The organism is Paenibacillus sp. J2R1T-4, assembly GCF_059692235.1.
Genome location: NZ_JCAUBA010000009.1, coordinates 115,343 through 230,685, shown reverse-complemented (window position 1 = coordinate 230,685; position 115,343 = coordinate 115,343). Strand labels below are relative to the sequence as shown.

The 115,343-nt window shown below is 47.1% G+C and carries 88 protein-coding genes and 2 riboswitches (1 of these 90 cut by a window edge); of the genes, 32 read left to right on the top strand and 56 right to left on the bottom strand.

From position 1 onward, the window contains the following. The 5 genes from AC58QD_RS17130 to AC58QD_RS17110 form a co-directional block, all read right to left on the bottom strand. On the bottom strand, positions 1 to 1,224 hold the 5' portion of the coding sequence (locus AC58QD_RS17130) for a chitobiase/beta-hexosaminidase C-terminal domain-containing protein (protein WP_497335373.1). It extends 8,382 nt beyond the left edge of the window; the window shows 1,224 of its 9,606 coding nt (coding positions 1-1,224); it begins with the start codon at positions 1,222 to 1,224; its stop codon lies off the left edge, out of view. Between the two features lie 21 nt (positions 1,225 to 1,245). Next, complete coding sequence (locus AC58QD_RS17125) at positions 1,246 to 8,919, bottom strand: S-layer homology domain-containing protein (protein ID WP_497335371.1); 7,674 nt, start codon at positions 8,917 to 8,919, stop codon at positions 1,246 to 1,248. Positions 8,920 to 8,957: 38 nt separating this feature from the next. After that, positions 8,958 to 14,312, bottom strand: a complete 5,355-nt coding sequence (locus AC58QD_RS17120) for a hypothetical protein (protein WP_497335369.1) — start codon at positions 14,310 to 14,312, stop codon at positions 8,958 to 8,960. 524 nt (positions 14,313 to 14,836) lie between these two features. Further along, on the bottom strand, positions 14,837 to 15,844 hold the full coding sequence (locus tag AC58QD_RS17115) for an HD-GYP domain-containing protein (RefSeq protein WP_497335367.1): 1,008 nt from the start codon (positions 15,842 to 15,844) through the stop codon (positions 14,837 to 14,839). 50 nt (positions 15,845 to 15,894) lie between these two features. Then, positions 15,895 to 17,739, bottom strand: coding sequence for a flagellar assembly protein A (locus AC58QD_RS17110; protein ID WP_497335365.1), 1,845 nt, complete (start codon positions 17,737 to 17,739; stop codon positions 15,895 to 15,897). Positions 17,740 to 17,879: 140 nt separating this feature from the next. Beyond that, positions 17,880 to 17,963, bottom strand: a riboswitch (cyclic di-GMP riboswitch). Positions 17,964 to 18,378: 415 nt separating this feature from the next. Here AC58QD_RS17110 and AC58QD_RS17105 point away from each other — a divergent pair. Together AC58QD_RS17105 and AC58QD_RS17100 are read left to right on the top strand one after the other, a co-directional pair. After that, positions 18,379 to 20,223 carry an FAD-dependent oxidoreductase gene (locus AC58QD_RS17105; protein WP_497335363.1) on the top strand — a complete coding sequence of 615 codons (1,845 nt, stop codon included), beginning with the start codon at positions 18,379 to 18,381 and terminating at the stop codon, positions 20,221 to 20,223. 143 nt (positions 20,224 to 20,366) lie between these two features. After that, positions 20,367 to 21,317: a cation diffusion facilitator family transporter gene (locus tag AC58QD_RS17100; RefSeq protein WP_497335361.1), complete on the top strand. Its 951-nt coding sequence runs from the start codon at positions 20,367 to 20,369 to the stop codon at positions 21,315 to 21,317. A gap of 68 nt (positions 21,318 to 21,385) precedes the next feature. Here AC58QD_RS17100 and AC58QD_RS17095 read toward each other — a convergent pair whose 3' ends face one another. The 7 genes from AC58QD_RS17095 to AC58QD_RS17065 form a co-directional block, all read right to left on the bottom strand. Then, entirely contained in the window at positions 21,386 to 23,176 is a 1,791-nt protein-coding gene (locus AC58QD_RS17095; protein ID WP_497335359.1) for an NHL repeat-containing protein, read from the bottom strand. Positions 23,177 to 23,223: 47 nt separating this feature from the next. Then, positions 23,224 to 24,111: a carbohydrate ABC transporter permease gene (locus tag AC58QD_RS17090; protein WP_497335357.1), complete on the bottom strand. Its 888-nt coding sequence runs from the start codon at positions 24,109 to 24,111 to the stop codon at positions 23,224 to 23,226. Positions 24,112 to 24,155: 44 nt separating this feature from the next. Then, a complete protein-coding gene (locus AC58QD_RS17085) occupies positions 24,156 to 25,106 on the bottom strand; it encodes an ABC transporter permease (RefSeq protein ID WP_497335355.1) in 951 nt (316 codons plus the stop codon). A gap of 147 nt (positions 25,107 to 25,253) precedes the next feature. Beyond that, positions 25,254 to 26,906 (bottom strand): type 2 periplasmic-binding domain-containing protein, encoded by a 1,653-nt coding sequence (locus AC58QD_RS17080; RefSeq protein WP_497335353.1) that lies wholly within the window; start codon positions 26,904 to 26,906, stop codon positions 25,254 to 25,256. A gap of 584 nt (positions 26,907 to 27,490) precedes the next feature. After that, positions 27,491 to 28,243: a succinate dehydrogenase iron-sulfur subunit gene (gene sdhB, locus AC58QD_RS17075; protein WP_497335351.1), complete on the bottom strand. Its 753-nt coding sequence runs from the start codon at positions 28,241 to 28,243 to the stop codon at positions 27,491 to 27,493. A gap of 2 nt (positions 28,244 to 28,245) precedes the next feature. Beyond that, positions 28,246 to 30,006, bottom strand: a complete 1,761-nt coding sequence (sdhA, locus tag AC58QD_RS17070) for a succinate dehydrogenase flavoprotein subunit (protein ID WP_497335349.1) — start codon at positions 30,004 to 30,006, stop codon at positions 28,246 to 28,248. Between the two features lie 15 nt (positions 30,007 to 30,021). Then, on the bottom strand, positions 30,022 to 30,690 hold the full coding sequence (locus tag AC58QD_RS17065) for a succinate dehydrogenase cytochrome b558 subunit (RefSeq protein WP_497335347.1): 669 nt from the start codon (positions 30,688 to 30,690) through the stop codon (positions 30,022 to 30,024). A gap of 321 nt (positions 30,691 to 31,011) precedes the next feature. Here AC58QD_RS17065 and AC58QD_RS17060 point away from each other — a divergent pair, with 321 nt between their 5' ends. Next, the gene (locus AC58QD_RS17060) at positions 31,012 to 31,914 is read left to right on the top strand and encodes a LysR substrate-binding domain-containing protein (protein WP_497335345.1); all 903 of its coding nucleotides are present in this window, start codon (positions 31,012 to 31,014) and stop codon (positions 31,912 to 31,914) included. Between the two features lie 28 nt (positions 31,915 to 31,942). On the opposite strand, the gene AC58QD_RS17055 is transcribed toward AC58QD_RS17060, so the two are convergent. Together AC58QD_RS17055 and AC58QD_RS17050 are read right to left on the bottom strand one after the other, a co-directional pair. Beyond that, the gene (locus tag AC58QD_RS17055) at positions 31,943 to 32,608 is read right to left on the bottom strand and encodes a potassium channel family protein (RefSeq protein WP_497335343.1); all 666 of its coding nucleotides are present in this window, start codon (positions 32,606 to 32,608) and stop codon (positions 31,943 to 31,945) included. A 17-nt stretch (positions 32,609 to 32,625) separates the two neighbouring features. After that, positions 32,626 to 33,966 carry a TrkH family potassium uptake protein gene (locus AC58QD_RS17050; RefSeq protein ID WP_497335341.1) on the bottom strand — a complete coding sequence of 447 codons (1,341 nt, stop codon included), beginning with the start codon at positions 33,964 to 33,966 and terminating at the stop codon, positions 32,626 to 32,628. 100 nt (positions 33,967 to 34,066) lie between these two features. After that, a riboswitch (cyclic di-AMP (ydaO/yuaA leader) is annotated at positions 34,067 to 34,212 on the bottom strand. A gap of 249 nt (positions 34,213 to 34,461) precedes the next feature. Between AC58QD_RS17050 and AC58QD_RS17045 the strand changes: the two genes are divergently transcribed. Continuing rightward, complete coding sequence (locus AC58QD_RS17045) at positions 34,462 to 36,093, top strand: CPBP family intramembrane glutamic endopeptidase (protein ID WP_497335339.1); 1,632 nt, start codon at positions 34,462 to 34,464, stop codon at positions 36,091 to 36,093. Here AC58QD_RS17045 and uvrC read toward each other — a convergent pair. Together uvrC and trxA are read right to left on the bottom strand one after the other, a co-directional pair. Next, on the bottom strand, positions 36,050 to 38,014 hold the full coding sequence (uvrC, locus tag AC58QD_RS17040) for an excinuclease ABC subunit UvrC (RefSeq protein ID WP_497335337.1): 1,965 nt from the start codon (positions 38,012 to 38,014) through the stop codon (positions 36,050 to 36,052). The two genes, AC58QD_RS17045 and uvrC, sit on opposite strands and share 44 nt — an antisense overlap. Before the next feature lie 131 nt (positions 38,015 to 38,145). After that, complete coding sequence (trxA, locus tag AC58QD_RS17035; protein ID WP_497335335.1) at positions 38,146 to 38,463, bottom strand: thioredoxin; 318 nt, start codon at positions 38,461 to 38,463, stop codon at positions 38,146 to 38,148. 350 nt (positions 38,464 to 38,813) lie between these two features. Between trxA and AC58QD_RS17030 the strand changes: the two genes are divergently transcribed. Next, a complete protein-coding gene (locus tag AC58QD_RS17030; protein WP_497335333.1) occupies positions 38,814 to 38,948 on the top strand; it encodes a YqzM family protein in 135 nt (44 codons plus the stop codon). Positions 38,949 to 39,097: 149 nt separating this feature from the next. On the opposite strand, the gene AC58QD_RS17025 is transcribed toward AC58QD_RS17030, so the two are convergent. From AC58QD_RS17025 to AC58QD_RS17010, 4 genes are all read right to left on the bottom strand, one after another. Next, on the bottom strand, positions 39,098 to 39,400 hold the full coding sequence (locus tag AC58QD_RS17025; protein ID WP_497335331.1) for a HesB/IscA family protein: 303 nt from the start codon (positions 39,398 to 39,400) through the stop codon (positions 39,098 to 39,100). Positions 39,401 to 39,524: 124 nt separating this feature from the next. Next, on the bottom strand, positions 39,525 to 40,490 hold the full coding sequence (gene dnaI / locus AC58QD_RS17020) for a primosomal protein DnaI (protein ID WP_497335438.1): 966 nt from the start codon (positions 40,488 to 40,490) through the stop codon (positions 39,525 to 39,527). A 24-nt stretch (positions 40,491 to 40,514) separates the two neighbouring features. Next, positions 40,515 to 42,050, bottom strand: coding sequence for a DnaD domain protein (locus AC58QD_RS17015; RefSeq protein ID WP_497335329.1), 1,536 nt, complete (start codon positions 42,048 to 42,050; stop codon positions 40,515 to 40,517). Between the two features lie 185 nt (positions 42,051 to 42,235). After that, on the bottom strand, positions 42,236 to 42,520 hold the full coding sequence (locus AC58QD_RS17010) for a YuiB family protein (RefSeq protein WP_497335327.1): 285 nt from the start codon (positions 42,518 to 42,520) through the stop codon (positions 42,236 to 42,238). 229 nt (positions 42,521 to 42,749) lie between these two features. Here AC58QD_RS17010 and hemQ point away from each other — a divergent pair, with 229 nt between their 5' ends. Next, a complete protein-coding gene (gene hemQ / locus AC58QD_RS17005; RefSeq protein WP_497335325.1) occupies positions 42,750 to 43,496 on the top strand; it encodes a hydrogen peroxide-dependent heme synthase in 747 nt (248 codons plus the stop codon). A gap of 62 nt (positions 43,497 to 43,558) precedes the next feature. On the opposite strand, the gene AC58QD_RS17000 is transcribed toward hemQ, so the two are convergent. Next, positions 43,559 to 45,736: a stalk domain-containing protein gene (locus AC58QD_RS17000; RefSeq protein ID WP_497335323.1), complete on the bottom strand. Its 2,178-nt coding sequence runs from the start codon at positions 45,734 to 45,736 to the stop codon at positions 43,559 to 43,561. A 105-nt stretch (positions 45,737 to 45,841) separates the two neighbouring features. After that, the gene (locus AC58QD_RS16995) at positions 45,842 to 46,357 is read right to left on the bottom strand and encodes an acyl-CoA thioesterase (protein ID WP_497335321.1); all 516 of its coding nucleotides are present in this window, start codon (positions 46,355 to 46,357) and stop codon (positions 45,842 to 45,844) included. Positions 46,358 to 46,562: 205 nt separating this feature from the next. Between AC58QD_RS16995 and AC58QD_RS16990 the strand changes: the two genes are divergently transcribed. Beyond that, positions 46,563 to 46,886 carry a TFIIB-type zinc ribbon-containing protein gene (locus tag AC58QD_RS16990; protein WP_497335319.1) on the top strand — a complete coding sequence of 108 codons (324 nt, stop codon included), beginning with the start codon at positions 46,563 to 46,565 and terminating at the stop codon, positions 46,884 to 46,886. Between the two features lie 91 nt (positions 46,887 to 46,977). Here the strand turns inward: AC58QD_RS16990 and murI are convergent, their stop codons facing one another. The 3 genes from murI to AC58QD_RS16975 all read right to left on the bottom strand — a co-directional run bounded on the left by murI (position 46,978) and on the right by AC58QD_RS16975 (position 49,425). After that, on the bottom strand, positions 46,978 to 47,760 hold the full coding sequence (gene murI, locus AC58QD_RS16985) for a glutamate racemase (RefSeq protein WP_497335317.1): 783 nt from the start codon (positions 47,758 to 47,760) through the stop codon (positions 46,978 to 46,980). A 173-nt stretch (positions 47,761 to 47,933) separates the two neighbouring features. Beyond that, positions 47,934 to 48,197, bottom strand: coding sequence for a hypothetical protein (locus tag AC58QD_RS16980; RefSeq protein WP_497335315.1), 264 nt, complete (start codon positions 48,195 to 48,197; stop codon positions 47,934 to 47,936). A gap of 37 nt (positions 48,198 to 48,234) precedes the next feature. Further along, positions 48,235 to 49,425: an NAD(P)/FAD-dependent oxidoreductase gene (locus AC58QD_RS16975; RefSeq protein ID WP_497335313.1), complete on the bottom strand. Its 1,191-nt coding sequence runs from the start codon at positions 49,423 to 49,425 to the stop codon at positions 48,235 to 48,237. Between the two features lie 322 nt (positions 49,426 to 49,747). Here AC58QD_RS16975 and AC58QD_RS16970 point away from each other — a divergent pair, with 322 nt between their 5' ends. Next, positions 49,748 to 50,749, top strand: coding sequence for an NAD(P)/FAD-dependent oxidoreductase (locus tag AC58QD_RS16970; protein WP_497335311.1), 1,002 nt, complete (start codon positions 49,748 to 49,750; stop codon positions 50,747 to 50,749). Between the two features lie 113 nt (positions 50,750 to 50,862). After that, positions 50,863 to 51,114, top strand: a complete 252-nt coding sequence (locus AC58QD_RS16965; protein ID WP_497335309.1) for a hypothetical protein — start codon at positions 50,863 to 50,865, stop codon at positions 51,112 to 51,114. A 6-nt stretch (positions 51,115 to 51,120) separates the two neighbouring features. On the opposite strand, the gene AC58QD_RS16960 is transcribed toward AC58QD_RS16965, so the two are convergent. The 6 genes from AC58QD_RS16960 to AC58QD_RS16935 form a co-directional block, all read right to left on the bottom strand. Continuing rightward, entirely contained in the window at positions 51,121 to 51,906 is a 786-nt protein-coding gene (locus tag AC58QD_RS16960; protein ID WP_497335307.1) for a M55 family metallopeptidase, read from the bottom strand. A gap of 166 nt (positions 51,907 to 52,072) precedes the next feature. Then, positions 52,073 to 52,705 carry a nitroreductase family protein gene (locus tag AC58QD_RS16955; protein WP_497335305.1) on the bottom strand — a complete coding sequence of 211 codons (633 nt, stop codon included), beginning with the start codon at positions 52,703 to 52,705 and terminating at the stop codon, positions 52,073 to 52,075. A 59-nt stretch (positions 52,706 to 52,764) separates the two neighbouring features. Beyond that, entirely contained in the window at positions 52,765 to 54,639 is a 1,875-nt protein-coding gene (locus AC58QD_RS16950) for an extracellular solute-binding protein (protein WP_497335303.1), read from the bottom strand. Positions 54,640 to 54,794: 155 nt separating this feature from the next. Continuing rightward, positions 54,795 to 54,944 (bottom strand): sporulation histidine kinase inhibitor Sda, encoded by a 150-nt coding sequence (locus AC58QD_RS16945; RefSeq protein ID WP_497335301.1) that lies wholly within the window; start codon positions 54,942 to 54,944, stop codon positions 54,795 to 54,797. A 231-nt stretch (positions 54,945 to 55,175) separates the two neighbouring features. Then, on the bottom strand, positions 55,176 to 55,355 hold the full coding sequence (locus AC58QD_RS16940; RefSeq protein ID WP_497335299.1) for a hypothetical protein: 180 nt from the start codon (positions 55,353 to 55,355) through the stop codon (positions 55,176 to 55,178). A 267-nt stretch (positions 55,356 to 55,622) separates the two neighbouring features. Next, positions 55,623 to 56,222, bottom strand: a complete 600-nt coding sequence (locus AC58QD_RS16935) for a glycerol-3-phosphate responsive antiterminator (RefSeq protein ID WP_497335297.1) — start codon at positions 56,220 to 56,222, stop codon at positions 55,623 to 55,625. Between the two features lie 734 nt (positions 56,223 to 56,956). On the opposite strand from AC58QD_RS16935, the gene AC58QD_RS16930 reads away from it, so the two are divergent. From AC58QD_RS16930 to AC58QD_RS16910, 5 genes are all read left to right on the top strand, one after another. Next, entirely contained in the window at positions 56,957 to 57,817 is an 861-nt protein-coding gene (locus AC58QD_RS16930) for an ABC transporter permease (RefSeq protein WP_497335436.1), read from the top strand. Positions 57,818 to 57,827: 10 nt separating this feature from the next. After that, entirely contained in the window at positions 57,828 to 58,688 is an 861-nt protein-coding gene (locus AC58QD_RS16925) for a carbohydrate ABC transporter permease (RefSeq protein WP_497335295.1), read from the top strand. A gap of 74 nt (positions 58,689 to 58,762) precedes the next feature. Then, positions 58,763 to 60,316 (top strand): extracellular solute-binding protein, encoded by a 1,554-nt coding sequence (locus AC58QD_RS16920; protein ID WP_497335293.1) that lies wholly within the window; start codon positions 58,763 to 58,765, stop codon positions 60,314 to 60,316. Between the two features lie 126 nt (positions 60,317 to 60,442). Next, a complete protein-coding gene (locus tag AC58QD_RS16915; RefSeq protein WP_497335291.1) occupies positions 60,443 to 61,627 on the top strand; it encodes an exo-beta-N-acetylmuramidase NamZ family protein in 1,185 nt (394 codons plus the stop codon). A 15-nt stretch (positions 61,628 to 61,642) separates the two neighbouring features. Next, positions 61,643 to 62,422 (top strand): endonuclease/exonuclease/phosphatase family protein, encoded by a 780-nt coding sequence (locus AC58QD_RS16910; protein ID WP_497335289.1) that lies wholly within the window; start codon positions 61,643 to 61,645, stop codon positions 62,420 to 62,422. A gap of 209 nt (positions 62,423 to 62,631) precedes the next feature. Here AC58QD_RS16910 and AC58QD_RS16905 read toward each other — a convergent pair whose 3' ends face one another. Continuing rightward, positions 62,632 to 62,991, bottom strand: a complete 360-nt coding sequence (locus AC58QD_RS16905; RefSeq protein ID WP_497335287.1) for a HesB/IscA family protein — start codon at positions 62,989 to 62,991, stop codon at positions 62,632 to 62,634. A 198-nt stretch (positions 62,992 to 63,189) separates the two neighbouring features. Between AC58QD_RS16905 and mqnE the strand changes: the two genes are divergently transcribed. Together mqnE and AC58QD_RS16895 are read left to right on the top strand one after the other, a co-directional pair. Then, positions 63,190 to 64,293: an aminofutalosine synthase MqnE gene (gene mqnE / locus AC58QD_RS16900; RefSeq protein ID WP_497335285.1), complete on the top strand. Its 1,104-nt coding sequence runs from the start codon at positions 63,190 to 63,192 to the stop codon at positions 64,291 to 64,293. Positions 64,294 to 64,414: 121 nt separating this feature from the next. Further along, a complete protein-coding gene (locus tag AC58QD_RS16895) occupies positions 64,415 to 65,476 on the top strand; it encodes an NAD(P)/FAD-dependent oxidoreductase (RefSeq protein ID WP_497335283.1) in 1,062 nt (353 codons plus the stop codon). 41 nt (positions 65,477 to 65,517) lie between these two features. On the opposite strand, the gene AC58QD_RS16890 is transcribed toward AC58QD_RS16895, so the two are convergent. Continuing rightward, a complete protein-coding gene (locus AC58QD_RS16890) occupies positions 65,518 to 65,790 on the bottom strand; it encodes a YuzB family protein (RefSeq protein WP_497335281.1) in 273 nt (90 codons plus the stop codon). Between the two features lie 81 nt (positions 65,791 to 65,871). Here AC58QD_RS16890 and AC58QD_RS16885 point away from each other — a divergent pair, with 81 nt between their 5' ends. Then, complete coding sequence (locus AC58QD_RS16885; protein ID WP_497335279.1) at positions 65,872 to 66,117, top strand: NifU family protein; 246 nt, start codon at positions 65,872 to 65,874, stop codon at positions 66,115 to 66,117. A 60-nt stretch (positions 66,118 to 66,177) separates the two neighbouring features. On the opposite strand, the gene AC58QD_RS16880 is transcribed toward AC58QD_RS16885, so the two are convergent. The 5 genes from AC58QD_RS16880 to AC58QD_RS16860 form a co-directional block, all read right to left on the bottom strand. Beyond that, positions 66,178 to 66,978, bottom strand: a complete 801-nt coding sequence (locus AC58QD_RS16880; RefSeq protein WP_497335277.1) for an SDR family oxidoreductase — start codon at positions 66,976 to 66,978, stop codon at positions 66,178 to 66,180. A 9-nt stretch (positions 66,979 to 66,987) separates the two neighbouring features. Further along, positions 66,988 to 67,701: a Cthe_2314 family HEPN domain-containing protein gene (locus AC58QD_RS16875; protein ID WP_497335275.1), complete on the bottom strand. Its 714-nt coding sequence runs from the start codon at positions 67,699 to 67,701 to the stop codon at positions 66,988 to 66,990. 12 nt (positions 67,702 to 67,713) lie between these two features. Further along, positions 67,714 to 69,474, bottom strand: a complete 1,761-nt coding sequence (locus tag AC58QD_RS16870; RefSeq protein WP_497335273.1) for a UbiD family decarboxylase — start codon at positions 69,472 to 69,474, stop codon at positions 67,714 to 67,716. Between the two features lie 3 nt (positions 69,475 to 69,477). Next, a complete protein-coding gene (locus tag AC58QD_RS16865) occupies positions 69,478 to 70,470 on the bottom strand; it encodes a COX15/CtaA family protein (protein ID WP_497335271.1) in 993 nt (330 codons plus the stop codon). A gap of 383 nt (positions 70,471 to 70,853) precedes the next feature. Further along, complete coding sequence (locus AC58QD_RS16860) at positions 70,854 to 71,207, bottom strand: thioredoxin family protein (RefSeq protein ID WP_497335269.1); 354 nt, start codon at positions 71,205 to 71,207, stop codon at positions 70,854 to 70,856. A gap of 220 nt (positions 71,208 to 71,427) precedes the next feature. Here AC58QD_RS16860 and AC58QD_RS16855 point away from each other — a divergent pair, with 220 nt between their 5' ends. From AC58QD_RS16855 to AC58QD_RS16845, 3 genes are all read left to right on the top strand, one after another. Then, positions 71,428 to 72,270: an SPFH domain-containing protein gene (locus AC58QD_RS16855; protein WP_497335267.1), complete on the top strand. Its 843-nt coding sequence runs from the start codon at positions 71,428 to 71,430 to the stop codon at positions 72,268 to 72,270. A gap of 13 nt (positions 72,271 to 72,283) precedes the next feature. After that, positions 72,284 to 72,490, top strand: coding sequence for a type II toxin-antitoxin system antitoxin (locus AC58QD_RS16850; RefSeq protein ID WP_497335265.1), 207 nt, complete (start codon positions 72,284 to 72,286; stop codon positions 72,488 to 72,490). A gap of 151 nt (positions 72,491 to 72,641) precedes the next feature. Continuing rightward, the gene (locus AC58QD_RS16845; protein ID WP_497335263.1) at positions 72,642 to 73,934 is read left to right on the top strand and encodes a DUF2515 family protein; all 1,293 of its coding nucleotides are present in this window, start codon (positions 72,642 to 72,644) and stop codon (positions 73,932 to 73,934) included. A gap of 55 nt (positions 73,935 to 73,989) precedes the next feature. On the opposite strand, the gene AC58QD_RS16840 is transcribed toward AC58QD_RS16845, so the two are convergent. Further along, positions 73,990 to 75,624 (bottom strand): putative polysaccharide biosynthesis protein, encoded by a 1,635-nt coding sequence (locus AC58QD_RS16840; RefSeq protein ID WP_497335261.1) that lies wholly within the window; start codon positions 75,622 to 75,624, stop codon positions 73,990 to 73,992. Positions 75,625 to 75,817: 193 nt separating this feature from the next. Here AC58QD_RS16840 and AC58QD_RS16835 point away from each other — a divergent pair, with 193 nt between their 5' ends. The 3 genes from AC58QD_RS16835 to lepB all read left to right on the top strand — a co-directional run bounded on the left by AC58QD_RS16835 (position 75,818) and on the right by lepB (position 78,932). After that, positions 75,818 to 77,284: a DHA2 family efflux MFS transporter permease subunit gene (locus tag AC58QD_RS16835; RefSeq protein ID WP_497335259.1), complete on the top strand. Its 1,467-nt coding sequence runs from the start codon at positions 75,818 to 75,820 to the stop codon at positions 77,282 to 77,284. Positions 77,285 to 77,359: 75 nt separating this feature from the next. Further along, a complete protein-coding gene (locus AC58QD_RS16830; protein WP_497335257.1) occupies positions 77,360 to 77,650 on the top strand; it encodes a hypothetical protein in 291 nt (96 codons plus the stop codon). 208 nt (positions 77,651 to 77,858) lie between these two features. Then, on the top strand, positions 77,859 to 78,932 hold the full coding sequence (lepB, locus tag AC58QD_RS16825; protein WP_497335255.1) for a signal peptidase I: 1,074 nt from the start codon (positions 77,859 to 77,861) through the stop codon (positions 78,930 to 78,932). A gap of 11 nt (positions 78,933 to 78,943) precedes the next feature. Here lepB and AC58QD_RS16820 read toward each other — a convergent pair whose 3' ends face one another. Then, positions 78,944 to 79,726: an AraC family transcriptional regulator gene (locus tag AC58QD_RS16820; RefSeq protein ID WP_497335253.1), complete on the bottom strand. Its 783-nt coding sequence runs from the start codon at positions 79,724 to 79,726 to the stop codon at positions 78,944 to 78,946. Between the two features lie 122 nt (positions 79,727 to 79,848). Between AC58QD_RS16820 and pyk the strand changes: the two genes are divergently transcribed. Beyond that, on the top strand, positions 79,849 to 81,255 hold the full coding sequence (gene pyk / locus AC58QD_RS16815) for a pyruvate kinase (protein ID WP_497335251.1): 1,407 nt from the start codon (positions 79,849 to 79,851) through the stop codon (positions 81,253 to 81,255). 173 nt (positions 81,256 to 81,428) lie between these two features. Further along, positions 81,429 to 82,517 carry a citrate synthase/methylcitrate synthase gene (locus tag AC58QD_RS16810; RefSeq protein WP_497335249.1) on the top strand — a complete coding sequence of 363 codons (1,089 nt, stop codon included), beginning with the start codon at positions 81,429 to 81,431 and terminating at the stop codon, positions 82,515 to 82,517. A 96-nt stretch (positions 82,518 to 82,613) separates the two neighbouring features. Here AC58QD_RS16810 and AC58QD_RS16805 read toward each other — a convergent pair whose 3' ends face one another. The 4 genes from AC58QD_RS16805 to asnB all read right to left on the bottom strand — a co-directional run bounded on the left by AC58QD_RS16805 (position 82,614) and on the right by asnB (position 86,620). Beyond that, positions 82,614 to 83,345, bottom strand: a complete 732-nt coding sequence (locus AC58QD_RS16805) for a ThuA domain-containing protein (protein ID WP_497335247.1) — start codon at positions 83,343 to 83,345, stop codon at positions 82,614 to 82,616. Between the two features lie 29 nt (positions 83,346 to 83,374). After that, positions 83,375 to 83,866, bottom strand: a complete 492-nt coding sequence (locus AC58QD_RS16800; protein WP_497335245.1) for a DUF456 domain-containing protein — start codon at positions 83,864 to 83,866, stop codon at positions 83,375 to 83,377. A 68-nt stretch (positions 83,867 to 83,934) separates the two neighbouring features. Continuing rightward, entirely contained in the window at positions 83,935 to 84,675 is a 741-nt protein-coding gene (locus AC58QD_RS16795) for a Cof-type HAD-IIB family hydrolase (RefSeq protein WP_497335243.1), read from the bottom strand. A gap of 55 nt (positions 84,676 to 84,730) precedes the next feature. Continuing rightward, complete coding sequence (asnB, locus tag AC58QD_RS16790) at positions 84,731 to 86,620, bottom strand: asparagine synthase (glutamine-hydrolyzing) (RefSeq protein WP_497335241.1); 1,890 nt, start codon at positions 86,618 to 86,620, stop codon at positions 84,731 to 84,733. Positions 86,621 to 86,952: 332 nt separating this feature from the next. On the opposite strand from asnB, the gene AC58QD_RS16785 reads away from it, so the two are divergent. Then, positions 86,953 to 88,281: a sensor histidine kinase gene (locus AC58QD_RS16785; RefSeq protein WP_497335239.1), complete on the top strand. Its 1,329-nt coding sequence runs from the start codon at positions 86,953 to 86,955 to the stop codon at positions 88,279 to 88,281. A gap of 54 nt (positions 88,282 to 88,335) precedes the next feature. Beyond that, positions 88,336 to 89,667: a sensor histidine kinase gene (locus AC58QD_RS16780; RefSeq protein WP_497335237.1), complete on the top strand. Its 1,332-nt coding sequence runs from the start codon at positions 88,336 to 88,338 to the stop codon at positions 89,665 to 89,667. 329 nt (positions 89,668 to 89,996) lie between these two features. On the opposite strand, the gene AC58QD_RS16775 is transcribed toward AC58QD_RS16780, so the two are convergent. From AC58QD_RS16775 to AC58QD_RS16755, 5 genes are all read right to left on the bottom strand, one after another. After that, positions 89,997 to 90,287 (bottom strand): CD3324 family protein, encoded by a 291-nt coding sequence (locus AC58QD_RS16775; RefSeq protein WP_497335235.1) that lies wholly within the window; start codon positions 90,285 to 90,287, stop codon positions 89,997 to 89,999. Positions 90,288 to 90,717: 430 nt separating this feature from the next. After that, the gene (locus AC58QD_RS16770) at positions 90,718 to 91,536 is read right to left on the bottom strand and encodes a LamB/YcsF family protein (RefSeq protein WP_497335233.1); all 819 of its coding nucleotides are present in this window, start codon (positions 91,534 to 91,536) and stop codon (positions 90,718 to 90,720) included. Between the two features lie 41 nt (positions 91,537 to 91,577). Continuing rightward, the gene (locus AC58QD_RS16765; RefSeq protein WP_497335230.1) at positions 91,578 to 92,609 is read right to left on the bottom strand and encodes a 5-oxoprolinase subunit C family protein; all 1,032 of its coding nucleotides are present in this window, start codon (positions 92,607 to 92,609) and stop codon (positions 91,578 to 91,580) included. Between the two features lie 95 nt (positions 92,610 to 92,704). After that, positions 92,705 to 93,541, bottom strand: coding sequence for a 5-oxoprolinase subunit PxpB (gene pxpB / locus AC58QD_RS16760; protein WP_497335228.1), 837 nt, complete (start codon positions 93,539 to 93,541; stop codon positions 92,705 to 92,707). A gap of 67 nt (positions 93,542 to 93,608) precedes the next feature. Next, positions 93,609 to 95,189: a bifunctional metallophosphatase/5'-nucleotidase gene (locus tag AC58QD_RS16755; RefSeq protein WP_497335434.1), complete on the bottom strand. Its 1,581-nt coding sequence runs from the start codon at positions 95,187 to 95,189 to the stop codon at positions 93,609 to 93,611. Between the two features lie 317 nt (positions 95,190 to 95,506). Here AC58QD_RS16755 and AC58QD_RS16750 point away from each other — a divergent pair, with 317 nt between their 5' ends. Then, positions 95,507 to 98,014, top strand: a complete 2,508-nt coding sequence (locus AC58QD_RS16750) for a type IA DNA topoisomerase (protein ID WP_497335226.1) — start codon at positions 95,507 to 95,509, stop codon at positions 98,012 to 98,014. Between the two features lie 252 nt (positions 98,015 to 98,266). After that, entirely contained in the window at positions 98,267 to 99,388 is a 1,122-nt protein-coding gene (locus tag AC58QD_RS16745) for a glycosyltransferase family 4 protein (protein ID WP_497335224.1), read from the top strand. 69 nt (positions 99,389 to 99,457) lie between these two features. Here AC58QD_RS16745 and AC58QD_RS16740 read toward each other — a convergent pair whose 3' ends face one another. Continuing rightward, positions 99,458 to 99,703: a hypothetical protein gene (locus AC58QD_RS16740; RefSeq protein ID WP_497335222.1), complete on the bottom strand. Its 246-nt coding sequence runs from the start codon at positions 99,701 to 99,703 to the stop codon at positions 99,458 to 99,460. A 150-nt stretch (positions 99,704 to 99,853) separates the two neighbouring features. Here AC58QD_RS16740 and AC58QD_RS16735 point away from each other — a divergent pair, with 150 nt between their 5' ends. Both AC58QD_RS16735 and AC58QD_RS16730 read left to right on the top strand, forming a co-directional pair. Then, complete coding sequence (locus tag AC58QD_RS16735; RefSeq protein ID WP_497335220.1) at positions 99,854 to 101,593, top strand: ABC transporter ATP-binding protein; 1,740 nt, start codon at positions 99,854 to 99,856, stop codon at positions 101,591 to 101,593. Between the two features lie 171 nt (positions 101,594 to 101,764). Further along, positions 101,765 to 102,640 carry an aldo/keto reductase gene (locus AC58QD_RS16730; protein ID WP_497335218.1) on the top strand — a complete coding sequence of 292 codons (876 nt, stop codon included), beginning with the start codon at positions 101,765 to 101,767 and terminating at the stop codon, positions 102,638 to 102,640. A 79-nt stretch (positions 102,641 to 102,719) separates the two neighbouring features. Here the strand turns inward: AC58QD_RS16730 and wrbA are convergent, their stop codons facing one another. The 5 genes from wrbA to fdhA form a co-directional block, all read right to left on the bottom strand. After that, entirely contained in the window at positions 102,720 to 103,328 is a 609-nt protein-coding gene (wrbA, locus tag AC58QD_RS16725) for an NAD(P)H:quinone oxidoreductase (protein ID WP_497335216.1), read from the bottom strand. Between the two features lie 174 nt (positions 103,329 to 103,502). Then, positions 103,503 to 104,357, bottom strand: a complete 855-nt coding sequence (locus tag AC58QD_RS16720) for an ABC transporter ATP-binding protein (RefSeq protein WP_497335214.1) — start codon at positions 104,355 to 104,357, stop codon at positions 103,503 to 103,505. Between the two features lie 228 nt (positions 104,358 to 104,585). Next, positions 104,586 to 108,437: a heparinase II/III domain-containing protein gene (locus tag AC58QD_RS16715; RefSeq protein ID WP_497335212.1), complete on the bottom strand. Its 3,852-nt coding sequence runs from the start codon at positions 108,435 to 108,437 to the stop codon at positions 104,586 to 104,588. A gap of 305 nt (positions 108,438 to 108,742) precedes the next feature. Continuing rightward, positions 108,743 to 109,945, bottom strand: coding sequence for an MFS transporter (locus AC58QD_RS16710; protein WP_497335210.1), 1,203 nt, complete (start codon positions 109,943 to 109,945; stop codon positions 108,743 to 108,745). 549 nt (positions 109,946 to 110,494) lie between these two features. After that, positions 110,495 to 111,709: a formaldehyde dehydrogenase, glutathione-independent gene (fdhA, locus tag AC58QD_RS16705; protein WP_497335208.1), complete on the bottom strand. Its 1,215-nt coding sequence runs from the start codon at positions 111,707 to 111,709 to the stop codon at positions 110,495 to 110,497. Positions 111,710 to 111,943: 234 nt separating this feature from the next. Between fdhA and AC58QD_RS16700 the strand changes: the two genes are divergently transcribed. Further along, a complete protein-coding gene (locus AC58QD_RS16700; protein ID WP_497335206.1) occupies positions 111,944 to 113,161 on the top strand; it encodes an MFS transporter in 1,218 nt (405 codons plus the stop codon). Positions 113,162 to 113,224: 63 nt separating this feature from the next. Here the strand turns inward: AC58QD_RS16700 and AC58QD_RS16695 are convergent, their stop codons facing one another. After that, positions 113,225 to 115,276 (bottom strand): molybdopterin oxidoreductase family protein, encoded by a 2,052-nt coding sequence (locus tag AC58QD_RS16695; protein ID WP_497335204.1) that lies wholly within the window; start codon positions 115,274 to 115,276, stop codon positions 113,225 to 113,227. Between the last annotated feature and the right edge of the window lie 67 nt (positions 115,277 to 115,343).

The window sequence follows — 115,343 nt, the reverse complement described above, 5'->3', positions numbered from 1 at the left end:
GCCTGAGTAAACATTTTGCTTGCCTGATGAAGCCACAGCCACACTATTCGTGAAATTTTTTTTCCACGTAAAGGAGCTCTCCGTCATACCGACAATACCGCCCGTATAAACGTTCATCCCCCCATTGTTTGTAACAGGGCCTGTGCTTGTAAAGGTAATATCAAATGTACGGTCCATCGGTTGCGCTGTAAGCGCTCCAACGAGCCCGCCGGCATACGTGCCGATTGCATCAGGCGCTTCAATGTTGACCGCCCCGGCATTCGTCGTTCTATTGGAGAAGGTAACATCTGCGTTAGCCTTCCCCAGTATTCCTCCTGCGTAGCTTGTATTCCCGCCGGTTGCGGTCACGGAGCCGCTGTTAATGATGGGCGTATCATCCTCGTTCATGCTTATGGAGCCGAAGGCATACCCGGTAATCCCTCCGGAGTAAACAGCCCCGCTAACGCTGATCGCATGAACGGCCCCTTCGTTCGTAACCTTCTTTACCTTCAATCCGGCGAGGTCTGCATAACCCGTAATCCCTCCGGCATGCACTTCCGAGCCGGTCGCTTGAACCGGCTTAAGGTTTATCGAGTTGGCAACGATTCCGTCGCCTGCTCCAACAATTCCGCCAACAGAAGTTCTTTGAACCGTTACTCCATTAACGACGACTGGCAAATGATTCGTTATATCGTAGACATAGCTGTTATTGATCATTTTTCCGACAGCCGCACCCGCAAAAGCGTAAGTGCTCTGTGTGACGGTTTGAATGTTAATGGAACCGGTATCCGTAAACTCGAAGCCGCCCAATGTTCCGCCGTCCATGTTTCCGATTAATCCGGTGTACAGGAAGCTTCCATCTACCTTCATGCCGATAATTTGGACCTGGCCTCCGCCTTTGGCAATCATCGTTCCTTTGAATGGATGTTCTCCTGTCCCAATGGGTACCCAAAGATGGCCGGTCAAATCCATATTTCCGTCGATCTCCAGTATTTTACCGTTAAAACCGTCGATCGGGACCCCATCGATGACGGCACCTTCGTTGACTAGCTTAGCCACACCGGCGAGCTTTTCTTCCGTATCGATATTAAATGTGACATGCTCCTTCTCATACCAGCTCGTTTCCGCATGGTCGATCCAGTTTTGCCCGCTGGCGTTAGCTAGAAACATACTAGAGAATGCCCATAGGGCTATGCATACAACAGCAAATCCAATCGCAAAGATTGATTTTTGCTTTAGTGCCATTTTCCACACCGCCTCAATTGATTATCGGTTCCCTGCTGTGATCCATTGATCAAGCCTTACAGCGATGGCCGCAGCCTGTGTACGGTTCAGAGCATCGGACGGATTCATATTATGATTGTCGTCCCCTTGGATAATGCCGTTCTTAATGCTCAGTGCCGCTGGCTTCCTCGCCCATTCCGGGAGCGAATCCTTGTCGTTATATGCGCTGAGGATGCGGTCTGTCTCCTGATCCGAGATGTCCTCCGCCAAACCAAGCACATTCAGCAGTCTTCCGACCATCGTCATCGCTTCCGCTCTGGAAAGCGTAGCTTGAGGGGCGTACGTACCGTCCTCCAAACCGTTCACAATGCCCATTTGTGCCGCAATCGATACACTGCGGTTATACCAGTCGTTCGAACCGACGTCCGTAAAGTTTGCAGCTGCATTCTTATTCATCAACCCGGCTACACGAAGCAATATGGTTGGATATTCAGCTCTCGTGATTTGGCTTTCCGGCTCGAATTGGTCAGGGCCCTTCCCTAACACGAACAGCTTAGCCGATGCATCCTTGATGCTTTGCTTACCCCAGAAATCATCCTCGACATCTCCAAAGCTCTTTGTATTTCTGACGAAGAAGAGGTTGCCTTGTCCCGTCAGACTCACGTCAACATAAGCTTTGTTGTCTACAAGATCCAACTTCCATGGCAGCGTCGTCCATTGTCCGTCCGGACCTTGCAGTACGACTGCTGTTATATCGCTCACCTGAATCGAATCAGGCACTGGAATTTTTGCAGCAACATAAGAGCTCCAGTTCGACTCCGGAATATTCGTTTCCATAGTAAAGCCCTGCCCTGCAGCCAATAGGGAGGCATCCACGTCGGCGGTGATATTCTTCATCGCATCTATGGCTTGCTCGTTGTTTGGCACAATTCTTATTTCCAAATCTTGATCCATTCCTGCGAGCAGATCCGGGGTCAACACTACCTTGCCCGTAGGTAGATCGATCTGAATCGTTTTATTCTGACTCACGACCTGCTGTGCGACTTCTTTATCAATGCGGAATGTATAAGAGCGGAACGACTTATTTTGGGAAGTAATAATGATGTCTTTCTGATCCAAAGCCTCTGCATCCTCAGCCGTAATATGGGCGATTAAAGCATCCTCGGACATTTCGGCTTTTAAAGGAACATCATTAACCGTCAGCTCTCCTGGCTTCGCCGGAGGATTCAGTATTCCTCCTGCGAATCCGCCACCGGGAAATACCGGAGACCATACATTAGCGGTGAGTCTGCCGGACCTAGCCACAGCCAGTTTGTCACCTGACGTTCTCTTGGCTACAACAATCGTATCACCTGAGTTCGCAGCAATTTCTCCGTTGTAAGGAAGAAGGCTCCACGAGCTGATTGGCTCCTTGAATTCAGGCAGTACAACATTAGCTCCTCCCGAAAATACCTTGTATGCAAGCTGATGGCCAAGCATTTTTCCAGCATCGTTGACGATTACCTTTGTACGTCCACTGTTACCCGGTATGACGGCAATAGAAGCCGCAATACTGTCTAACGCTTCTTGCATCGGAAGCTCTGCCGATGCCACAACCATTGCTTGAAGGGCTACATCGCTGGATATTCGGTAGTTTGCTTGAATAACGCTTGCACCGGCCGCAATCCCGGTAACCGTTCCATCCTCAGCGAGCTCAACTGCATCGCCCATCGCAATGTTATAGCTCAGATTTTTCTTTTCCTCAGCGGACATGATTACTTCCTTGAATTTCGCCTTTCCATTCGCATCCTTCCCGTCTGCCATGCGAAGGAACGCTTCAATTTGCCGGCTGCCGCTTTCACTGCCGTCAGCCTTCAGTTCAAATACAGGAAGCTTTCTCAGGATCAAAGCGACGGGCGCGTCGAACCGGTCGTTAGTAAGGACCACCGATGCCGAATTTTCATTGCCTGCACCGTCGCGTGCGACGATTCTTAGCTTGACATTCGGATCTGCAGATTTCACAGACACTTCTCCAGCAAATTGTCCATTATCCGCTACGGCAAGCACGGTTTCTTTTACCTTTTGCTCCGTTCCGTCTGGAAGAGTAAGTAGCTCTTGGACCGTAAGAACCGCATCATTAGTTGTCGTACCCTTCAAAGATACTTTCCCATCCATGGTCCGACTTCCGGAAACCGGCTCATCCAAGTATAAGATCGGCGCAATTTGATCCAGCTTCAAGTAAAGCATAGTAACCGAAAGGTCCTTAGTCTTCGTGTTTCTCGCCCTAAGCTCGATCGCATAAGTTCCGTCGGTTTGAAATTGATTCAATTGCAGTGTACCTTGACTGTGTGATCCATCATTTGTAAGGCTAACTTTGCCAATCATTTCCTCGGAGTAGTAAGCCTCTACCTCGATGTCGTTCTGATCGGATACAAGCTCGATCGTTTGCTGCGCCTGATTGGTCAGCAGCTCCATTTTGGGTGCATATGCGGCAGGAGCCGAATTAACTGTAGCTATTCTCGCCAGCCCTGGTTTAGCTGGCACAGGCAGAAGCGTCAAGGTGCTGTCCGTTCTTCCGGCATAATGGTAGTTCTCATTCTTATCTGCTTGTTTGGTCGGTTTTGTTACCGCCGTAACTCCAATGACGTACTCATGACCAACCTCTAGTCCGATATATTGAGCTGTGTTCTTGTCGACCGGAGTTCCTTCAAGGCTGTTCGGGTTAATTTCATCCGACGTTGTCGCTGCGGACCAGCCCCCTAGAACAATACCTTCATATCTACCAGAGTCGGCATTCCAATATTGTATAAGCTCTGCTTCAGTAAACAATTGTTCTCCAAAATTAGAGTAAGCATCGAGCTTGCCGCTTTGCTCCCTAAGCGCCTCGATTTTGAAGCTGTGCTCGAAGTTATCGTGACCCGGCTTCTTAGCCGCTGATTTGAAGGAAAGCTTAAATAATCCATTACCGGCAGGCTCTATGCTTACCTCACTGATCTCCTGCGGAGCAAGCGGATCGACAATTTCAAACTTCTGCGCTGAAGTCTTCGTCCCGAAGGAAGCATCAGACTTAAGCTCTGCGCGCAGATAATAATCACCTTGCTGCAGCAGTCCGCGGATATCCTCCTCGTCTCCAAGCATAGACACCCGGGTTACGTCGATGACCGCACTGCCGTTCGTTACGTTTCCGGTTACGACGCCGTTGTTGTCGACCTGAAGATCCTTGGCGATGAGAAGGCCCGGTTCGCCCGGCTCCAGCACTTCCTGCCCATTTGCCGTTAAGGATTTGGTTGAGGAAACGGCTTCCTTCGTAAGATACAAGCTGATCGTGTCCCCCGCTCCTGCATGCTCTACAGACCAGGAAGCTGTAAATTGATTCGCATCCGCTCCACTAGGTGCCAGGCTTACATCGGTCAGCTTCGAAGTGGTCGGAACGTTGATCAATCGCGTCTCCACTGCAGAAAGCGCGGTCAAGGTCCATGTTCCTCCATCCTTCAACCGATCCTCGGGAATGATGATGTACGCCTTGCGCACATCCACCATGTCGGTCGATGGCCCTGCCGGAATATGCTGCGTGAACGCATTTGCCGACGGATTCGTGTTCGTATTGTCGAATACAATTGGATAAGGCCTTCCTGCTGTGTCCTTCAGTGTAAAGCTCGGCATGTCCTTCTCTACATACTCCATCTCGATGATCGCATTTCCGGTTACGCCCTCCATCGGAATTTCGTGCACTCTACCGCTATTGGAAACGGTAATTCCTCCGATCCCGACGCTCATAGAACCGTTATCCCGCACGCTAATGCCGTCTGCAACCTGATGATAGACCACCTCGTGAGTTTCCTTCTCTGCATCGATCCAGGAGGTAGCGACTGTCTTCATCCCTTGCCCAATCACAAGCAGCTGAGGCCCGCGCTCCGGATCCTCGACGACCATATGGAGGAATCCTTCAGGCAACCCTTCGTCCGAGGTGCCAAATTCGACACCACCGCCCCAATAATAGGTAACGCCTAAGGTAATGAACAGGATGCCGACGCTGCCCCAGATTTTATCGTTATTAACTCCAAAGAACACACTGGCTAACGGCATGCCGCCGACAACCGGCACATCGCCTGGAATTTGCACCTTCGCACCGATATAGCCTTCAAAATCGATTCGGTTTTTCTCGAGATTTTGCCCGACAAATATACCGGCTTTCCCGATAATAAGGTCCCAGCCGCCTATGTCTACTTCCGCTTGGAGTCGAACGAACCAAGGGGTTACCCATTGGGCTTCCAGAAGCGCCATCGTAATCATCGGAAGCAAATCATCGTCTTCCGGCTCTGCTTTTGTAGAGAAATCCAGCTTCCCAAGGATGGCGATTCCCGTCCGTTTCAGCGTGAGATCGATGGCCCCGAAGTGATAAGCAGGCGCAATACCGAATCTGAGGTCGACACCAGCTTGAATGACTAGCGGGAACGGATCGTCCTTCGTGCCTCCAGCAATCGTATCGGCCAGCTCGCGAACCGCCCCCCGAATAGCCTGCAAATATGTAGCCCCGGTAATAAGGACTCCCGGCTTCCCTAGAGTCGTGCCAAATGCGATTACATCGGGCAATATGCGACCGTCAGCGACCTTCTTGAAGGCAAGCTCCGCCTTGATTTCCAGCATATTTTTGAGCTGAGCTTCGAACTTGATTCCATAACGATTGGAAACGCCCTCTACATCCTGAACATAGTGAACAACCGTAATCTCACCGCTTGGCTTCTTCGGCTCTTCCGCTTCCTCTGATTTCTCGGCCTCTTCTTTGGGTCCGAATAATCCCAATTCCTCATTCAGGTCAAATTTGAGCGCCGCATCAATGCCAACAAAGCCTTTATCGTTAAAAATGACGTTGCGCACTTCGGCTTCAATGACCTTCAAGGAAATTTTGCCCCCGAAGGAGATGCCGCCCGGCCTTAAAATAAAATCGTTAAACGAAATGCCAAAGCCGTCGAAATTAAAAATTGAAGATGAGAACAAGCTGTGCTTGTTGAAATAAATATGCGAAATCATCAGCTGACGAAGCGGGTTCAATCTGTCGCCGAGCGCTCCGACAGCCCAGCTAATCGTACCGTTTAAGCTGTCGTCTTCCTCATTGCCGCCACTGTCCGGGAATGTTTCATTCTCGATCACGTAATCTTCACCAAGCGCCTTGTCGAAGCCGTTGAAGAAATCGAGCGTCCATTCCCCTTTATGGAATACGAAGCCGCTGTTCGCAACGCTTAATGTTCCGTCCCCCTTAACAAACAGGGTATCGAAAAATGGCATCGTATTATAACCTCTTTGGTTTTCCATATCGAAAATGTCTAATTTTCCTTGTGCAAACACCATATCCTTACCTTTGTAGGCTACAGCGTCATTAATGATAGCCGGCTCGGTGCTTGTATCCACAACGACCTGCATGTCGTCCCCTGTGCCGACCTGCTTAATCATCCCCCGAACGACGACTAGCTGTTCCTTGTCCTCGTCCTTGAAAAACTTATCCATTTCCTCATCCGACCCGAATAACTCGTACGCATAAGCCGGTACCTCTTCCAAAGCGTCTTCATCCAAAAATTCGGCAGTGTCAAATTCCGGATCGACCGCCTTGCTTGCAATTGAGACATATTGCTTAAGACTTTTATAAACGATTTTAGCAGCTCCCAAGTCCAGCACCGATTCAAAAGGCTTGCCTGGGAACGACTCGTTAATCTCCTCCAGCCTGCTTTCGGTTATGTTTCTTAGATCGACTACCTGCTTATAAATCGCCAGGATGCTTGCTTCCCGAATCCGGGATTCCTCGTTATCGGTCACGAGGAACGTTTGTGACGTTGTAATATCGAACAGCGCAGCGATTTCCTCGTCCCCGCCGGCGTCTCCTTTGTAGTCAATCTCGACCTTGTATTCTCCTAACGGGAGCTCAGGGCCAAGGCCAGTTTTGCCTTCGATCGGGTCTCCATTTTCATTAACCTGATCCCCGCCCCGGTATGTAATGCGCATATCTCCCGAGAAGCCGTCATCTGTCGGTTGAAGCAGGACTGATTCTTTCACTGGCACCTTGTAGCGGGCACCGGAATTGACCTCCTTAAGGTAAACATCGAAGTTTGGATCGCTAGTTGCATTTCCCGTGTTGTAAGCATCAATATTCGTCATATTGACGGTGATATATTTCACGTCGCTGCTGAACAGCTCTTTGGGAGCTAGCCCATAAGCATATGTAGCCGAAGCTTGCCCGATTGGCGGCAGCATGATGAAATTCGCCTTGCTCGATTCATACTGGGCTTTAATTCCTTCGTCCTCAAGACCTTCGATCTTGCTCCGAGTTTGCGGGCTTCTTGCGGTTATATTGTATTCCTTGGTAGTAGGCCATGGTTTGCCTTTTGCCTGCACCTTGAACTTTACGGTGATCGTATCACCCGGCTTAAATGGGGGTTGAATTCCCTGAGCCGCCTCATCCGGTGTTGCCGGTTTTCGGAACTCCAGCTCCTTGCTGCGGAACTCTTCCAGCTGTACCTTGCCGTCTGTATCCCGCACAATCCTTTCGGCTTCGTCCAGTTTTACGAAGCTAAGTCCACTTTCCAAGGTAAGCTCCGCATCGATTCTGGTATGCTCCATATCGAACATAGGGAGATTCTCGATATCGGCGGTGATATCGAAGATGCCTTCATTTGCATACCCGCTGTTGTCTTCCAATGTCGCAAGCTGCTGGGGCGGATCGATATAACGGATCGAGAACACCTTATCCGGCTCGATGATTTCCCCTAGGCCGTAAACCGTTTCAAAGGATTGGAACGACTGAGCGGCCAATGCCTTGGGCTGCCAGTAGAAGGCAACGGCGGAATCGGCAGATCCGTAATCATTCGTGTCTCTTGTAAAATCAAGGTTTCCGTTTGGCATATAATCAAACTTCGTATTGGCCAAGCTGTTCCAATGCCCAACGATCATTTCTTCCACAGTATGAATGTTGTTCTCGGCAAAATTGTTAAACCCATAAGCGATTACATTCGTAGCAAGAGGATTCGATAAATCCAGCTTATCCCGCATTACCCAATAAGGAGGCAACTTATAATAGGCTCGATCTTCTTCCGAAATATTCGGATCGTCCTCCGGGTTATGCACCAGCTTTCTTTCCACCATCAGAGGAGCTTTATAAGCCGTCCCGATTTGGAACGCAGGTCCGTCATTTCCGGCCACCATCGTGTCCAGCAAAATCCGGGTGCCGAGCATCACCTGTGCACCGTTCCGGTTAAAAACCTCATAGCGAATATTAACATTCCCTGCATTTTGCTTATCCGAAGCATTGGAATAAAGCATTAATACTTGCTTAATCTCAACACCTTCGATTTTCCAAATCGTCTCAATCTGCTTCGTTCCGTTGGCGTTCTCCACGATTCGAGGCTTTGTAATTTCCGAAAAGAAGTTGACGCCGAATTTATACGGATTTCCGAAAATATAATCGGTTCCATTGATCCGGAACGTCGTAAACGACGTTTCCGGATTGTCTCCCTGGAACAGCATATTCACGTTTTGATCTTTTTTACGGATCGGCTGTCCCTCCACCGTTCGGATGCCGAAGCGGCCGGTTGCATTGTCTACTGTAACTTTAATGAGTTCATTTTCTAGCACGGTCACCTCGGGCGAGCTGACTTGAGCCGCAACAGCGGTTGTGATGCCGGTAATCGAGCCTAACAGTAATAGGAATGCCAGCGTAAGCGCCAGCGCTTTTTTGATCAGCTTCAATGGAAGTGCCTCCTGTCCTTAACCTGACGAATCATTCGTTAATCCAGCTTTCCGATAAAGAACATTGCGAACTCCCGCTCCCGCTCCTGGTTTCTTACGATGATCGTGTACCAGCCGGCTTGCGGGAACGTAACGGCGAATTGTCCGTCCAGCAAATTCTTCAAAGTCGTTCGCTCCACGATGGTCTTCATTTGGCCTTCGCGATACAGACCCGAATAGTAGATCAAGTCGAAGGTTCCCCATTCGTTGATCATGTCCTGTCCATTCACATCCATAACGTTATGTCTGACGATTTTGAAGGTCAGCGTACTCCGGTCGAACAAAGCGGTCTCCCCGCTGGATGAAGAAATAAGCACATCGTTTGCAAAGATAAGCATGCCATCCCCGCTCACAACGATGACATCCTGCGTAACCGTCGTCGTATTCCCGACTTGATCCAATACTGTGTAGATCACCCGCTGACGGCCAAGCTTTGACAAATCCAGCTCGCTGATGGACACCGTTATATGCTCCGCCTTGGAAACATTGTCGGATACGATATATCCGCCAAGATCCTTACGGAAGTCGAAGTCCGGCTTGTTCTGGGCGATCGCAACCACAGATGAATTCAACCGAATTTCCGGCGCAATATTATCGATCCCCTTGACCTTGATCGGCACCTTGTTCACATTTCCTAGCAAATCCGATACAGCCAGAGTGCTTGAGCCTTCAGAAGAATAAATTCGAGAATAGGTAAACGATCCGTCAGGCTCGCTGATTTGATTCGTGTACTGTCCGTTTCCTCCAAGCGGCACAACCCCGGAGAACACTTTGTTCTTCATCGTTTCCGTTCGACCATTTAATGACACTTGCACTTTGCCCCTAGCGTATGGCTGTCCGTCAATTGTCACAATTTGCTCATCCGGAACCGGATTACCCGCTTCATCTACAAAGGTGTACGTTACAGCTTCTGCTTTAGGCCTTGCAGAAATAATAGTAGTAATCTCTTCTTCAATAGAGGTCGTATTCCCGACAGAATCGGTAACGATGAAGGAAACGACTCCATTGCGCTGCATCGTAACGACAGGCTCCCCGCCCAATACTCGAAAATCCCTGGATGCTTCATCAACAGCTTGCACCTCGAGGGTTACTCCGGACGAGTACAGCACATTGCCGTTGTCATCCTTGATCGTGGCGAAGGTTTTGCTGTTGTTCTCCCCATATTGGTAGGAGCGTACAACTTTGACTTTTGGCCCTTCCTTGTCGATATTGTTCACAGAGGCCGTTGCGGTTCCGGTATTGCCCGCTTCGTCCATAAATTCAAATGTGAAAGTCCCATTTTCCGTAAACGTATAGATCGACCGTCCGTTATTATTGGTGATCCGGACAGGCTCGGTAAGATCACTTAGCTGTACAGATATATTCCCGTTCGTATTTTCCGTATTCAAGTACGTAATACTGCCTAATGGCGAAGTCGCGTCTACATTTTTGACTACGACGAACAGCGTATCCTTGCGATCCGGATCGGCTGCATCCGTTAAATCAAACGTATAAGTTCCGTTCTGCTTCACCGTAAACTTGTTCCCGCTGCGAACAGGAGCAGATGGATTTGCAGCCGATGGCACTACTCTAATACCAAGAGGGAGAACAACATCGATGTCTACCCCCTGATCAGGGCTAACCGGCTTCAAAGTACTGTGCGTTGCCAGCGCATAAACCGGCTCCTCCGAAGAGAGAGCAGCAATGTCCAACGCCTTTGGCTCACTGATGACTCCACCAGGAGTCCTATATTTGACTTGAATTTGCAGAGCATTTGCCTGATTGGTAGGAACCGATACTGCTGCAAAATTCGTATATGGCCGCCATTTCATCCAGCTGGCACCGCTATCCGGAGAAATCGAGAATTCGTAGCCTTCTTTATCTTCCGTTTCGAGACCAAGCTTCACGATCGCTGTATATCCGTCCTCCGTATCACCGTATAAATAGATCAAATCCGATTTCGATGGTGCAGGGGGCGTATCTACTGCTCCTGCTTTGGAAATCTTGAAGCTGTTCGTAGTGCTGCCGATGATGCTGTTTCCAGCTCCATCCTTTGCTTTCACATATAACTTGTAATCTACGACTTCTCCAACTTGAAGAGCTGCGTTGTCAATGACTACCTTTCCGTTAGCAAGCAGAGGGATCCAAGCTGCTGAGCCTTCTGAAGGCGCCGCTTCATCGGCTTTGACCCACATGTACTCTTTCGTAACCCCATCCGTGCTGTATGGCTCCGTAACCGTAACGATCACTTCGTGAGCAGGCATCGGATAAGCAACCCCATGTTTGCTGTACGTTATGGTTGGGGGCGAATTATCGAAATAATAGGCTTTCGAGTAATAGTAGTACCGCTCTGCTCCAGCTTCCTTGGCCTTAATATGAACATATTGCAAGCCGTTTTTCGTTGAGTCCGCCGGGATCAAGTAGCTTTGTTCCCCGTTCTGCCCGTTCTCGGCGTAAGCTGTAAGCTCTATGAAATCCGAATCCTCGGATGGACGTATGGTGCTGGTGCTGAAAGCATATTTTACATAGGCATCCAGCGGCGAGTAAGTCGCTTGAGTCACCGACTGCGGTGCGTATGTGGCATAGGTCACCGACGTCACCGTGTTCAAGCTTTGGGGGTTGAGCCCGCTGATATGGAATAAGACATCATGGCTTTTGACATATTTCGGATCCGCTTCAGGCTCGAATCTTGCGCGGACGCGACTTTCCGAGTTGACGATTACAGGCTCTTCCTTCTTGGCAATACGCTCATTGCCTGCTTTATCAACGGATTTGACATAAAACGAATAACTGCCGTCTTCAAAAATGTCATTCAAGGTGTTGGCGGTCAGTTTGTCAACTACTAGTGCTGTATCCAGCCAAATCGCTTCCTCCGGATCGTTCCCGTCCTTGACCCATTTGTATTGCACGGAGTCAATCCCGCTATGTACATCTACGACCGTCGCTGATACTTGAGCGTTAGCCGTCTGGTTATCTCGGATGTCGCCCATCGTTACGATTGGTGCCCGATTGTCCAGCTTCATAGTGCCTACCTGATAAGTCCAGTTGGAATCGTCCTTTTTGAAATCGGATAAAGGCCATACTTCATATTTACCCACTTCTCCGAGAGCTTTGTTGTCGGCGTAAAACTTCTTATCTGCTTCAGACCCTGGTGCTTCATCAATCCATATATCATATTGAGTCTGATTATTCTGGATATAGCTCTGCATCTTCTCATATTGCATCAGCTCTCTCGCCGAGTCCCACGTCATATCCGCCGTCCATGTGTGCAAATACCATTCGCCGCTGTTCTCGTCCGTCAAAGCTTGAGGAGGCGGGGCAAGCATATTCGTCTTGTTGTTAACGACCTGCAGGTTGAGCTCGGCAAACTCTGTTTCTGTCGGATATAGGTCCGTCCTGGGCTGCTTGGCTGTAAGGGAGTACCTTTTGAGCGCTGCATAATGATCGTCGCCTTTCTTAGCGAAAGGGTCAGCTGTGCTCTTACTCCATATGTAATAAACTAGCCCGACAGACGGCGCTGAAGGCCCTGTCATATTGGAAGGGCGATATATCCCTTTGCTCGGCCGATCTGTCCCGCTTCCCACCGGATCGAGAGCCGGCACCTTTAAGACCGGATCGTTTGCATCGATCGTAATTTTCCCGTTTTTCTGGTAGGTCGAGCTGCTCGCTCCACCATTCTCATAGCGGAAGCCGATCACAGGCTTCGTGTTGTCTATCGAGAGAGTGGCCCAGTCGATTTTCGAGTTGACGTTGGACTGGTCTCCGTCCACGTGAATGCCTTCATAATTTGCCGGCTGAATCAGCATATTCCCTGCGTAATCCTGCAGAACGTTGGTGTCAGGCGCTCCGGCTTTGTCATCGTGGGATAACGCAACGACCTTCAGAAGCGGTGCCTCAACGTTTACGCCGTCTGGAATTTTCATTTGGAATTTCCAAGTCTGTGTATTGGTGCCCGTAACATAGTAGGCTTTCATTCCATTGTTAAAAAGCAGAAAAGTCTTATCTAATTTTAATTTCCATGCGTCCTTAACAATCGCTTCTTCTGTCAACTGCACAGTGAAATCAATCGTGTCATCTTTGTTTAAGGTGACTCCGGTTAATATTTCCGGTTGAATCCCATTGCCGCCCTTCGTATACTTAGGCGCCACCGCATCAATAATTACACGGTACCCCCCATTTTGATAGTCAAAAGGATTGACGGTATCGCCTACTAGATGATTGTTGCTGGAAGTGCTCGCCTTGCCTGGAAGCTGAATGGTGGCTATATTGCCCGCCCCGTCGACGAATGTAGCTTCCTCCAACTTCTCTTCCATCGTTTTGTCAACAGGAGCGCTACCTGTAGAAGTTCCGGTTATATCCGGATTCAAGGGTAGATTGCCGCTGTGATGATACTTCTTTCCTATATATTGGAAGACGACACTTTTATGAAACGAGCCCAAGTTACCGGCGTTATAAGTCAGGTTTTTCAAGTATTGCTGCTGTCCTGCGGCAGGGAGTCCAGTTCTATCCGGATTTACGAACAGCGGATGCTTCGTAAAATGCTCGTAGTAATTCGTATTTAGCGAGTATGGCTTGACGTGTTCACTGAAATTGTAGGCAAGTGTAATATGTTCGTCTTGCTTGACGAACAGTTCTTTTTGGTTGACCAGGTTGTTCCTTTCCGCTCCATTACCGGTAAAGGTATATTCCTTTAGAACGGGTCGGGTTTTATCTTCAAATTTGATGAAAACACCAGCTGCACCGGTACCCGCCTCACCATCTTCAAAAATCCTTCTTCCGCCCTCCACTATAATCTCAATCTTGGAGTCCGTATTAAAGGAAGAGCTACCACTGTCAGCTCCTAAATCCCCATTACTTGCAAAACCGTCTAAGACAATCCTGCCGTCAATAATAAACTTGATTGAGCTGTATCTTTCCCAGGTTAATCCTTCATAGTAGAACAATGCTTGATAACCAAACCTCACTTGGGCATCCGGACTTAGCGCAAGCTCACTAAGCTGGGGGTTATCCGCAACATCGATCTCAAATTTAACATACCCGTTCAACTTCTCCCCTGGCTGCCTCTTCATGCCAATAAATACTTTTCCTTCACTAAAATTAGCATCGGGACGCAGGTATTTCCACTCCGTTAGCTTGAAGCCAGGAACGTCAGAAATAGCGGTATGACCCTCATCGCCTGATGGCCTTGGAAAGTTTATCATTGCATTCTCGGCTCCGTGGGAAGCATTCCCAATTAATGCTCGGCCTGCGTAGACCTCCTTATCTCCCCCCGCCGCTTGTACCTCCCTGCTAAACCCACTTGGCAGCAAGGAGAAAATCTGGATTAGCATAACTACGATAGCGATGTTCTTTGTTATATTCCTTCTTTTAAGCACTCCAACAACCTCCTACTTTAGCTCTATTGTCACGCAAAAAAACCTGGAATTACCCTACGTGGGTTTAAATTTTGGAACGCAATATAAGCATCGTGTGATAAATCGCCAATCTAAGTTCCCGATTTTTCAATAAAAACCTCCGAATCCCCCTCTTCCTCCGCATGACTCACCATCCCAGCGGGCACTCTCAATCTATTGGAAAATCTTTAATTCTATCAATCCCATTCGACACCATTCGATATTATATCACACGAAAATCCGATAGAACTAGATAAACTAGGTAATTTTACCCTCATAATATATTCACATTTTGTATCATTTAGGTCTTATTGCTTACTAATTTTCATCCCCTTCTCTTTGGTCGCATGATCGTATTAGGACAAACGCTCTACATTGCAGTTCTCAATAACTAATTATAAATAGGAAATCTGACAAAAAACTCACAAAACCAAAAAAGCGCCACTGCTGTAACCAGCAGGGCGCTCACATTAATCCAAATCCATCAAACAAACTCCAACCATACCTTACAGGATCTGATCTATATAAATAGAACAATCCTTGCTTAAATCCAAGTACTTCCCGTTCACTTCCACCAGCGGTCTCACCGGATGAATAGGGTGTATCAGGATAATCTTCCCTACCGCACCATTGGAGAGCCTCACTCTGTTCCCGATCAGCATGTCCATAATCTTTTTTACAAAACACAAGGTGGTGCGAGGCTCAAGCAGACCATAAGCATTCTCCGACATTTCCTTCAGTACTTTATAGAACGGAACCGGTTCTTTGTACACTCTTCTGGAGATCATCGCATGGAACACGTCAGCAACCGCTACAATTTTGCTATACTCATCAATTTCGCGTGATTTAAGACCATAGGGATACCCGCTGCCGTCTTCCCGTTCGTGATGCTGCAAGGCAACAAGCGCATGCCGATACGGTATGCCAGGGCTGTTCCTAATAATGTCAAAGCCATGTATCGTATGCTGTTTCACTTGCTCGAACTCCTCTTTCGTAAGCTTGCCAGGCTTATTAAGAATAGAATCCGGTACTCGAACCTTCCCTATATCATGCAAGAAACCAGCCATCGTGAGTTCAACCTGCTCATGCTCATTGAATCCTTTGGCGCTGCCAATTAATCTTGCTATAAGCGAAACACTGATACTATGCCTGTAGGTGTATTCATCGTGTAACTCCATATACTTGAACACGTCGCTTAAATTGGACTGGCTGCTTAATTGTATAATTAAAGGAATAATTTTCTCCCGAACATCTGAATACGGAATTTGATTGGAATGGCGTACCTTGCGAAAATAGTCCTTCACTTCAGAGATAGCGGAATCAATAAGCGGACGGAGCGCGATATGATCTAGATCCTCTGCCTCAAGATAAATACTATGATAAGCGAGCAATTCAATTTCCCTCTGAGTGAGTATCTCCTGCTCAGGGATGATCAGTGTTCCGGACTTGTTGTAGATGTTCCTGTTCACACGAAAACCAACGTAATGACTCCATTTCGAACGTATAGATTGCATTTCCTCACTCGCTTTCTACCACATTCTCTTGCCTATCCAATGAATTCTGGTCACTGTTTCACGCTCTTGTTGTCATAAGTCATGTTCTCTACTACCTCAAAAATATCTTTGCAATATCGATCAATACAAACTCTACCTGCGTACATCTTCTTCACTTTCACTTGTCTCTTAGCCTTCAATACGGTGGCGACTCCGGTTTGTCCACCTACGGTCTTGATATCTATACTTCCCCCAGCCTCCAGCTTGGCTCCTCTGCACACGGAAGCATCATTTCTGAACACAATATTGCCTGACGAGAACAAATCGCTTAGAAGCACCCCTTCACGTAAAACAACAATGTCTCCATTGGATTTCAACTCACTGTTCTGACACTGCATAATATTGACCTGAACCTTCACTTCCTGCATTCTGGCTACCTCTTGATGGGTTTCCTGCAGCAAAGCATGAAAGTTCTCGAGTGCACTGATCGTTGCCACCTCATGTAGAGTAGAAGGCTGCAGAAACGACTCCAGCATATGCTTCAATTCATGAAAATCCTGCTTTTTAATCTGTTGCACATTGGCGATGACAAAAAGCATTTCTTTAACAATAGAAGGAATTTGTTTAAATTTCGTTTCCATTAATAGGACGATAATTTGCCCATAATGCACAACCTGGTTTTTGGACTCCAGAATATTCATGAGCAGCTTGGATGCAGAAAGAAGGTTATTAATTTGCTCGCGCAACATTTTGGCATTGCTGTACAACCTATTGAACATAACGCCAAAATAACCGGAATACACCTTGCACCCAATCATATTGCCTTTGATATAAATACTGCCCGTTGCCGTTATAGTGCAATTGAATATACTTCCGAACACATACACATTTCCGAGCGATTCAATAATCATATTGTCCGTTACATCACCATAGACAACGACGTCCCCAGAGAAGAAAATATGACCGGTCTCTATATCTACATCCCCTGGAACAATATACGAAGTAGAGATGTCAAATGTCTTGATTTTGTTGCCGGTAATTCGAGGCCTACCTTCTCTGAGCGCAACGATTTCTCCTTCGGAATTCAGTTCAACACTTGACTTGGTCACAATGATGATATCTTTGGGCGAATTCGGGATCAGGGCTCTTCCATACACGTCGCAACCGGGAATACCTTGAACGGCAGGAGTTTTCTTGGCCAGGACGTCACCTCTCTGCACGGAGGGGATATTCAGATGATTCCGGTAATCGACAACCCCTGCAACTTCCGAAAACACACTTTCCACTTGCTCGGTAAAATATAGTTCCAATCGGGCGTCCTCTGCCGGGACAACAGGCTTCCCTTTGGCGATGAGTACCGGTTGATAAGTGGATACGTCTAGCTCTTGTTGGATAGCCGGAATGTCTGGATTTTTGATTAATTTCTTTCGGAACAAGGCTATAACATCATGTAACAATACTGTATCTATGAGGCGTGTAGTGTCTTCAAATGCAGAGACCGTGATATCAGAGGAGGCTTGTTGATTCGTTAAGCGCCAATCATACCGCTCCTTAGACCTCAGATGAAAAAAAGCCTGGAGCTTATCCTCCGATACGGTGATCTCGAACATTGGAGTTTCTCTTATACTCCATTCAATCAAATCGGATTCCGTTACAGTTACTTTTGTGTGCACTTCTTTCCCATTGACTCTAAGCACAACCGGATCTTTGGCTTGAATCATTGGATAATCTCCAGTCCCGCTCGGAGCTTGTACAAAGATTTGATTATCAATAATATGAATAGACCCGTCTTTGGCGATTTCGTATTCGTAAAGGTTATCCTGCTTGTAGTTAAGCGGTAATTTCTTTTTCCCGGAATCAAGCTCCAACTGATTAATCAACTCGGTCAGTTCACGTTCTGATATATGGCTCGCCATTTATTCCACCTCTCCAACTTTATTGGACAATCTAGACATTGAACACTATCACCCTGATTCATAGTTGTATTAGAAATTATGCTTTCTTATAATGCACACAAAAAAAACATCACCAAAAGGTAGATGCTTGAGTCCTACATTCCGGCAGTCTGGCAACCATAGATATGCTCGTTAGGCCCATAACTTTGCGTCCCTCCCTTTCGGAAAGTTTGCCAATATCAAGTTGTAGTGGTTCGTATTTTAGTAAAATCCGCCTATTGCATAGTCCTTGCGAACTATAATCTAATACCAATAATAGGATATATTAATGACTTTATCAACTTGCAATAGCATGCACTAATTGTCGTATTGTGTAAGATTTCTCACTGTTCCTTCATCATTCAGCATCATTCATATAAAATTAATAATTTTCATGAATGTAAAAAAAGGAGGACCTCCATCGGTGGAAGTCCTCATAGTATATTTTAAAAGGGGGTCTTGTTTACTATCATACCCCATGAACATTAGAGTTCTATGACAGAAATATTTCATTTGTGTAACAAATATCAATGGGTGTAATAAAATTTCCTTTCTATTTTCGGGGAAACTACGTAAAATATATAAGGACAACTATTATACTGAAGGGATGTAACATTTGGGGTGAAAAAAACGATCCTGCGCCTAACGTTCATCATGATCGTTCTGCTTGCTGGGCTAGCGGGCTACCGCTACTTTAGCAAGGGAATGGACTCCTTCTTCCCATGGATAGATAAGCAATACGACATCTTAGTTGTCGGAACCGAGCTAGAGGGGATGTATTTGGCCAAGAGAGCCCATGATTCTGGTCTGTCTGTCGGGATCCTGGAGCCTTCATCTGAAATTGGCGGGCAACTTCTTCAAGGTGAGATGCTTTATTTGGACGAAACGTTCGATGATCAAGGGAAGTCGCTGCTCCAAGGCTCAATCAAGGAGCTGTTCGAAAGGTATTACAGCGGTGAGATCCGTAAGTTAACGGAATTTACCACTTATTTCAATCAATTAATTACCGGGATTCCATTAGAGGTTAACGCTGCAATTACCAATATTGAAATGGAACATAAGCAAATTCGCTCGATTACTTATCAGACGAAGGACGGCAAGACCAAGAAATTGGAAGCCGACTATTTCGTGGATAATACAGACAGCGCCCATCTCGTTAGCCGACTTGGAATTCAACCGATGCCTGGCTTGGAATCCTTATACCACGCGCCGCAGCGAGAGTATATGAGTGCCACCTATATGATGAAGTTCAAAGGTGTGGACTGGGAGAAGTTTTACGGATCCTTCTGGCAATTGACCAAACCGGAACGCACAACACTATACGGTCCTGAGACGTATGTCGACGCTAATATCGCTTATGGCTTCCCACCTATAGTCGCCCGGCATGAACTGAAGAATCCGGATAAAGCCAATTTGCGCGGACTTAATATCCTGCATCAAAAAGACGGCGAGGTCATTATCAACGCTCTCCAGGTGTATGATGTTGACCCAAGCAAGCCGGATTCTATTGAAGCGGCTATGAAAGTGGCCAAGGAAGAGATGCCTTATATCCGCGACTTGCTTCGTCAGCACATTATCGGGTTCGAGAAGGCGGAACTGAACGGGGATCCACAATCCCTGTATGTTCGTGAGTATAACCATTATCCGGCAGAATATGTGCTTCAAGCCTCTGATCTGCTTGGCGGTCGAATGTTTTGGGACAATGTTAGTGTTGGCGGGTATTTCATTGACATTCAAGGCTCCCGCTCTAACCGAGAGGGCTTTGCTATCGGGAAGCCGGACAAATACGGACTGCCGCTTAGAAGCTATTTGTTGAAGGATGCAGACAATGTCATTCTAACAGGCAAATTAGTCGGCTCCTCATATGTTGCTTTTGGCAGTACGCGCATTCAACCTAACGGTGCATTAGCCGCAGAGAGCATCGGTCTACTCCTAGCCCAATATAAAGGAACTAATCTCAAACATCTGACGGAAGACCAGCTATCGCAATTCCAGACTATGATGAAAGAGAAACATTCTATACATTTAACGCCTCCCCCAGGAACTAGTAAAATTGTAGGCATGACTCCTCAAGATATCGAGGAACTGGACCGCGGACATATCACCCTGTTATCCAATGCAGCACAAGCGCGAACTTTACCTTTTATCAGGGTATTAGTGGACAATCAGGAAGTTAAGTTCACAGCCCACAAGCCTGTCATTATTGACGGCAAGACATGGTCACCAGCGGATGAATTGTTAAAAGCCTTCGGTGCCACTTACGTAAGGATTGATCTGGATCACAAAGAAATCCGATATAAGATGAACACTGAGGATGAGATCCGCTCGATCTCCACCTCCCTCAATATTCTGAACAACCGGGTACTGGTCAATTTGAGAGAGATTAGCGATTTGTTCGGGTACCGCACCTCTTGGGATAATCCTAATCGAATGATCAATATTTACCGGAATTTGATTACTAATTGATTTGGAATCAGGTATTAACATACATGCCCCCGCATCCGCGGGGGTTTTCGTGTTCTATTGACAAAATTGGATAATATGGCATAAAATATTCTTATCTAGAATTATTCTAAATAAGCGACATGAATCGAAAGGAGCGCTCTTTTATGTACGATTTTCATCATCTGAAGCATGTCAAAGAACAGAGCCGCTCCAAACGAACATTATGGATCACTTTACTCCTCACCGCTTTCTTCACGATCGTAGAAATCGTCGGTGGCCTGCTCTCCAACTCACTCGCGCTCTTATCCGACTCTGCTCATATGGTGTCAGACGTATTTGCCCTTGGACTCAGCATGACCGCTATTTATATGGCCACGAGGCAACCGAATGCAAGATTCACCTTCGGCTACCTGCGATTCGAGACCATCGCTGCATTTTTGAATGGGCTGGCATTATGTATCATATCGATCGGGATTTTTTATGAAGGTGTAATGAGGTTTATTCATCCTGAAGAGGTCAAGCTTAGTCTGATGTTAACGATCGCCTCCATTGGCTTTATCGTCAATCTGACGCTAACAATCGTGCTCAGTCGAAGTATGAAGGACGAGGACAATTTGAATGTGAAGAGCGCCCTTTGGCACTTTATTGGGGATTTACTAAGCTCGATCGGAGTTATTATCTCGGCCATCCTCATCTACTTCTCAGGCGTCCTGTACTTCGATCCACTTATCAGTCTTGTAATCGGCGGCATTATCTTTATTGGCGGGGCTAAGATTGTGAGGGAATCCACGCTGGTGTTGATGGAGTCTGTGCCAGAGAAATTTAACCTGGATGAGATTCGTGAAGCGATCGGGAGCGTTGAAGGCGTCGAGGATGTGCATGAGATGCATCTATGGGCGATTTCATCGGACCACTACTCGCTCACTGCACATGTGTTCATAGACAACAAAATCCAACCGTTCTGCATCATTCTTGCCATTAATGAAACACTTAAGAATAAGTACGGCATTGAACATTCCACCATACAGATGGAGGAAGCACATATACACCCTCACGGAGAGTATGGCAAAGAGTTCCTGCGAAACAAGGAAGAAGACTTAAACGGTCACAGCTAAGTATCTTGTTGGAGTTGCGCAATCCAGAAAACGCTAAAGGACATATAGGTCCTTTAGCGTTTTCTAATTTACTCTACTCCAAGTACAGCTAACTTGAGTCTATAAAGCTGCGTTCCTGCACCGAAATACAGAGTGCGATCCGGAGTGATTACAGCTTTATCCACTATACCCGGCAGCGTTGCACGCACTTCATACTCGCCGGTCTGGACATTCAGAACAAGGAGCTCCGAGTCGGTGAACAACAGCAGGTTAAGATCATTTGCAACGCACAGACCGTGAACTCTCTGTCCGACCGCTACCGTCTCGATAAAGCTCATCGTACTCGGAGAGAATACCCTTAAGCTATCATCCAATACGAGCCATATACGGCCTCCTGCGGAGCATAGCTTGCCAGGCTTAGTCCCATATGGAAGCTCCTCACCATGAACTAAGCTGCCATCTGTAGTCAGCACTCCGAAGTGGCAAGGCTCATCCTGGGCCTGCAGACCGTTCCCACCCAAGCTGGAGATGAAGTATACATACTGATCATCAGAAGCAAGACTCGACACCTGCTGCTCAGCCAACGGATTCGGCCAAGAGGATAACTCAAGCGTCTCCGTATCCAGACGGGTTATTCCGCCTCCATAGACTCCGTACTTAGCTGACCAGCCTGTCCAGATCGCTTGATCAGGACCGATTATACTATGGCCAAGAGGTCTGATCCACTTCGAATAGACAGACTCCAATGTACGAGGATTCACATTCCCAACCTGATCCCAAGACTGCGAAGGATCATAGATCATATGATCTCCTCCAGAGTAGGCGGTTAAGAACAACTTTCCGTTCACGAAACGCATTCCATACACTTCTCCGCCCGCATTACACACAACGGAGGAGTTCCAGTAGCTTCCATCTCTCGGGTCATAGCTGAAGATCGTTTGTCCGAATCCGCTCGAGCCCCATATACGGCCTTCATCGTCAACTGTCAGCCCATAAATATGGGTAGCTGGTGCTTCTGTAGGGATTCGCTTCAACTCTGGCACATCGTCAATATGAGAAGCTATGAAATAATCCTGACCTCTCACACCTCCAAAACAGCCATTATCCAATGCGATGGCTTGCCCTTGAAGCTGATCTGCAAGCTTAATATCGAATTGCGTTGGTTGCATAACAACGGCTGCGGCGTCCAACGGTTGAAAAGTGACGGAATCGTAATAATAGCTCTCTTCTCCAAGCTTCATGCAAATGTAAGTATCGTTCGCTTCTGTAAGATGAGGGAACCCGGGAAACTGAGCGAACCGTGTAAGCTCCCCTGTCTCAATATTCCATGCACCCGCAAAGGAATCATCCAGGCCTGCCGACACGATAATATGTCCAGGTACCGAGCCTACATAACGACTGTACATATTTTTGAGATTGTCGGACATCCTGCCCACATTTTCCAATACGTGATTGTCTGGATCATAGCGGAGGAGAACACAACCCGGATAGGTACCGCCATACAGATACCCATCCGATCCTTGAGTGAAATTCCAGATATAAGTCTCGTTCTCGTCACGCAGCGGTTCCGCCCAAGTGCGCGTTCGCAGATCAAGGCTGTGCACATAACCATACTTCGCACAAGTTCCAACGATTAATTTCTCGTCATTCCAATTGAATAGCGCCCAAGCCCCTGCGTCGCCAGGAAACATTATCGATTCGCCTGCACCTGTCTCGGTGTCGATTAGTACTACATTCCCCGTAGCATGTGCGGCAAAATTGGCTAGAACTAGCTTTTCCCGACCATCAAGCGGATCGAGGATGCGTGTCTTTCCCAATATGCAGAAATTGCGGCAAGGCTGTGCGACCGCCTCCGGCTGCACTAACGAATTCACGTTCATTGGATCCTCCTGAACATTTGTGTTCACAAATGTTGTTCGTATGCTTGCTATTGTTTAACTGCCCCTACTAATTGTCCATGCAAGAAATATTTCTGAACAAAAGGATACACAATAATAATCGGAATAACCGTTAACATCAAGGCTGCCATCTTCAAATTCTCAGGATGCACAAGCTGCAGCTGCTCTTTTAACGAGAATTCATCGACCCTGGATACATCCAGATTCGCGTTAACGAGAATATCCCGCAGCTGATACTGCAGTGTCCACATGCTCTTCTCACGAATGAACAACAAGACATTAAACCAGGCATTCCAGTTGGCCACTGCGCTAAAAATCGTAAAGGCCATGGTCATCGGCAGTACAAGAGGAAGCACAATGCGGAACAGCATTCTGAATTCGCCTGCACCGTCAATCTCAGCGGACTCAATCAATTCCTTTGGAAGCTGATCGATGGAGTTCTTGAATACGATGACATAGAAACCGCTCACCATTCCAGGTAAAATAAGTGCCCAGTAAGTGTCGTTCAAGCCCATATTATTAACTAGGAGGTAGAAAGGAATCAAACCACCGCTGAAATACATCGTAACCAAGATGTAATAGAACAGTACTTTTTTACCGATCAAATACTTTCTGGACAAAGCATAGGCAGAGGCGAGGGATACCACGATTTGCAAGAATGTATTCACGACTGTAAGAAATACCGTGTTCATGAACGATCTGACAAACGTATAGTTCCCCGCTAATTTCTTATAGGCATCCAACTGGAAATCAACCGGCCATAATTGGACCTGATCTCTAACTACAGCTGCATGGCTGCTAAAGGAGATCGCAAGTGCATTGATGAAAGGAAGAAGGATGCTTAGACAGACTATGATGAAAAAAGTATAGTTGAAGATATTAAAAACTTTCCGTGATGGAGAGCTGTAATGGATCATCTCTTATTCCTCCTTAGCATTTCCTTTAATGCGTAAACCTGATGTTAGTACAAACCAAGCCCTGTTGCTCTCTTGGAAATATAGTTGGAAGATATAAGCAAGAGGAAGCCAAGAACACTTTGCGTCAAGCTGATCGCTGTAGTCAAGCTGTACTGAGCTTGTTCCAAGCCTACTCGATAAACATACGTACTAATAACGTCCGACACATCATAAACGAGCGGGTTCTGCATAACGAATATTCGATCGAAGCCAATTTCAAAGATGTTCGCAATCTTTAAAAGGAACAAGAGCGTGATCATCGGCATCAGATGAGGAATCGTAATATGAATCGCTTGCTTGAATCGGCTGGCTCCGTCAATCCAGGCAGCCTCATATAATGTAGTATCGATACCTGCTATTACGGCAAAATACAGAATAGCCGACCATCCTACACTTTTCCATATATCCGCAAATACTAGCAAGCCCCGAAACGTATCTTTCTGAGTCATAATATCCGTGGATTGAAACCCTAATGCATTTAACATTTCATTAAAGAGACCATGCTCTGGGGAAAATATTTGATAGAAAATACCTGAGACAACAATCCACGAGAGAAAGTGAGGCAAATAGGAGATGGTCTGCATAACGCGTTTGAATGTTTTCTGATACAATTCATTGGCAAGTAATGCGAATAAAATAGGAGCTGTAAAACCGAACAATATGTCGTAAAAATTAATCAAGAGCGTATTTTTCATAACTATCCAAAAGCGTTCATCTTTAAGAAAATATACAAAATGATCCAAGCCTACCCAATCGCTGCCCCAGAATCCTTTATAGACCGAGAAATTCTTAAAGGCAATAATGATTCCATACATAGGAATATAGTTGAAGATAAATAGGGATAGGATCATAGGCAGCATCAACATATACAGCGGGATCATCCGACTCCAACTTATTTTACGTTTCTTAGGAGTCTGGATCGATGGTGTTGGAACAGGTTGCATTGAGGATTCCATTATGATGCCTCCTTCTTGACGGAATAAAGTGCTTGTTTAATTAGAAAGATGGAATGATACCCCATCAAGTGCTGAATGGCACTTGACGGGCATCATTCCATATTCGAATTTATCCTCTGAATAATGCCGATTTACATGACATAGATCCTACCAGTCAACCATTTTCACGCCGACTTTTTTCAGGTAATCCTTGTTTTTGTCCATGTATTGCTGCATTGGTTCATAGATCAGCTTCGCATACTTCTCTTCCCATTTCTTCACTTCTTGCGAGAATTGATCCATCGTAATCCGGCTCATGATCGCTTCAATCGTGAATCGGGTAATTTCTTGTTGAGCTTCAACTGTCTTCTTGGAAGCTTCATCCGGAGCTACATATCCCGGGAAGGAGCCTACGCCATTCTTCGCAGCATTCTCAGCCGTTGGCTTCAAGCTGTCGTATAGGAATTTAAAGTAGGAATCGCCTAATTGTTGCTGGTGAGTAGCTTGCTTGACATCCTGACCATCTACGAAACCATATACTAGCGCCAAGTTCAATACCCAACGGCGGTCTGCGTGGTTCAGCTTATCAGCGATTGGTACACGTTTGCCGTCTTTAACGGTGTAAGTGTCGCCTTCCTTACCCCAGAAAATAGCTTCATACAATTCTTTGGCTGCAAAAGCCTCGATTACTCTCCATGCACGGTCTGGCTCTTTGGATTGTGAAGAAATGTATAGACCATGAGTGGAAATTGGAAGTCCTTGGAAGCCTGTTGCATATTTAGGATCTTTCAGTTCAGCAGGATATGTCTTAAGCGGCGGAGCCATTGCAAGCTTCCAATGTTTCTTGTCGATCTTTGTATCCGCTACAGCTGCTGCTGCTCCAGCCGCAACCTGGTCAGCGCCATTCCACATTGCAAGAACATTTTGTGTATCCCATTTCGCGAAGAACTTGACTCCGTCTGATGTTGCGAATTCCTTATCAAGCAGACCTTCTGTGTAAAGGTTGCGCATTACTTCTGTTGCAGCCTTGTACTCAGGAAGCAGTACGTTAGGAATGACTTTTCCGCCTTGTACACGGAAGCTATAAGGTGCTGCGCCATACATACCGTAAATGTTCGCACCGCCGAAGGCAATTCCTGAAGTTCCTACGATACGGTTAGCCATAGGGACATTATTGGGATCAGCTGCTTTTATCTTACGCATAACTTCGATCCACTGAGGAACAGACTCTGGCCATTTGCCGCCATTATATTTCTCAATCAGGTCAAAACGAGTATACATTCCTTGGCCTTGAGGGGACTTATCATAGGCCATTGGGATTCTGAAGTATTTGCCTGTTGCCTGATCTTTCGCAAGCTCCATCATTTCTGGTGTAATTACTTTTTGAATAATTGGGGATTTGTCGTAATACTTCTTAAGATCTATGAATGCGCCGTCGCGTGCTGCTTTGTAAGCTTCAGGATCCATGTTCGTGTGGACGATATCAGGCAGTTTACCTGAGGACAGCAGGAGGTTAAACTTCTGTGCATAATCCGCATAAACCGGTACTTCAATCTTCAGATCGACATTGGCAAGATCTTCAACGATCTTGATATACGGGTTATCGCTTGGATTAACATTATCCGGATGGGCAAGCCCGGAGTTGTTCATGAACATCGTCAATTCAATTCTTGGCTCATTCGCCTTAGGTGTAGCTGATGGTGCCGTTGAAGCCCCCTTGCTATCCGTACCGTTGCTTGACGAGCAACCGGCCGCGACGATACTCATTGCCATTACAGATGCCACTACGGCTGGTACCCATCTTTTCTTTGTCTTAACCATCCTTAAACGACCTCCTAATTGAGTAGCTTAAACTTACGGAGACTGTACATGGTGCTAATTACACGGAAATAACGCGCTTACATAATGCGCTTACATTTTGGGAAACCCAATCCGGCTGACGGGGACAAAGTCACCTCCTTAAAGAACTAGCTTGTGTTAGAGTTGTATGATGAATTAAATTTATCATGTTTCGAAGTGATGCATAGGACAATTACGATGCAAACAAGGACAATTTTTTACTAGATTCAATCATATTCTAAGATAGAAGCTTTTATACGAGGTATAGAAAAGCGAAAAATAAAGCGCATACATTAATTGTCTGAAAATATCGAAGAATCTATCTTATACGTGTTATATACTTGTTTTATTTCTATTTGATTATTGCTCAACTTGAATTATTTTGTCAAGATCCATTCCGAAGCAATATATTTCCAACAGCTCGTCAACAAAATGGATATTTACCCTATAAACTGTATCATACCTGTGTTGTCTATGAGAATGGTCTTGGTATTCAATCAGTTGGATTATATATTCGTGATAGAAAAAGACTGACGAGAAAATAAATTCTCGTCAGTCTAATCATTTTACATACCCAACCATTTCTTGAACATGTGCTTGGTAGTATCGCCATTAATAGCTGCAATCGATGTTGTAAGAGGAATGCCTTTGGGACAGGAGCGAACACAGTTCTGCGAATTCCCGCAGCCTTCGATCCCGCCGTCTTCCATCAACGTATCCAGGCGCTCTTCCTTATTCATCTCACCTGTCGGATGAGCATTGAATAAGCGAACCTGTGAGATAGGTGCTGGTCCAATGAAGCTGCTGCGATCGTTCACGTTCGGGCAGGCTTCCAGGCATACTCCGCAAGTCATGCACTTGGACAGCTCATATGCCCATTGACGCTTGGACTCAGCCATACGGGGGCCTGGACCAAGATCGTACGTGCCGTCAATCGGAATCCATGCTTTGACTCTCTTCAAGGAGTCGAACATGCGTTGACGATTGATAACCAGGTCGCGGACAACCTTGAAGGTTGCCATCGGCTTAATCCGAATCGGCTGCTCCAGCTTGTCGACAAGCGACGTACATGCTTGTCTCGGCTTGCCGTTGATGACCATGGAGCAGGCGCCGCACACTTCCTCCAGACAGTTCGATTCCCAGCATACTGGTGTCGTCTTCTGACCGGATGAGTTAGTCGGATTACGCTGAATTTCCATCAAAGCGCTAATAACGTTCATATTCGGGCGGTATGGGATCTCGAAGTCCTCCGAATATGGCTTAGAATCAGGACTATCTTGACGAGTTACCGACAATTTAATGGTTTTGGTCTCAGCCATGATCAGCTGCCCCCTTTCTTCTTATCCGTCGAGTAATCGCGCTTACGAGGCGCAATCAAGGATACGTCGATATCTTCATAGGAAATCTCAGGACCTTCTGCCTTCCAATTAGCCATGGATGTCTTCATGAATCGCTCATCATCACGTTCAGTGAATTCCGGCTTGTAATGGGCACCACGGCTTTCATCACGTAGCAGAGCACTGACTGTCATCGCTTCTGACAGTTCCATCATGTTCCACAACTGACGAGTGAATGCCGCACCTTGGTTGCTCCATTTAGCGGTATCGGTCATGTTGATGTTCTTGTATCGCACTTTCAATTCTTTGATCTTCGCAATCGTATCTTCCAGTTTCTTGTTGTAACGAACAACGGTCATGTTGTTCGTCATCCACTCGCCAAGCTCCTTATGGAGTACATAAGCATTCTCTGTACCGTCCATCTTAAGCAAGCTTTCGTACTGATCCGCGCGTTTCTTCTGTTCGCGCTCGAATACGGCGCTGGATACATCCTCAGCGGACTTCTTCAAGCCTTTTGTGTACTCAACCGCTTTGGGACCTGCAACCATTCCTCCGAATATTGCGGACAGCAGGGAGTTAGCTCCCAGACGGTTAGCCCCGTGATATTGATACTCGCACTCACCGGCAGCGAATAATCCAGGAATGTTCGTCATTTGATTGTAATCGACCCACATACCGCCCATGGAGTAGTGAACCGCAGGGAAAATCTTCATCGGGATTTTCCGCGGGTCGTCGCCCATGAACTTCTCGTAAATCTCAATGATTCCGCCGAGCTTTACATCAAGCTCCTTCGGATCTTTGTGAGACAAATCAAGGTATACCATGTTCTCGCCGTTCACACCAAGCTTCTGCTCTACGCATACGTCGAAAATCTCACGAGTCGCAATATCCCGCGGTACGAGGTTTCCGTACGCCGGATACTTCTCCTCCAGGAAGTACCAAGGCTTACCGTCCTTGTACGTCCAGATCCGTCCACCCTCACCGCGCGCAGACTCCGACATCAAGCGGAGCTTGTCATCCCCTGGAATCGCTGTAGGGTGAATCTGAATGAATTCTCCGTTCGCGTAAGTAACGCCTTGCTGATACACGGCGCTTGCTGCCGTACCTGTATTAATAACCGAGTTCGTCGATTTGCCGAATATAATCCCAGGACCGCCAGTAGCAAGAATCGTAGCATCCGCACGGAAGGTAACCACTTCCATCGTACGCAGGTCCTGCCCAGAGATACCGCGGCAAATCCCTTCATCATCAACAACAACGGAGAGGAATTCCCAATGCTCATACTTCGTAACTAATCCAGCGGCTTCCCAACGGCGTACCTGCTCGTCAAGCGCATATAACAGCTGCTGACCCGTTGTTGCGCCTGCGAATGCGGTACGGTGATATTGCGTACCTCCGAAACGACGGAAGTCAAGCAACCCTTCAGGTGTCCGGTTGAACATAACACCCATCCGGTCCATCAAATGGATGATGCCCGGTGCTGCTTCACACATTGCTTTGACCGGAGGTTGGTTGGCAAGAAAGTCTCCGCCGTATACCGTATCATCGAAATGCTCCCAAGGTGAGTCGCCCTCACCCTTTGTATTAACTGCGCCATTGATTCCGCCCTGCGCACAAACGGAATGGGATCGTTTAACCGGGACCAAAGAAAACAGGTCGACGTGAACCCCGGCTTCAGCGGCTTTGATCGTCGCCATCAGCCCGGCCAATCCGCCGCCTACTACAATTACTTTTGACTTAGCCATTGATGTTCACCCTCCTTATTTGTTTAAGTCCAGAACGCTGGTATCTTGAAATTGCGGATCTGTGAATGCCGTCATCGTCACAAGGAACATAATGGACATCACTACGAATACACCTAACCATACAAATGTAGAAACACGCTGCGCTCTTGGGCCAACTGTAATCCCCCAGCTAACCAGGAACGACCACATTCCATTACTGAAATGGAATACCGCACTGATTACGCCGATTGCATACAGAGTGAAGAAGGTTGGATTCGTGAAAATATCGTGCATCACTACGCCAAGCTCATCATGCGTGATATGACCAAGCGCAACCTGAATCCGCGTCTCGAATACGTGCCAGATAATGAAGATTAACGTAATTACACCAGTAATACGCTGCAAGGTGAACATCAGATTGCGGAAATAACCGTAGTTACTGACATTATTCCTGGATTGGAATGCAACGAATAGGCCATAAATACCGTGATACAAGATCGGAAGTCCGATCCCTACAATCTCCAGAAACAACACTAGCGGCAAATCATTCAGCCAGTGAATCCTGTTGACAAAAGTTTGATGACCTTCAGCGCCTCCACGGAACGCCTCATAGTTTGTCAGCAAGTGCTCGATCAAGAAAAAGCCGACAGGAATGACGCCCAGTAAAGAATGGAGCTTTCGATAGTAATACGAGTTTCCAGTCATAGTACAAGAGTTCCCCCCTCAAAAATTAACTAACATGTTCCCTTTAAAATCAGCCATCTTCGATAGACTACCTTTCAAACAAACATCTTCCATTGTACCCCTGCATGTGACAAGCGTCAATAAAATGTCACTTTTTCGACATGAAACGACGGCGAAGCACTCACACCTCACTATTTTCCCATATTCATGCAAGATTTAACCAATGATTGTGAATATTATTTGACAAACTTTATGTTACTCTCAATCCTCTTATAAAGGAAATGCCTTTATTGTATAATTACTTATAACAAATTAGCATATCATCGTAGGAGGATCCCAAAGATGTTGAACCATCTGGATATATTCGCCACAATTGTAGAGCAGAAAAGCTTGAATAAAGCAGCCCAGAGCTTGAATATCACCCAACCGGCCCTATCTCGCAAAATAGGTCAGCTCGAGGACCAGCTTGGAGTCCTGCTCTTTGATCGCAAGGGGAAGCGGCTGGAATTGACCCGAATCGGGTATATTTGCTACGAAACGGCGCTTGATATGCGTAAGCTAGAGGAGAAACTGCTGCACACAATCGCCAAATACCATTCATCCGGAATAAGCAGTATTAAGATTGGAGCTAGTCTGACTACCTTACAGTCCACTTTGCCTGATCTTATCGCTCTGTACACTAAGGATTATCCAGAAATCGATATAAAAGCGCTTACGGGGAAGACTCATGAAATTGTGTCCATGGTCAAAGACAAAAAGGTTGATCTGGGGCTTGTTGCTTCCCGCATCGACCAATCCGAGCTTACCTGCGTCCCTCTGTTTGATGACCACCTTACTCTTGTTCTCCCTACAGGCCACAGCTGGTGCTCCCGTGAAACGATTGATATTGAGGATTTGCAGCAGTTGCCGATGATCCTGTTCTCCAAAGGGACCTGGTATCGGATTCTGATGGACGAATTGTTTCAACGATACTCTGTATCCCCCGATGTGAAGATGGAGATTGATTCGTTCGAGGCCATCATCCGGCTCGTCTCCACTTGTAACGCTGCTACTCTGCTGCCCAAATCTTACCTGCGCCAGACTTTGCTCGAGAACAACGGACTGGTACTGCGGGATGTGAAGGAATTGCGGAATACCACGCGCACTACCTCACTCATATTCAATGAGTCTACAGCTTTGAATGCATCAACATTGATGTGGATAGAAAAAGCGAAGCGCCACTACGCTTCGCCTTCTAATATATAGTACCTTTATTGTACTCCGTCGGGACACATCAACCATTGACCAATTCATGCTCGAATTGTTCAATTTGCTTGTTCGTACCAATAATAACCATTACATCTTTCTCTGCCAACACATCTCCGGCGTTAGGGGCTATAATGACACCACCCTGCTTATTGATGGCTACGATGCTGCAGCCATGACGCGCGCGAGGGTCCAGATCCTTGAGCGATTTGCCATTCATACATTTCGGTACAGATAACTCGGCAATCGTGTAATCCTTGGATAATTCAATGTAATCCAACAGGTTAGGGGACGTCAGCTGGTGAGCCACTCGAATGCCCATTTCCCGCTCTGGGAAAATAACGCGGTCGACCCCAATCCGCTCCAACACTTTACCATGCAGGTCGGAAAGCGCCTTAGCCACAACCATCTTGACACCAGCATCCTTCAGTAGCAGTGTAGTAAGAATGCTGGATTGGATATCATCACCAATGGCCACAATGACACAGTCGAAGTTACGAATTCCGAGCGCACGAAGCGTCTCCTCATCCGTGCAATCGGCTGCGACGACATGTGTCAGCTTGTTCGACATCTCGTCTACGACATCCTCATCCTTGTCGATTCCCAGCACCTCGAGTCCTTGCTCGATGAGCTCCATACCTAAGCTCGAACCAAACCTGCCTAACCCAATAACGGCAAACTGCTTCATTTTCATGGCGTTATTAATATCCCCTAACCAATTATGATTTTACCTTCCGGATGTCTGTACAATTCCTTCTCTACTCTCGGCCCCACCGCATAGGCTACTGTAAGAGGTCCAAGTCTTCCTGCGAACATCGTGAACATGATCAAGAACTTACCAATAGTAGTCAGATCCGGAGTCAGACCCATTGACAAGCCAACCGTGCCGAACGCGGAGGTTACTTCGAACAAGATCATAAGAAAGCTGTGATCTTCCGTCGTGGACAACACCATGGCGACAATCACGACTAACGATAAACAGATAATCGTTAAGGTCAGCGCCTTATAAATGCGGTCCTTGGCCAACCGATAGTGGAAGAACACTACGTCTTCTTTACCTCGAACCATCGCAATCACCGCGCCTATCAACGTAGTGAAGGTCGTAGTTTTGATCCCGCCCCCTGTTGAACCTGGAGAAGCTCCAATGAACATCAGAATGATGATAAAAAACTGCGTGGCTTGCCTCAAAGCTCCGATGTCCAATGTGTTGGCTCCTGCTGTACGAGGGGTCACCGATTGGAATAAAGAGCCAAGCACCTGTCCGGCTAGATTCAATGGTCCTAACGTCATCGGATTCGTATATTCAAAAATGAAAACGACTATGGTTCCGATTGCAATCAAAGCTGTTGTTGCGGTTAACACGATCTTGGAGTGAAGTGTCAGCTTACGAGTCTTACGAAAATCCATCAAATCTGACATCACAATAAATCCAAGACCGCCAAGCACAATGAGCAGAATCGTTACAGTATTGATTAAGGGATCATCCACGTACATCGTTAAACTGCGATACCCTCCGAACAGATCGAAACCAGCATTATTAAACATCGAAATACTGTGAAATAATCCGAAATAGATTGCTCTGCCCAGACTCATATCAAATGACCAGCGAATGCTATACAACACAGCTGCAATGGCCTCAATCGTGATCGAATAAATCAATACCTTGCGAATGAGCCGGATAATTCCCTCCATGCTTCCTTGATTCATGGCTTCCTGAAGAATGAGGCGCTCTTTTAAAGAAATTCGCTTTTTCAACAATATCGCGAAGAGCGTTGCCATCGTCATGAATCCAAGTCCGCCGATCTGGATCAGCAGCATAATCACAACTTGGCCGAATACGCTAAAGTACGTGCCTGTATCAACAACAACGAGCCCAGTTACACAAGTCGCCGAGGTTGCAGTGAACAAGGCATCTACGAAATTCAGACCGAGTCCGTTAGTTGATGAGATCGGCAGAGATAATAAGAAACCGCCGAGTAGGATAATGAATGCAAATCCCAGCGCAAGAATCTGCGGAGGCGCAAGCTGATATACTTTCTTTTTGACGTTCATGCCAGTCACCTCAATGTTGATATACCCGTCCATTCAAAGCGGTATGCAAGGTTCACGGCAACAGAAAAAAGGCATTGGAATTCCAATGCCCTGTACGGTTTGGTTTCCCTGACATAGCCTACGAGGTTAGCTGACGGATTCGGATGGCAGGCCACCCTATGCACCAGATTAAAGTTCGACTGGTGCAATTCACCCCTACTTAAATGGTTCCCCCGTTTTCATACGGAAATTCGGCTTTATTTATTCAATTGATTCGTATTATAGTCCTCTTGAGAGCGATGTACAAAGTCTTTTTAAGCTCGAATTGCGTGTAGAAAGCGGTAACACTGACCTATTCGATGGAGCAATCGACTGTTTTCATGTGTTATCCTAAACAAAAGTCCCGATTGCTCCATTTTCTTTGATAAACAGGCTTGCAACGCTAGAAGTTGGATTTCGTATAGATCTATGATAATTTGAATGGGGACCTATTTCCCGAGAAAAGAGGATGGCAGGTTGCTCTTCTTAGTGCGGTACAAATGGATAACATTAGCCACAATAGGAATAATCTTGTTTCTGTCAGCAAGCTGGTGGCCGATTGGAAGCGGTCGTGACGGCTCTAAGCTGTCCCCTGCAGCAGATAAGGTAATCTCCAAAGACGCAGCTCTTGCAGCCGCTCAGGATTGGCTTAGACAACAGCCTGACAGTAAGGCGCCGTTCAGCAATAATCCAGTCAATTTTCAATCCAACACCCTGTTAAGCGGTTATTTGCAAAAGAATAAGCTGGTTCCAGCTTATGTCGATCACAACGTAACTCAATATCCAATTGAATATTGGCAAGTGGAGTTGAAGGACTCCCTAGGTCTGAAATATTTAATTGATGTGAACATGTTAACAGGAGAAATAGAAGGGTGGCGCAAGTCAGCCTCTAACACCGCTTCATCCAGACGGGAAAGCACTCGAATCGCGGAAACGTACCTTCTGTCCATGCAAAAAGAATTGCCGAAGAAATATACGGTATCCGGACCCGATTCCGAGCATCCTTATCGCTATCTGTTCTCTTATCCCGATGTATCAATCGGTGAAGCTGTACTGACTGCTGAGGTAGAGGTTCGTGACAGAGAGGTTACTGCTTTTCACACCGCGTTCCAAGTTCCGAATTCCCATATTACATGGCTGAACAAACAGGATACTGCCGGCAGCCAGATGGGTCGTCTGAATTTGGTGCTCACTGCTTTAATGGCAATTAGCTCGATTTATTATGCCATCCGACTGCGCAAACAAACCTTATTTCGTCGAGGCCTGCTTCTAGCAGGTGTGTTCATTGCCATCTACATGCTGAATAACTGGAATCAGTTTCCTGCCTTCCAAGCGATGGGCTATTCGCAGAGTCCAGACCCGTTCTCAGGCCATTCTGCAGCTTCACTTCTGGTCGTGCTGTCTAATTTGTTCGCGATCGGGATGGGTATTGTCGCTTATCTTTCCATTGCATCCGGGGAAACCTTGTGGAAACATAGCGGTATGCCAAAAACCCCGCGATGGAGGGAAGCCTCCTTCGGCAGGGAAACCCTCCGTTCCGCTGGCAGAGGGTATGGACTTGCTATGTTCATGCTGGGTTTGCAGGCGGTTATGCTGTGGATCGCTCAGGCCGGCTTTGGCATGTGGTCGGTTAACGATCCTACCAGCTCCTATTACAATTTCTTGTATCCCATGATATTCCCGCTCATGGCTTGGGCTGCAGCGATCTCTGAAGAAGCCGTCTATCGACTGTTCGGCATCGCATTATTCCAACGTCTGCTCCGGAATACGTTTCTTGCTGTGTTGGTCCCTAGTCTGATATGGGCTCTCAACCATACCTTGTACCCGATATACCCTGTCTATACTCGTCTGATTGAAGTGACTTTACTAGGATTAGTGTTCGGATATGCGTTATTGAAGTACGGCTTCATGACAGCGCTATTCGCTCACGCTATTATTGACAGCACTCTGATGGGGCTGCCTTTGATTGGCTCAGATGGTATTGGCTCTGCTGCTGCAGGACTCACTTATTTATTGCTTCCTGCCCTCTTAGCGGTTATCGTATGGCTGCTTCACGGCCTGTTGTTCAAGAGGAGGGGCTCGCCTCTTCCCCCTGTAGTGCACGAATGATTTCACCAGCCAGCTTAGCTCCAATTCCTAGCGGAAGGAATTCCTCAATCGAAGCTTCTCGAATCTTTTTGATGGATCCGAAATGCTTCAGAAGCGCTTTTCTCCGCTTCTCACCGATGCCGGCAATTGCATCCAGCTGAGAGGCAACCATCGATTTGGCGCGGGACTGTCGATGGAACGTAATGGCGAATCTATGCACTTCATCCTGAATTCGTTGCAGCAAATAAAACTCTTGGCTATCTCTAGGAAGCGGCACAATCTCTGCGGGATCACCCGTCATGAGTTGTGCTGTTTTGTGTTTGGCGTCTTTTACAAGTCCACATACAGGGATATACAAGCCCAGCTCATTTTCTAATACATCAAGAGCAGCCGATATTTGACCCTTGCCTCCATCCACAACAACGAGATCCGGAAGCGGCAGGTTCTCCTTCAGCACGCGTTCATAGCGGCGGCGTATCACTTCCCGCATCGTCTCGTAATCATCGGGACCTTGTACCGTTTTTACTTTGTATTTGCGGTACTCCCCGCGGTCCGGCTTGCCGTTCACGAACACGACCATAGCCGATACCGGGTTCGTCCCCTGAATATTGGAGTTATCGAATGCTTCGACCCGGTTTATCGTATCGGTACCAAGCCAATTTCCCAAGTTCTCAACCGCTTTGACTGTACGTTCCTCATCCCGCTCTATTAAACGGAACTTCTCTTCTAACCCGACTCTAGCATTCTCGATCGCCATGCCGACAAGCTGTTTTTTGAGCCCGCGCTGAGGCTGCAGCACCTTTACCTTCAACCAGCTTTCCAAGGCTTCGCGTGTGTCTCTGCTGGCAGGTGTTTCAGGCTCAGGGGAATCTGGTGTTGACCCTTCACTAGAAAGCTCTTGTACAGCTTCCTCTGAGCTTAGCGCAGCAGCTATGGCTACTTCAGACCGCGCCCCTGCAGAAACCTCTGCTTCTTGCACAGCGAAGTTGTCGGAAGGCAATAAAATTTCACGAGGTACTGCCGGATTCTCACTATAATATTGCGTTACGAACGTAATAAAATCATCATATGCCTCACTGTAGTATGGAAAAGTGGAAGTACTCCGTTCTATAAGCTTCCCTTGACGGATATACAGGATCTGCACACACATCCAACCCTTGTCTACTGAATAACCGAACACATCGCGATCCGCCGTATTCGCCACGGTTATCTTCTGCTTTTCCATCAATGTATCAATGCCTATGATTTGGTCACGCAGTTCTTTGGCTCGTTCAAAATCAAGATCTTCTGCTGCCACATGCATCTTGCGAGTCAGCTCGTCCTTGATCTGCTCTTGGCCTCCGCTTAGAAACTTCGAGATTTGCTGCACTAGCCGGTCATTATCCTCTTGAGTTACCTCATACTCGCAAGGAGCCAGACATTGACCCAAATGATAATACAGACATACCCGATCCGGCAGCGTCTTGCATTTGCGCAGGGGAAACAATCGGTCAAGCAGCTTCTTCGTTTGTTGGGCCGCGAATGCATTGGGATAAGGACCGAAATATTTCGCTTTATCTTTGATTACTTTCCTTGTAATCTCTAAACGCGGATGCGTCTCGTTCGTGATTTTGATATAAGGAAAGGTCTTGTCATCTTTTAACAGAACGTTATAGCGGGGATAATACTTTTTAATCAAATTAAGTTCTAGAATAAGGGCTTCAACATTGCTTGAGGTTACAATATATTCGAAATCGCAAATTTCTGAAACGAGCTTCTGGGTCTTCCCGTTATGACTCCCTTTGAAGTAGGAGCGCACCCGGTTCTTCAACACTTTGGCCTTGCCGACATAAATAATTGTGCCTTCCCGGTTCTTCATTAAGTAGCACCCTGGTTGATCCGGTAAAAGCGAAAGCTTATGGCCTATAGCGATATTGATGTCATTCCGCTCCTTGTCATCCACCCTGCCCGCCTCCTTCCTAGTCAGTCATGACTACCTTTAATCAGAATACATTAGAAAAGGCCCTTCTTCAGCAAGCCGAAAAAGAGCCTTCTCTTCACTTCATGTCCGTCCCCTCAAAGGGAAGGAGGCACTTAAATATGACGACCCACAACGCTCTTCAGAGCATCTTTAGGCTTGAAGCCCACTACTTTATCAACCGGTTGTCCGTCCTTGAACACGATTAGCGTAGGAATGCTCATTACGCCAAAGCGTGAAGCCGACTCCGGATTATCGTCAACGTTAACCTTAGCAATCTTCAATTGATCGCCCATTTCTTGATCCAGCTCTTCCAGTACGGGCGCAATCATCTTGCATGGTCCGCACCAAGGAGCCCAGAAGTCAACTAGAACCGTCCCGCTGCCTTCTACTTCTGACTTGAACGTTTGGTCCGATACACTAACTATTGCCATTGATTTATTTCCTCCTTAGGTCATGTGGTTTATTATAAAAAGGGGTGTACAAGCGTAAAAACTTCCCCCTTCTCCATGTAGGAATAAAGAATGGGGTTATGCTGTAATATTAATCAATTTTGGTCAACATGTAAAGTGTACCACAAACTCGTCCATTTCATGAGCGCCAATATGCATACTAATACAGCTGATACAGTTGCATGTTAGGAGCTGAAGCTGTACATAATAAGAATGTGAAGAGGCCCGACCTGCATTTGTTGCACATTTGTCACTTTATAACCTTTACAAGGCCAGCTCAGGTTGGGTATACTAGTCACATCAGGTTGAGATCGTTTTAGGAGGAATAAGCTATGAATGACCCTAGACTACACGTCAACGAAGAACCTAGCAATGATTTCATGGATGTAGGAATCGGACTGGGCGTAACGTTTGGCTTCTTCTTTCTGATGGCACTTGCGGCAACTATTATTAAGCTTTATGTATAATAAGCTCGCTTGAAACGCCACGCTGTTCATGCAATGAACACACAATTGACCCTGCTATGCAGGCAAGAACGGAGTCTTCCCAATGGAAGACTCCGTTTTGTGTTTGCTTCTAATTACAAAGGCTATGTACACCTGGACAACTCGTTTGTTTAATGATCTCCGTGATTGCCTTTGCCCGGGTTGATGATCATGAAACCTTCTTTGTCTCCGTACAAATAGTCGATCTTTACTCCGTCTAGCAGAGGCTCGTCCTTCGCCACGATCACGTCGATGTCTTTGTCTGTCTGAACGACAACATCATTGTCACCTGGCTTGTCCAGATCAAGACCGTAGTGAGCATGATCACCATGACTATGCGTAACCAGAACCCTTAGCTTCAATTCCTTGTTCTCTTCCTTGTCCAACTCCTGTTGGATTACCTTTGCCGCATTACGTGTTATCTTCACATTCATTACTGTCAACTCCTTTCCAATATGCACTTTCATTGTAAGGGAAGGAAGATTGGAACGCAACCACATCTCGTATTCGAACAAAAAAGCCTGCAAGCTGACGAATCCGTCATTTGCAAGCTTTTCATCAAATCGATTTGTTCCGGCCGCCGCGTTTATTAAATCCGCCAACCTTGATCACTTCGACAAATGGGCGAATCCGGTCCATAATACGCTGCCCCTTGAACTCTTCATCCCCGTCACGGTTCGTGAAGCTGAAGTGGCGCTCGAGCTCATTCAGTTCATAATTAGAGGTGAAAAAGGTCGGCTTTCGGTTCATCCTGTAATTCAGGATCGCCCCCATCACATGGTCTCGCGCCCAAGAATTCAGATTCTCCGCACCGATATCGTCAAACACGAGCAGATCTGTCTCCTTCATCAGCTCGACGGTTTCCTTCAAACGCTGCGGCTCCTGAATCATAGCCTTCAAGTCTTCAACGAAATCCGGCATATAGACGATCACCCCGGTCAAGCCTTCCTTCGCAAGCTGATACAGCATATAACACATCAGGAACGTCTTCCCCGTACCGAACTTGCCGACCAGATAGAGCCCTTCTCTTTGCAGCCCTTCTTCCTTGGTCTTGTCGATATAGTCCTGCAGCGTGCTTACCGATTGGGCCCGCTCCATATCCATGAACAATATCTGTTCACTGGAGTACCCGTCCTCGAGCGCCTTTTCATCTACATAGAAGCTGCGAATACGGCTTCGTACGGAATCCTGGTTATTCTGGGCAATCCATTTTTTGCAGGAAACTTTTTGATCATGGATGTACGTCTGGCCGCCGATTTGCTCCACCTTCAACCGAGTATAATGCCCTTGGAAATCGTTCGGACATCGCTCAAGTCCAGGACAATTCATGCAATTCTTATACTCCGTCACATATTGATACAAACGATTCATATGAATCTTGATCGTATGCTCATCCAATTCGGGATGTTTCTCACGAAGCTTGGTGACAAGCGGATCATCCAGGAGCTCCTTGATCGTCTGCTCCGCTTTCTTCATAAAGCTCATGTCCGGCATGCTCGACAAGATGCGGGATAAAGATTCCATCACGTTCATTCCTCCTTTCTTAGCTTATTTAAGCTTACCGTCCAGCTTGAGCGCCTTCTTGCGCATGGCCTCCAACTGCTCGCTCGTAAGCGGAGCGGCTGCCGGGACATCGGTTATAATCGAAATCCGAGGTTTGTTCGATCGGTTAGCAGCGGAAGAAGAACTGCGATTCCCTCTCGCTGCTCCAGACGCTGATGCCCCCATTCCCGTTCTGCCGCTGTTCGCGCGATGGTTCGTCCGCTTCAAAGTCTGTTCTCGAATGTATTCGACTGCCTGTTCATATGTACCTATGCCTTTGGCGAGCATATTCGAAGCGACCGTATCAATATATCCTTTGGTCCAGGAGGACTCTTTATATACATGCAGATGATGAATCATAACGTTAATGACTTCGTCGGGCAGCTTATAGTTCATATCAATTTTCTCAAAAATATCCGTAACCGTCTTAGGAACGGAGCCTTTCGGGAAAAACCGGCTTAAAAGTCCAGTATACGGCTCGTTCCGAAGCAAAGCGTTATACTGATGGATGTCACACTGTCCCACGAACATGGCCGGCACTTCCAAATAGTAGCTCATCTCCACAGTCTTTTCCTCGGAGCCTTCCCACTGTGATTCATCCAGGTCTCGCTTAACTGCTGCGTCTACTACCTTAACCAGATGCCGTTCCCGCTCTTCACCGCGCTTGAGGCCCTGCCTGTAATATAAATTCGCTTTGTATTGCAGCATCTCCGTCTGCAGTTCACCTGCTTCCGAGAACATCCCGTCCTCATCAAGCAGCCTGCATGTTTCTTGAAGTGTGAGTGCGAACTTGCGTGCCAGTATGTTTATCGCAATCATCTGCTGCGGCTCGTAACGAAGAGCTTCCACGAACACACGGTTGACTGACTCACGAGGAAATCTCATAATCAGATCGCTGTAATGAAAGGCCTTGCTCGTCACATCCAGTCCCATCTGCTCTCTGGCTGGCGCCGTCTCGAACAAAGCTTGTTCCAGCTCCAAATCTATCACTTGCGTATTTAATTGAAAAATATCATAGAACGGTACAGAAATGTTCTCGGCTACCGTCTCGGGATCGGATAATTCATCGGGTTCCTGGCAAAGAAATGCCTCGCGAAGCCCCAATACCGCATATTTCCCCACTTTATCCCGAAGCAGCATAACCAGATGCTGATTCTTGAAAAATTCATCCGGAGACATGGGGGCAAGCATATGATATTCGTACATATAGTCATCGACGGCGGGTACGTATTTGCGAGTGGTTTGGAGCAGCCCTACGGCTTCCAGACGGGACGTCTGTTCAATGAAATGCTTCCGCCCCCGTTCCCCAGGCTCAAGATCCAATGTAAGGAACAGCTTCCGTTGTTGTTCAAGCTCGGAATAGCCTGTCCGATCAGCAGGCACCTGCTGTGTCAAGGTCTGATAAATAGCGACTGCATATGCCCCTATCATAGGTTGGTAAATGCTTGACAACATCTTGAAATCGAGCACACCCAGAGCAAACTCCCGGTACACATAGAACCTATGATTCTCTGTAAAATGATGCATATTGGTAATTCTCATGACAATAGCTCCTATCTTAAACGAACCTTTGTTTTTTCGACAAAGGATGTCAGCTACCTACATTCTATCACAAATTCCGACGTTCGGAATGAGCCTGCTGTGATCTTTCTTCTTGTTAGCGTAAACAAGGCCCCACTCCTTAGAGCGGAACCTTGTGATCCCTACACCCAGCACCAACTGGTAAATTAGAACATCTTAAATCCGCGTACACGCAAGGTATGGATGGCGTTGCCGCTAAGAATCGCTCCGAATAGACCAGCAATGAACGGGATATAATCGACTATGGTGTATTTGGCAACGTTGTCCCATAATGATCCTGCGCCCCAAGCCCAGTACAACAGCATCCCCACGACCACAACTACATACAGGTAGATCGGGAATCGTGTCGTTTTGAGCAGCATGTTAAATATAAAACCGATACCGAATGCCAGTACAAAAATCAGCAAGGCGGCGATGGCCAATTGAATCATATTCGAGTTCCTCCTGCGAGAAAAAAGTTTGTATACTTCTAGTGTAAAAAGCGGGACGTTCAAAGTCAACCTGAAACGCGAGCCATCACCATTCTTCTTCGCTTGTAATGCCAGAAGGTGACAGCTCTGTGACAGCGTTTGCCCTTTCATTGCCATTTCGCTACAATACTTGTAACAAGAGCTCTGGAACTGTGCAGAGTGAGATCGCTATAAAAGGAGTCGACAACCAATGAGTGATGCTGTACAAACATTAGAAGGCTGGTACGCGCTTCATGATTTCCGCACAATAGATTGGACGGCATGGAAGGCAGCCTCTCCAGAGGAGAGAGCCAAGGCAGAGGACGAGCTTCACAGCTTGGTTCAGGAATGGCGCTCGGTTGAAGAGAGCAAGCAAGGCAGCACCGCCTTTTACCAAATCGTCGGACAAAAGGCAGACCTTGCGTTCATGCACCTGCGTGAAACGTTGGAGGAATTGACGGCTATTGAGACCGCTTTTAACAAAACCTCCTTCGCCCGTTACACCAAACCTTCCTATTCCTATGTGTCTGTAGTGGAATTGAGTAATTATATGACCAAACCAGGTGTGGATCCGACACAAGACCCTGAAGTGGTTGCTCGTCTGAAGCCGACCCTGCCTAAGACAAGACACATCTGCTTCTATCCGATGAACAAACGCCGTTCTGGTAACGACAATTGGTACATGCTCAGCATGGAAGATCGCCGCACGATGATGCGGAGTCACGGGATGATTGGCCGCAGCTATGCAGGACGCGTGAAACAGATCATTACCGGTTCTGTCGGCTTGGACGATTGGGAGTGGGGCGTTACCTTGTTCGCAGAGGATGCGCTGACGTTCAAGAAGCTTGTGTACGAGATGAGATTCGACGAGGTAAGCGCTCGTTATGGGGATTTCGGTGATTTCTACATTGGGAATCTTCTGGATCAATCGAAGGTAAGTGCCTTGTTAAGTATTTAGAGTTTACCATACATTAGACTGTCGAGAGCTCACAGCTTCTCGACAGTCTTTTTTGTTCTGTGTTATTCCCACTTTTCAAAAGGGACAAGCCGTTCTTGTTCTAGACGCTTCTGCTCCTCAGGGGTAACCATTATGACGACAAAAGCAGTATCGATGGCTACTGCTGCAAATTGATAACCCGTCTCTTTGATTAGCTTATTGACATCGTCTACTATGCTTATGTCCAAGTACCCGTAGTCAAAGGTTGGGTGTATCGTTTGTTTTTTGCCATTAAGCATGAATTCCACTCTGGTTGGACCTTCCTCGGTCACCCATATCTCTTCCATGTTCGTTGGCTTGAATTTTCCATTGGATATGCGGCTTAATTGTTCGAGAGCATGAACATAGCTGTCACTTCCTGAATCTGATTCCAAGTCCATATCATCTGCCCAAACACGCTCTTTATCTAATCCAAGCACAATTGCATCCGCATAGATGGAATACTCGTTATAGGAGTCAAATGGGTTCATGTCGGATTGATCGAATTCATGCTCCTTGTAATACTCTAGAAATTTGGCTTCAAATAGAACTTGGGATAACTGGCTCCATTCAGCAAAATATCCTTTTTCTCTATAAAAGTTAGCCGCATCAAGCAGTCGTGCTGTCGGTTTCAGCTTCCCGTATTTCTTAATATGCTGATTCTCTATGGAATCTACCACGTTAAAAGTGGATATGATTTTATCGTATTCCAATTTGTACTGATCATATTTACTTATTTCAGAGACAACAATCACTCGATAAAAGCTGTCCTCCCCCTCAATTACTGAGCCTATCCCTACAAGCTTAGGTTTTCCAGCGACATCACTGTAGTATTCGAATTCAATTGCTGAAAGACCTCTGACCGATGTCGGCATTGATCTTTTGATAGTAAACCCTTGTTTTTCTATCAGCGTCTTTACAGCCTCCAAGTACTCAACAGCATCCATTTTTATCGAAAGTGAACTTTTAGGCTCTCTGGCTACAAATACTGCACTACCATTAGAATCACTGGCTGAAATTTTGATTGCAGGTGTGTCTTTAAGTTCAATAGATTTCCATTGATGACTGAGTTGGATTGTGCTGCTCTCGTCCCATGCTGTGAGGGTCTGAAGGGAGGTGTAAATTTGCACGGCATCTTTCTTGCCATCCCATACGACATCATACTTAAGGGCCTCACCCACGAACCGGGTAGGGATAAACGTATTCCCATCGATAATACGTGGTGCCGCAGGCATCGTATACATCTGCCCATTTACATTTGCTTCAAAATTATCAATTTGCATCTCAAGCTTAAGACCTGATTTTTCCCCAGTGACTGTTCGGGTTGCCTCATTCCACTTAATCGATAAACCAAGCTTTTCGAATAACGGCCTGAATTGCACAAGAGTATTGCCTTCATCCAGGAATGGAGCCCGATCGAATTGAACCCGCTTTTCATCTACATATACGGATATAACGGTTGGTTTTTGCGGGGCAGAACTTGTGCTCTGATTAACAACTGCACCATTTCTCTCCAAACGGCTTTTCACATCAGAAGCTGCTGCATCTAATGGATTGTTATCAACGTGGACATCATACAAGCCCGGAATTTGAAGCAGCGGTTCGATATTACGAATTTGATTGTTATTTAAATAGGCATGTTCCACTTTGGTAAGAGAAGCAAGCGGGGATATATCAACGATTTGATTGTTTTCCAGATTCACCCATTTAAGTACTCGCAAATTCTCAATCCCGATTAACTCTTTAAATTGATTATTATCGGCAAGTAAGTCCGTGAGCTTCTTCAATGAACTGATACAGGCAAAATTACTGATCTTGTTGTTGCTGATAATGAGGGTGTTTAAGGAGGTCAGACCGGAAATAGGGCAAATATCCTCGATCTGGTTGGAATTTAGAGCAAGGAAAACGAGACCATGCAATTGGCTGAGAGGTGTTAAATCTCTGATCTCATTGTCAGGCAAATATAAACGTTGAAGATTGATAGCATACTCCAAACCGGTCAAGTCTTTGATTTTACCAAGCTTTTGGGGAAACAAGGATTTGAGCTGAAGCATATCATCCGTGTTAATATCACGGTCTGCTAGCTTCAGCTCTTTCTTAATGGCTTGTTCTAGTTCAGCGTCTTTGAAGAATACTTCGTTCGACGCGGCCTCGCTACTGATCGGATGCATCAGAATGATTAAACTTATCAACACTGCAAAAGCAAAAACGTATTTTCTCATTTGGATAGTTATCCCCTTCGTCGACTCCGGTGCTCACTGTTTGGTTCAGCGGCGTGCATAATGGATTCGACGCGACATAACCATTTCCTTCCTGCAATTCCAATCTTATTCCCAAGGAAAAGAATCCGTCAGATAATCGGCGAATTTTTTGCTCTCTTCTCTGCGGAAGCGGCGCATTTCAGCTCGCTGAAGACCTGTCTCGTTCAGTCTTTTCTCTTCTTCTGTCTCCGGTACCACCCTGGGAACCCGAACGGGTCTGTGATTCGCATCCAACGCAACGAAGGTCAGAAATGAAGTAGCCGCAATCTGACGGTTCCCGCTGACCAGATCCTCCGTTATTACTTTCACGAACACCTCCATGGAGCTATTCCCCGTATAAGTTACGAATGCCTCCAAACTTACCGAGTCTGTTGTCATGATAGGCTTCAAGAAATCGACCGAATCGGTCGAGGCGGTGACGCAGAAATTCCTGCAGTGCTTGGCAGCCGCAATCGAAGCAATATCGTCTATGTTGGCCATCAATTTACCGCCGAACAAGGAGTTATGATTATTCACATCGGTTGGAAACACTCTGGAAGTTCTATAACATCTGGATTGTTTGACATAACGCTGCTCTTCCATGGGACACACCCTTCCTTAATATATACTTACCCTAGTTTACCAATTAACCTCCAAGTCATGCTATCTAATCAAGGAAATACCCATTTATGCTCCAAAAAGTGGTATATTAGTGGAACGAGCAGCTTCCACAGTTAGCAAGGAATAAGTATTTTCTCGAAACCCCGAGCCATAATAAACGTAAAATAGTACAAGGAGGCGATTAGTGATGAAGTGTCCTGTATGTCATGATGTGCGTATGCGTGAAGTGGAAAAAGACGGAATTCTGATTGACGTGTGCCCGGACTGTAAGGGAGTTTGGCTGGATCGCGGCGAATTGGATAAGCTCATGGTTGGTGAAAGGGAGTTCCGACAGGAATATGATCGCGAAGTGTCGGAGCATAACCGTTATCGCAATGAGCAACGCCCAGCGCAAGAACGGCCTGTCTACACAGAAGGCAAACGTTATGATGACGATAAATATGACAAGCATGGTTATCCGAAGCATAAAAAGAAGAAGACGATGTTTGATATGTTTGATGATTTGTTCTAGGTTAACTGCTTAATTGAAAGAGTGAACAGACCTCCAATCTCACATCTCATGTGGGATAGGAGGTCTGTTTGTTGTCAGTTGCTGGTATCACTCACACACTTGAATCCATTCGCTCATACAACTGAAGGGCTCTTTTCATTTTGCTTATGTAAACCTCTTCCTTACCCGAGCACATAAACTTCACATCTCCGTGACCGGAATCACTCAATAAAGAACGGCCAATAAGCTGCTCGTAAAGCCGCTTCACCGTTCCCTTACTGCCATCGATGATCCTCAAGTGGTCTGGAACAAGCTTGGCAAGAATTGTTTTATAGAACGGATAGTGGGTACATCCAAGGACAATCGTCCCGTAGTCTTCCAGTTGATAGGGAGATAACTCTGTTCGGAAGTACTCCTGCACGAAGTCTTCATCGAAATTGAGACTCTCACACATTTGCACCAATCCTGGCAGCGGCAACGAATCTACAATACTCATATCATCTATACGATTAACAAGCTCATTATACTTAGTAAGCTGAAGCGTGAGCGGTGTAGCCATTACAAGCACTCTGCGGCCCATGTGCCGATTCATCTCGACGGCAGGCTTCACAGCAGGCTCCATCCCTATGATAGGGATATCGTACTGACCTCTCAGCTCTGTGATGGCAATACTCGTTGCCGTATTACATGCGATGACCAACGCTTTGACTTGTTCCTGCATGATGTCAGCAACGGAATCCAGAATGTACTTCTTCACATCATCCTTCGGCTTCGTTCCATAGGGCACGTGAAGTGTATCCGCGTAGTAGAGAAAATCCTCTTGCGGCAATTGTGTCATAGCTTCCTTCAATACCGTTATACCGCCTAACCCCGAGTCAAAAAAAGCAATTCGCATTATCCTCACCTGTTCCTTTATATCCATTAGACGAAAACACCACGCCTGATTCACCATTTAGTATACCATCGTTTCTCAGCGAATTCTTCTCTTTCTGTTGGTGGTGATGGGCTGCAATCGACGTTGCTAATGTTAGAAAAGCCCTGAAACATATATCGTTTCAGGGCTTTTCTTTATTTATCGTCGTCTTCGTCATCTGTTTGACCGGCTTGTAAGCCGCTCAGGTATTCCGCTGTTGCTCGATCCCTCTCCCGGCCTTTCTCTTTCAGCCGTTCAATGGCGGGTAGGATCAGAAAGTCGACTTCCTTCTGCACGATATAAGAAAGATCGTAACGGGTCTGTGATTCGAGATAAGAACCGACCTCCATCAACGCATTGTAGCGGTCTAATTCTTCCCGGGTCAGCAGCCCGCGAACTTGCACACTGCAATGTCTCACGATCTAACCTCCATATTCTCTTATCGTTAGAACAGGATTAGAATTTACCTTTTTTCAACACGAGCGGAATACCGCCAATGATGTACAAGTAACGCATGTCGATAATTTTCTTCATCATTGCAGCAGTGCCGCCCTTAAGCTTGCGGTTACCAACTACACCGATTGCCTCGCCCTTACCGAGTGAAGCTACAGTGCCTTTGATGGAAGGCTTGAACTCTTTAAGCGGTTGGTTGCGAATGGCTGCCACCAGGTTAGTTGCTGTAGTCATCCCTTGCTGCATAGCAATCTGAGCTGTTGGAGGGAACGGTCTGCCTTGATCGTTGAAGATCAGGGAGCAGTCGCCGATAATAAAGACATTGTCATGCCCTGGCACACGCAGGTTAGGATCAACCTTTACACGGCCGCGCATAGCTTCGAACCCAGCTTGTTCAACCAGACGATTTCCACGAATACCGCCTGTCCAAATAACTGTTGCCGATTTAATCGTTTCGCCGTCTGCCAAAATTACGCCATCAGGCAAGCACTCTTTGATTGCAGTAGCGATTTTGAACGTAACGCCTTTATTCGTAAGCACTTGCATGGCATATTCAACTAACTCAGGGTCGAAACCAGGCAACGCTGTAGGTGCAGCTTCAATATTATAAATTTTGACCAAGGATGGATCAACGTCGAATTCTTTGCACAACTCAGGAATACGGTCAGCCAATTCTCCGATAAACTCGATTCCAGTAAAGCCTGCTCCGCCAACAATAAAAGTCAAGTAATCCTTACGATCAGGCTCTCTCTTGAATTTGGCGAATTGGTACTCGATATGCTCGCGAATCAAGCGAACACTGTTGATGCTTCGGATGTTCATGGCATAATCAGAAAGTCCTGGAATTCCGAAGGTTTCGGATTCACCGCCAAGACCGATAACCAGGTAATCGTAAGACAACGTGCCGTCTTCCAATACAACTTTTTTCTCCTGCGGTTTAATTTGCACGACTGTCGACTTAACAAAATCGATTTTGAACTCGTCAATCAGCTTGGAGATGCTCACGCGAGCGTTCTCCGGATTATCAGTTCCGGCTGCTGGCATGTGCAGATGTGTCGTAATGTAATGATAATCATGTTTGTTTACAAGCGTTACGTTTGCCTCGTTATAATTCAGCTCTTTCTGCAGTCGAAGCGCAGTCAGAACTCCGCCGTAACCTGCTCCCAGTATGACGATTCTAGGCACTGTACTCATCTTAGATCCCTTCCATTTCCGTATCCGTTGTTTTTTGTATCGTTCTCTTCTTCATGCATTGTGAAAAATTACACAAGCGGTGTCAAAAAAGATCGTATCTGTATTATTTTGAACGTATTCCTCCACTATTATGTCCATCGATTTGCACGATTTTCAACAATAGTTAGAACGATTTCAACTGCAATCATATCTCGATACGGGTCAAATATCAAGTCATAATTTGTCCAAATTTTGTCGTAAATTGTTACAAAGGGGTTTTCTTCGGGTACACTGGAGATTATAATAGAAAAGATTGTTTAATGCTTACGGAGGTGTATTGGGCTTGTCTACTAATGAAATAAATCAAGATCGAACGGATATCGTAGTGATTGGCGGCGGACCTGCGGGAATGTTTGCTGCATTTTATGCTGGAATGCGCCACGCTTCGGTAAAAATTGTTGAAAGCATGCCGCAATTGGGAGGACAGTTATCCGCACTGTATCCTGAGAAATACATATATGATGTGGCTGGTTTTCCGAAAGTAACTGCACAACAATTAGTAGATAATCTTCGTGAACAGATGAAGCTATTCAGCATTGAGGTTCATTTGGAAGAAAAAGTGGTAAAGGTTATCAAAAAAGACGAGCGGGATTTCGAAGTAGTTACAGACAAAGAGGTGCACCGTTGTAAGTCTGTTATCATTACAGCAGGAGTAGGAGCTTTCGAACCCAGGAAACTGGATCTGCCTGAGGCTGCTTCGTTTGAGAAAAAGAACCTTCATTACTTCGTCAGCAATTTGAATATATTCAAAGGGCAAAAGGTATTGATCAGCGGCGGCGGAGATTCCGCAGTAGACTGGGCGCTTATGCTGGAGCCGATCGCTGAGCAGGTAACACTCGTTCATCGGAGAGACAAGTTCCGTGCCCATGAGCATAGTGTTGAATTGCTTAAGAATTCCAGAGTCAAAGTAATTACACCAGTCGAGGTCGAAAGCTTGAACGGGACAGACCAGATTGAATCGGTCACGCTCAAACATTCAAAAACGGGTGAAGAGCTAGTTATTCCGGTAGATGCTGTTATCGTAAATTTCGGTTTCGTATCGTCACTTGGTCCGATTGCAGAGTGGGGCTTTGAGATCGATAATGGTTCCATCATTGTGGACTCCCGCATGGAGACAACGATTCCCGGGATCTTCGCTGCCGGAGATATTACGACATATCCTGGCAAGCTGAAATTGATTGCGGTCGGTTTCGGGGAAGCTCCTACTGCGGTCAACAACGCCAAAGTATATTTCGACCCGGACGCCAAGCTGTCCCCAGGTCACAGCAGTAACATGAAGTTTTAATAAATCGTCAATAAGGGCACTCTATCCTAAATAGCTGCATTCGAATGATTCGAAACCTTGCAGCTACGCTTTCGAAGCGCTAGGCTTCGTATAAGCTATAGGAGGAATGCCCTTTGTCGTACGGTTGTACAGTATGTAACGGTCTGCAAGCGTTGGTGATATCCTGTCCACAATGCAGTCAATCCCTAATTGACGGAGGTCGGGCCGAAGATTATTTGGGACCTTATTCCCCTTACCAACCGGCAGAAGAATGGCAAATGACGCACGAAGTCCCTTATTCAGGAAGCCCCACATGCGTCCATTATTTGTACTGTGAGAATTGCGTTCTGTCTGTATCCTACACGATTGATGAACAACTGCTGTAAGTTGGATTAGATCAATATATCGTTGACGGAATCAACGGTCTTCCCGACTGTGAAATCGTCAAACCTCTCGATACCCGGCCTTGCTCCATGCCGATTGGCGACTTCTTTGGAATTATAGGAAATTTTCATGTTGTAAGGACCTTCCACTATATGCGGTTTACGACGAATCTGCTTGAGCGCCTCTTCCACATCGGTACGAATCCGCTTCACGGCCTCCTGCGGATGCAGGCTAGTAGCTCTACCGTTCGGATGGCCGTTCTTAATTATAGTAGCAGGAAGATCTTGTCCGAGTACTGACCTAGCCTCTTCTACCGCGGCGCGATCACCGCTAACATACATAACAGGTACACCGAAGGCTCCTGCTAATAGCGACATCTGTTCAATTTCCCCAATGTGGCGTCCGTTCATCTCATAATAACGAATGTCTGTTGAATTCTGAGTATGAGGGATAACAGCATTAGGTGTGCCAGCCATAGCGTGGTAGCCGACCATCAGCATCGCATGAAACGACTGATCTAGTGCGGGAAGGACCAATTTGCCGGAGTCAGGCCGCTCTACCTCAACGATAGGATTAAGCTTCTCGCACAGTATGTTGTAATCCTGATTTCCTCCATGACCATCATTAATGACGATTCTAGTTGCTCCTGCAGCAAGAGCGCCCTCTACTGCCGCATTTACCTCTGCTGTGAGAATTTCCTGATACCGCGGATAAAACGCATGCCCTCCCTGACATTGTTCCTTCAAGAAGACAAGACTTATTCCTTCCATGTCCGTTAAAATATAAATGTTCATTGCTATCTAGCACCTCCATCACTTGTTCGATACTTGTACCTGATCATTATACCTCAGATTGATAATTTGAATATAGAAGGGTTTATGTTTTTCTGCACCTAAAAAAACCGCCTTAGAATAGCCTAAGGCGGTTTACGTGAAAAGAGAGAACTGCTTGCCTGAAAGATCAGAATCCGTTCCAGACTGTAAGCTCATCCGCATTGAAACGATAAGAAGGATGAGCTGGCTTTACCGCTTTGCCAATAGAAATTAGCAGGATCGGTATGTATCTGGACGGAATCTTAAATGCTTCTACAAGCTTGGCAGGATGATAACCGCCCATCGGGCAGCTATCGTAGCCTTTGGCTTTGGCAGCCAGCATAAGCTGCATGGCTGCTAAAGAAGCATTCCGAATGGCTTCGTCTCGAGCAACTTGTGGAGATTGATAGGCATTCGAGATCTGTCCCACAAGTGCATCCATAGTCTGTTCAGACATTGCCCCTGCTTTTACAGCTTCCCCATAGATCGATTCCGCATTGAGATTCGCTTCCAGATCTCCAAGGACTGCAATCACGGCAGATGCATCCATCACCTGCTGTTGGTTGTTTGCAATCGGCAGCAATAATTGCTTCTGTGCCTGATTCTCAATCACAAGAAACTTCCAATGCTGCAAATTCCATGAGGAAGGTGCCTGTGCTGCCAAGTCAATTATTTCCATTATATCGCGATGGCTTATTCGATGCATCGGATCATAATAGCGAACAGAATGACGTTCCCGTACTACAGCTTCAAAATCTTTCAATGTGTTCTGTATGCGCATGATGAAGAGGCTCTCCTGTTAGTGAAGCGGATCATAGAGCATCACTTGCTCTTACCCCCTTAGTTTGCAATAGAGGCCATCTTCTTATTCGACTTTTCATTTAATTCCTTCATCACACTCAAATACTGACTGTTACTCTTAAGCTGAGCCACGATTAAATCCCATTCATTTAATGGCAACTGCCCAACAATGATTTTGATCTTCGTTTGAGTCAGCATTTGATCGATAGTATGCATGGCAGCTCTCATCTCATTAGAGAATAGTCCGAGAGTAGGATCATTTCCGTGAGTGAATTGGATGGCTGCTCTTTCCTCCAGTATTTTCAGAACTGATTCTTGATCAGAAGCTGACAATTCAACATTGGTAACGGTCGAAGCTGAGCGCTGACCAAAGAATGGTTCGAGAGGAAGTAGAGAGTTGTATTCATCTTCACGAATGTCACCAGACAACCAGTTTTCAAGAAAAGCAAGGATTCGCTTCAGTTTCGCTTCAGTTACATTCTTCGGAATAGTGAATATACCGGTGTGACCGATTGAAGAAGGAACTACTTTAGTTCCGCCCTCTCTAGCTTGCAGATAAGCTAGCTGTGAGAAGTCTACAGCAGGATTTGAGATACTGTCGCGCAGCTCCTGATTGGCTTTCCAAACCAGCTGCTGGGACAAAGCAATCGTTCCCCCATGGTTGCTCGTTACAAGGTTCATAGCTTGATCAGATGAGGCTATAGCAAAATCCTTCGCCAGTATACCCGCAGCAAATGCATCTCTTAACCATTTCAAGGCTTGTTTCGTTCCCGGTTCCACTGTGGTGTCAATGATTACTCCATCTTGCAGCTTGAAGCGTCCTCCGCTCTCATTAAAAACATTTTCTACCCAAGACAAGTCACCCAGGCTTAAAGCATTGACGCTTCCGGCTAATGCTACCGTATCCTTTTTGCCGTTGCCGTCGGGATCTCTTGCCTCAAAAGCTTGTAAGACTTCATATAATTGTTCCATTGTGCGCGGGATCGTCAGACCGACCTTCTCCAACCAATCTTTCCGTAGAGCCGGGAAGACGCCTATATCCGGATTGCTCAATCTAGGAATGCCATAAAGACCGCCATTGTCGCGAGTAAGCCGACCCTCGAAAGAATTAACAACAGCTTGTAAATGCGGATAATCATGTATGTAAGGATTAAGGTCCCAAAACATGCCATCGAATATGTCATTATTCCAGCCAAAAGGATCTGGAACTAGCAGCAGATCGGGCGTATCGCCGGCAGCAACGATAACATTCACTCTCTCCTGATAATTTTGCGAGGGGTATGTCATCATATTCAAATTAATGTTAAGGTCATTGGCAGCGAGTAGTCCTAGCTTCTGATATTCGTTCTTGGATAAAGGGCTATCGACTTGTGCGATAACGCGAATATCCTTAAGGGAATCTACTTTCTGAATGATGGCCATCTTGGAGTTCGGATTCCACTTCACCTCTCGATGGTCTGCTTCCACCGCAAACCTTAGCGGGATGAACGCCATATCACCTATTAGCTTAGTAGAAGTCGGCATACGATGTGCAATGGTATTGAATGTTGCCTGTGCTTGATTAATGGGGAACCGCCATATTGTGTTCTGCTTCTCCGCTATTACGGTTTGCTCTTGCGCATCCCAATCGACTCGGAACCCTAGTCGTTCAAGTAGAGCTCTTGCGGGTACTAACAATGTACTCTGCTCGAGCAATGGGGATTGTGTAAAAGGAATTTCTCCTTCAAAACCTTCCATTACCCGGATTGGCGCATCACTCGGCAAAGGCTGGGGAAGTTGAATGGCTGGAGTAGCAGCAGTATGATCCATCGTTTCCATTGAATCGGCGAATACGGGTCCAGCGGTTTGCATGAGCAGCACAAGGGCAGCTCCCGAAGCAAGAAAAGCTCGCTTCTTATTCATCTTTTTAATCAACTTGGTTTCATCTCCTCTTAGATCGATAAGTCAGTCTAAGAGTATAGACGTAATAGATTGGGAAAGGTTCCCTTTTTGTATTATTATTACCTGCCCATATATATTAACCGCACGAAACAACAGCATTCGACATATCTCATAAAAAAAAGAAAAGCTCAGTTAGCCTGAGCTTCTTGTCCGTAATATACGTTTAGCTTGCGTCTCTTAATTTCTGCTAATAGCAAATTAATGAAATCTCTGTCCAACTTCAAGTCAATGGCTTTCAAGTATGATTCGATGAGCGCTTCGTTACTTAATAATTTCATCCCAAATCACCCAACTTCACTTCCAAATTTTCTTTATAGTATCATGTAGCTTAATTGGGGACAAGCTTACCCATATCCACAGTATGATGTGGATATCCTGTGAATACTTTGTTGACAAGTGTCAAAATCTGTATGTGGAAAAGGTCGAATTTTGTGTATAAAGTTATGCACAGAAAAATATGGAAAAAACCCATAAAAAACTTTTATCATAATCTATGAATATAGTACTATTTAATTTTCATCCACTTCCCATGATAGAGTCAGTTGTCGGTCTGCCCACTTTTTTACGTGTACCTCAATAATGGCTTCTGTCTCTTCCTCACTATATTCTTCCAACTTCACATCCGGTATTTCAAACCATGCTTCTTTAACCAAATCTTCACCTACAGATAAGCTGACTTTGATCTTCATTGCATCACGGCCTCTCCTGCGTATTGTCCAATTTTCCGTAGTGACTTCCCTCTCTTAAATTGTTCGATTTACGGCTGGCTGATACCTGTTGACCCCGGAAACTTATACTTTCTTGTCGTTAAAAAAAGAGAAACCCCGCGTACAAGCAAGTGCGCCTAGGCGCACCTCTTACACGATTGGAGCTTTCTCTTCATGTCCGCTGCTCGTCGATAAATTAAGATGACACAGTCGTTAACGTTTTATGGTTGCATTTCCATATTGTCCGTTTTAGGGCTCAATCGTCTCATTAAGGTCGCGAAAAGTTAACGGCCATAACGATTTCTCGCTGACCGACAACGCCGTGGCCCCGGCATGAATACTTGCCTCAGCCTCTTCCACAGTCTGAATGAGCCCGCTAGCAATGACGGGAATGTCGGGTAGCTCGTCGGCGATGCGGGAAATCACTTTGCTTATTAATCCCGGCATCAGCTCTATCCCGTCGGGCGATGTCGCCTTAGCCAGCTTCAAGCCGTTTTCCAGTGCCAGCGAATCGAGGACGAACAAGTGCAGGATGGCGTACAAACCGGTTTTAGCCGCTTCTTTAATCAGGTGACTTTTCGGCGTAATAATGCCGTCCGCCCCGATATATTCACGCACGAACTGGAGCGCTTCTTTGTCCGAGCTGGACAAACCGCGGATCAGACCGAGATGGAGAAACGCTCCTTTGCCCGCATCAGCACACTCCCGCACCGACTCGATCGCCTCAGAGACGCTGCCGCCCATGAAAAACAAATTGTCGACGCCGCTTGCGAGTGCTGTCGCCGTCTCACGGCGGCTGCGCACGGCCGCGATAATCGGCCTTTGTCCGATTTTGTACAGTAAAGACATGAATGATCCTCCAGGCACAATACGACGTTATATTCCTTTCGCCTCGCGATAAGCGGCTACGTATTGCCTCGCTATCTCCGCAGCAAGCTAATTGTACACGATTTCCTTTACCGCGACAATGTTCTATTGGCTCGCATTATGTATGGTCAAATGTATCGATACATTTTACAAATTCTTAACATGCTATGTGAGCTTATCTAATTGACAGCTCCTAAGCTCCGACAGTATAGTTAAAACCAACAACGTTCGTTTCCGACAAATTCATATCATTTATTTTTTTGAGTGATGTATCCGAGAGAAAGCTCAAAGACAATATACAGGCAATCCTGTAATTGTGTTTGAGCTTTCTCTCTTTTTGTTTTCTGAGCGAAAATGAGGCAAGAAGAGCATCCGATCTGGAAAACATGGAGACGTCGAACGAACGTTTAACGAACAAAATTTGGAGGTAAACGGTCATGTAAACATCAAAGACAGTACTGCCTAGTCATGATTAGTCTCTCAACTGCATGCTCTGACCGTTAACCTGCCGATCAAGCGGGACAGATGCCGTCACAGCAAGCGAAGCCACTGAAACCGGTCGAGTTAGTGTTTTATTCGACGAAGCTTTAAGTTGTTGCGATATGATAAATAGTTGGTTTCGGAATGATGTAAAGACTGTCGTTTAGAGAAAGGTTGTGAATCTTATAGCCCGTTCCTTGCATTTACTGAAAAAGCACAAAACGCTCTACTTACTCATGCTGCCCGGCATTTTATACTACTTGATATTCAAGTACGTGCCGATGTACGGAATCATTGTCGCGTTTCAGGACTTTTCAATTGGTCGAGGCATTTTGGACAGCAAATTTGTCGGGTTAAAACATTTTCACGAGTTTTTTGTCAATACGCCCGACGCCTGGAAACTGATCCGAAATACAATCATGCTTAACGTATATGGACTTCTGTTTCAATTTCCCGCGCCCATCATACTGGCGCTGCTGTTACACGAGTTGAAATTCAAAAGGTTCAGACACATTGTGCAGTCGATCAGCTACATGCCGCATTTTCTCTCGACGGTCGTCATAGGCGGCATCTTGATTACATTCTTGTCCCCGTCGACCGGTATTATCAATTTTCTTCTCGTCAAATGGCTTGGCATCGAGCCGATCTTGTTTCTCGGGCTACCCGAATGGTTCCGTACCATCTATGTCGGATCCGAAATATGGCAAGGCATCGGTTGGGGGACGATATTGTACTTGGCCGCGATAGCCGGAGTCGACCCGACGTTGTATGAGGCGGCGAAAATAGACGGAGCGAACCGGTTTCAGCAAGTTCGCCACATTACGTTCATCGGCATGGTGCCGGTCATGATCGTCCTGTTCGTGCTCAATCTCGGTCATTTTATGGAAGTCGGATTTCAGAAAATATTGCTGCTGTACAATCCGAGTAACTACGAAACATCGGACGTCATCAACACCTTCGTCTATAGGAGAGGTCTGCTAGGCGCCGACTTCAGCTTTGCTTCCGCGGTCGGATTGTTCCAATCGGTGATCGGCTTCATCCTCGTCGTCACGGCGAACCGGATCGTCCGCAAATACTCTGATTCGAGTTTATGGTGAGGTGACCCGCATGAAAATTCAGGCAAGTATTGGTTCGAGGATATTCGATATGTTCAACGTGCTGTTGATGCTTCTTCTGATCGTCGTCATGGTGTATCCGATGGTGTACGTGTTCTCCGCTTCCATCAGCTCCGATGCGATGGTGGCGAGCGGCCAGGTGCTGCTACTGCCGAAAGACGTGACGCTGCACGCTTACAAAGCGATTGTGGCCAACCCCGACGTTTGGATCAGCTATTGGAATACGATCCGTTACACGGTCGTTCAAACAGTGCTTACGCTGATCGCGACGTCCGCGATGGCGTACCCGCTGGCGAAAAAATGGCTGCCCGGCCGAAGGGCGATATTGCTGATGGCCGCTTTCACGATGCTGTTCAGCGGCGGGATGATTCCGACTTTCCTCGTCGTGCAGAAGCTTGGACTGCTGAATTCGATATGGGCGCTCGTGCTGCCCACTTTGATTAGCACGTGGCACTTGTTCGTTATGCGGACCTTTTTCCAAGGACTGCCGGAAGAACTGGAAGATGCGGCCACGATCGACGGCTGTGGACGGCTGCAAGTGCTCGTCCGGATTGTCCTGCCTTTATCGCTGCCGGTTATGACGACAATCGGACTTTTTACGGCTGTCGGCCAATGGAACTCTTTTTTCGACGCCTTGATTTACTTGAACGACCGCAATATGTATCCGCTGCAAATTATGCTTCGCGATATTTTGGTGGCAGGCGCGGAGCTTTCGTCTGAAAACAATTCGGGCCAGCTGCAGACGATGAAATTCGCGTTGATCATGGTCGCAACTTTGCCCATCTTGTGCGTCTATCCCTTCATACAAAAATATTTCGTGCAGGGCTCCATGATCGGTGGTATTAAAGGTTAGTCGCGGTTCTTCGGGTAATCCGGGAGTCTGCTGCAACATAAACAAACTTCAATAATCAAGGGAGGCAAACTATAATGAAGAAACGTATCGCCATCATTGTCACCACAGCCATGCTCGGTGGACTCCTCGCCGGCTGTTCCAGCACGAAGGATAAGACTGCGGGCAACGCGAATGCAACACCGGCAACGGACAAAACGCCCATTACGTTCTCCTGGCTCGCTTACGACCGGACGGAGGGTAAAGTTCGCAGCGACTGGGAAATTTTCAAAGAAATCGAAACGAAAACCGGCGTGAAGGTCAACTTCGAGGTGGTCAGCCAGCAAGCTCTCACGGAAAAACGGCAAATTATGATCGCGACGAATTCCTTAACCGACTTCATTCAAGTACCGAACTCGGAAGCTCGGGAAAACGGACCGGATAAACTGTTCCTGAATTTGAAAGATTATTTGGACAAAGCGCCCAATCTTAAAGCGTTTTACGACAAATACCCAGAAGCGAAGGCGCAGGCGACCGGCGCGGATGGCGGCTTATACACCGTGCCAGTGCTGGATGGCGATGAGAAAATGTTCCCCTACGTATGGATGATGCGCAAAGATTTGACTGACAAGCTCGGGCTGAAAGATCCGAAGAACCCGGACGAGTTGTACCAATATTTGAAGGCACTAAAAGAGAAATATCCAGACGCGTATCCGTACACGTCGGTAGGGTTATCGTCCGGCGTAGGGCTTTATACAGTAATGGGCCACATGTTTACGGGCATTAACGGCTTCTTCAACTTGAACCCGCAAACCGACAAGTATGCGTTCGCTCCTTACGAAAAAGGATATAAGGATGCCATCGTCTTCATGAACAAGCTGTACAGTGAGAAGCTGCTCGATCCGGAATACCCGTTCCTCACCACCCCGCAATGGCAAGAGCGAATCATGAATGGCAAAGCTCTCGTATCGTACTATTGGAAAGCGGATTTGCCTACGATGACTGACAGCGCCAAAAAAGCGGGAGCACCAGCGGACTATGAGTTGGAAGCATTTGCGCCGATTGCCGCGCCGGGCGTCAAAAACTATCAGTTCTCTCGCAAGACTGTCGGTGGTGCCGGCATCGCCATTTCGGCGAAAGTGAAAGACAAGGACCGGGCCGTGCAATTCCTGGATTACCTCCTTAGCGAAGAAGGAACCAACTATTTGGCTCTCGGCATTCAAGGCAAGACGTATACTTTGGAGAACGGCAAACCGGTATTCATGAAGGAGTTCGGTGATACCCCTTACGTTCCGCTGCGCCGCGACTTCGGCGTATGGTACGACATGATCAATATGAACAACGCTCTTTCGCGCGAAACTTGGGAAAGAAGCTCGAGCGAGAAAATAAAAGCGATCGACGCGAAATATGCTCCTTACATTGTACCCACACCGAAAGCGAGCATCATGACGAAGGAAGAACAAGATCTTGAAAAGTCGAAAATGAGCAACCTGAGCAAATTTTTGGAGCAAAAAATTACGGAGTTCGTTACCGGCAAAACACCGATTAACGATACAACGTATGCCCAATTCATCGAACAAGCGAAGAAGCTCGGCTCTGACGAGTTGCTGAACATGTACAATACGGCCTACAAACGCACTTACGGCAAATGATCGGCGTAGCTGTCGATTCAATGTGAATCCACATTAATCGACAGTCTTTATTCTGTACCTTCTTACAATATATTAGTAATAGCGCTTATATATATCACAATAACGCTTATTAAGGAGTGTTCGATTATGACCATCAAAGTTCTAAGTGGAGTGGATCGTATTAATTCCATGGAAATGCAATTGTTAAATGGGGCTAGATTAGGTTTATTTACAAATCCTACCGGCATTACTTCAAAGTTTGTGAGCACCTTGGATATATGTGCCGGATTGAAAGGTTCAAAACTATCTGTATTATTTGCCCCTGAACATGGAATTCGGGGGGATAAGCAGGCGGGAATCCGCGTTGAAGACGAAACGGATCCGATTTTAAATATCCCTGTCTACAGTCTGTGCGGGCCAAGAAAAAAACCGAACAAAGAGATTTTGGACAACGTCGATATTGTCCTATTTGACATGCAAGACTTGGGAATGCGCTTCTATACCTATATGACGGTCATGCTAAATATGATGGAAGCGTGTGCCGAGCATGGTAAGACATTCGTTGTATTGGACAGACCTAACCCTCTTGGAGGACTTATATGTGAAGGGGGCGTGCTTCAGGATGGATTCCAGTCTTCCGTCGGGGCAAGGCAGATCCCTATTCGAACCGGACTTACCATGGGAGAGTTTGCGAAATATGCAAATGATCAAGCGGAAATCCGATGCGATTTGAGAGTGGTTCCAATGACCGGTTGGCAGAGGTCAATGGAATTTACCGAGACAGGGTTGCCGTGGGTCATCCCATCTCCTAATATCCCTACATTGGATACCGTTCGAGTATATGCGGGAAATTGTTTTTTTGAAGGTACGAATTTATCTGAAGGCCGAGGAACTACTAAGCCGTTCGAAATAATCGGCGCTCCGTGGCTGGACGGTGTCCGCGTATGTCGTGAACTCAATGCGTTGAATTTGCCCGGCGTCTATTTTAATCCGATATACTTTAGTCCGACGTTTTCTAAACAACAGGGTTTAAAGTGCGGCGGCATACAGCTATTTGTGACAGATCGTTCATCTTACCGAGCTGTAGAAACGGCGCTGCATATGCTTCACCATATCCAAAATATGTATCCAGAACATTTTGAATGGATTGCGCCATTTAATGAAGGACGTAAGAATTTCATTGATTATGTAACCGGCAGCGATTTGGTGCGAACTTCCGTTCATGAAAAATCCGGTTTGGAACGCATCATCGAACTATGGAACGGACAGGCTGAAAAATGGAATGAGCAGAGGCAGAGTTATTTCCTGTATGGTCAGGAAGAATCGATATAGATCAGGGGATGAATCATGAAACATCTTAAAGTTATGTCTTACAATATTCATCACGGTAAAGGAATAGACGGTCAACAAGATTTGGAACGGATAGCCCTTGTGATCGAAAATTCCAATACAGATCTTGCTGGAATTCAAGAGGTGGATGTCCATTATTCGGAACGCAGTAAATGGGTAGATCAGGCGGAGTGGCTGTCTAAAAGATTGAATATGTATTATGCGTTTGGTTTAAATAAAGAATTCGATCCTGACGAACCTTCAGGAAAAAGAAAACAATACGGTACGCTGATATTAAGCCGGTTCCCTATTCAAAAATCAATCAATCATCACCTTCCGCAAGTCATGGATCCAACGGTATGGAACGAGACGCGCGGGGTGTTAGAGGTTGATATTGAGGTAGACGGACAGCACATCCGAGTTCTAAATACCCATCTTGGGCTTTCACAGAAAGAACGGTTTGAACAAATCGAATATCTCTTAAGCCTGAGCGATAATCAAAATAGTCCATGTATCATTACTGGCGATTTTAATGCAACACCAGATAGCGAAGAAATGATTCAGGTAAGCAACTCGTACCAGGATGTTTTCTATCGGCCGCCTTTGCCGAATCCCAACACATTTTTGATGCCGTACCCGGTTACCGTTGACGGGTTTGGCTCTAATCCGGAAATACGGCCTTCTGTTTGTATTGATTATATATTCTGTTCATCACATTTTACTGTCCTTCAAACAGAAGTTATTCATTCCCATGCATCGGATCATCTTCCAATTACCGCTTTACTGTCATTTGCATAACTTATGTACACTAAATTATTAAAATGATTGAGTTTGGATTATGAACGTTCTCGATGACTGCTTACCGAGAGCGTTCTTTTCGGTCCAATGTTTTTCTTCAACAAAATAAAAACCTCCTGAATTGTGTATTTACATCATACACAAACTCAGGAAGTCGCAATTAACAATCCAAAACAAACCATACACGTTTCTACCGCCAAATCTTCAACTCAGCACTGCTCCGGAGCGGGCTTGCCTGCATCATCCGCAGTTCGGAAAGAAGTTCCACATCCACATGTAGCAGTAGCATTCGGATTATGCATGGTGAACCCGCCGCCCATTGCCGCTTCCTTGTAATCAATCTCTAAACCGTTCAAATATTTGCTGCTATCTGCATCAACGACTACTTTCAGTCCTTGGATATCAAAAACGTGATCTTCACTACTCTGATCTTGGTCAAAACCCATCCCATAAGTAAATCCGCTGCAGCCACCCGACTTAACGCCAAGACGTAAAAATATATCCGGTGTTTCCTCAGCTTCAAGCAGTTCCTTGATCTTGTCACTCGCTTGTTCCGTAATGGTGATCATAAAGGTTAACCTCCTTCGACTTATATAATGTAAGTATACTCCTATTCTCCGACCTCCTCAAGGGGTTCTGCATATTGCCCCAACCAGGTAACAGGTTTATAATATATAAGTCTGGAGTTCGGGTGAGTAAGTGCAAGCTTTCACAAACTATGAAAGCTGCTCAACAAAAAAAGACTGTTTAGGAAGGGGTACGGGATAATGAATACATTAACGACTAGTTCAGATCCGCGCTTGGATGAGATCGCCGATAAGGTAGAGAGAGGCGAGCGGCTAACGCCGGAGGATGGCCTCTATCTATATGCGTCTGAAGATTTGTTAACTATAGGTCAGCTGGCTAACAAAGTGAATTTGCGCAAAAACGGGCGTAAAGTTTATTTTATTGAGAATATGAGTTTATATTTCACCAATGTGTGTGAAGCGCATTGTGCTTTTTGTCATTTCCGCAGGGATGAGGGACAAGCCGGAGCTTACACACTTACGCCGGAAGAGATCATTGCCTATGTCGGCGAACATTTCCATCCGGATATGAAGGAATTCCATATTACCGGTGGACATAACGATCATGTGACGTTCGATTATTACGTGAATTCCGTTCGTGTGCTTAAGGAGCATTACCCTAATGTCGTTATTAAAGCTTATACAGCGGCTGAAATCGACTTTTTCTCCCGCATCAGTGGATTGTCTTACAGGGAAGTGCTTTCTCGCTTACAAGAAGCTGGGCTGGATACGATGCCTGGAGGCGGAGCCGAAATATTAACCGACCATTACCGTAAAAAAATGAACGTGGATAAAGCTACTACAACGCAATGGCTCGATGTTCATCGTACAGCTCACCAATTAGGGATGAAGACGCATGCCACGATGTTGTATGGAGCGGTCGAAACCAAAGAGGAGCGCATTCAGCATATGGTACAGCTGCGCGAGCTTCAAGACGAGACGAACGGTTTCATGGTTTTTATCCCTAATGCCATGCAGCCAGCCAATACTGGAATGGGTATTAAGCGTCGCACCTCGGCTTTTGATGATTTGAAGACGATAGCGATCAGCCGTCTCATGCTTGATAATTTCCCACACATCAAAGCCTATTTCATTAATTTGGGTACGCAAGTAGCCCAGCTCGCTCTGACATTCGGTGCATCCGATGCACATGGTACTATAGTACAAGAACGGATTAGTCATGCTGCCGGTGCTCTTTCTCCAGAAGGATTAACCAAAGATGAATTGATTCATCTCATTAAAGGGGCTAACCGCATTCCTGTAGAGCGCGATACATTCTATAACGAACTTAAGGTACACGAATAATAACATTAGGCGAACATCGCCATAACCTATACTATGTTCAATGGATGGGTATGATAATACACACAAACATTCCTACTTCCTTGAATCAGGAACTTATGTCACGAAAGGAACACGACCGGCAATGAAGAAATTTGTTATTTTAGGCGGAGGATATGGCGGTCTCACCGTAGCCTTACACTTATTAGAGCATGATATTCCAAAAGATACAGAGATCGTGCTTATGGATCGTATGCCTTATCAAGGGCTGAAGACGGAGTATTATGCACTGGCTGCAGGAACGGTTAGCGAAGCTGAGATACGTGTCGCTTTTCCAGCCGATCCTCGGATTATTCTCAAATATGGAGAAGTGTCGCATGTAGACCTGGACAACAAGCTGATCCATTTAGAAGGACAAGACGCTCAGTCTTATGATTGGCTCGTAATTGCACTTGGCTGTGTGGATAAATTCCACTGTATCGAGGGTGCCGGGCAATATGCGCATAGCATCCAGACCTTGTCTGCTTCCAGAAGAACGTATCAAGCTCTGAATGACCTCAAACCTTATGCTCAGGTATCTGTTGTGGGCGGGGGATTAAGCGGTGTTGAGATTGCTTCAGAATTGCGTGAGAGCCGTCCCGATCTGAACGTGCGTGTGATCGATCGCGGGGCCAGTATACTGTCTTCTTATCCTGAAAAGCTTCAAGCTTACGTGCGCGAATGGTTTATCGAACATGGTGTGGAACTTCGCCCGCACGTATCCCTTCACCGGGTAGAGCCCAATGTCCTCTATAACAAAGAGGAACAAATCTTAACCGATCTAACGGTATGGACAGCGGGCATTCAGCCTAGCCCAGTAGTAGAGAAATTGAATGTTCCCAAGGATAACCAAGGTCGGGTACTGCTGAATGAGTACTACCAGATTCCGGAATATAACGAAGTGTTTGTTGTAGGAGATTGCGCGAGCTTGCCTTTCTCACCTAGTGCTCAAGCAGCTGAAGGTCAGGGCAAACAGGTTGCAGAAATTATGCTCGCCTTGTGGAAAGGTGAAAAGCCTCATCTCAAGCCTATTAAATTGAAAGGCGTGCTGGGGTCGCTTGGCAAAAAAGCCGGATTCGGCATGATGGGAAGCCGTACCATTATGGGCAAGGTGCCTCGGGTACTGAAAAGCGGAGTTTTATGGATGTCCAAGCATCACTTCGGATAAGGATCAGATGACTGGTGAAGCTCGATAAGCAGCCTGATGGGTTACTGCTTATCGTCTTCTATGGTGTCCAAAAAGTCGAAGGCCGATTGCTGCTGCTCGATCTTGGCCATAATAAGCTCATAGAGCTCATCGCTATCCGAAGCCGCCACGATCTCGCCGTTCACTAACGCGTAGGGCTCCATGTAACACTGGCCGCAATTGCCTAAACATCCGTACTCTATAACATCAAGCGTTGGATCTTCCTCCAGTCGCTTCATCGTCACATCACTGCCATTATGCATATTACTTGCACAAAATTCTACAATTGCTCTCATCTTTACAGCTCTCCTCATGCAGGCCATTTAATTTTTCAGTTGTTTGTTATATAATATACCTTAGAAAGGAGATGAATCAATATGACTGAACAAACACGGGACGGCATTTATGATGAAGTTCTTGACGTGTTGGATAAGCTCCGCCCGTTCTTGCAACGTGACGGCGGGGATGTTGAGTTGGTTGAAGTGGAGGACGGTATTGTGAAATTGAAGCTTATGGGTGCATGCGGAAGCTGCCCGAGCTCAACGATCACATTGAAGGCCGGAATCGAACGCGCTCTTGTTGAAGAAGTAGAAGGAATCCATGAGGTTGTCCAAGTATTCTAATTGGACGATCTATGTCAACGCCCTTGCCCGGGTTACCGCGGCAAGGGCGTTTTGTTGTATTTATAAGGATGGGCTCTTCTTGGATACTTCTGTTAGAGTGCGGATAGGATCGAAGCCACCCGATATATCCATAATGTTGCCTGTTAGGAAATCGCTGTTAGGCAAACATAAATAAGTGATGACCCTTGCAACATCTTCACCGCTCCCCTGTCTTACACAAGGTTGTTCTTCATTGATCATACCTTGCACCTGTTCAATGGTCTTCTCCTTGTTCTCGCCGCGTATATCTCCAGGACATATCATGTTCACTGTTATGCCGTGAGCAGCCTGTTCGACTGCTAATGTCTTCGTAAACGATACAAGACCAACCTTTGCAGCAGCATACACGGCCCTATGCGGCCAACCTCTTGCCTCAGCTGCATGACCGAAGCCGAAGTGGATTATTCGTCCCCATCGCTTGCTCTGCATTCCCTTAAGCACGCGATGATCCAGCTCCATCACACCTATCAAGTTGCCGCGCATCAGGTAGTCGATCTCATCACGGCTATACTCATCGAAGTACCGCCGTTCCCTAACGAAAGGGCCCGCATTGTTGACGAGGATATCTACCGTTGATCCCCACTTGTTCTCAATCGCATCAATGAGTCTGTCCGCTTGTACTCGATCTGCGATATCTGCTTGTACAGCGATGGAACGAACTCCTTTGGCGGTAATATGTTCAGCCAACGCTTGCGCTTCCTGCTCACTTCGCACATAGTTAATAGCTACATCACAGCCGAGGTCAGCGAGTGCTAGCGCGGTCATTTTACCCAAGCCTTTGGCGCTCCCGGTTATACACGCAATCTTGCCTTTGAGCAGCATGGCAGCCTCCTAGACATTTACTCCCTTTTTAGGGGCATGGAAATAGTCAAAAGCGGTCTTGAGTGTAAGACAAACCATTTCATATCCAGCACGCAGGTCAGCCAAGCTTAAGGTCAAATCTTCGATGTAGGTCCGATCAATTTTACACATATCGGACTTGCTAAGGTCGTCCAGCATCTCGGCATTTATATGATGAATTTCCATATTGCGTTTGTTACGAAGGTTCGCCATAGGTTCTTTGTATTTTAATTTTAGAGCAAAGAGCTGTTGTTCGAGCTCGCTCTGGATTTTGCGATGATGCATCTGTCGGAGTACCGTGTAATAGGAAAACTTAGCTTTGACTCGCTCGGTTTCCAGCTTGTACAGATCATTCAAGAGATAGCCTAACTTGTCGAGGATGGAGAATAGGCGGATGAACGCATTTTTGTGAAAATAAACTTGGGTATGGTAGCTGCTGAGTTCCTGCTCGTCCATCGCTTCCTCGTATGTATGGTTGACATGCTCCTTGAAACGAGCTGCCCCCCTTACACTCCACTCCAACTCAACAAGCGCAGACAGGAAGCCTCGGCAGGACAGGTCAACTCGAGTATATCGTCCGCATTCCGGTGTATTCTGGTCTATGATCTTCTTGAGGTCGGAGCGGTAAGTATCAATCGCTTGGGAAGCGGCTTGCAGCAAAGCCGTCTCATGCTCGTTCGGCTTTCCTAATATCGGACTTAACACTCCAACAACCTCCTAGGCAAAATATTCTCTCCATCGGGAATCGACTAGCTTGACAATATCTTCTCGCGGCACTAGCTCATCCGGGTAACCCGGCTTCATCCGTGCATCGATTACAAGCGGCAATTCATAGCTGAGATGGTGATGACGCACTTCCGCATCTGCGTAAATATCGGTTGCCGGGTTGAAGCGAGTGAACACCGTCCACAGGAAGCTGCTCTGATGGGCCGCTATCCCTGCATCGTCTGCAACAATGACGACAGGCCACTCCTTTAGCTGTTCCTTCGACTGCTTCAATATTCTTGCCGGCAGTTCAGGATCCTCCGTATACGAAGCACCCGAAACAACCAAGCAACCGCCGCAATACGGCTTGGCAGCCTGAATCCCATTGATCTGCCCCCCTGTATACGATCGGGGGAGAACACGGATCGGATCACCCACACCCGCGAGCACGGCTTTACTGCCGTGATTCAAGTGTAACCCTGTATAGTCTAAAGTATCGTTGGATGTTTTATTAAATATATATAAATCTCTGCGAGGGTCGAACCGCTCCAGTACCGTTTCGAACAGCTCCGTGAAGTTAGCTAGATCTACTGGTTTGTCAGTAAGCATCAGCACTTTGGTGAGGGTCAGTTGGCCTTCTCCGAGGATCCGGAACGCACTTGTTAATGCTTCACGCGAGTAGCTTTCCCTGACCACAGCGGCAGCTAATGCATGGAAGCCGGTTTCGGCGTAGGTCCACAGCGAACGAACTCCAGGCATGGCCATCGGGAATGCCGGCGACAAGAGGCGCTGTAAGAAATCACCGAAGAAGTAGTCTTCCTGCCGCGGCTTCCCGACAATGGTGGCAGGGTAGATCGCGTCCTTGCGGTGCCATACACGGTTCACGTGCAGCACCGGGAAGTCATGCGTCAGCGAGTAGTAGCCGAAGTGATCGCCGAACGGACCTTCCGGTCGGCGTTCATGAGGCGGCACGTAGCCGCTGACGGCGAATTCCGCCTCGGCGACGAGGCGGTGCCCCCCATGCGGATCATCCGCCATGGGAAGCTTCTGCCCGACGATGAGCGAAGCGAGCAGCAGCTCGGGCAGGTGTTCGGGCACCGGCGCAATCGCCGAGGCGATCAGTGCGGGCGGGCCGCCCAGGAACACCGTGACGGGCAGCGCGGCCCCGCGCTTCTCGGCTTCGTGGTAATGGAAGCCGCCGCCCTTATGGATTTGCCAGTGCATCCCTGTAGTCTGGCCATCATAAACCTGCATGCGGTACATGCCAAGGTTATGTTGGCCTCCATCAGGATGCTCCGTGTAGACAAGCGGCAGTGTAACGAAGGGGCCGCCGTCTTCTTGCCAGCAAGTTAGCACAGGCAGCTTGGTCATAGGGTTGTCTGTATCGCACACTTCCATGATCGGGGCTTGCGCTCTTGGAACCGTTTTCGTTCCGACCTTGATCGCATCAAGCAGCAGGTTCCGCTCCCCCCATAGTCCCTTTAGCGTCGGCGGCATCAGCTTCTCCATTGCGCCTACTGCTTGTTTCATAAATTGTTCGGGACGCGGCCCGAATGCAAGATCAATCCTCCGAGGTGTGCCGAATAAATTCGTAGCCACCGGGAACGAGCTGCCCTTCACATTCGTGAATAAAAGAGCAGGTCCCTGCTCCTCGATCACGCGTCTATGAATTTCCGCCAGCTCCAGATAAGGATCTACAGGAGCCGAAATTTCAATTAATTGTTTCTCAGCGCGCAGCATATCAAGATGAGCGCGCAGATTCGTTAAATTCATAGTCTACTTCCTTTCCACATGTACTGGTGCTGCCAATTTTCGTACTCGCACACTCAGATCGCATAAAATCCCGAACAAGCAAGCAATGAGAATAACATGCAGAAGTGCTGCAAATAAATACCATTCCGTGCCCAAAGAGTAAACAATCAAAGCCCCGCTTACAACCTGCAGACTCACTAGCAAAAGAGCCCAACGAGTACTCCGTCGAATAACCGGAATATGGGAGTAAGTACGGCTTGCCCGATAAGCTACATAAGCAATAGCTGCGAACAATAATGCAGCTGCCACTCGATGAAGGAAAGCTATTCCTTGAGCACCTTCCAATTCCGGAATAACTTGTCCGTTACAAAGAGGCCACCCAAGACATCCGCCAGAGGATTCCGTGTGCCGCACAAAGGCACCTACGTAAACAACCATATAGCTATAAACTGCAACCATCCATATCGTATTGCGAAATTTGACGCTTACTTTACTAGCTGGACCGCCCAATTGTCTCTTGCTGTTGCTAATGATGGCTTGTCCGTTCGCATCCCAATAATCTTGACGCCATACCCCAATTACGAGCAACAGGGTTGCGGAGAAAGCCAACAGCGAGATTCCGAAATGCAGCGCAAGCACAGCATCCGATTGCGGGTTCACCACCGTCAGTGCTCCGAGTATCGCCTGAAGTACTGTGAAGAATAACGCCCCCTGTGCAAACAACATCGCTTCCCGATTACGCCGAAGCAGCATAATCGTGTAAATTGCTGTCGCTAACACGATCAGGCCGACTAATCCGCTGACCAATCGGTGACTATATTCGATCATCGATTCTATGGTGTAGGCCGGTATAAATTTACCGTTGCATAACGGCCAGTCATCCCCGCAGCCTCTTCCCGATTCCGTCTTTGTTACAAGCGCTCCCATCAGGAGCACAAGTCCCATTCCAATCGCTGTCGCCAGCGAAAGCCATTTATATTGCTTTTGCATAAATAAGGGCACCCACTTTTCGCTCAATCCATTACTCCTCATTATAGCTTGATTGCTAGGGCAAATCCATTTCTGAAATGTGAACGTTCCCGTACGATAACAAATAGGACTGGCAGTTTACTAATCAGGTCTTTGTCGGTTGCATTCAGTTGGTGCGTTGGAGGCATGGTGATGGGTTACGATTGCTGTTGTACTTGAATTCTTTGATTATATTTTTATGGTGAGAATTAAAGTACAAAGGCAACCACTTCGTTTCTCCACTCCATCCCCATGCCCTTTTTACAAACTACTCAGGATACCTGTACTTCCCCATTGCCTAAAGCATTACAGCAAAGACCGCCTCTTCCCTCCCGGATGGAATAGCAGGAAGTATAGAGGCGGTCAAGTTAAAACAAATTTAGTCAAATGAATCAAGCTTCTTTCTTGGCAACAGCGGCGCTTACAGCGAGAACCTTATCGAAGAATTCCTCGATCTCTTCCCTGGTCTTACGCAGCTTGCTGACGAACCGAATGGTCTCTTCCCCTTGGACGAAACCAATAAAGCTCGGGATACCCAGGACATTGTACTTCTCGCACAGATCTGGCAGCTCATCACGGTCAATATGCACGAAATCGATTTGATCGCCATATTTGCTTTCTACATCAGGCATGAAGGGATCAATATAATGACAATCCTTACACCAGGTCGTTTTGAATACCGCGACTGTTGGCTTAGCTTGGATTATTTTCTCGTTAAACGCTTGCTCGGTTGTAATCCTTTCCATTGCGATACACCTCTTTCTTCATCTATTAGTAAAAACTTCGAAGCATACGAAACCTTTTCCATGTTATAGCATGCCCGGATTAGGCTGTCAATGTCGGTATCCGTTAAGCTTCATTATTAGAAAATGTTGTTGCTGTCCAAAATATAATTTACAATATTAGTAATAAGTGATATCATAAAAGTATCATAATGATGTAAAACAAAAAGGAGCGATGCTATCTATGAAAGAACACAAAGCAACTTACCTGAATGGCTACCTCGGAATTGTAATTATTGTTGCTCTCGCCGGATTGACGGCCCTGATGCTGTCGAAGGAACAGTTCATTGTCGCCGGTGTAGCGGGAGCTATTGCTTTGCTCCTGTTAACGTCGATTACCGTTATTCAGCCCAACCAGGCTAATGTGATTACATTCTTCGGTAAATATCTGGGCACTATTCGTGAAAGCGGGCTATGGATGACTGTTCCTTTCAGCGCAAGACATAAGATGTCCCTAAGAGTGCGTAATTTCAACAGCGTCAAATTGAAAGTGAATGATATTGAGGGTAACCCCATCGAAATTGCGGCTGTTGTTGTATTCAAGGTAGTGGATACCGCCAAGGCTTCGTATGATGTTGAGAACTATGAGCAATTCGTCGAAATTCAGAGCGAAACAGCGCTGCGTCATGTCGCAACCCGATACCCCTACGATAATTTTGAGCAAGAAGGCTACTCCCTTCGCGGCAATGCGGAAGAAGTTGCCGTCGAGTTAGCACAAGAGCTGCAAAGCCGTCTGGCTGTGGCAGGTGTAGAGGTTATGGAAGCGAGATTAACTCACCTTGCTTATTCTACAGAAATTGCCAGTGCCATGCTGCAGCGCCAGCAAGCTTCCGCCATCATTTCTGCCCGGGAAAAGATCGTAGAAGGCGCTGTTGGTATGGTGCAGATGGCTATCGAGAAGTTGGAAAGGGAAAGCGGGCTTAAGCTGGATGAAGAACGAAAAGCATCAATGATCAATAATCTAATGGTTGCCATCGTGTCCGACCGGTCGGCCCAACCGGTTATTAACACCGGCACCTTATACTAACGGCCGGGTCCATATGTCAGGCAATAGCAAGAAGAGCTTTCCACTGCGGATGGATCCTAAGCTGTATGAGATTATCGAGCGCTGGGCCGCCGACGATCTGCGCAGTGTGAACGGACATATCGAATATATACTGAGAGAAGCCGCTTCCAGAGCTGGAAGGCTGCCTGGACCTCGAGTGGCGAATCCGGCTCCTTCCTCGACGAAGGATAATACTGAATAATGAAGAAACAACCAGGTCTCTAACCTGGTTGTTTCTTCGTTGTCTATCATACATTCCAAGATGCATAACAATTAAGCTTATTCGCTTATACTTTGTTCTGCTTATACAAATAATAGCCTTCATATAGTCAGAAACCTGAGAAGGACATTCAATGCATATGAATACAAATGGAACGACTGGGCAGCATCCGCTTAAAGCTTTTCTCAAGCATGTGTCCGCCATGCCAGCAAATGCTATCGATTATCTGAAAGGAAAATCATCCAACCTGCTGCTTTCCGCTCAAATGGCAGAGCGTGCATCCACGATTACCCTGGATACTCATCAAGTTAATCGGATTAGAGAGGCGTTGGTCAGCATTCTTCAGACCGATGTCACCACGCCCCTAAAGGAGCCGTTAACGCCGCTCGAAGAATCTGTAATCCGCAGCATAAAAGCCGACACGGATCGCTGCAATCTTAACAACATCACTCGAACGAAGGCTTACTACGATATGTACCGTAGTTATCCTGAACTTCATTGGGCCCTCTTGGCCCATATGGTATCGCGAAACGGGGGATGGAACATGACCGATCTTCAGGGAGAATTTCTCCCCCGGCTTCTATCCGCCACTCATAGGGAGGAGATATTTCAGCTGTTGGAGCGAGCTAATGCCCTTATTTTTCAAGATGCATACCCCCAATTGAAGCTGTATGAAGCGAGCCTTACGCAGGACGTTAATTTGTTCCACCTGTTACCGCATTTCCATGTCTCCGCTTTTATGAAGCCAGTGTGGGACTCCTTCTGGAAGGATCGCTGCTCTGAGCTATTGACAGTAGCTCTGATCATCAACGAACAGCATTATATTGAAGGAAGGGTTATTGAGCGAGAGCCCTATAACTCCATGCTCGATTCGATTCTGTTCCCGGTGCAAGCTGCGCTCCAAATGAATGCAATCGTGTTTCCTTTCCGTTCCTCACCTGCATCTTCATCAGGCAATCGTCTGGCCGGCCTAGTAATGGAAACCTTCTCCGATCTTGACGAGCGGATTGGGATTGGCAAAAAGCTTTACTGCATCCTTTTCTCCGTCCCTGATATATTTGAAGGTGCCCTAGCATTTTCCTCGGCGGCTGCTCATACTGGCTCCAGAGCTGATTATTGGCCTCATTTGTTCCATATTGAAAGGTCTGATGCTGCCGCCCGCCAACCTACCCTATTTACTGAAAAGCTCGAGGGCAGCAAACGGTTAGAGGATGCCGACCGATTATATAGTCCGAGCTTAATTGATGTCTGGCCAAACCAACCCGTTGTGCCGCCTGATCGCTACGATTGGCTCACCGATCTAACGCCGCTCTCGTACTTCAGCGATCCATCTCTACCGCTGGCATTCGAAATTACTAATGAGTATGGGTTTATTCTGGGCAAGTTGGAAACGGCTGTTATGTCGGAGCAACTATTGGAAACTTAAATAGAATAAGGACCATCCGTTCATGTCAACGGACAGTCCTTATTTGTTGCGATCATTAGCCTTCTTGCCGGTCTCTTTCACTGCTTGGTTGCTTGCGCAAACGGCGATATATTTTTTGCAGCGGTCTCGGGAAACTGCTCATTTCTGCATCCGTAACGGTGCGTGTCACGAATAGTAAGATCCCATACACTAAGCAAGCCAAACCACCAACCAAAATGGCATTGCCCATATCATTCAACCTGGTTGCGAATGGCTGCATCCAGCGTATAGTAATGAGCTCGAGCCCCACTCCTGCTGCGGCAGAGAATAGCACGGCGACGAAGACACCGCCCCATTTGCGGCCTAGAATGACATAGTCCACCTGGCGTCGAAGCACATACAAATTCAGTTGCGTCATAACAATGAAACAAAGCGCTGTTGCTGCAATGATGCCATAAATCCCTATCCATGGTGCCAGCAAAAAACTGGCCACCAACTTAATGACAATTCCTACGATCACATGAAGGATCAGGGCCTTCATCTTCCCCATCCCCATAAGGATAGCGCCGGATGTCTGCATGACGATCTGAAACATCGCACTCATCGTTAACAGAATGATAATGGACGTCCCTTCATGGTTACCGAACAGGAACCCGTTCAATGGCCTCGCTGCTACACAGATCGCGAGCACCATCGGTATCCCGGTCAAGACGGATAAGTAGAGCGCTTTGGATGCTTGCTGTCGTACCAGCTCCATATCTTTGCGTGCGAACGCAGCTGATACTACAGGAACTGCAGATTGACTCAGAGCGATGGCCAAGATGATCGGAATCCCGGCAAGCGATTGGGCTCGTCCGCCCAGAATTCCAAGTGCTTCCTTGGCCGCTTCGAAGCTTAGATCCGGCTGCAACAGGCCAATCGTAATCGAAGAATCGATCAAATAAATGAGGGGTACCGTCGTAGAGAACAATACGATGGGAACCGAAACCCGGAACAACCGGCGATAAATGGCGGAATAAGGTGTAACTGGCGCCGGCCTTGCGTTTCCTGTCTGCCCTGTACGGATATCTTCACGTCTCAGCTTCAGAGCATAATAAGCCATAATGGCTACTGCCCCGATACTTCCCATAACTCCCCCGAAGGACGCTCCAGCAATTGCTTTGACACTACCATAGTCGAACGTCAGCAGGAAATAGGTTAGTCCAATTGCAGTGATAAGCCTCAGAATCTGCTCCACGATCTGTGACAGCCCATTCGGCAGCATCCTTTGCCTGCCCTGGAAGTACCCGCGCATGATAGCGATAAGCGGGAATAGGAGCAGTGCGGGAGCGAGTGCTCGAATCGACAACACCGCGTCAGCGTCTCCGCTAATCTTGTTGGCGTAATAGGGAGCGAACATATAGAGCAGCAGTGTCATTACAATACCTGCTCCTAATGCGAACATGCCCGCTGCACGATATATACGGTTCGCTTCCGCATGCTGGCCTAGTGCAGTCTGCTCGGAAACCAGCTTGCTAAGCGCGCTCGGAATACCTGCTGTTGCGATCACAAGGAGGAAGCTATATATATTGAAAGCAATAGAATATGTAGCCATACCTGAGTCGTCCAATAGATGGACAAGCGGAATACGCTGCACCGCACCGAGTACACGCGCAATTAGCGCTGCCAGTGCAAGAATAATCGTCCCTTTCACTAATGAATCCTTAGACAATGAAGTACCTTCTCCCTATATTTTCATGACTTCCATTATACTAGGTTTCCTAGAATGGGGCTACCGAATCAAACCTTACATTACAATTGACGTATTAGTCCTATTCATAGTACGATTGACCACATGCTAATTATATGTAAATTCATACACATATAGCTTGTGAAACATGCTAAGATTCGGAGGAAAACTAACAATGAAAGACGGCTTGGAACAACAACCGAATCACAATCTGCCCTTTTGGCCGATTATGATTGCGATATTTTTTGGATCTTTTGTTACTATTCTAAGCATGAGTACAATTAATGTGGCTCTGCCGATACTCATGCAGCATTTCAATGCTGAACTGAGTACGATTCAATGGACGATTACCGGATTTATGCTTGCGACCGGTACGATCGCCCCTTTAACCGGCTACTTGGGTGAACGATTCAGCTACAAGCGGTTATACATGGCGTCCCTAATTGGATTCACAGTGTCCTCTTTGTTGTGTGCGATTGCTTGGGATACAACTTCTTTGATTGCCTTCCGGATTGCGCAAGGCGCTTTCAGCGGACTGGTTATGCCTGCTACGATGACGATTATTTTTCAAGTGGTGCCGCGAGAGAAGCAAGCCTTCGCAATAAGCCTTTGGTCGCTATCCGCAATGCTCGGCCCTGCGTTCGGACCTACCTTGAGCGGTTGGCTTATCCAAAGCTTCAGTTGGCATTGGCTATTCTTAATGAATGTGCCTATTGGAATTATCTCGATTGTTCTAACTATTAAATTAATACCGTTTTACCGGCTTAATGTGCCCAAATCCCTGGATGTCCCTGGCCTATTGGCTGTTATGGGCGGCAGTTTGTCACTCCTCATTGCATTCAGTAAAGGGAACAGCTGGGGCTGGTCCAGCTGGGAAACCTTATCGATGCTAGGGGCTGGAGTTATACTCTTAATCCTGTTTGTTATCCGCGAGTTGAATACGAGTGTTCCATTACTGAATTTACGTGTATTTACCAATTTGAGGTACTCTCTGACTTTGATCATCAGTTGTATTATTACGATCAGCCTATATTCGGGTACTTACTTAACACCGTTGTTCTTGCAAAATATTCAACATGTCACCCCGCTCGACACTGGTCTTATCTTGCTTCCAGCTTCTCTGGCTATGGCCTTCTCTATGCCTATCGTCGGTAAGTTATACGCTAAGGTTGGCCCTATGCTGCTGATGATCATTGGCATTCTACTAATCGGCATAGGAACTCTCGCCTTGAGTTGGCTAAGCGTAGACATTCCGCACAGTTACATTGTGCTCTGGATGATTGTGCGTAACCTTGGGATTGCAATGGCCACTATGCCTGCAAGTACAGCTGGAATGGAGCAGATTCCAATCACACTGTCTGGACATGCTTCCTCCATCAGCAACTGGGTGCGTAACGTACTAGGCTCGTTCTCGATCGCCCTGTTCACCGCCATGCTGGGCTCCCGCATGACGGTGCATGTTGCGGATCTGACTCAGGAATCTACCCCACCTGATGCTGTATCGATCCAATTGGCTTCTTTTACAATGAGCGTGAATGATGTGTACTTGTTAGCCACCTTTGTTGTGCTGCTTGGACTGCCCCTGTGCTTCTGGATTCGCAAAAGACAATTGGCGCCAAAACCCGCCACGACCGCTAACTAATAAGTCGCCTAAACGGAACCAAATCTGGGCTCCTGCATATGATGATCATGACTAAATACGGAGGTGCATTTCATCATGGTTATCTATGAGGCCAAACCCGATTGCCAAAAGGTTATCAAACAAGCCAAGGAAGAAGCGTACCAAGCTTGCACACAATACGTGAACCGCTTCGTCCGCTTACAGCGGCTGAACGGAGATACGTTTGAAGGATACATCGTACATGTTGACCCGGAATTCGTGTACTTGTCCATCCCTCAAGAGGCTGCAAGAGGCTTCTATAATCCTTACTACGGAAACTATTATTACAACAACACCGTATTGCCGCTTGTTTTGTTCGACTTGTTGGCGATTACCTTGCTGCTGTAAGCGTTTAGCAAGAAGGAGTCTGGCTATCCTAGTGATAGTCAGACTCCTTCTTGCTATAGCCAAGATTCTGGCTTATTCGCTACAGTTTGAATTGTCACAATAATCACACAATTATTCAGACCGCTTTCTGGAATTTCCAACTATAATAATCTAGAAAGAGAACCCATTTCTAGAAAACTATAGCACGTTCTGGAGAGGAAGTGCGGTCTTGCACCACTTGAAAAAACTTGTTCTTACATTCCCCCTGCTCCTCTCATTAATCGGATGCCAAGAGGTACCGGTAACAGATGCCGTTACTCAACCTTCTCTATCAACCGTTAAAGCTGAACCTGGAAACTTGATCATGAGGTTCAGGAATGACGGAATGGCCGGTCATGCTGATTATTTGACTCAGGAGCTGGTTATCGATCCAGGTTACTACTCCAAGAATGACCTACGCCGCGGTGACGTGGTCTATTTGAGTTATCCAGAGCATCTCATTCAGAAAAATCCTAATATAGGGGAAACGAATATCCTTCGAGTCATTGCTCTACAGGGAGAAACGGTTGAGATTCGCAAAAGTCACGTATACATTAATGGAAACAAATTGGAGACGTTCTACAGCAAGCCGCCGGGTCCCGATTTAGAGGAGCTGAAAAAACAGGAGAACTACAACGATAAAATCGCCGAGAATGAAATGAGCAATAATCAACGTCGCATTCGAAATTACGAAATGATGAATATGCAACCCTTGCTGGTCCCGCAAGGCAGCGTATTCCTTCTGGGAGACAACCGAGGTCGTGCAACAGACAGCTTTTCCATCGGAACAATCCCGATCGATCATATCGGTGGAAAAGTAATGGGGCACTTGGATAAGCATGTCTGGGAAGTCAGTTCGACGTTCACTGTCACAATGCCGAATTCCACAGGCAGTGTCAGTCCCTTGCAGTTACGCGGGGAAAAAGACAAGCTGGCGATTGTTGACCAGCCCATTATTGCACGAAAACCTTACCAAAACTACTGGTTCTTCTGGGGTAAACCCGAAGAGCTAGACGGTATACCGCAGATCATAGCAGTCCATCAAGGCAACGAATTGAATCGTCGTGTCGTTTTTGCAGCCGGGGGAATGAGCGGTCCTATAACGGGAACCTCAGACGGACATATTCCGCCCTCCAATATGATTATTCCCGAACCGGGATTATGGCGTCTGGAAGCCTACATTGGCGATCAATATTTCGGCTCCCTTGTCGTGAACGTGCAAGTAAACTCAACGGATCCAACTCCTTGGAAACTGCGGCGATAACCTTAATCGATTCAAGTCTTCGATCTCTCCTTCAAATATTCGGAAGGGGTCTTGGCGTAAATGCGTTTGAACAACCTTTGGAAATAAGACACATCTCGATACCCTAACAGCTCTGAGATTTCACCTACGGTAAGTAGAGAATCCCGCAATAAGTATACGGCCGATTTCATTCTTACTGCGTGAACATATTCGCTAATCGTCTGGCCCGTTACTCTGCGAAACACAGATGCCGCATAGTTCGGGCTTTTCGAGATGCATTCCCCCAGCACCTCCTTCGTTACCTTTTCCCGATAATGCTCCTGAATGAAAACTTTCATCCGTTCGGCATGCCGCTGGATTTCCGACGAAACCACAGCTCCATCAAGCTCTCTATTCCATAAAGCCAGCATCTCCAACAAGACCGCCTGCCCTCTTATTCCGGAGTACGCTTCTTGCTCTTCCCATTCTGTATAACTCCGTCTAATCCGCTCCAGTATGAACTCATACAAGCCCGTCTTAGCCTTCAACCATTCCTTGCTCTGCAAGATAGGCAGTCCATACGTTTCTTTCTCCATCCCCTCAAATACAATCACATACTTCTCATGTACGACCGTAGGGATTCCTTTGGCATAATAAACTGTGTTCGGAGGAATGAGGAGGATATCCCCTTTCTCAACAATGACCTTTTCATGATTAATCCAATATACACATTTGCCATAACTCACCAATATAAAAAAAGCCTTACCCAGGTTCTCATCACACTGCTCGTACCAGTCCATTCCTTGATCCCGGCGAATATCCATTACCTGCAACATAACAGAGCTCCTTTAGCACATTCAATACTATACTACATGATACGTACTATAGTTCATTTTCACTCGAAAAGAAACGAATTACAATAGGATTCAAACTAACTTTTGAGGGACGAGGCATAACGATGCGAAAAACGAAAATGGTATGCACCATGGGTCCTGCTTGTGACTCGGTGGATATTCTAAAAGAAATGATTGGCCATGGAATGAACATTGCTAGGATCAATATGGCTCATGGTGAATTGGAGGATCATCTTTCCCGAATCAACCGCGTGCGTGCCGCTGCCAAGGAAACCAATACGATCATTCCCATTATGATGGACATCAAAGGACCTGAGATTCGGATTGGTAAGCTTCAAGAGGCTCGTTACGACCTGCTCGCCGGGAGCAAACTCACCCTTACAACCGAAGATATTGTTGGAGATGCAGAGCGTATTTCCGTCAACTACACGGAACTGCCCCTTGTCGTGAAACTGGGCGATAAAATATTAATCGATGATGGCTTGATCGAATTAAACGTAGAGACCGTAACAGATACAGAAATCCATTGCCAAATTATCAATGGCGGACCTATCAAACCCAGAAAGGGAGTTAATCTGCCGGGAATTCGCACTACGTTGCCAGGCGTAACTGAGCGGGACATTCGTCATATTGAGTTCGGTGTCCAACATAAGATCGACATCATTGCGATGTCTTTTGTCAGAAAAGCCGATGATGTGCTCTCCGTGAAACATCTGCTTGAAGAACATGGATTCGGGCATGTTCAGATTATTTCCAAGATAGAGAATCTAGAAGGTATTGAACAGCTGGATGCTATCATTGAAGTTTCCGATGGAATAATGGTCGCTCGCGGTGATTTGGGAGTGGAGATCCCGGTTGAGGATGTTCCCATTATACAGAAGACAATGATTGAGAAATGCAATAAGGCAGGAAAGCCCGTTATCGTTGCCACTCACATGTTGGATTCGATGCAAGTTAACCCAAGACCTACCCGGGCAGAGGCTAACGATGTGGCTAACGCGGTTATGCAAGGCAGCGATGCTGTTATGTTATCTGGCGAGACGGCAGCAGGTAAGTACCCTGTCGAGTCGGTACGCACAATGGCTTCCATTGCAGGGAAGGCGGAGACTCAATTCGTGCGGCACTCGCAGAACAGAGGCTTACAGGCACTTACAGTAACCGAGGTGATCAGTCAATCAGCTGTGAACGCGTCTTATGCCCTGCAAGCGAGCGCGATCTTAACACCGACTGAGAGCGGATTTACAGCTAGAATGGTTTCCAAACAGCGCCCCGCAGCACCCATAATCGCAATCACGCAAGATGATAATGTACTAAGCCGTTTATGTCTGGTCTGGGGTGTATATCCGGTCAAGGGCAACACCTCCGATTCTACAGATGATCTATTCCGCTCTGCTATTAACTGCGGCTTAAGCACGGGAATGATTCAGGAAGGCGATACCGCAATCATTACTGCGGGTGTGCCTATGGGCAAGACTGGCGCAACAAATTTGATCAAAATTTTGCAAGTTTGAGACTATATATGGAAAAGGCCGTTCCTGGGGAACGGTCTTTTTATCTAGTTCAATCGTTACTGATAAACATTATTGATCACATATAAATAATTTAATAATTATCATTTATTGAAATAGAATAATATAATAAAGCTATGGTAAGTGAATGGAACGTTACTTAAGGAGGCTTCTCTATGATAGCAAAAGGATTGGAAGGTATTATTGCTGCTGAAACCCATATAAGTTTAGTTGACGGATTACAAGGACTTTTACTATTTCGAGGACATCGAGCCCGCGATCTGGCAGTAAGATACACATTTGAAGAGGTTGCATACATGCTGTGGAATGGAAAACTGCCAAATGAGGATGAAAAGCTGGAATTCCATAACCGATTAGCCGAATATCGGACTCTACCATCCTATATTAGACAAGTGCTGGATGCTCTACCTTCTGAGACTCCGATGATGAGTGTTCTGCGGACAGCAGTCTCAGCCATGGGCGATAACAGATTCAGCTGGCCTCCGACCGTCGAACAAGCTATGCAGATTACTGCGCTAATCCCTTCCGTGATAGCTTACAGGTTCCGCAAACTGCAGGGCAAGCCTTATGTCGAGCCGCTGCCGCAGCTTCATCACTCTGCCTGCTATTTGTACATGCTAACAGGAGAGCTTCCATCTGTCGCCCACACTCAAGCCCTTGATGCATACTTGATCCTAACAGCTGAGCACGGTCTGAATGCCTCCACCTTCGCCAGTAGAGTAGTTTGCTCCACAGAATCAGACATGATATCTGCCGTAAGCGCTGGGATCGGGGCTATGAAAGGCCCGCTGCATGGCGGTGCTCCTTCTGAGGTTATCGCCATGTTGGAGGAGATCGGGACAAAGGATCATGCTGAAGCCTGGATTCGCAGTAAACTAGATAACGGCGAGAAGCTGATGGGCTTCGGACATCGCATATACAAAACAATGGATCCAAGAGCAGAGGCATTGCGCGAAGTAACCTCTCGTTTGAATGCGGATGACCCCTATTTTGACTTTGCCTTGTATGTAGAGAAAATGGCGATCAGCCTGTTGGAAGAGTATAAACCAGGTCGTAAGCTCTATACGAATGTCGAGTTTTTTGCCTCTGCCGTATTAAAAGCCGTCAAGCTCGATCCGACCTTGTTCACTCCTACCTTCACCGCAAGCCGAGTAGTAGGTTGGACTGCACATGTCTTAGAGCAAGCCGAGAATAATAGAATCTATAGACCGCAATCACGGTATGTAGGGGTTATGCCCGAATAGTCCTATTTCCGCATTGTCTATATAATAAAGAAGACTCCGTCTACAGCAAAAGCTGTAAGCGGAGTCTTCTTTTCGCGGGCAGAGCCCTGTCTGTTCCTAACCCTCGAATCCTTTTATAGGCTCCAAAGGTGTCTTCGCATGACCGTATGTATGCTTTTCTCCATGAACAGGAGCCGCCCAATGAACGGCATTAGAAATGACACGCAACACATTCTCGTTGTAATAAGTCGGGTAAGTTTCGTGACCTGGACGGAAGTAGAATATCTTCCCTTGCCCACGATGGAATGTACAGCCGCTGCGGAATACTTCTCCACCTTCGAACCAACTCACGAATACCAACTCATCCGGAGCCGGAATATCAAAGTGTTCGCCGTACATTTCTTCGGACTCCAGCTCGAAATACTGACCAACCCCAGCTGCAATCGGATGAGAAGGATCGACAACCCAGAGACGTTCTTTCTCTCCCACAGCACGCCATTTCAGATCACAGCTCGTTCCCATCAACCTTTTAAAAATTTTGGAGAAATGACCCGAGTGAAGAACAATTAGTCCCATGCCTTCCAGAACACGCTGTTGAACACGAGTCACGATGTCATCGGAAACGCCGTTATGCCCCTTATGCCCCCACCAGAGGAGTACATCCGTTGCTTGAAGCACCTCTTCTGTCAAGCCGTGCTCCGGCTCTTCTTGTGTCGCAACCTTGATCTGCACTCCATCTTTGGCAATCCCTGCAGCAATAGCCCCATGAATACCGTCCGGGTATAACTTGGCTACAACCTCACTGCTTTTCTCGTGCAAATACTCATTCCAGATCGTAACGCGCAACATTGTACACAACTCCTCGTTCATATTATGGATTAGTTCCAAATGACCCAAACTATAAATAAAACAATCATTATCAATTGTAATATAATTTTGACAACCACGCTCGATAAAAATCCGACCAAGGAGCCGACCCCGACTTTCAATGACTGTTGAACATTCGCGCCCGCCAACAACTCACCGATAACAGCCCCAAGAAAAGGACCCACGAACAGCCCTACGCCAGGGATTACAAAAGGACCGATAATAATCCCGATCGTGCTCCCGATAACAGAAGCTCGCGATCCGCCAAATTTCTTCACACCTAACGCGCTCACCAGGTAATCCGCAACGATCACTCCGATCACGATCGAGGTTTGAAATAACCAGAACCAGAAGCCGAACTCGTCAAAGCCGAGGCACAAGCCGTATACGAAAAAAGCTGCATAAATGGCCAACACGCCTGGCAGTATAGGGAAAACAGCTCCAGCCATCCCTACCGCAAACAAGGCAATGACGAGAATCCATCCTATAATAGCTAATGTCATCTGAATCGACTCCTCCCGAATACAAGTAAGATGGTTGCCACACCTAAGTAATGATTATTGCGGGCGTTCTACACAAGGATATGCTCACGAATAATTTTGGCAACAGCATGCTCTTGGTTCGTAACGGTTACAAGATCGGCCGCGCGCTTAAGCTCTTCTTGCGCATTCCCCATCGCTACACCAAGACCAGCAGCACGGATCATAGCCATATCGTTCAAGCTATCTCCCATCGCTACAACCTCAGACATGGAGTAACCGAACAGCTTGCAGACTTCTTCAATTCCGCTCGCCTTGCTAATTCCTTTAGGGTTGATTTCAATATTGTGAGGATGTGAATTCGTAAGCTCGAACTCTCCCCATTCGCCCAGAGTATCCAGGATTTTTATACGGTTTGCATCATTCTCGGTATAATAACCGAACTTGAGCCATTCTGTCGTTTCCAGCTCTGACGGATCCCAATTCTCTTTGTTGTGAACTCCATTGACGGAATAGCTCCAGAACCAGGTATCGTATTCGACTGCCATCTCATGCAAGCGGCGAATCCACTCCACCTTCATCAGATGACGCTTCAACAATACGCGGGGTTCTCTCCAGACTTCACTGCCGTTTACAGATACAATTGGGGTCTTCAGCCCAATCAGGTCCGTGTAAGGATACACTTTTTGAACACCGCGGCCAGTGGATAGAATAACCGTAACACCGGCGTCCAGAGCCTTTTGGATCCATACCTGATTGTCTTCCGAGATCAATGCCTCTTCATTAAGAAGAGTTCCATCCATGTCAAGTGCTAGCAGCTTATACGGTCCCATGATGCTCCTGCCCCTCTCTAAATGCCACTCTTATTCTATATTTGATTGTTTCTTCTTAAGAACCTGTAGATTGCCTTTGCAGTCGACTAAGGCTAGGTACATCCTGCATATACGTCGTATGCCACAGACTGAACACATATACGGCCCAGATGAGTCGCGCGTAATCGCCCTGACCTGCTGCATGTTTGTCGAACATTCGCTCCACAACACTCAGATCGAACCACTCGCTTATGTTGCTGGAACGAATCTGCTCCCGCATCATAGCACCTTGCGGTCCTTTCAGCCATTGTCTGAGCGGTACAGGGAAGCCAAGCTTCGGACGATTCAAGATGAAGTCAGGGATAATCCCTTCCATAGCTTTGCGGAATATATACTTGGTTGTTCCTTCAGCCAGCCGGTATTCCATAGGAATGGTTCGTGCGAACTCGAACAACTCCTTGTCCAAGAATGGAACGCGAAGCTCTAAGGAATGTGCCATCGTCATCTTATCGGCTTTCATCAGAATATCGCCAGGCAGCCATAAGTTCATGTCGATGTATTGCATACGCGTCACCGGATCTTGATGAGCCGTCTTGCTGTAGAACTCGCCAGCAACTTGCCATGGGCTGCGATAAGACCGCAGCCGCTTGCTATCCAGCTGCAGCAGCTCCGCCTTCGCGGATTCGCTGAACAGCTTGGCATTGCCAAGAAAGCGCTCCGTAAGCGGAGTCGTCCCGCGCAGCAAATAATTCCTGCCGCTCATCCCTTCCGGCAGGAAGCGAACCAAGCGGTGCAAGAGCCGCTGTGCGGGCACCGGCAACCAACTCAGCGGCCGAAGCGATAACGGCTCGCGATAAATGCGGTAGCCGCCGAACAGTTCGTCGGCGCCCTCACCCGAGAGCACGACCGTCACATGCTGACGCGCCAAGCCGGCCACATGATAAAGTGCGATTGCCGACGGGTCAGCAACTGGCTCATCCTGATGCCAGATCGCTTTCGGCAACACACCGAAGAAATCATCAACATTAATCATCTTCTCATAATGTTGTGTACCAAGAGCTTCCGCAGTCTGTCTTGCGATGACCGTCTCGTTATTCGGTCCTTCAAAGCCGACCGAGAACGTCTGGATCGGTTCAATCGCTCGCATATGGGCAGCAATAGCCGTTGAGTCGATCCCGCTCGACAAGAAACAGCCGCGTTCCACGTCACTGTGCATATGATGCACGACGGAATCCTGCAGCTTGGCTCGAAGCTCCTCTACTACATCGCCAAAAGGGCGCTTAACCGGCGCAAACATCGGATCCCAGTAACGGCGAATGGATAAGCGGCCATCAGCCGTAACTTTAATGGTGTGTGCTGGCGGAAGCTTCTTAATACCCGCGAACATGGTCTCCGGCTCGGGAACATATTGAAAGGTCAAGTATTGAAGCAGACTATCTTCATTAAGACGGCGTTCCATCCCTTCCGCACTTAGAAGGCTCTTAATCTCGGAGCCGAACAACAGCCTTTCCCTATTCTCGGAATAATAGAAAGGCTTGATCCCAAAATGATCCCTGGCCCCGAACAATTCCCGACGCTTACGATCCCAGATGACGAATCCGAACATCCCTCGCAAATGATCGACGCACTTCTCCCCATACTCTTCATACAAGTGAATAATGACTTCCGTATCGGTATGCGTCTTGAACTGATGTCCCCTCGACAACAGATCTTCTCTCAGACGTTGATAATTATAAATTTCCCCGTTGAATATAATCCAGACCGAATCATCCTCATTACTCATCGGTTGGTGGCCTTCTTTAATGTCAATAATCGACAATCGGCGAAATCCAAGACCAATCCCTGGATCAGTCCAAGTACCAGAATCATTCGGCCCCCGATGTTCAATTACATCCATCATTTGTTTAAGCATAGGAACGGATGGTTCCCTTTGATCAAAATATAAGACACCTGTAATGCCGCACATAAACGTTATTCCTTTCCAAAAGCAATTGTACAACTAATAATTTAGTATATCATACTCCTGTCTTTGATCGGAAACAAGGCTGGATTCGCTCTCGAAGAAAACTTAAACTTTTCAAGACTGGGAATTTTTAGTACACTGGAGATGCATGAAATTCGACATTATATGACACAAAAATACATAATTCTCGCGTATTTTAGCATAATGGCTTTTTTTCATAACATAATGTCCTGTCCTTTTGCAGGATTTCGTTTACAATAGGATTACAAGTAGGCAGGTTAAACCAAAGAAGAATAACATGCAGATTTTATTTTCGATTGTGAGGTTGGAATGATATGTTGGACTTAGAGCATTTATTACTAGTTACTTTAGTTACCTCCATTCCGTTAACTTTCGCATGCACCCTTCTAAGTTTTTCATTCTGGGGGATTTCCATCAGAACCTATTATCCGCACATAATAGCATTTGCCATCATTCACTCCATTGTGATTGATATTCTGTTCTTTACGCTTCCAGTATACTTCCGACCCATAAATGTTCTTGTTACTTTCTTAACTCTAATGTTGTTGATGTTTCCAGCTTTGTCAAAGAAAATGCGCATTACGCTAGGTCTAACTATTATTCTAGTAGCCATATTAGTAGAAGCGATCCTTTCTGTCATACTTATGCAATTCTATCCATTAGAAATAATCAACACCAGTTTCATTCTTTTAAGCTCCAGTTACTGGCCTGCTTGTGTTTTGCTGGTTCTATTATCAGTTTGTATGACTAAATACAACATTCATCCAGGTACCTCCATTCTCACTTTTGTAAGACGTAGACGAGATCGTAACATACCAGCACTCATGTTGTTTTTTTTCACGCAAATATTCTCCAGTACATTTCTTCTCGTTTTTAGAAGAGTAGGCTCTCCTGATCCAAAATTTATTGATATATTACTTACTTTTACTGCTATTCTCACACTAGCCACCCTAATCCTTGTCCTGAAATTATTCACCCAGGTCAAGAACGAAGCAGTTAAATCAACGCAACAGTTCTACATCGACGACATCAACCGAATGTTCACCACTGTGCGTGGACAACGACATGATTTCTTGAACCATGTTCAGGTCATCTCTTCGCTCCTTAAGATGCGCAAGCTAGACGAACTCGACAAGTACACCAAAGAATTGATTGGGGAAACGACCGAGATCAATGAAATTATGAACATTGGGAATCCAGCATTAGCTGCTCTCATCCAAGCCAAATCAACCGTTGCCTTTGCGAATAAAATTCAATTTATTTTTGATTGTACCGGAATGGAAAGCTCTGCTCTTGGAGTAAAGTCCATTGACCTGATCAAGGTGCTGGGGAATTTGTTGGATAACGCATTCGATGAAGCTATGCACCTTCCTCCGGGCGAACGCACGGTTGAATTATACTGTTTGACTGAAAAGAACCATCTACTCATCCGGGTTAATAATCGAGGTTCATACATCTCGGAAGACATTCAAAGGAATTTATTTGTGCCAGGTTTCAGCACTAAGCCAGGAGAGCATCACGGACTGGGTCTTCCAATTGTCAAAGAAAGAATAGATTACTATCAGGGTACCATTGAAGTTCAGAGCTGTCGTGAAGAAGGTACATCCTTCCATATTCGCATACCTCTGAAACATGCTATTTAGCTTAAGGTGCACACCAAACCATTTTTCAATAAACTTGCTCAGTGAGGGATTTTTATGTTGGAGTATTTGTACGATGCTTTTAAAATGATCATATCCGTTACCATCCCACTTGGTTTCACATCTGCAGCTTTAGCTTTTTCATTCTGGGGGATCCCGGTTAGGCCGAACTTCCGCCGAATGTTGGCCTATACAGTACTTTCTTCTATTATTATGGACCTGATGTTTTTCGTTCTCCCTTATTACCTCAGGCCACTAAACGCTATATTCTTGTACTTGTTGTTTATTTTCTTGTTGTTTCCTGGTATATCGAAGAAAATTCGCCTGACCATAGGGATTTCTTCCTTTGTTGTATCAGGTTTAGTCGAGACGATCGTAGGGACCTTTATTTTACAATTTTACCCTTTAGAAAAAATGCAACAAAATTCTATTATACTAATTCCTTTTTTCTGGCCTGCAACAGCATTAGTATGGCTCCTATCATGGCTTATGGAAAAATATAAATTACACCCTGGGGTTTCGATTCTTGCTTTTATTAAACATAAACGAGATCGCAAAATCCCTTCTCTTATGCTTTTTTTCGCCACACAAATCTTGCTAATTGTGTTTGTTTTCTCCTATAGAAGAACAGATTCACTCGACCCTAAATTCATTGACACTATCCTTATCATTGCAGCCGCGTGCACCTTAGTCACCCTTATTCTTGTTCTCAAAGTTGTCACCCAGACGAAGAATGAAGCGATCAAAATGACTCAGGAATACTATATAGATGATATTAATCGGATGTTTACAACGGTACGGGGACAAAGACATGATTTTATGAATCACGTACAAGTCATCTCTTCCCTTGTCAAAATGGGTAAGAAAGAGGAGTTGGAGAAGTACACGAACGAATTGGTAGGGGAGATCACGGAGATCAACGAGATTATGAGCGTAGGCAACCCAGCATTAGCAGCGCTTATTCAAGCCAAATCCGCGGAAGCCATCTCACACAAAATCGATTTCGCATACGATTGCTCAGGATTTAAAAGCTCTTCTCTTGGATTTAAATCGATCGACCTAATAAAAGTAGTGGGGAATTTACTTGATAACGCATTCGATGAAGCCCAATGTCAGCCTCCCGAAGAACGTAAAGTAACGTTAGAATGTAGAACAGACCAAAGCTATTTGATCATTTCCGTTAAAAATAAGGGTTCCTATATCTCAGAAGACATCCAGAAGAAACTTTTCCAGCCAGGCTTCAGCACCAAATCTGGCGAAAACCGCGGACTTGGATTGTCAATTGTACTAGACAGAATCGAATTTTATCAGGGGATAATAATGGTGGAGAGCAGTCACGAACACGGGACCTCCTTCAACATTCGTATTCCTGAGAAAAAAGCTCTTTAACCTGTGCGTGAGAATACCTGCTCCCGTGCCCACCTTGCTTAGAAAAGCGGGGAGCGGGACTCCACTTTTAACTGCAAAAGCTGCAGGTAATTTTCTAGGATTGAGGGATTATACCAAAATACCTGCATTTCCTACCGTTAATTGTTTTAAATCCGGCTCATTCAGGTAAAAGTCTCATAATTAAATGTAGCTTTTACAGTAATAATTCAAATAGCTACCCTGTGGGAGAAATTAACTGCAGGTTTTGCAGGTCTTCTCCCACTGACTAGCTCTAAAATCTGATTATATGAAAAAAAAGAAAGCAGAGTCCAATTCGGCTCTGCTTTCATTTATTTGGCCACGTTCTGCAGGAGATCGCGGGTTTTTACAATAATCTTGCGAATGCTGTCCTCAGACAGATGGAAACGTTGGATCAGATCCAGCACCGTTGAACCCGTGTTATACATATGAAAAATTTCACGGTTGCGTTTCTCTATAAGCTTGCGTGTCCCGTTATTCTCGCCCCAGCCGGCACGAGTCTTTTCTTTCTTGGGGACATATATAAGTTCGCCTTGAATGTATTGTTGCAGCTCCTTAAGTAAGCTAGGCGGAAGAAAATCCTTTCCGTTTTTGTAACTCACTGATGAAAACCTCCTCTTGATTAGATGTTGCTGTTACACAACCTTGGATATTATTGAGCGCTTTCATCCTTTCACCTCCTATGTATATTTTTGGAATTCAATATCGCAAAAAATGGGAATAAAAAAACACGATTACTCACATCGTGCATGCCGTCAAATATGGTTGAATTAGCATCCTGTGTCAGTTTCGAATCGGCAGTATTCAGTTAAAAAGCTGGCACCTCATTGATTGTGTTGGTCCAAAAGTGAAACATACCGCATCCTCCTTTCACAAGAATCAATACTGTAAAACATTTTCCAGTAATATCACAATTATATGGAAACAATCCAGATTCATCAAGCGAAATTTTTCTAACTGCAGCATCCAGCTATTTTTTATTCCGCCCTCCTCCATTAACGCACGTTTCCAAAAACAGCTCAAGAGGAAAGTTTATTTATACTTGTTTTTTCCTTGTATGCTGGGGAGGGCTGTAGAACCAAACGGTGAGCGAAAAACCACTCCATCCTGCTCGAGAGCTGCCCTGATATGGCGGGCGAATTGTATGGCTTCAGGCGTGTCACCGTGCACACAGATCGTGTCTGCTTGACCCGCGTTCAGCATTTGACGCACTTGCGCCACCGCTTCCTGCGGGTCGTGAATCAGGGCGTCCGCTCTTGAACGCGGAACCAGTGTGCCGTCAGCGTTGTAACGCCGGTCGGCGAAGATTTCGTCTGCGGTGCGCAGACCCAGCCCTTGTGCAGCGCGAATCGACTCACTGTTAGCAAGTCCGTATAGTACTAACAGAGGGTCGAGGCGGTATACAGCTTCGGCTACTGCCTCGGCTAAGGCCGCATCAACGGCTGACATGTTGTACAAAGCGCCATGCGGCTTCACATGACGCACGGTTCCGCCCTGCGCATGAGCGGTGGCCTGTAATGCACCAACCTGATAGATGATCAGGTCATGAGCCTCTTGCGGTGTAAGGGCCATTTCCCGTCTACCAAAACCTGCACGATCCGGCAGTCCCGGGTGGGCACCAATCGCCACGCCATGCTCTAAGCACAGCTGTACAGTTTGCCGCATCGTTGCAGGATCTCCTGCATGAAAGCCGCACGCTATGTTCGCTGAGGTCACCAGTTGGATTATCTGCTCATCGCTGCCGATTCTATATACGCCAAAGCCTTCTCCTAGATCGGCATTGAGATCGATTGTATCGATGCGGGCGGAGTTTGCAGAATTGTTTGAGGATTTCTTATCAGGAGAGTGCATGTCAGGTTTCGCTCCTTTTTACACTAACAAGAATGATTATATTAAATGAGAGAACCATCGGCTTGGATTTGAAGGCGTATACCTATTTTGAGCCGCTCCAATTCCAGCCGCCCAGCAAGGTAGAGCCACTCTGCCTCTACAGGATCAATCTCTATGAAGTGAAGCTGGCCGCCTGGAGGAACCTGAGCAACAACAGGCATGTCAACTGCAGCTATCTGGGCAATGCGAGGGTAGCCACCCGTTGTTTGCCGGTCCGCGAGGAGCAGCACCGGCGTCCCGTCCGGCGGCACCTGAAGCGTGCCGGCTATAACGGGCTCGGAGACGAGCTGCTCTGTGCTCGCCTCCGATAAGTGCAGCGAAGCGCCTGCCAGGCGGACGCCCATGCGGTCGCCGCGCGGCGTGACCGCGTACGGCTGCGCCGTCAGCGCGCGCTGACTCGCCGCGTCGAAGCGCGCGTGCTCCGCGCCGCGGGTGACGCGCACCGCGGGCGCCGCCGCGTACGGCGGCAGCGCGCTGCCGCGCGCGTGCCAGCGCGTCGCGGCTAGCGGCGCAGCGGGCGCTGCCGCGCGGGCGAGCGCTTGCGCGAGGCGCTGCGCGGCGCGGGGCGCGTGCCCGAAGGGGACCTCGTCCCCGTCGCGGAGCGCACGCCCGCGCAAGCCGCCGAGCGCGGCGCGCGCGAGCGTGCTGCGGCTGCCGAGCGCCGCGGGCACGGCCACGCCGCCCGCGGCGGCGACGTAGGCGCGGCAGCCGCTGGCCGCCGCACCGAAGACGAGGGCGCTGCCGCGCCGCACGAAGACCGGCCGCCACTGCGGCACGGCTGCGCCCTGCACAGTCGGCGACAGGTCGGCGCCGCAGATCGCGATCAACGCATCGGTCCGGAACACAAGTTCCGGGCCGATGAGCGTGATCTCCAGCGCGGCGGCATCGGCTGCATTGCCGACGAGCGCGTTCGCCGTCTCCAATGCAAAAACATCCATCGCGCCGCCAACAGGCACGCCGAAGCGCTGATACCCATGCCGTCCCAGGTCCTGCACCGTGGTCAATAGCCCCGCTTTTTGCACATATATGCTCATCCCATCACCTCCTGCAGCGATCAGACAATTTGTCATCCTGCCACTATTCCCTAGCTTCATCACAATCGACACTCAAATAACGTCTACTCCCTAAGCTAGAAAGGCTGCAGCTCCTCTTGCTCCGCCCTCATCTGCTCATACTCCTCTGGACCAATAGCCATGAACTTCACACGATTTCCTGCTTGCAGGAAACTGGGCGGTTCCGCATTTGGCTGAAACAAGCTTAGAGGCGTCCTGCCTATCAATTGCCAACCTCCCGGTGATCCTAGCGGGTAGATCCCGGTCTGCGTTCCAGCTATTCCTACACTACCTGCTGGAACCGATAGTCTAGGGGTATTGAGTCGCGGAGTAGCAAGCCGCTCTGACAATCCCCCCATATAGGGGAAGCCTGGCAAAAAACCTATCATATACACCTGATATTCAGGCGCGATATGAAGCTCGATCACTTCTGTCTCGCTCAGGCTATGATGCGCTGCCACAGCAGCAAGATCAGGTCCGTACTCCCCGCCATAACAAACGGGTATAATTCGAAGGGAAGAAGCTTGTTTCGAATCGCCGCAGTCAGACAATCCGTCAATTAGCTTTCTCACATAAGCACTCACGAACTCATATGGAGCTTGATCTCTATCTGTATGTCTATAAATGAACCACGGATCATAATAAACAGCAACTGCTGCGTAAGTCAGAACGGTCTCTATCAGACCAGGGAAAGGATGTTCCCGGAGCGAACGATCCAACTGGAGAACTCGTTCATAGGTATCCGTCTCTATTCGCCTTCCGAACCGAACAAGCAGTGCCTGCTCCCCAAGCCTGGTAATCTCAAACGAATCCCCCCTGCGCTCCTTCAGCGGTTCAAACCCCACAGGTTCCTTCACTGACTCTAGCATCACACGACTCTCACATAACTCTATACCTTTCTGCTCCTCATCCATTCCCGAACCTCTTTTCTATCTTGCACGAGCCCAAGAAGCTCCGCACCCCGCGCCAATTTACAACGAACTAATAAATCACTTTCCAGTTCTGATTGAGCGTCGCCTGGATCGTCCCCCGTTGAAGAATGTAATCCGCCATCAGCTCAGAAACATCGATCGGAATATCTTTGATCACCGGTTTCCCTTGAAACATCATATAATTGCCGCCTCCGCCTGCGCGGTAATTGTTCATCACGACATCGTATTCCTTGTCCATCCCGACCGGCTCGTCTTTGTACATTAACTGTACAACTCTATCTCCTTCTGGCCGTGTAATGTCAAGGGTGTAGGTGATGCCTTCCCACATGTCATAATTGTAGGGCTGTGGCTTGGGCAGCATAAAGCGGTCATTAATCTTAACAATCTCGCCGCCTGTGCTAGTCTGAAAATAAGTAGCCGTTTGTTCCAGCGCGTCCAGTATATCTTGTCCGGAAATGCGGATCACCTTCAATGTGTTCGGATAAATGTAATTGGAAACGATATCTCTCATAGTCACATTCGCCGGAATACCAGGTGAATTATCTGCGAACAAAGCCGTGTTGGAGATATCGGTTTGTGCAGCCTCCATTTGGACCTTGTTGATAAATTCAATGAGCGGACTGTCCCCCATACGGATTTTCATCGCATCTGTTACAACCATATCGCCCTCTACACGGCCCATTGGCTGATCCAGCCACTTCTGAGTCTTCTCTTCGTAAGTCGCTGTCATGCTAATGACCGCCTCATCAACGCTAGCTCCATAGACAGACAGGAGCTCAGATTCCTTCGCTGCGACAATCCATCGTTCCCCATGACGCTCCATCGTCACTCTTACTCTGGCCACATGCTCTCCACGGTGTCCAGGCTGAGCAATAAGTACCCCATTCACACAAGAACCCTCTATCAATCTATGTTGATGACCGCTTAAGAGTACGTCGACTCCTGGAACTTCCATACAAAGCTGATACCCTTGATTCTCTCCTGTGAGCGGTTCTGTTGGCTCTCCTGAATCCAGATCTCTCTCAAATCCACCGTGGTAGGCGATAACTACTAGATCCGCTTTTTCATCCGCTTTCAGCATCGGTACCCACAGCTTTGCAGTCTCCACGGCATCCAGAAAACTCAGACCTTCAATATGTCCCGGAGCTTCCCAGTTCGGGATGTAAGGGGTGCACAGACCCAGTACCGCGACTCGGACTCCTTCCTCAAGAACCTTCATTATATAAGGGCGGCCGAACGCAGGCTCGCCTGATTGTTTGTTCACAATGTTAGCTGCCATCCAAGGAAATTGTGATTCACGAACCGCCTTGTCCAACAGCTTCCGTCCATAGTTGAATTCATGATTCCCAATAACTGCAGCGTCAACGGCTAACTCGTTCATGACGAGAATTAATGGGTTGGGCGGCTCTGGATCGAGCCTGGCATGGTGATAGGCGAGCGGTGTTCCTTGAATGAGATCTCCGTTATCGATCCAAATAACCGAGCCGGAGGCGACAGCACGTTCTTTGTAGATGATTGAAGCAACCTTGGCCAATCCTACTTCACTAAGCTGATTATCCGCATATTGAATAGGGACGATATTTCCATGAACATCACTCGTTTCCAGTAATGTCACCGTCACGGTCTTTATGGGCTCCTGTGGAGACAAGAGATCTCCCACCTCTCAAATAAGATTGCAACCTAAATAACTGTTGAAGTAGGCTTGAATTGTCCTGAACCGTTATTCTTATGTTAATCGATCCTTACCCATCCAACAAGGCGACCCAGCTGCAAGTTGTCTTATTTATTTATGAACTCAATTCATTCACGCCAATCTCGCCACCAGTTGAATCGAATAGGTTGACGAGCTTGTTATACTCCATTCCTCACTGACGACCAGGTTCCATTTATGTTAAGATCATATTGTTGAAGCTCGTTGATTAATTATGAAGAACTTGGAGACCATGCGTGAAAACTTTAATTATTGCCGAAAAACCGGATATGGGACGTAACATTGCCTCCGCGATTGAGCCTAAAGCTGTTAACAAGCGTACCCACCTTGAAGGCTCGCAATACATCATCACTTGGGCAATCGGGCACTTAATCGGGTTGGCAGAACCGGATAAATACGATGATAAATATAAGAAGTGGAATTTTAATGACTTGCCCATTATTCCGGACTCCTTCAAACTTTTGCCTAACTACAAAACGAAAGATCAGCTTCAAGTGATCAAGACGCTTGCGGTTGAATGTGATTCCATCGTGAACGCGTGTGATGCCGGACGGGAAGGTCAACTTATTTTTGCCTACATCCAGCAGCATTTGCGTTTGCGGCAGCCAGTGAAGCGATTGTGGATTTCCGACCTTACCCCTGAGACGATCCGCAAGGGCTTCGACCAGTTGAAGGACGGTGCCGAATATGAGAACTTGACCCGGGCCGCTCGGGCGCGCAGTGAAGCAGACTGGTTGATCGGGATGAATGGCTCGCGGGCGTTCACGACTAAGCACAAGGAGCTTTTATCCGTTGGACGTGTTCAAACGCCGGTGCTTGCACTCGTGTATGATCGACAGAAGCAGATTGAGGCGTTCTCGTCCTTGAAATTTTATGAAGTGGAAGCCTGGTTCGATCAGGAGGGCGGCGAGCAGCCGATTTCGTACAAAGGGAACTGGCAAGGGGAGCGTATGACTGATCCGGAGAAGGCGGCCGATATCGTCAAACGTGTCTCTGGCAAGCCTGGTGTCGTCGCGGAGTATGATGTGAAGGATACTCGGGAGTATCCGATGAAGCTGTATGATCTCACATTGCTGCAGCGGGAAGCCAATGCCAAGTTTGCATTCTCCGCCAAAAAAACACTCGATGTAGCACAGGTTTTGTATGAAAAGCACAAAGTGATTTCATACCCTAGAACGAATTCCAACTATGTAAATGAGCAAAATATCCCGGAAATGCACCGTACTTTAGATGCTCTGAGAGGAACAGACTACGCCGGGCTTGTTCAAGGCGCCAACAAACGTTTTGTCCATGTGAACAACAAAAGTGTATGCAATCCTGAAAAGGTTGAAGATCACCACGCGATATTGCCCACGGGGAAACGTTCGAACAGCTTAAGTGCGGATGAGCAGAAGCTGTATGACCTCGTTATTAAACGTTTCTTGACTCATTTCTACCCGCCAGCGGAATATAAGGTGCATACGGTAATTACCGAAGTCGAACAGGAGCGCTTCAAGACGATTGTGAAGCAAGTTCTGAGCAAAGGCTGGAAGGTCGTGTACGAGGGTGACGAGGACACGGCTGCTCGCGGCAAAAAAGGCGGTGCCAAGGGCAAGGCTGATAAAGATGGAGCTTCCGCTGCGGATGCTGACGGCGGTTCGGAAGGCGGAGGTGCTGGCGGGGATGCCGAGGAGCAATTGATGGATGCTCCGTTCACACTGGATCCGACCATTCCAGTCGTTTGCACCGATGCCAAGGCGAAGGAGAAAGAAACGCAGCCTCCAAAGGCTTACACGGAGGGAACCTTGCTCAAGGCAATGGAGAGTGCGGGCAAGCAGATGGAGGACGAGCAGCTTCGCGAAGCGATGAAGGACTCGGGTCTTGGCACTCCAGCTACACGTGCATCCATTATTGAGCGGCTGAAAAATGTAGGCTATGTGGCGATGCAGGGCAAGCGGATATTAATCACCTCAAAAGGCCGATCAGCCATTGAGCTCATCCGCGGTGCAGGTGTAGAACTGCTCGCTTCGCCCGAGATGACCGGCCAGTGGGAGCGCAGGCTGCATGAGATTTCGCGCGGGCAAGCATCGGACTCCACGTTCATGGAGAACGTGAAGAAGTTCACGCGCTCCATCGTGGACAAGGTGCGTGTCCAGCCGCAAGCGGCCAAAGCCTCCTTCGAGGCGGAGGCTGCAGTCTCTGGCGCCGGTCGCGGACGCGGCAAGGCCGGTGGCGCGTCAGCGGCGCGGAGCGCAAGCGCGACAGGCACTGCCGACGCTGCCGGCACGTCGGGCGCTGCTAGCGGCGCGAAGCCGCGCTCGCGCAGGGCGAGCACCACCGCTGCAGCGAGTGCAGCCGCTGGGGGCGAGGAAAACGCAGCGGCAAGCGTGCCTAGCGGTGCTCGAGCAGCGAGCTCGAGCAGCGGGACTGACGCTGCAGTGTCAGCTCCGCGCCCTATGGCGCAGCTGGTTGCCTCAGGCGCAACCCTGCGCCAAGTGATCGCTGCTTGCCCGCGCCCAGGTTGCGGCGGCGATATCATTATCGGCCACAAAGGCTACGGCTGCTCCCACTTTCGGGACGGCTGCAAGTTCGTTATTTGGAAAGACAGCTTCGGCAAATCTTTAACTCCTACCATGGCTCGCAACCTAATCGAAAAAGGCCAGACGAGTAAGCTTAAGCTAACAGACAGCTCCGGCCAAGAGATGGAAGGGAAGTTAGTTCTGCAAGATCGAAGCTCAGGTGCGTTAGCCGTACAATCTACCTGATGCTATTTAGAAAAAACGCATGAGCAAATTACTTTTTACATTAAAGGACCTGGCCAATGGCTAGGTCCTTTGCATGTTGAGTTCATTTAGCCGACTTTCTCGCTATTCAAAATAATAATTTATTCCATTGATATCTGGACAATCGTGGTGACAAAAAAAAGCGAATCCAAATACAATAAGGATGGCAGACTACAACGAAATCATATTCGAACTACTAAGCCCCAAAAAATGTTCTCTTAGGCGGTGACTGCATTGAATATTTTATTTGAGGGTTATTTTTATTCCGGCAGCGGATATGCCGAAGGAAATCGGGCCCTACTGCGTATATTAGACCAATCGGGATATCGGGTTCGTATTCTTCCAAAAGATAGTGGTGACAGAACAATAAGCCAAGTCCTGACTTTGGAAGAAAAAAATTACCTGGCATCTTTTGAAAAAACGGAGTTAACATCCAACGATATATTTATTAATCGTGGATCTGGCGGCAATCTCCGTCACAAACCTGAATTTCGCATCAATATTGCTCACACAACTTTTGAAACAGATAGACTTCCAGCGGCTTGGGTTCCAATACTGAATTCATTTAACCAGGTCTGGGTTCAATGTAAATTTAACTTAAACACCTTTGCATCCTCCGGAGTCAAGGTTCCAATAAAGTTTATCCCTTATTTTTTTAATGATGCTCAGTACATTCCCGAGGGTACAAAGTTTCCTCTTCCCCTTTCCCAATCTTATAAATTTTTATCTGTATTTGATTTAATTGAACGCAAGGGATATGATCTTCTACTTCATGCTTTTCTAGATGAATTTTCGGCAAAAGATGATGTGGCTCTTGTGATCAAAATTCGTAACAGTACAAAAAATCAGAAATTAACAGAAATCATTAAAACCCATCCTAAATCAATCAAGGAAAGACCTCCTATCTATATTATTGATAAAATGTTATACACACCGGAATTGCTCAGTTTATACAGAGCCTGCAACGCATTTGTGCTTCCTACTCGTGGTGAAGGCTGGGGAAGACCTCTTTTCGAAGCCATGCTGATGCAAAAGCCTGTTCTCGCGACCAATTGGAGTGGACAAATGGAGTATTTGAATGAGAACAATTCCTTCCTGCTTAAAGTAAAACGGCTGGTTCCTGTTTCCATAAAGGATTATCACGATAAATCGAAGTATGAGGGACATTGTTGGGCGGAGCCCTCTATTAAGGACTTGCAGAGGAAAATGAGGTATGTAGTAGAGCATCAAAAAGAAGCGAGGAAAATAGGACGAAAGGCTCGGATCGAGCTGCTGGAAAAATACAACATGAACAAAGTTGCGAAGCGTGTTAGAAAAGAAATTGAACGGATATGGTATGCAGAAGGTAATAATTAACTATCAAACTTTTATTAAGAAGAAACGGCGCTTAACCCCACCGTTTCTTCTTTCACCTATACCAACCGCTCAACTCGGCACACGCCGGAACACTAGCACGTTCCGTCTTTCAGCAATCAGCTTAAATCCGTTGCGCAGCAGACAACGAACCGCAGGTTTAACCCGTTCGCCGTTAACCAGGAACTTGTCGCCTGGGGCAGCACTGCCGATTACAGACACTCCGTTGATCTTGATGCTTTGAGTAAACGGGTTATTCTCCGTCCGGATCGTCACTACGTCAACCGGGCGTGCTATTTTCGTATCCACATTCGACACTTTCATCTCTCCTTCTCTATCAAATACTATAGAGAATGCAGAAATTGCTAGATTCGATACGGACAATCTCCTATTGAGCCAAAAATCAACGTCTGTCTCATCCCTTGTTTTCTGATACAATAGAATTCGGAGGAAGGAGTCCTGCTGCTAGTGAACAACTTAAAATCATATTTTCAATTTATCCGTCCGTACTGGCTTCTGATTACCATTACGGTGTTAATTGGCATGGTCAAATTCAGCATTCCCATGACGCTGCCCTTTCTGATGAAGTATGTGGTCGATGACCTGCTGATGGGGCAAATGGAGCTAGGGCAAAAGCTGCACAATTTGTTCTACATGCTCGCCGGTGCATTTGTCTTATTCGTGGTGGTACGCGGTCCTGTGGAATATTATCGGCAATACTTCGCTCAACTTACGACGAACCGGATTTTGTTCGATATCCGCAAACGCCTCTATGATCACATTCAGTCGCTATCGATTCGATATTATCAGAACAACAAGGTTGGAGAGATCATCTCCCGTTTCATTAACGATGTCGAACAGACCAAGAATATTGTTGAGACCGGCATGATGAACATTTGGCTGGATCTGTTTACGCTCGCGGTGGCGATGGCTTTTATGTTCTACCTGAATCCAGTTCTGACGCTTGTGGCGATCTCTGTCTTCCCTCTTTATGGATTAGCTGTCTACCTTCTCTATAGGAGGTTAAAAAAGCTTACCAAGGATCGTTCTCAAGCATTAGCGGAGATGCAAGGTTATATGCACGAAAGGCTGCAAGGGATCCCGGTCATTCGCAGCTTCACCCTGGAAACGTATGAGAAGAGAAAATTTGAAGGAACCAATACGACGCTTCTGAATAAGTCACTTGCTTCCATGCGTTGGAACGCTTTTACGTTCTCTATTATTAACACCCTGACCGATATTGCACCGCTCCTCGTCATTGGATATGGAGGTTACCTGGTCATCCAAGGGAATTTAACGGTTGGTTCGTTTATAGCTTTCTTTGGTTACTTAGACCGGCTGTATAGCCCGCTTAGAAGACTTGTCAATTCTTCCACGACGATTACACAGGCTACCGCAGCGATCGATCGGGTTATGGAATTCATGCGCACACCCTACGATATTGAGGATAAGGCAGATAGTATTACACTAAAAGGATCTAAAGGACATATCCAATTCCAAGATGTCTGGTTCCGATATAAGGATGAGAATGATTGGGTGCTGAAGGGCATTGATTTGTCCATTACACCTGGTCAGACAGTTGCATTCGTAGGAATGAGCGGCGGCGGAAAGTCTTCGCTGATCTCGTTAATCCCTCGATTTTTCGATGTACAGCAAGGAAGCATTAGGGTAGACGGCTATGATATTCGCAGCTTGACCCAGACTAGTCTCCGTGAACAGATTGGGATGGTGCTGCAGGACAATATATTGTTCAGTGGAAGCGTGCGTGAAAATATCCGGATGGGACGTCCAGATGCATCAGAGAAGGAGTTAATAGACGCGGCGCTTGCAGCCAGTGCTCATGAATTTATCGAGCAGTTACCGAATGGCTACGATACCGAGATCGGGGAGAGAGGCGTGAAGCTGTCTGGCGGTCAGAAGCAGAGAATAGCGATTGCACGAGTATTCCTCAAAGACCCGCAGATTCTGATCCTCGACGAAGCAACATCGGCGCTTGATCTGGAATCCGAGTATTCTATCCAGCAATCATTGGAGCGCTTAGCGGCGAATCGAACCACAATAATCGTCGCTCATCGGCTGTCGACCATTACTCATGCAGAGCAAATTGTAGTCATGGAAGACGGACAAATTGTCGAGCAGGGTAAACATGCTGAGCTGATGGCAGCTGGCGGTGCCTATGCGCGTTTATACAATATTCAGAATCTGTAGATCTGCAGGTTCAAGTCCAACCCGCTTCAACGTATAGGACGAACGACATCCCGCCACTTAATTGTGACGGGATGTTTACATTTGCTGTTACAAATCTGCATGGTTGTTTATACTGTAAGAAGGACTACTATTTGCGAATGCCGTTGTTCACTTTAAGGAGGCGATTGCTAAATGATAACGAGAACCGTTGGACGTCTAGGTCACAACAGTAGTGTAGTTATGTTCGGAGCAGCCAGCTTGGGTGCAGTAACTCAAGAGGAAGCCGATGCTTCCATTTCGTATGCGCTTGCAAATGGAGTCAACCACTTCGATACCGCTGCAAGCTATGGAGAGGCTGAATTAAGGATGGGGCCCTGGATGCCTAAGATTCGGAAAACCATTTTTCTTGCGACCAAAACCGGTGAACGCACCAAAGACAAGGCCAAGGCTGAACTTCACCGTTCGCTGGAAAAGCTGCAAGTAGACCGAGTCGATCTGATTCAATTGCATGCGGTTGGTGATTTGGACAATCTCGATCAATGTACTGGAAAAGGCGGAGCGCTTGAGGCCCTGATCGAAGCGAGGAATGAAGGCATTGTTGGAGGAATCGGCATTACGGGTCATGGTCATCAAGCACCGGCCACCCATCTTGAAGCATTACGCCGCTTTCCTTTCGATACCGTGCTGCTGCCATTAAACTATTATTTGTACTCCTTACCTGAATATCGTCATGACTTTGATTCGTTCATGGAGCAAGCCCGAATACAAGGAGCTGCTGTTCGAGTCATTAAAGCGATCGCCAAAGGACCTTGGGGCGAGAATCAGCAGCGGAATTACGCCACATGGTACGAACCGTTCGATCACCAGCAAGTCATTGATGCGTGTGTTCATTTTGTGCTCTCTTTTCCCGGTGTTACAGGATTCGCAAGCGCAGGGGATGTACACTTGTTTCCCAAGATCGTGGATGCAGCCAAACGTTTCGGTACGATGAAAGACGAGGAAGCGAAGCAAATTCTGCGTAACATTAGTGGCTACTCAAGTCCATTTGATACACCAACGACTAACTAGTTATGTGAAGGATGCCAAGAACCTCTGGAGCGATCTGCTTCAGAGGTTTGCTTTTTCTTTTACTCATATTTATAAAAATTTAAGCTTGTCCCTTTTTCAACTGCCCCGCAACAGATACCATACGCTTGGCTTGATGCTTGGCAGCACTTAGAACAGCGTCGTCAATATCTCCGCTATCCTTGGCTGTAACGCTAGTTCCATATGGATTACCGCCGCTTTGGAATATGATCGGATCCGTGTAACCAGGTGCTACTACAATGGCGCCCCAATGATACATCGTCGTATATAGTGACAGAATAGTTGCTTCCTGACCACCATTAGGATTGCTTGCAGATGTCATTGCGGATACAACTTTATTAGCTAATTTCCCTTGGAACCACAGTCCGCCCGTTGTATCCAGGAATTGCTTCATTTGCGCCGCCATATTCCCGAATCGAGTCGGAGTACTGAAAATGATTGCATCCGCCCATTCCAGATCATCAAGTGAAGCTACTGGAACATTCTTTGCTGCCTCCACATGCGCTTTCCACGCCGGGTTCGATTCAATAGCTGATTCTGGTGCAAGCTCATTAACCCGAACCAGGCGCACCTCTGCACCTGCTTCCTTGGCTGCATCTGCAGCGGCTTGTGAGAGCCTGTAATTCGTTCCTGTGGAACTATAATAAATAACGGATAACTTAACGCCCATTTGTGAGTCCTCCTTGTTGGAAATGGTGTAATTGACTAATTTTCCTTGCATAGGTTACCCTAACAAACGGTTTTCATTCGTACTTACCCTAACAATTAATCCATGAATCAAAACAGGCTTCCGTCATAAAGGAATGATCATTCCTTTGTAACAGAAGCCTGTTAGTGAAATTGATTATACGCCTACAGCTGTTGGTATTCTCTGCTCTGTCTCTTTTGCTGCATGAATACTCCGTTGTTCTCCTTCGCGGCTAAGCTCGAATGGGAGGCATAACGGCACTCCAGTGCGCGGATCATGCAGAATATCGGCTTCAATGCCGAATACAGTTCGAAGCACATCCTTCGTTACGACTTGCTCCGGTGTGCCTTCGCTTATAATTTCTCCTCGAACTATCGCTACTACATGCTGCGCATACCTGGTGGCATGGTTCAAATCGTGAACGACCATTACGATGGTGCGTCCTTCTTCTTGATTCAGCTTCTGTAGAAGCTTCAACACTTCCAACTGGTGTGCCATGTCCAGAAATGTCGTCGGCTCATCGAGGAACAGGATATCGGTCTGTTGGGCGAGCGCCATCGCAATCCATGCCCGTTGTCTCTGACCGCCCGACAGCTGATCGACAGGACGATCTGCGAATAGCTCCATACCTGTCACGGCAATCGCCCACTGTACGGTTTCTTTATCCTCACTGCTAAGGGAGCCAAAGCCCTTCTGGTGAGGAAATCGACCATAAGCTACTAGCTCACTTACCGTTAAGCCTTCCGGAGCGATCGGATTTTGCGGCAGTATGGCAAGCTGCTTGGCAACTTCCTTCGTCGTCTGCTGATGAATCGACTTGCCATCCAAATATACGTTACCCTTCTTAGGTTTCATAATACGAGCCATAGTCTTGAGAATCGTGGACTTCCCTGAGCCGTTGGCGCCAACCAAAGCTGTAATCTTGCCCGTTGGTACAGCGAGACTCAGATTCTGAACAATAAGCCTCTGGTCGTATGCGATATCTAATTGTTGGGTGTATAAGCGATTCATGGCAGTCGTCCTTTCATACTCAGGTATACGAAGAAAATATATAGCGTGGTGAAGAAAAGGGCTTTATCGATCCGATAATGAGAATCATTATCACGAAATTAACTATACTTATGATAGCTTTAACTTGCTTCTGTTGTCAACCATCAACCGTTCATTTTTACAAATAAAACAAGCGGCTTCTCCCAGTAATCGGATTGCCGCTTGCTTCTTTAAGTTTTAATCATCCTTCTAATTAATGGTTACAGTCACGCTTCCCTCGCGCTTAATACCGTCAACTTCAATCTCTGTGGTAATAACCGCTGTTCCTGTATTATGTGCCTTCAATCTGCCCTCCCCGTTCACATTTGCGATGTTGGAATGGTCGCTTGTGAATTTGAATTCATAACCTGTCAAATCCACTAAAGTCCCGTCCGGGTAGTAGCCTTTCACTTCCAGATCGACGGTTTCATTTTTATTGAGTTCCGTATTGGGTGCCAGTATCCTCACATCAGACAACCATTGCTGTTGTCTGGCTATCGGAATCGTGAATGACGCTCCTTCAGCAACATCGTAGATGAATCCTTGAGACAGATCGCTTGGACTCGCATACGAACGTATAAGTGTAATGTCACCCAGATCCAACTCATAGCTGCCAGAACCTGCTTCTTTAACTCCTTTTATTTCATAAGCCGCGTTGCGCTTCCCGTCGTTCTGAACGTAGATCATCTCTCCGATCAGACTATCCGTTGGAAGTCCTTGCAGATCCATGTTAACCGTCAATTGGTTCTTCAGGGAAAGCTCCTTCGTGAAGTTGCTTACCGTTCCTTGAAGACGTCCAACCCCTTTTGCAATTGCTGTACCAAGCTTACCTATATACGCGCCATCGTTCACATAGGTGAATACGGGCTGACTGTTTTTCTCGGAATAAATCCCGAAAGTACCCTGGAAACGAACTGCTCCATCAATCGTATACGGAATGTCCGCATTCAATGAACTTATAATATAATCAGTCCGACCGTCTGCTAACTGTACTTTTACCGCTCGAACACTATTCTCGTCAACCGTACCATTGCCATCCGTTGTTACAATCGCTTCAGAGATATCGCTGATGAATCGGTTGCCTTTGTAAGGCTCGATTACCGAAGTGAATGTACTCTTCAGATTCTCTCCGCTGCGATGCGCGATCATATACTTCACGCTCTCCGGATTACCCGGCTTATTCTGCGGAGGCACTCCATCTGCAATGGCGACATCATCTACATCACCGAGCATCGAAAGCTTCACATGGATGTCTTCCTCCTGAGGAAGAACGTTCCAAGTGTCGACAACGTCCCAATCAAGACTGAATTGGGAGACTGGCTCACTGTCGCGCTCTACATTTTTCAACCAATGGAAGCCAGGTCCGGTATACCCGCCGCCAGTTACACTATCATTAGCAGGTCTATTGCCAAATTCAACATCCGGTCCTGCATAGGTTCCAGTCGGCTGCGGCGTAAGGGATAGTCCTTCTGCGGTCACAGCTCCTTCCGCAGCATGAAAGCTGAAATGATGCTCATTGCCGCCTTGAACGCGGAAGAAATCCACGACATACGAATTGGCGTCATCGGCCCGCACCATGGCTGATGTGCGATTATAAAGCTCTGTGCCCGGATATGCGCTTGGAGCATTGACATCGATAAGCTGAACCATGGAGCTTGCATCGTAGTGCTTTGGTGTACCGTCCCAGATAGGCAGCTGCTTTTGCTTATTGACCATGACGGTGTTGTGACTGATCGTGTTGTTCACCCATTCGAATCGGTTCACATCTGTTGCATTCGCCTGTTCTGGATAACCTAAGTCCGGTGCCAGATCCAGCCCGAAGCCGTACAATCCGAGATTAAGCATATCTCGGTGTCCATGTCCGCTTGTGCGTCCATAATACATCCATGTTGCTCGTCTAGTGTCTGCATTCTCAGTAACCTTGCCGTCACGAAGCCCAGCGAACCCATACCCAGTCATATTCACACTATCCAAATCAATTGGGCCTTGTGAGTCAATGACCGATTCAATGTTAGCCGCTACCTGATTCGGATTCGCTGTGAATACATCGGAGTGAATCCCTTCTGTCTTGTTCCCGTTCGTTAGATAGGCTAGCTGTGCGTAGACAGGATCTCCGAATTTCTCGAACGCTTTGATGGACTGGGCTTGATTGACCAATATTCCTGGCTGCCCGGTCGTCCCGCTATCACCGATTGACGGAGTAAACTTGCCCAGCATCAGAAGCGGATACATAGCCTGAAACATTTTGCGGAATTTCACATTATTATACAGATCCGCATCCGGATATTTGTCGTAGCCATCCAGCACGTCTGCAACGACCAGATAGTTATTTAACCAAAGTCGGTTATAGCCCGGACCAGCCTCATTGCCGTTACCGTCGCGGTCTACGTCATTCACCATACTGAACAGCACGTTTCCTCCTGTTACACGGCGAGGTATCGTGTTAATGAATGACCCTGGTTGGAAAGTGAAGTCCAACCATTGTTTGGTCTCCGGCATCGTATCGTGAACTACAGCAGCCATAGCGATGGCACTTTGATGGAAACCGTTATTCCCGCGAAGCTGGTCCCAATATACGCCTGGCGTCACTTGCCTCAAGATCCCGTCTTCAATGTTTCGACGTATCTCGGTTGCATTATTTTTCAACGGAAGATCATATTGCGCGCCCTTAGAGCTTAAGAATGCAACGACCTCTGAATCGTCTAATACAGGGAAGAAAGCATCATAAGCGCTTATGAACGCTTTGACCAAACCGGTCTCCCAAATGGAACCAACGGCCTTACCATCCCCTGTGCCGCCATGTGAGTTGACATATATTGCATTGCTGAATTGTGCGATATCCAAAGACGGATACACATCGGCGAACCGGTCTAGCAGAACGGATCCCGCGCGGGCATACTTAATGTCACCCGTGTAGATGTAGGCATTCGTTAATGCATTAATAGCATCGTTCACTAGAGCAGTGCCGCTATACCACCCGAACCAATGCGCGTAATAAGCAATAAACGTATATCGTTTGTTCGTGGCCGGATCGACCCATCCATAACCGTCATCAACGCCCCACGTTGGGCCTTTTTCTGGATAAAGCGTATTCACCAACAGGCTGCGATCAGCGAGTGTCGGATTGAAATTCCCATGATTGTCTAATCCGCTTGTATAATACGCCTGGAAATCATTCGTCGGGAATTTATACCCGCTGGCTGGATCCGTGATTTTCCAAGGCTCATTTACAGGGTCGGCTTTCCAAGGGTAATTACCGTACGCCTTGAGATCTCCAGAGATCGGACTGAAATTGCCTGTTAGCTGATTCGTATTGTAGCTGCGCGGAATCGCTTGAGTCGGAACCATGTTCCACAGGGCTTCATATCCCATCGCCGCATAAGTATCCGCTTTGGCCTGTACGTTGTTTTTCAAGGTAGCCGCCCAGTCATACTGTTGGACATTTTCCCTTGCTGCTGACACTTTGGCAGGTGTAAAGTAAGTGCTGCGTGTCTTGCTGCTCGTTATGTCTGCCTGATTCGTAATGGAAAGCCGGGTAGGATATAACACCGTTCCTGTCCCGTTTCCTGCACCATTACCCGGCGCACTCAAGGTTAAAGTAAGCGTATGGGTACCTGCTGACAGAGGAAGCTGCTGCACATACAGATCTGGTCGCGGATAGGATCCATTCACGCTATAAAAGCTGTAATCCCCATAGCTCGTATTGTCCAAGCTTATTTTCGCGGTTCCTCCGTCCTTAGCAGTCATACCGCCCAACTTTACAATATAAGATCCGGTTTGCTCCACAGTAAATTCAAATGTCCGTGAAGGATTCGCGGCAGTGGCTTGTATTTTGACGCCATACGTAACGTTGGTTACATTAGGTGCCGTATTGGGATCGCCAACAAGAGTAACGGGGTTGTCCGTAACAGCACCGAATTGATACACTGTAGTGTCTGGCATGACGAACTCCTCTAACGGCCCAATTGCGCTGACCTTATTGGATCCAACAAGCGGAATTAAAGAAACGAGCACAACGAGGCACATAATAGCTGAAAGCGCTTTACGAATCTTGAACGACATCGATTTCCCTCCATTTTCATCACTGATTATCAGGATTTTCTGAGCAGAACTAAACCACTATTATGAACAAGTCTCTTAGAAAAAGATGTTCTCACCTCCGATCCCAATCAATACGTGTATGATAGCTGTATTAATTGTGTTGTGTTTGAAATTATACAGCAGTCAATTCGATGTTGAACACCCTAAATTAGAAAACCAGTGCTTTTGCACCAAAATTTAGGGATGTTCCTCCTAGTTTTTTCCCACCATATGACAAAACCCGCCATGACGGTGGCGGGTCTCCTGAAAACATTTGCTGCTTTTATTTAATGAGTAACCGTCTGACTAGATTTCATCGGAGCAGCTAACAATCCTCTAAGCATCACATAAGCGAGTACAGCCGTTACGCAGCCAAGCGCCCCAACAATGATGAACCCATCCCGCAGCGTTAGCCAATCCCCGGCCAGCCCCATAAACAGTGGACCTGCAAACATGCCTAACCCGTATATAGCTTGGTAAAAGCCCATTGCCGTAGCACGTCTGCCTACCTCCATATGTTTGATGCTAAGGGACATCAGAACCGGCGAAGTAAACCCTCGTCCGAATCCGGCTATACATTGGGTCACGATAAGCATCCACAACGTATGCGTAAAGGGGATGAGAACCGTGAAAACTCCGCTCAGAATAAACCCTGCAATAATGATGTTTCTTTCCCCGAACCAACGTGTTAAGTATCTCCCGCCATACCAGGCAGCAATTGCAGTCGGGAATGTGGAGAAGAACGTCAATAGTCCCATATCCCATTTAGTCGCGCCAAGAGATAAAGCATAAACAGGCGTAAATCCAAACACCGTAGCGAATGTAAGCACTTGAAAAAGAATAGATAGAAACGATACCGTCAGAAGCATTCGATCCCTGGCTACTTCTACTATGCCTTGAACCGTGATTTTCTGCTGATTCTCCTCGAATTTCTCGACGATGAAGAAGGCTCCCACCATACCGACTAGCCCCACTACCGCCCCGAAAAGAAAAGCATATTCCCAGCCGTAATAGTCCGCGAACCAAGCACCCGTAAGAATACCAAGCATCTGACCCAATGAATTATAAAAGGATATCGTGCCCATAGCCTGCGTCGTTTCATTTTTCGGGTAATAGCTGGCGAACAGGATCGTGAAGTCGACCCAAGTGGCCGCAGCGGCTCCCGCAATAATCCGTAAAAGTAAAATCCAAGTTAAATCATCAGTAAACAAAATGCCCGCTCCCGCGAAAATCGAGAACACCATCCCAAGGATGATAAACATTTTTCTTTTATGAATCCGATCTGATATGACCCCCACGGGTATTCGCAGCAACATTTGGCTTAGACCGTACATCCCGACGATCAGCCCTGCCATTTTGCTCGAGGCACCGAGGTCCATCACGTAAGCGGTCAGGATCGGCACACAAGTATACATCGAGAACCAGAAGAGCAGCGTAACCGCGCTGAATAAAGGGATACGATAATTCGGTTGTTGCTGTTGCGAATTCATTGCTCTTCGTCACGACCTTTCCCATCCGTGTATAAGGTTCAGCCTACTTCAATCTATCGTTATCGTCAATTGGAATTAGTCCTGGCGTTTGGACTCTGAGCTGCGGGCTCCGGCTCGGGGCCTCTAAAGCGGATTTTCCGCTTTACGGCGAGCTGCGGGCTCCGGCTCGGTGCCTCTAAAGCGGATTTTCCGCTTTACGGCGAGCTGCGGGCTCCGGCTCGGTGCCTCTAAAGCGGATTTTCCGCTTTACTGCGAGCTACATGCACCGGCTCGGAGCCTCTAAAGTGGATTTTCCGCTTTACGGCGAGCTGCGGGCTCCGGCTCGGAGCTTCTAAAGCGGATTTTCCGCTTTACGGCGAGCTGCGGGCTCCGGCTCGGAGCCTCTAAAGCGGATTTTCCGCTTTACGGCGAGCTGCGGGCTCCGGCTCGCGCTTCTAAAGCGGAAAATCCGCTTTCCTCCCGCTAGCCCTTACGCTTCCCAAAAGAAGCTAGCCCGTTTCACATACGCCAACACAAAACCCCCAATCGCTTGGGGGTTTTACTCCATCTTTATTTCACTAAGCCGTGAGGGTCGATGACGAATTTCTTCGAAGCTCCTTTATCGAACTCCGTATAAGCCGTTGAAGCTTGATCAAGCGAAATGACAGTCGCGTTAACCGCTTTAGCGATTTGAGCTCTGCCGTTCAGGATAGACATCATCAGATCTCTGTGATACTGCATAACAGGTGTTTGTCCTGTAACGAAAGTATGAGATTTCGCCCAGCCTAGGCCGAAGCGAATCTTCAGTGTCCCGATCTTGGCATCCTGATCAACCGCACCTGGGTCTCCCGTGACGTAGAGGCCTGGAATACCAAGACGGCCTCCTGCTCGCGTCACTTCCATGATTGAGTTCAGCACCGTTGCTGGTGCTTCCCCATGCGCGTGACCATGGCCATGCGCTTCGAAACCTACACAATCCACGGCACAATCCACCTCGGGCACACCGAGAATCTGATCGATCTGTTCTCCCAGATTTGGGTGCTCTCGCAAGTTAATCGTCTCGCAGCCAAAGCTTCTCGCCTGCGCTAATCGCTCATTATTCAGATCGCCCACTATTACTACAGCCGCTCCCAAAAGCTGGGCAGAATGCGCAGCGGCTAACCCTACTGGGCCCGCTCCCGCCACGTAGACGGTAGAGCCCGGTTTGACGCCGGCACTGACTGCTCCATGGTAGCCTGTAGGAAATATATCAGATAGCATCGTAAGATCACGAATTTTCTCCATCGCTTGCTCTTTATCAGGAAATTTAAGCAGTTGAAAATCTGCATAAGGAACCATTACATATTCGGATTGACCGCCAACCCAGCCTCCCATATCCACATACCCATAAGCGGAACCTGGACGATCGGGATTCACATTCAAGCATACATTCGTGTTGCGTTCTTTACAGCTTCGGCAACGGCCGCATGCAATATTGAATGGAACCGATACGAGGTCGCCTTTTTTAATAAATTCTACATCACGGCCGACTTCGATAACCTCACCTGTAATCTCATGCCCCAGAACAAGTCCGCTAGGAGCTGTTGTACGCCCCCGAACCATATGCTGGTCACTTCCGCAAATATTCGTCGTTACTACTTTCAAGATGACACCATGCTCACACTTCCTGCCAATGTTTAACGGATTCACACCAGGTCCATCACGAAGCACCAGATCAGGATATTGAATGTCTCGTACTTCTACCTCTCCAGGTCCAACATACACTACCGCTCGATTCCCAGCCATTAGAAGTCTCTCCTTTTTAATGAGGAATTGTTGCAACATGAAGTAATCGCTTACAAAGATGTCTACTCTAACATACTCGTCTAGTCTCCATACGTCAAGGGAGGCATGGATTGAATTTGGCCGCGGTCATTACAACATTTTATCATACCGAAAGCAACCTCTTATCAGAGACTGCAACTTAATAGTGTTATGATTATGTGCAGGAATCCCATCGAGAAGGAAGTGCGCCTGCTTGTGAATTTTTCTTGGAAACGCAATTTGTTTGTCCTTTGGCTCGGGTGCTTTCTAGTCAGCATGGCATATACCGTCTCCATTCCGTTCATGTCGATCTTTCTGAAGGAAGATTTGGGCGTGGATCATCATTTGGAAGCCTGGACAGGAGTCGTCTTTGCCATTACCTTTCTAGCAAGCTCACTCATTGCTCCATTCTGGGGGTCTTTGGCTGACAAATATGGTAGGAAACCGATGATGTTACGTGCCGGCTTCTGTCTGGCCAGTGCTTATTTTTTGTATTTTCTGGTGCAAAACCCGTATCAACTACTAGCAGCTAGAGCCATTGAAGGCTTATTGGCAGGTTATATTCCAGCAGCCATTGCATTAATTGCCACCAATACCCCGGAGAAAAAAGTTGGGTATGCGCTTGGGATCATATCGACGGCTTCCGCTGCCGCGGCCATTATGGGACCGCTTGCCGGTGGGCTTGTCAGTCATTTCGTAGGAACCAGGGAAACATTCTTCGTCGCTGGCCTGATGGTATTGGTCGCTCTGTTAATCGCGCTGTTCTGGGTAAAAGAACCATCATTCACCAGACCGGAAGGAAAGCGTTCCTCCGTAATCAATGATCTAAGGGAGGCCGCTCAGAATCGCAGCTTAATGATTACTCTGATGATCGTATTCATTACGACCACATCCGTTATGATTGTAGAACCATTACTCACTATATATGTGTTGAAATTGGGTTCCGACGCTTCATCCGCATCTCTGAATGCCGGTATTATTTTCTCAGCGGTCGGGGTAGCCACCCTGATTGCAGCCCCTCAATGGGGAAAACTCGGAATGAAGATTGGATATCAGAAAGTACTCGTTATCGGTCTCATGGGCGGTGCCGTTGGTAATCTGCTGCAAGTTCTGTTTGAAAGCTTATTCGGCTTTGGAACTTTACGATTCGGATATGGTCTATTCTTTGCGGCTGTATTCCCAGCCCTTAATGCGCTCATCGCGGAGAATACCGATCATGCTTTTCGCAGCAGGGCGTTCAGCCTGAACCAGTCGGCAAGCGCCATGGGTTTAATGGTGGGGCCGTTGCTAGGCGGACTTCTGGGCAGCCAAATTCCAATAAAAGCTGTCTTTGTCATGACAGGTGTTGTCCTATTCGTTGTCGCCCTGCTCATTCGTGCACCTAAATACTCCATTGTGCGCCGTAATGTCCCATCCAAACAATTGCCGCAATGAACACAAAAAACCTAGCGTTTGATCGGAAGATCAAAATGCTAGGTTTTTGTCTTACATAAGCGATCAACTCACACACTTCTCCACCAGTACCCGCCCGGAAAAGAAGGTAGCTCCGCCGCCCATATCGGCAATTCGATCTGGTGTAAGAGCATTGACCAGCTTCTTGCCATGAGCCGCGTCCGACCACAGTCCTTGACAGACAACTACACCTGGCAAGACGTCCTCTCCTACTGCTGCTACCAGCTCACATTCCCCGCGCTGATTCCACACTCGGACCTGATCACCTGCAGCAATGCCAAGCCTATCAGCGTCCACTGTGTTCATGTGCAGTTTCAGAGCTTTTTCCATCCGTACATGCTTTTCATTGTTAGCGAATGTGGAGTTGAGGAAATTATGGTTCGGTCCCGGGATGAATAAGAATGGCAGCCTCTCCTCTTCTTCAACCAACGGCGTGTAAGTAGGCATAGGAGGATATCCTTTTCGTTCCATTGCTGCTGAGTAAAGCTCGATCTTGCCGCTCTGTGTCTTCAATTTGCCAGGAAACAGCGGCTTGATCGAAGCTTTCAAGAAGGGCTTCTCCAACAACGCTTCATACGATATCCCTTTCAGATAAGCATTGTACGGATTGTCCAGAGCCTGGCGTATCATATCCTCATCGGAATCTTGCAGCGCTTCGTCCTCATAGCCCATCGCCTGGGCCAACAGTCGAAACACTTCCGTATTGGACTTGCTTTCTTCATAGGGCTCCAGCACAGGCAGTTGAATTTGCACGTAATGATGCCAGTACGACCGATAGAAGTCTGTGTTCTCGAAGGCAGAGGTGGCTGGCAGCACAATGTCGGCATATGCCGCGGTCTCGGTCAGGAACAAATCATGGACAACCGTGAACAAATCTTCCCGCTCCAGACCTTTTCTTACCTTATTTGCCTCAGGAGCCACAACGGCTGGATTGGAGTTGTACACGTACAATGAACGTATTGGCGGAGAATCCAAGTCTAGCAAGGCATTCCCAAGCAGATTCATATTGATCTGCCTTGTTTGCTTCTTTCTCAAGTCCGGTCTTTGAAGCGCAGTAGTATTGTGACTCAAATAGTCTCCATTCCCTTTTATCGCCCCTCCGCCTCGCACAACCCATTGACCCGTCAGCGCAGGCAGACAAGCAATCGTCCTCACGCACATACCGCCGTTGTCATGATGCTGCGGGCCATTCCCGATACGAATGAAGGAGGGCGAAGTGTTCCCGTATAAACGGGCAAGCCGATAAATATGTTCCACAGGCACGCCTGTAATGGAAGACACATGCATCGGGTCATACTGCTGTACGTGCTCGCGAAGCTGTTCATGCCCGACGGTGTATTGCTCCAGGAAATCTTGATCGGTCATGCCCTCAGCGAACAAAATATGCATGATTCCTAAAGCCAGTGCCGTATCTGTTCCCGGTAGCACCGGAATGAACCAATCCGCCCATCGACCGGTCTGATTCTTGTGCACGTCGATGACTATGATCTGAGCCCCGTTCTTGCGCGCTCTCTCCGCTAGTACAACCTGATGCATATTCGTGCTTACAGCGTTGATCCCCCACATGATGATCAGCTTGGCATGAACCGTATCCTCCGGATCCGTCCCGTAGCTTCCGCCCATCGTGTAGCGATATCCTTCCGTACCTGCTGATTCACATATCGTGTAAGCAAGTCTGCTGGCGCCCATGCGATTGAAAAATCTGCGGTCCATTCCCTCCGTACCGATTCGACCCATATTCCCATAAAAGCTATAGGGTAAAATGGATTCTGCACTGCCTTCAGCCTCAATAAGCCCCTTCCAATGAGAAGCAATTGTACTTAAAGCTTCGTCCCAGCTAATCTGCTCGAACTGAGCTTGACCTTTCTTCCCAACACGCTTCAATGGATATTGAAGACGCTTCGGATCATACAGGCGCTCGCCCATATGCCGTACTTTATTGCAGATCGAGCCTTCTGTAACCGGGTGAGTAGGATCTCCCTCGATCTTCACGATCTTCCCAGCGACCTTGTGCACCAAGAGCGCACATTGATCGGGACAATCCAGAGAGCATACAGACTGGAAGACCCCGTCAGGAATATGTTTATATGAACTCATGCTATCCGTACTCCTTCAAGCGTTCTACTTCCGTATCTCTAAGCATACGAAAAAATATAATTTTAGC

Excerpts from the sequence above, each read along its gene's own strand:
- AC58QD_RS17090 (WP_497335357.1), bottom strand. The coding sequence starts at position 24,111 with ATGATCCATTACAGCTCTCCATCACGGAAAGTTTTTAATATCTTCAAC.
- AC58QD_RS16990 (WP_497335319.1), top strand. The coding sequence starts at position 46,563 with ATGAAGTGTCCTGTATGTCATGATGTGCGTATGCGTGAAGTGGAAAAA.
- AC58QD_RS16975 (WP_497335313.1), bottom strand. The coding sequence starts at position 49,425 with ATGAGTACAGTGCCTAGAATCGTCATACTGGGAGCAGGTTACGGCGGA.
- AC58QD_RS16820 (WP_497335253.1), bottom strand. The coding sequence starts at position 79,726 with ATGTTGCAGGTAATGGATATTCGCCGGGATCAAGGAATGGACTGGTAC.
- asnB (WP_497335241.1), bottom strand. The coding sequence starts at position 86,620 with ATGTGCGGCATTACAGGTGTCTTATATTTTGATCAAAGGGAACCATCC.
- AC58QD_RS16870 (WP_497335273.1), bottom strand. The coding sequence starts at position 69,474 with ATGAATTTAACGAATCTGCGCGCTCATCTTGATATGCTGCGCGCTGAG.
- AC58QD_RS17015 (WP_497335329.1), bottom strand. The coding sequence starts at position 42,050 with ATGAGAATTACCAATATGCATCATTTTACAGAGAATCATAGGTTCTAT.
- AC58QD_RS17085 (WP_497335355.1), bottom strand. The coding sequence starts at position 25,106 with ATGGAATCCTCAATGCAACCTGTTCCAACACCATCGATCCAGACTCCT.
- AC58QD_RS17050 (WP_497335341.1), bottom strand. The coding sequence starts at position 33,966 with ATGAACGTCAAAAAGAAAGTATATCAGCTTGCGCCTCCGCAGATTCTT.
- AC58QD_RS17100 (WP_497335361.1), top strand. The coding sequence starts at position 20,367 with ATGTACGATTTTCATCATCTGAAGCATGTCAAAGAACAGAGCCGCTCC.
- AC58QD_RS16785 (WP_497335239.1), top strand. The coding sequence starts at position 86,953 with ATGTTGGACTTAGAGCATTTATTACTAGTTACTTTAGTTACCTCCATT.
- AC58QD_RS16885 (WP_497335279.1), top strand. The coding sequence starts at position 65,872 with ATGACTGAACAAACACGGGACGGCATTTATGATGAAGTTCTTGACGTG.
- sdhB (WP_497335351.1), bottom strand. The coding sequence starts at position 28,243 with ATGGCTGAGACCAAAACCATTAAATTGTCGGTAACTCGTCAAGATAGT.
- AC58QD_RS16945 (WP_497335301.1), bottom strand. The coding sequence starts at position 54,944 with ATGAAATTATTAAGTAACGAAGCGCTCATCGAATCATACTTGAAAGCC.
- AC58QD_RS16880 (WP_497335277.1), bottom strand. The coding sequence starts at position 66,978 with ATGCTGCTCAAAGGCAAGATTGCGTGTATAACCGGGAGCGCCAAAGGC.
- AC58QD_RS16830 (WP_497335257.1), top strand. The coding sequence starts at position 77,360 with ATGGTTATCTATGAGGCCAAACCCGATTGCCAAAAGGTTATCAAACAA.
- AC58QD_RS16780 (WP_497335237.1), top strand. The coding sequence starts at position 88,336 with ATGTTGGAGTATTTGTACGATGCTTTTAAAATGATCATATCCGTTACC.
- AC58QD_RS16920 (WP_497335293.1), top strand. The coding sequence starts at position 58,763 with ATGAAGAAACGTATCGCCATCATTGTCACCACAGCCATGCTCGGTGGA.
- AC58QD_RS16730 (WP_497335218.1), top strand. The coding sequence starts at position 101,765 with ATGATAACGAGAACCGTTGGACGTCTAGGTCACAACAGTAGTGTAGTT.
- AC58QD_RS16695 (WP_497335204.1), bottom strand. The coding sequence starts at position 115,276 with ATGAGTTCATATAAACATATTCCTGACGGGGTCTTCCAGTCTGTATGC.
- AC58QD_RS16910 (WP_497335289.1), top strand. The coding sequence starts at position 61,643 with ATGAAACATCTTAAAGTTATGTCTTACAATATTCATCACGGTAAAGGA.
- AC58QD_RS16995 (WP_497335321.1), bottom strand. The coding sequence starts at position 46,357 with ATGGAAGAGCAGCGTTATGTCAAACAATCCAGATGTTATAGAACTTCC.
- AC58QD_RS16810 (WP_497335249.1), top strand. The coding sequence starts at position 81,429 with ATGATAGCAAAAGGATTGGAAGGTATTATTGCTGCTGAAACCCATATA.
- AC58QD_RS16720 (WP_497335214.1), bottom strand. The coding sequence starts at position 104,357 with ATGAATCGCTTATACACCCAACAATTAGATATCGCATACGACCAGAGG.
- AC58QD_RS17060 (WP_497335345.1), top strand. The coding sequence starts at position 31,012 with ATGTTGAACCATCTGGATATATTCGCCACAATTGTAGAGCAGAAAAGC.
- AC58QD_RS17065 (WP_497335347.1), bottom strand. The coding sequence starts at position 30,690 with ATGACTGGAAACTCGTATTACTATCGAAAGCTCCATTCTTTACTGGGC.
- AC58QD_RS16770 (WP_497335233.1), bottom strand. The coding sequence starts at position 91,536 with ATGCACTCTCCTGATAAGAAATCCTCAAACAATTCTGCAAACTCCGCC.
- hemQ (WP_497335325.1), top strand. The coding sequence starts at position 42,750 with ATGAGTGATGCTGTACAAACATTAGAAGGCTGGTACGCGCTTCATGAT.
- AC58QD_RS16925 (WP_497335295.1), top strand. The coding sequence starts at position 57,828 with ATGAAAATTCAGGCAAGTATTGGTTCGAGGATATTCGATATGTTCAAC.
- AC58QD_RS16960 (WP_497335307.1), bottom strand. The coding sequence starts at position 51,906 with ATGAACATTTATATTTTAACGGACATGGAAGGAATAAGTCTTGTCTTC.
- AC58QD_RS16835 (WP_497335259.1), top strand. The coding sequence starts at position 75,818 with ATGAAAGACGGCTTGGAACAACAACCGAATCACAATCTGCCCTTTTGG.
- dnaI (WP_497335438.1), bottom strand. The coding sequence starts at position 40,490 with ATGGAATCTTTATCCCGCATCTTGTCGAGCATGCCGGACATGAGCTTT.
- AC58QD_RS17030 (WP_497335333.1), top strand. The coding sequence starts at position 38,814 with ATGAATGACCCTAGACTACACGTCAACGAAGAACCTAGCAATGATTTC.
- AC58QD_RS17080 (WP_497335353.1), bottom strand. The coding sequence starts at position 26,906 with ATGGTTAAGACAAAGAAAAGATGGGTACCAGCCGTAGTGGCATCTGTA.
- pxpB (WP_497335228.1), bottom strand. The coding sequence starts at position 93,541 with ATGGATGAGGAGCAGAAAGGTATAGAGTTATGTGAGAGTCGTGTGATG.
- AC58QD_RS17115 (WP_497335367.1), bottom strand. The coding sequence starts at position 15,844 with ATGCAATCTATACGTTCGAAATGGAGTCATTACGTTGGTTTTCGTGTG.
- AC58QD_RS16915 (WP_497335291.1), top strand. The coding sequence starts at position 60,443 with ATGACCATCAAAGTTCTAAGTGGAGTGGATCGTATTAATTCCATGGAA.
- fdhA (WP_497335208.1), bottom strand. The coding sequence starts at position 111,709 with ATGGCTGGGAATCGAGCGGTAGTGTATGTTGGACCTGGAGAGGTAGAA.
- AC58QD_RS16940 (WP_497335299.1), bottom strand. The coding sequence starts at position 55,355 with ATGAAGATCAAAGTCAGCTTATCTGTAGGTGAAGATTTGGTTAAAGAA.
- pyk (WP_497335251.1), top strand. The coding sequence starts at position 79,849 with ATGCGAAAAACGAAAATGGTATGCACCATGGGTCCTGCTTGTGACTCG.
- AC58QD_RS16710 (WP_497335210.1), bottom strand. The coding sequence starts at position 109,945 with ATGAATTCGCAACAGCAACAACCGAATTATCGTATCCCTTTATTCAGC.
- AC58QD_RS16930 (WP_497335436.1), top strand. The coding sequence starts at position 56,957 with ATGCTGCCCGGCATTTTATACTACTTGATATTCAAGTACGTGCCGATG.
- AC58QD_RS17095 (WP_497335359.1), bottom strand. The coding sequence starts at position 23,176 with ATGAACGTGAATTCGTTAGTGCAGCCGGAGGCGGTCGCACAGCCTTGC.
- AC58QD_RS17025 (WP_497335331.1), bottom strand. The coding sequence starts at position 39,400 with ATGAATGTGAAGATAACACGTAATGCGGCAAAGGTAATCCAACAGGAG.
- mqnE (WP_497335285.1), top strand. The coding sequence starts at position 63,190 with ATGAATACATTAACGACTAGTTCAGATCCGCGCTTGGATGAGATCGCC.
- AC58QD_RS16905 (WP_497335287.1), bottom strand. The coding sequence starts at position 62,991 with ATGATCACCATTACGGAACAAGCGAGTGACAAGATCAAGGAACTGCTT.
- trxA (WP_497335335.1), bottom strand. The coding sequence starts at position 38,463 with ATGGCAATAGTTAGTGTATCGGACCAAACGTTCAAGTCAGAAGTAGAA.
- AC58QD_RS16890 (WP_497335281.1), bottom strand. The coding sequence starts at position 65,790 with ATGAGAGCAATTGTAGAATTTTGTGCAAGTAATATGCATAATGGCAGT.
- AC58QD_RS16805 (WP_497335247.1), bottom strand. The coding sequence starts at position 83,345 with ATGTTGCGCGTTACGATCTGGAATGAGTATTTGCACGAGAAAAGCAGT.
- murI (WP_497335317.1), bottom strand. The coding sequence starts at position 47,760 with ATGCGAATTGCTTTTTTTGACTCGGGGTTAGGCGGTATAACGGTATTG.
- AC58QD_RS17055 (WP_497335343.1), bottom strand. The coding sequence starts at position 32,608 with ATGAAAATGAAGCAGTTTGCCGTTATTGGGTTAGGCAGGTTTGGTTCG.
- sdhA (WP_497335349.1), bottom strand. The coding sequence starts at position 30,006 with ATGGCTAAGTCAAAAGTAATTGTAGTAGGCGGCGGATTGGCCGGGCTG.
- AC58QD_RS16895 (WP_497335283.1), top strand. The coding sequence starts at position 64,415 with ATGAAGAAATTTGTTATTTTAGGCGGAGGATATGGCGGTCTCACCGTA.
- AC58QD_RS16765 (WP_497335230.1), bottom strand. The coding sequence starts at position 92,609 with ATGAGCATATATGTGCAAAAAGCGGGGCTATTGACCACGGTGCAGGAC.
- AC58QD_RS16855 (WP_497335267.1), top strand. The coding sequence starts at position 71,428 with ATGAAAGAACACAAAGCAACTTACCTGAATGGCTACCTCGGAATTGTA.
- AC58QD_RS16860 (WP_497335269.1), bottom strand. The coding sequence starts at position 71,207 with ATGGAAAGGATTACAACCGAGCAAGCGTTTAACGAGAAAATAATCCAA.
- AC58QD_RS16800 (WP_497335245.1), bottom strand. The coding sequence starts at position 83,866 with ATGACATTAGCTATTATAGGATGGATTCTCGTCATTGCCTTGTTTGCG.
- AC58QD_RS17010 (WP_497335327.1), bottom strand. The coding sequence starts at position 42,520 with ATGATTCAATTGGCCATCGCCGCCTTGCTGATTTTTGTACTGGCATTC.
- AC58QD_RS16795 (WP_497335243.1), bottom strand. The coding sequence starts at position 84,675 with ATGGGACCGTATAAGCTGCTAGCACTTGACATGGATGGAACTCTTCTT.
- wrbA (WP_497335216.1), bottom strand. The coding sequence starts at position 103,328 with ATGGGCGTTAAGTTATCCGTTATTTATTATAGTTCCACAGGAACGAAT.
- AC58QD_RS17110 (WP_497335365.1), bottom strand. The coding sequence starts at position 17,739 with ATGGCGAGCCATATATCAGAACGTGAACTGACCGAGTTGATTAATCAG.
- AC58QD_RS16845 (WP_497335263.1), top strand. The coding sequence starts at position 72,642 with ATGCATATGAATACAAATGGAACGACTGGGCAGCATCCGCTTAAAGCT.
- AC58QD_RS16715 (WP_497335212.1), bottom strand. The coding sequence starts at position 108,437 with ATGTCGTTCAAGATTCGTAAAGCGCTTTCAGCTATTATGTGCCTCGTT.
- AC58QD_RS16955 (WP_497335305.1), bottom strand. The coding sequence starts at position 52,705 with ATGCGCATACAGAACACATTGAAAGATTTTGAAGCTGTAGTACGGGAA.
- AC58QD_RS17000 (WP_497335323.1), bottom strand. The coding sequence starts at position 45,736 with ATGAGAAAATACGTTTTTGCTTTTGCAGTGTTGATAAGTTTAATCATT.
- AC58QD_RS16935 (WP_497335297.1), bottom strand. The coding sequence starts at position 56,222 with ATGTCTTTACTGTACAAAATCGGACAAAGGCCGATTATCGCGGCCGTG.
- AC58QD_RS16850 (WP_497335265.1), top strand. The coding sequence starts at position 72,284 with ATGTCAGGCAATAGCAAGAAGAGCTTTCCACTGCGGATGGATCCTAAG.